The 113,905-nt window shown below is 44.7% G+C and carries 122 protein-coding genes, 8 tRNA genes and 3 rRNA genes (2 of these 133 running past the window's edge); 100 read left to right on the top strand and 33 right to left on the bottom strand.

From position 1 onward, the window contains the following. The 5 genes in view from WC227_01745 to WC227_01765 are tightly spaced (at most 47 nt apart) and all read left to right on the top strand, a layout consistent with a single transcriptional unit that may run on beyond the window. A protein-coding gene (locus WC227_01745; protein ID MFA6963420.1) for a GIY-YIG nuclease family protein crosses the window boundary here: on the top strand, positions 1–974 show its 3' portion. The gene continues 310 nt to the left of window position 1, outside the view; only the last 974 of its 1,284 coding nucleotides appear in the window; its start codon lies beyond the left edge, outside the window; the stop codon is at positions 972–974. A gap of 36 nt (positions 975–1,010) precedes the next feature. Then, positions 1,011–2,027: a gluconeogenesis factor YvcK family protein gene (locus WC227_01750; GenBank protein MFA6963421.1), complete on the top strand. Its 1,017-nt coding sequence runs from the start codon at positions 1,011–1,013 to the stop codon at positions 2,025–2,027. A 23-nt stretch (positions 2,028–2,050) separates the two neighbouring features. After that, the gene (gene tpiA / locus WC227_01755; GenBank protein ID MFA6963422.1) at positions 2,051–2,794 is read left to right on the top strand and encodes a triose-phosphate isomerase; all 744 of its coding nucleotides are present in this window, start codon (positions 2,051–2,053) and stop codon (positions 2,792–2,794) included. Between the two features lie 8 nt (positions 2,795–2,802). Next, positions 2,803–3,801: a type I glyceraldehyde-3-phosphate dehydrogenase gene (gene gap / locus WC227_01760; protein MFA6963423.1), complete on the top strand. Its 999-nt coding sequence runs from the start codon at positions 2,803–2,805 to the stop codon at positions 3,799–3,801. A 47-nt stretch (positions 3,802–3,848) separates the two neighbouring features. Next, on the top strand, positions 3,849–4,076 hold the full coding sequence (locus WC227_01765) for a HypC/HybG/HupF family hydrogenase formation chaperone (protein MFA6963424.1): 228 nt from the start codon (positions 3,849–3,851) through the stop codon (positions 4,074–4,076). A 119-nt stretch (positions 4,077–4,195) separates the two neighbouring features. On the opposite strand, the gene WC227_01770 is transcribed toward WC227_01765, so the two are convergent. Further along, positions 4,196–4,933: a hypothetical protein gene (locus WC227_01770; protein ID MFA6963425.1), complete on the bottom strand. Its 738-nt coding sequence runs from the start codon at positions 4,931–4,933 to the stop codon at positions 4,196–4,198. 170 nt (positions 4,934–5,103) lie between these two features. Between WC227_01770 and WC227_01775 the strand changes: the two genes are divergently transcribed. Beyond that, entirely contained in the window at positions 5,104–5,475 is a 372-nt protein-coding gene (locus WC227_01775; protein ID MFA6963426.1) for a hypothetical protein, read from the top strand. A gap of 64 nt (positions 5,476–5,539) precedes the next feature. On the opposite strand, the gene WC227_01780 is transcribed toward WC227_01775, so the two are convergent. Genes WC227_01780 through WC227_01805 form a run of 6 tightly spaced genes read right to left on the bottom strand, consistent with a single transcriptional unit; the run spans position 5,540 to position 10,904 of the window. Then, the gene (locus WC227_01780) at positions 5,540–6,334 is read right to left on the bottom strand and encodes an ABC transporter permease subunit (protein ID MFA6963427.1); all 795 of its coding nucleotides are present in this window, start codon (positions 6,332–6,334) and stop codon (positions 5,540–5,542) included. 1 nt (position 6,335) lies between these two features. Continuing rightward, a complete protein-coding gene (locus tag WC227_01785) occupies positions 6,336–7,223 on the bottom strand; it encodes an ABC transporter ATP-binding protein (protein MFA6963428.1) in 888 nt (295 codons plus the stop codon). Between the two features lie 37 nt (positions 7,224–7,260). Continuing rightward, positions 7,261–8,502, bottom strand: coding sequence for a Ni/Fe hydrogenase subunit alpha (locus WC227_01790; GenBank protein MFA6963429.1), 1,242 nt, complete (start codon positions 8,500–8,502; stop codon positions 7,261–7,263). Beyond that, the gene (locus WC227_01795) at positions 8,502–9,191 is read right to left on the bottom strand and encodes a hypothetical protein (GenBank protein MFA6963430.1); all 690 of its coding nucleotides are present in this window, start codon (positions 9,189–9,191) and stop codon (positions 8,502–8,504) included. The genes WC227_01790 and WC227_01795 overlap by 1 nt, the downstream gene beginning before the upstream one ends. Continuing rightward, the gene (locus tag WC227_01800) at positions 9,188–9,976 is read right to left on the bottom strand and encodes an FAD/NAD(P)-binding protein (GenBank protein MFA6963431.1); all 789 of its coding nucleotides are present in this window, start codon (positions 9,974–9,976) and stop codon (positions 9,188–9,190) included. The genes WC227_01795 and WC227_01800 overlap by 4 nt, the downstream gene beginning before the upstream one ends. Continuing rightward, entirely contained in the window at positions 9,969–10,904 is a 936-nt protein-coding gene (locus WC227_01805) for a 4Fe-4S dicluster domain-containing protein (protein ID MFA6963432.1), read from the bottom strand. The genes WC227_01800 and WC227_01805 overlap by 8 nt, the downstream gene beginning before the upstream one ends. Positions 10,905–11,020: 116 nt before the next feature. Here WC227_01805 and WC227_01810 point away from each other — a divergent pair, with 116 nt between their 5' ends. The 8 genes from WC227_01810 to WC227_01845 all read left to right on the top strand — a co-directional run bounded on the left by WC227_01810 (position 11,021) and on the right by WC227_01845 (position 18,374). Beyond that, positions 11,021–12,142: a phosphoglycerate kinase gene (locus WC227_01810; GenBank protein MFA6963433.1), complete on the top strand. Its 1,122-nt coding sequence runs from the start codon at positions 11,021–11,023 to the stop codon at positions 12,140–12,142. A gap of 16 nt (positions 12,143–12,158) precedes the next feature. After that, complete coding sequence (locus tag WC227_01815) at positions 12,159–12,974, top strand: class II fructose-bisphosphate aldolase (GenBank protein MFA6963434.1); 816 nt, start codon at positions 12,159–12,161, stop codon at positions 12,972–12,974. Then, positions 12,971–13,900 (top strand): carbohydrate kinase family protein, encoded by a 930-nt coding sequence (locus tag WC227_01820; GenBank protein ID MFA6963435.1) that lies wholly within the window; start codon positions 12,971–12,973, stop codon positions 13,898–13,900. The genes WC227_01815 and WC227_01820 overlap by 4 nt, the downstream gene beginning before the upstream one ends. Positions 13,901–14,023: 123 nt before the next feature. Continuing rightward, positions 14,024–14,593 carry a hypothetical protein gene (locus WC227_01825; protein MFA6963436.1) on the top strand — a complete coding sequence of 190 codons (570 nt, stop codon included), beginning with the start codon at positions 14,024–14,026 and terminating at the stop codon, positions 14,591–14,593. A gap of 129 nt (positions 14,594–14,722) precedes the next feature. Further along, complete coding sequence (tig, locus tag WC227_01830; GenBank protein ID MFA6963437.1) at positions 14,723–15,922, top strand: trigger factor; 1,200 nt, start codon at positions 14,723–14,725, stop codon at positions 15,920–15,922. Between the two features lie 100 nt (positions 15,923–16,022). Then, the gene (locus WC227_01835) at positions 16,023–17,213 is read left to right on the top strand and encodes a glycosyltransferase (protein MFA6963438.1); all 1,191 of its coding nucleotides are present in this window, start codon (positions 16,023–16,025) and stop codon (positions 17,211–17,213) included. 101 nt (positions 17,214–17,314) lie between these two features. Continuing rightward, a complete protein-coding gene (gene clpP, locus WC227_01840) occupies positions 17,315–17,893 on the top strand; it encodes an ATP-dependent Clp endopeptidase proteolytic subunit ClpP (GenBank protein ID MFA6963439.1) in 579 nt (192 codons plus the stop codon). A gap of 103 nt (positions 17,894–17,996) precedes the next feature. Next, complete coding sequence (locus WC227_01845; protein MFA6963440.1) at positions 17,997–18,374, top strand: hypothetical protein; 378 nt, start codon at positions 17,997–17,999, stop codon at positions 18,372–18,374. A 65-nt stretch (positions 18,375–18,439) separates the two neighbouring features. Here WC227_01845 and WC227_01850 read toward each other — a convergent pair whose 3' ends face one another. After that, complete coding sequence (locus WC227_01850; protein MFA6963441.1) at positions 18,440–19,408, bottom strand: hypothetical protein; 969 nt, start codon at positions 19,406–19,408, stop codon at positions 18,440–18,442. Positions 19,409–19,467: 59 nt separating this feature from the next. On the opposite strand from WC227_01850, the gene WC227_01855 reads away from it, so the two are divergent. The 11 genes from WC227_01855 (at position 19,468) to WC227_01905 (ending at position 28,330) form a co-directional block, all read left to right on the top strand. Then, positions 19,468–20,427: an NGG1p interacting factor NIF3 gene (locus tag WC227_01855; GenBank protein MFA6963442.1), complete on the top strand. Its 960-nt coding sequence runs from the start codon at positions 19,468–19,470 to the stop codon at positions 20,425–20,427. A gap of 320 nt (positions 20,428–20,747) precedes the next feature. Next, a 16S ribosomal RNA gene (locus WC227_01860) occupies positions 20,748–22,197 on the top strand. A gap of 331 nt (positions 22,198–22,528) precedes the next feature. Continuing rightward, positions 22,529–22,981: a hypothetical protein gene (locus tag WC227_01865; GenBank protein ID MFA6963443.1), complete on the top strand. Its 453-nt coding sequence runs from the start codon at positions 22,529–22,531 to the stop codon at positions 22,979–22,981. Continuing rightward, the gene (locus tag WC227_01870) at positions 22,978–23,310 is read left to right on the top strand and encodes a hypothetical protein (protein MFA6963444.1); all 333 of its coding nucleotides are present in this window, start codon (positions 22,978–22,980) and stop codon (positions 23,308–23,310) included. The genes WC227_01865 and WC227_01870 overlap by 4 nt, the downstream gene beginning before the upstream one ends. 182 nt (positions 23,311–23,492) lie before the next feature. Then, positions 23,493–24,467, top strand: coding sequence for a lysylphosphatidylglycerol synthase transmembrane domain-containing protein (locus tag WC227_01875; protein ID MFA6963445.1), 975 nt, complete (start codon positions 23,493–23,495; stop codon positions 24,465–24,467). A gap of 107 nt (positions 24,468–24,574) precedes the next feature. Beyond that, on the top strand, positions 24,575–25,336 hold the full coding sequence (locus WC227_01880) for a nucleotidyltransferase family protein (protein ID MFA6963446.1): 762 nt from the start codon (positions 24,575–24,577) through the stop codon (positions 25,334–25,336). Between the two features lie 171 nt (positions 25,337–25,507). Next, positions 25,508–25,584, top strand: a tRNA-Ile gene (locus WC227_01885). 139 nt (positions 25,585–25,723) lie between these two features. Next, complete coding sequence (locus tag WC227_01890; GenBank protein ID MFA6963447.1) at positions 25,724–26,212, top strand: DUF456 domain-containing protein; 489 nt, start codon at positions 25,724–25,726, stop codon at positions 26,210–26,212. Positions 26,213–26,294: 82 nt separating this feature from the next. Next, positions 26,295–27,590, top strand: coding sequence for an MFS transporter (locus WC227_01895; GenBank protein MFA6963448.1), 1,296 nt, complete (start codon positions 26,295–26,297; stop codon positions 27,588–27,590). Positions 27,591–27,688: 98 nt separating this feature from the next. Beyond that, a complete protein-coding gene (locus WC227_01900; GenBank protein MFA6963449.1) occupies positions 27,689–28,087 on the top strand; it encodes a hypothetical protein in 399 nt (132 codons plus the stop codon). A 51-nt stretch (positions 28,088–28,138) separates the two neighbouring features. Then, a complete protein-coding gene (locus tag WC227_01905; protein ID MFA6963450.1) occupies positions 28,139–28,330 on the top strand; it encodes a hypothetical protein in 192 nt (63 codons plus the stop codon). 91 nt (positions 28,331–28,421) lie between these two features. Here the strand turns inward: WC227_01905 and WC227_01910 are convergent, their stop codons facing one another. From WC227_01910 to WC227_01920, 3 genes are all read right to left on the bottom strand, one after another. Beyond that, positions 28,422–28,946: a hypothetical protein gene (locus WC227_01910; GenBank protein MFA6963451.1), complete on the bottom strand. Its 525-nt coding sequence runs from the start codon at positions 28,944–28,946 to the stop codon at positions 28,422–28,424. Between the two features lie 184 nt (positions 28,947–29,130). After that, complete coding sequence (locus WC227_01915) at positions 29,131–29,637, bottom strand: 8-oxo-dGTP diphosphatase (protein MFA6963452.1); 507 nt, start codon at positions 29,635–29,637, stop codon at positions 29,131–29,133. A gap of 118 nt (positions 29,638–29,755) precedes the next feature. After that, a tRNA-Ala gene (locus WC227_01920) sits at positions 29,756–29,831 on the bottom strand. A gap of 59 nt (positions 29,832–29,890) precedes the next feature. Here WC227_01920 and WC227_01925 point away from each other — a divergent pair. From WC227_01925 to rrf, 5 genes are all read left to right on the top strand, one after another. Further along, complete coding sequence (locus WC227_01925; protein MFA6963453.1) at positions 29,891–30,334, top strand: hypothetical protein; 444 nt, start codon at positions 29,891–29,893, stop codon at positions 30,332–30,334. A 119-nt stretch (positions 30,335–30,453) separates the two neighbouring features. Continuing rightward, entirely contained in the window at positions 30,454–31,137 is a 684-nt protein-coding gene (gene uppS, locus WC227_01930; protein MFA6963454.1) for a polyprenyl diphosphate synthase, read from the top strand. Between the two features lie 4 nt (positions 31,138–31,141). Then, complete coding sequence (locus WC227_01935) at positions 31,142–31,585, top strand: hypothetical protein (GenBank protein MFA6963455.1); 444 nt, start codon at positions 31,142–31,144, stop codon at positions 31,583–31,585. A 547-nt stretch (positions 31,586–32,132) separates the two neighbouring features. Further along, a 23S ribosomal RNA gene (locus tag WC227_01940) occupies positions 32,133–34,953 on the top strand. A 227-nt stretch (positions 34,954–35,180) separates the two neighbouring features. Further along, positions 35,181–35,297 (top strand): 5S ribosomal RNA (rrf, locus tag WC227_01945). 91 nt (positions 35,298–35,388) lie between these two features. Here the strand turns inward: rrf and WC227_01950 are convergent. From WC227_01950 to WC227_01965, 4 genes are all read right to left on the bottom strand, one after another. After that, complete coding sequence (locus WC227_01950) at positions 35,389–35,982, bottom strand: prepilin-type N-terminal cleavage/methylation domain-containing protein (GenBank protein ID MFA6963456.1); 594 nt, start codon at positions 35,980–35,982, stop codon at positions 35,389–35,391. After that, positions 35,982–36,587 (bottom strand): type II secretion system protein, encoded by a 606-nt coding sequence (locus WC227_01955; GenBank protein ID MFA6963457.1) that lies wholly within the window; start codon positions 36,585–36,587, stop codon positions 35,982–35,984. The genes WC227_01950 and WC227_01955 overlap by 1 nt, the downstream gene beginning before the upstream one ends. An 18-nt stretch (positions 36,588–36,605) precedes the next feature. Next, complete coding sequence (locus tag WC227_01960) at positions 36,606–37,196, bottom strand: prepilin-type N-terminal cleavage/methylation domain-containing protein (GenBank protein ID MFA6963458.1); 591 nt, start codon at positions 37,194–37,196, stop codon at positions 36,606–36,608. A 166-nt stretch (positions 37,197–37,362) separates the two neighbouring features. Then, the gene (locus WC227_01965; GenBank protein ID MFA6963459.1) at positions 37,363–37,707 is read right to left on the bottom strand and encodes a PadR family transcriptional regulator; all 345 of its coding nucleotides are present in this window, start codon (positions 37,705–37,707) and stop codon (positions 37,363–37,365) included. 162 nt (positions 37,708–37,869) lie between these two features. On the opposite strand from WC227_01965, the gene mutM reads away from it, so the two are divergent. The 24 genes from mutM (at position 37,870) to WC227_02085 (ending at position 61,838) form a co-directional block, all read left to right on the top strand. Continuing rightward, positions 37,870–38,754, top strand: coding sequence for a bifunctional DNA-formamidopyrimidine glycosylase/DNA-(apurinic or apyrimidinic site) lyase (gene mutM / locus WC227_01970; GenBank protein ID MFA6963460.1), 885 nt, complete (start codon positions 37,870–37,872; stop codon positions 38,752–38,754). An 8-nt stretch (positions 38,755–38,762) separates the two neighbouring features. Next, positions 38,763–39,152 carry a hypothetical protein gene (locus WC227_01975; GenBank protein ID MFA6963461.1) on the top strand — a complete coding sequence of 130 codons (390 nt, stop codon included), beginning with the start codon at positions 38,763–38,765 and terminating at the stop codon, positions 39,150–39,152. Positions 39,153–39,351: 199 nt separating this feature from the next. Further along, positions 39,352–39,654, top strand: coding sequence for a hypothetical protein (locus WC227_01980; GenBank protein MFA6963462.1), 303 nt, complete (start codon positions 39,352–39,354; stop codon positions 39,652–39,654). An 83-nt stretch (positions 39,655–39,737) separates the two neighbouring features. Further along, the gene (locus tag WC227_01985; protein ID MFA6963463.1) at positions 39,738–40,508 is read left to right on the top strand and encodes a sugar phosphate nucleotidyltransferase; all 771 of its coding nucleotides are present in this window, start codon (positions 39,738–39,740) and stop codon (positions 40,506–40,508) included. Continuing rightward, complete coding sequence (locus WC227_01990) at positions 40,495–40,800, top strand: hypothetical protein (protein MFA6963464.1); 306 nt, start codon at positions 40,495–40,497, stop codon at positions 40,798–40,800. Before WC227_01985 ends, WC227_01990 begins: the two co-directional genes overlap by 14 nt. Before the next feature lie 43 nt (positions 40,801–40,843). Beyond that, positions 40,844–41,581, top strand: a complete 738-nt coding sequence (gene recO, locus WC227_01995) for a DNA repair protein RecO (GenBank protein MFA6963465.1) — start codon at positions 40,844–40,846, stop codon at positions 41,579–41,581. Positions 41,582–41,596: 15 nt separating this feature from the next. Then, positions 41,597–41,893 (top strand): hypothetical protein, encoded by a 297-nt coding sequence (locus tag WC227_02000; GenBank protein MFA6963466.1) that lies wholly within the window; start codon positions 41,597–41,599, stop codon positions 41,891–41,893. Between the two features lie 71 nt (positions 41,894–41,964). Continuing rightward, complete coding sequence (locus tag WC227_02005) at positions 41,965–43,341, top strand: glycine--tRNA ligase (protein ID MFA6963467.1); 1,377 nt, start codon at positions 41,965–41,967, stop codon at positions 43,339–43,341. A 218-nt stretch (positions 43,342–43,559) separates the two neighbouring features. Continuing rightward, entirely contained in the window at positions 43,560–43,991 is a 432-nt protein-coding gene (gene mraZ, locus WC227_02010; GenBank protein ID MFA6963468.1) for a division/cell wall cluster transcriptional repressor MraZ, read from the top strand. Between the two features lie 339 nt (positions 43,992–44,330). After that, on the top strand, positions 44,331–44,693 hold the full coding sequence (locus WC227_02015) for a hypothetical protein (protein MFA6963469.1): 363 nt from the start codon (positions 44,331–44,333) through the stop codon (positions 44,691–44,693). Positions 44,694–44,711: 18 nt separating this feature from the next. Next, on the top strand, positions 44,712–46,457 hold the full coding sequence (locus tag WC227_02020; protein MFA6963470.1) for a penicillin-binding protein 2: 1,746 nt from the start codon (positions 44,712–44,714) through the stop codon (positions 46,455–46,457). Positions 46,458–46,460: 3 nt separating this feature from the next. Continuing rightward, a complete protein-coding gene (locus tag WC227_02025) occupies positions 46,461–47,711 on the top strand; it encodes a Mur ligase family protein (protein MFA6963471.1) in 1,251 nt (416 codons plus the stop codon). A 9-nt stretch (positions 47,712–47,720) separates the two neighbouring features. Then, a complete protein-coding gene (mraY, locus tag WC227_02030) occupies positions 47,721–48,746 on the top strand; it encodes a phospho-N-acetylmuramoyl-pentapeptide-transferase (GenBank protein MFA6963472.1) in 1,026 nt (341 codons plus the stop codon). Position 48,747: 1 nt separating this feature from the next. Then, on the top strand, positions 48,748–50,169 hold the full coding sequence (gene murD, locus WC227_02035; protein MFA6963473.1) for a UDP-N-acetylmuramoyl-L-alanine--D-glutamate ligase: 1,422 nt from the start codon (positions 48,748–48,750) through the stop codon (positions 50,167–50,169). Positions 50,170–50,174: 5 nt separating this feature from the next. Continuing rightward, positions 50,175–51,284, top strand: coding sequence for a putative lipid II flippase FtsW (gene ftsW, locus WC227_02040; protein MFA6963474.1), 1,110 nt, complete (start codon positions 50,175–50,177; stop codon positions 51,282–51,284). Positions 51,285–51,304: 20 nt separating this feature from the next. Continuing rightward, positions 51,305–52,420: a UDP-N-acetylglucosamine--N-acetylmuramyl-(pentapeptide) pyrophosphoryl-undecaprenol N-acetylglucosamine transferase gene (locus tag WC227_02045; GenBank protein MFA6963475.1), complete on the top strand. Its 1,116-nt coding sequence runs from the start codon at positions 51,305–51,307 to the stop codon at positions 52,418–52,420. Between the two features lies 1 nt (position 52,421). Beyond that, entirely contained in the window at positions 52,422–53,690 is a 1,269-nt protein-coding gene (gene murC / locus WC227_02050) for a UDP-N-acetylmuramate--L-alanine ligase (GenBank protein MFA6963476.1), read from the top strand. Then, the gene (gene murB, locus WC227_02055; protein ID MFA6963477.1) at positions 53,683–54,624 is read left to right on the top strand and encodes a UDP-N-acetylmuramate dehydrogenase; all 942 of its coding nucleotides are present in this window, start codon (positions 53,683–53,685) and stop codon (positions 54,622–54,624) included. Before murC ends, murB begins: the two co-directional genes overlap by 8 nt. Before the next feature lie 112 nt (positions 54,625–54,736). Further along, positions 54,737–55,405, top strand: coding sequence for an FtsQ-type POTRA domain-containing protein (locus WC227_02060; GenBank protein ID MFA6963478.1), 669 nt, complete (start codon positions 54,737–54,739; stop codon positions 55,403–55,405). Between the two features lie 10 nt (positions 55,406–55,415). Further along, positions 55,416–57,101 (top strand): single-stranded-DNA-specific exonuclease RecJ, encoded by a 1,686-nt coding sequence (gene recJ / locus WC227_02065; protein MFA6963479.1) that lies wholly within the window; start codon positions 55,416–55,418, stop codon positions 57,099–57,101. Further along, entirely contained in the window at positions 57,088–57,909 is an 822-nt protein-coding gene (locus WC227_02070) for a PD-(D/E)XK nuclease family protein (GenBank protein MFA6963480.1), read from the top strand. The genes recJ and WC227_02070 overlap by 14 nt, the downstream gene beginning before the upstream one ends. Positions 57,910–57,968: 59 nt before the next feature. Continuing rightward, positions 57,969–59,381, top strand: coding sequence for a hypothetical protein (locus WC227_02075; protein MFA6963481.1), 1,413 nt, complete (start codon positions 57,969–57,971; stop codon positions 59,379–59,381). 256 nt (positions 59,382–59,637) lie between these two features. Next, positions 59,638–61,260 carry a hypothetical protein gene (locus WC227_02080; protein ID MFA6963482.1) on the top strand — a complete coding sequence of 541 codons (1,623 nt, stop codon included), beginning with the start codon at positions 59,638–59,640 and terminating at the stop codon, positions 61,258–61,260. 140 nt (positions 61,261–61,400) lie between these two features. Continuing rightward, on the top strand, positions 61,401–61,838 hold the full coding sequence (locus tag WC227_02085) for a hypothetical protein (GenBank protein ID MFA6963483.1): 438 nt from the start codon (positions 61,401–61,403) through the stop codon (positions 61,836–61,838). 131 nt (positions 61,839–61,969) lie between these two features. Here WC227_02085 and WC227_02090 read toward each other — a convergent pair whose 3' ends face one another. Beyond that, positions 61,970–63,100 (bottom strand): hypothetical protein, encoded by a 1,131-nt coding sequence (locus WC227_02090; GenBank protein MFA6963484.1) that lies wholly within the window; start codon positions 63,098–63,100, stop codon positions 61,970–61,972. Between the two features lie 153 nt (positions 63,101–63,253). On the opposite strand from WC227_02090, the gene radA reads away from it, so the two are divergent. Continuing rightward, positions 63,254–64,546, top strand: a complete 1,293-nt coding sequence (radA, locus tag WC227_02095) for a DNA repair protein RadA (GenBank protein ID MFA6963485.1) — start codon at positions 63,254–63,256, stop codon at positions 64,544–64,546. 18 nt (positions 64,547–64,564) lie between these two features. On the opposite strand, the gene WC227_02100 is transcribed toward radA, so the two are convergent. Continuing rightward, the gene (locus tag WC227_02100; protein ID MFA6963486.1) at positions 64,565–67,396 is read right to left on the bottom strand and encodes a PBP1A family penicillin-binding protein; all 2,832 of its coding nucleotides are present in this window, start codon (positions 67,394–67,396) and stop codon (positions 64,565–64,567) included. Between the two features lie 75 nt (positions 67,397–67,471). Between WC227_02100 and tyrS the strand changes: the two genes are divergently transcribed. After that, positions 67,472–68,647: a tyrosine--tRNA ligase gene (gene tyrS / locus WC227_02105; protein MFA6963487.1), complete on the top strand. Its 1,176-nt coding sequence runs from the start codon at positions 67,472–67,474 to the stop codon at positions 68,645–68,647. After that, complete coding sequence (argS, locus tag WC227_02110; protein ID MFA6963488.1) at positions 68,647–70,332, top strand: arginine--tRNA ligase; 1,686 nt, start codon at positions 68,647–68,649, stop codon at positions 70,330–70,332. Before tyrS ends, argS begins: the two co-directional genes overlap by 1 nt. 21 nt (positions 70,333–70,353) lie before the next feature. On the opposite strand, the gene WC227_02115 is transcribed toward argS, so the two are convergent. The 5 genes from WC227_02115 to WC227_02135 all read right to left on the bottom strand — a co-directional run bounded on the left by WC227_02115 (position 70,354) and on the right by WC227_02135 (position 75,126). After that, positions 70,354–72,546, bottom strand: coding sequence for a hypothetical protein (locus tag WC227_02115; GenBank protein ID MFA6963489.1), 2,193 nt, complete (start codon positions 72,544–72,546; stop codon positions 70,354–70,356). 198 nt (positions 72,547–72,744) lie between these two features. Continuing rightward, positions 72,745–73,944 carry a glycosyltransferase gene (locus tag WC227_02120; protein MFA6963490.1) on the bottom strand — a complete coding sequence of 400 codons (1,200 nt, stop codon included), beginning with the start codon at positions 73,942–73,944 and terminating at the stop codon, positions 72,745–72,747. A 69-nt stretch (positions 73,945–74,013) separates the two neighbouring features. Continuing rightward, positions 74,014–74,089 (bottom strand) — tRNA-Pro (locus WC227_02125). A 90-nt stretch (positions 74,090–74,179) separates the two neighbouring features. After that, on the bottom strand, positions 74,180–74,569 hold the full coding sequence (locus tag WC227_02130; protein ID MFA6963491.1) for a hypothetical protein: 390 nt from the start codon (positions 74,567–74,569) through the stop codon (positions 74,180–74,182). Between the two features lie 206 nt (positions 74,570–74,775). Continuing rightward, entirely contained in the window at positions 74,776–75,126 is a 351-nt protein-coding gene (locus WC227_02135; GenBank protein ID MFA6963492.1) for a hypothetical protein, read from the bottom strand. A 124-nt stretch (positions 75,127–75,250) separates the two neighbouring features. Here WC227_02135 and hydG point away from each other — a divergent pair, with 124 nt between their 5' ends. The 5 genes from hydG to WC227_02160 all read left to right on the top strand — a co-directional run bounded on the left by hydG (position 75,251) and on the right by WC227_02160 (position 80,317). After that, complete coding sequence (hydG, locus tag WC227_02140; GenBank protein MFA6963493.1) at positions 75,251–76,663, top strand: [FeFe] hydrogenase H-cluster radical SAM maturase HydG; 1,413 nt, start codon at positions 75,251–75,253, stop codon at positions 76,661–76,663. A gap of 5 nt (positions 76,664–76,668) precedes the next feature. Beyond that, a tRNA-Pro gene (locus tag WC227_02145) sits at positions 76,669–76,744 on the top strand. A 52-nt stretch (positions 76,745–76,796) separates the two neighbouring features. Continuing rightward, a complete protein-coding gene (locus WC227_02150) occupies positions 76,797–77,711 on the top strand; it encodes an ABC transporter ATP-binding protein (GenBank protein MFA6963494.1) in 915 nt (304 codons plus the stop codon). Positions 77,712–77,713: 2 nt separating this feature from the next. After that, positions 77,714–78,799 carry an ABC transporter permease gene (locus WC227_02155; GenBank protein ID MFA6963495.1) on the top strand — a complete coding sequence of 362 codons (1,086 nt, stop codon included), beginning with the start codon at positions 77,714–77,716 and terminating at the stop codon, positions 78,797–78,799. Between the two features lie 54 nt (positions 78,800–78,853). After that, positions 78,854–80,317 carry a hypothetical protein gene (locus tag WC227_02160; protein ID MFA6963496.1) on the top strand — a complete coding sequence of 488 codons (1,464 nt, stop codon included), beginning with the start codon at positions 78,854–78,856 and terminating at the stop codon, positions 80,315–80,317. A gap of 101 nt (positions 80,318–80,418) precedes the next feature. Here WC227_02160 and WC227_02165 read toward each other — a convergent pair whose 3' ends face one another. Continuing rightward, positions 80,419–80,952 carry a hypothetical protein gene (locus tag WC227_02165; protein ID MFA6963497.1) on the bottom strand — a complete coding sequence of 178 codons (534 nt, stop codon included), beginning with the start codon at positions 80,950–80,952 and terminating at the stop codon, positions 80,419–80,421. A gap of 162 nt (positions 80,953–81,114) precedes the next feature. On the opposite strand from WC227_02165, the gene WC227_02170 reads away from it, so the two are divergent. From WC227_02170 to WC227_02235, 14 genes are all read left to right on the top strand, one after another. After that, positions 81,115–81,783: a hypothetical protein gene (locus tag WC227_02170; GenBank protein ID MFA6963498.1), complete on the top strand. Its 669-nt coding sequence runs from the start codon at positions 81,115–81,117 to the stop codon at positions 81,781–81,783. A 41-nt stretch (positions 81,784–81,824) separates the two neighbouring features. Then, positions 81,825–82,109 (top strand): hypothetical protein, encoded by a 285-nt coding sequence (locus WC227_02175; protein MFA6963499.1) that lies wholly within the window; start codon positions 81,825–81,827, stop codon positions 82,107–82,109. 131 nt (positions 82,110–82,240) lie between these two features. After that, the gene (locus WC227_02180; protein ID MFA6963500.1) at positions 82,241–82,795 is read left to right on the top strand and encodes a gamma-glutamyl-gamma-aminobutyrate hydrolase family protein; all 555 of its coding nucleotides are present in this window, start codon (positions 82,241–82,243) and stop codon (positions 82,793–82,795) included. Between the two features lie 50 nt (positions 82,796–82,845). Beyond that, positions 82,846–83,598, top strand: coding sequence for a hypothetical protein (locus WC227_02185; GenBank protein ID MFA6963501.1), 753 nt, complete (start codon positions 82,846–82,848; stop codon positions 83,596–83,598). A gap of 18 nt (positions 83,599–83,616) precedes the next feature. Beyond that, positions 83,617–83,925 carry a hypothetical protein gene (locus WC227_02190; GenBank protein ID MFA6963502.1) on the top strand — a complete coding sequence of 103 codons (309 nt, stop codon included), beginning with the start codon at positions 83,617–83,619 and terminating at the stop codon, positions 83,923–83,925. Positions 83,926–83,941: 16 nt separating this feature from the next. Continuing rightward, a complete protein-coding gene (locus WC227_02195; protein MFA6963503.1) occupies positions 83,942–84,523 on the top strand; it encodes an alpha/beta hydrolase in 582 nt (193 codons plus the stop codon). A gap of 2 nt (positions 84,524–84,525) precedes the next feature. Then, a complete protein-coding gene (locus tag WC227_02200; GenBank protein MFA6963504.1) occupies positions 84,526–84,867 on the top strand; it encodes a hypothetical protein in 342 nt (113 codons plus the stop codon). 21 nt (positions 84,868–84,888) lie between these two features. Beyond that, positions 84,889–85,458, top strand: coding sequence for an HD domain-containing protein (locus WC227_02205; protein MFA6963505.1), 570 nt, complete (start codon positions 84,889–84,891; stop codon positions 85,456–85,458). 2 nt (positions 85,459–85,460) lie between these two features. Next, complete coding sequence (locus WC227_02210) at positions 85,461–85,943, top strand: NUDIX hydrolase (protein ID MFA6963506.1); 483 nt, start codon at positions 85,461–85,463, stop codon at positions 85,941–85,943. Between the two features lie 8 nt (positions 85,944–85,951). After that, the gene (locus tag WC227_02215; GenBank protein MFA6963507.1) at positions 85,952–86,554 is read left to right on the top strand and encodes a Type 1 glutamine amidotransferase-like domain-containing protein; all 603 of its coding nucleotides are present in this window, start codon (positions 85,952–85,954) and stop codon (positions 86,552–86,554) included. Positions 86,555–86,576: 22 nt separating this feature from the next. Continuing rightward, positions 86,577–87,317, top strand: coding sequence for a hypothetical protein (locus tag WC227_02220; GenBank protein MFA6963508.1), 741 nt, complete (start codon positions 86,577–86,579; stop codon positions 87,315–87,317). Positions 87,318–87,327: 10 nt separating this feature from the next. After that, a complete protein-coding gene (locus WC227_02225; protein ID MFA6963509.1) occupies positions 87,328–88,158 on the top strand; it encodes a sugar nucleotide-binding protein in 831 nt (276 codons plus the stop codon). Between the two features lie 62 nt (positions 88,159–88,220). Further along, positions 88,221–89,324 carry a RelA/SpoT domain-containing protein gene (locus WC227_02230; GenBank protein MFA6963510.1) on the top strand — a complete coding sequence of 368 codons (1,104 nt, stop codon included), beginning with the start codon at positions 88,221–88,223 and terminating at the stop codon, positions 89,322–89,324. A 39-nt stretch (positions 89,325–89,363) separates the two neighbouring features. Beyond that, positions 89,364–89,672: an HTH domain-containing protein gene (locus tag WC227_02235; protein ID MFA6963511.1), complete on the top strand. Its 309-nt coding sequence runs from the start codon at positions 89,364–89,366 to the stop codon at positions 89,670–89,672. A gap of 251 nt (positions 89,673–89,923) precedes the next feature. On the opposite strand, the gene WC227_02240 is transcribed toward WC227_02235, so the two are convergent. Next, positions 89,924–90,427: a hypothetical protein gene (locus tag WC227_02240; protein ID MFA6963512.1), complete on the bottom strand. Its 504-nt coding sequence runs from the start codon at positions 90,425–90,427 to the stop codon at positions 89,924–89,926. Positions 90,428–90,620: 193 nt separating this feature from the next. Between WC227_02240 and cas2 the strand changes: the two genes are divergently transcribed. Next, positions 90,621–91,148 carry a CRISPR-associated endonuclease Cas2 gene (gene cas2 / locus WC227_02245; protein MFA6963513.1) on the top strand — a complete coding sequence of 176 codons (528 nt, stop codon included), beginning with the start codon at positions 90,621–90,623 and terminating at the stop codon, positions 91,146–91,148. A gap of 158 nt (positions 91,149–91,306) precedes the next feature. Here the strand turns inward: cas2 and WC227_02250 are convergent, their stop codons facing one another. After that, a complete protein-coding gene (locus WC227_02250; protein ID MFA6963514.1) occupies positions 91,307–91,612 on the bottom strand; it encodes a hypothetical protein in 306 nt (101 codons plus the stop codon). Between the two features lie 297 nt (positions 91,613–91,909). On the opposite strand from WC227_02250, the gene WC227_02255 reads away from it, so the two are divergent. Both WC227_02255 and WC227_02260 read left to right on the top strand, forming a co-directional pair. Then, positions 91,910–92,110 carry a hypothetical protein gene (locus WC227_02255; GenBank protein ID MFA6963515.1) on the top strand — a complete coding sequence of 67 codons (201 nt, stop codon included), beginning with the start codon at positions 91,910–91,912 and terminating at the stop codon, positions 92,108–92,110. A gap of 38 nt (positions 92,111–92,148) precedes the next feature. Next, positions 92,149–92,694 carry a hypothetical protein gene (locus tag WC227_02260; protein ID MFA6963516.1) on the top strand — a complete coding sequence of 182 codons (546 nt, stop codon included), beginning with the start codon at positions 92,149–92,151 and terminating at the stop codon, positions 92,692–92,694. Positions 92,695–92,955: 261 nt separating this feature from the next. Here the strand turns inward: WC227_02260 and WC227_02265 are convergent, their stop codons facing one another. Then, positions 92,956–94,245, bottom strand: coding sequence for a hypothetical protein (locus WC227_02265; protein ID MFA6963517.1), 1,290 nt, complete (start codon positions 94,243–94,245; stop codon positions 92,956–92,958). A 181-nt stretch (positions 94,246–94,426) separates the two neighbouring features. On the opposite strand from WC227_02265, the gene WC227_02270 reads away from it, so the two are divergent. Together WC227_02270 and WC227_02275 are read left to right on the top strand one after the other, a co-directional pair. Further along, positions 94,427–95,488: a hypothetical protein gene (locus WC227_02270; GenBank protein MFA6963518.1), complete on the top strand. Its 1,062-nt coding sequence runs from the start codon at positions 94,427–94,429 to the stop codon at positions 95,486–95,488. Further along, positions 95,489–96,454: a permease gene (locus tag WC227_02275; protein ID MFA6963519.1), complete on the top strand. Its 966-nt coding sequence runs from the start codon at positions 95,489–95,491 to the stop codon at positions 96,452–96,454. It begins immediately after the preceding gene. Between the two features lie 8 nt (positions 96,455–96,462). Here the strand turns inward: WC227_02275 and WC227_02280 are convergent, their stop codons facing one another. Both WC227_02280 and WC227_02285 read right to left on the bottom strand, forming a co-directional pair. After that, positions 96,463–97,080: a DUF47 family protein gene (locus tag WC227_02280; GenBank protein MFA6963520.1), complete on the bottom strand. Its 618-nt coding sequence runs from the start codon at positions 97,078–97,080 to the stop codon at positions 96,463–96,465. Positions 97,081–97,088: 8 nt separating this feature from the next. Then, positions 97,089–98,090, bottom strand: coding sequence for an inorganic phosphate transporter (locus WC227_02285; GenBank protein MFA6963521.1), 1,002 nt, complete (start codon positions 98,088–98,090; stop codon positions 97,089–97,091). 107 nt (positions 98,091–98,197) lie between these two features. On the opposite strand from WC227_02285, the gene WC227_02290 reads away from it, so the two are divergent. Beyond that, on the top strand, positions 98,198–98,920 hold the full coding sequence (locus WC227_02290; GenBank protein MFA6963522.1) for a hypothetical protein: 723 nt from the start codon (positions 98,198–98,200) through the stop codon (positions 98,918–98,920). Positions 98,921–98,972: 52 nt separating this feature from the next. On the opposite strand, the gene WC227_02295 is transcribed toward WC227_02290, so the two are convergent. Then, positions 98,973–99,404 (bottom strand): hypothetical protein, encoded by a 432-nt coding sequence (locus WC227_02295; protein ID MFA6963523.1) that lies wholly within the window; start codon positions 99,402–99,404, stop codon positions 98,973–98,975. Positions 99,405–99,515: 111 nt separating this feature from the next. On the opposite strand from WC227_02295, the gene WC227_02300 reads away from it, so the two are divergent. The 9 genes from WC227_02300 (at position 99,516) to WC227_02340 (ending at position 107,226) form a co-directional block, all read left to right on the top strand. Further along, positions 99,516–100,196 (top strand): response regulator transcription factor, encoded by a 681-nt coding sequence (locus tag WC227_02300; protein MFA6963524.1) that lies wholly within the window; start codon positions 99,516–99,518, stop codon positions 100,194–100,196. Beyond that, the gene (locus WC227_02305) at positions 100,193–101,218 is read left to right on the top strand and encodes a HAMP domain-containing sensor histidine kinase (GenBank protein ID MFA6963525.1); all 1,026 of its coding nucleotides are present in this window, start codon (positions 100,193–100,195) and stop codon (positions 101,216–101,218) included. Before WC227_02300 ends, WC227_02305 begins: the two co-directional genes overlap by 4 nt. A 95-nt stretch (positions 101,219–101,313) precedes the next feature. Beyond that, on the top strand, positions 101,314–101,754 hold the full coding sequence (locus WC227_02310; GenBank protein ID MFA6963526.1) for a hypothetical protein: 441 nt from the start codon (positions 101,314–101,316) through the stop codon (positions 101,752–101,754). Between the two features lie 26 nt (positions 101,755–101,780). Next, positions 101,781–102,404, top strand: coding sequence for a GyrI-like domain-containing protein (locus WC227_02315; GenBank protein MFA6963527.1), 624 nt, complete (start codon positions 101,781–101,783; stop codon positions 102,402–102,404). Positions 102,405–102,425: 21 nt separating this feature from the next. Further along, on the top strand, positions 102,426–102,905 hold the full coding sequence (locus WC227_02320) for a hydrolase (protein MFA6963528.1): 480 nt from the start codon (positions 102,426–102,428) through the stop codon (positions 102,903–102,905). Positions 102,906–102,985: 80 nt separating this feature from the next. Continuing rightward, the gene (locus WC227_02325; GenBank protein MFA6963529.1) at positions 102,986–104,347 is read left to right on the top strand and encodes an FtsX-like permease family protein; all 1,362 of its coding nucleotides are present in this window, start codon (positions 102,986–102,988) and stop codon (positions 104,345–104,347) included. Between the two features lie 64 nt (positions 104,348–104,411). Beyond that, positions 104,412–105,083 (top strand): ABC transporter ATP-binding protein, encoded by a 672-nt coding sequence (locus WC227_02330; GenBank protein ID MFA6963530.1) that lies wholly within the window; start codon positions 104,412–104,414, stop codon positions 105,081–105,083. Between the two features lie 71 nt (positions 105,084–105,154). Continuing rightward, complete coding sequence (locus WC227_02335; GenBank protein ID MFA6963531.1) at positions 105,155–106,447, top strand: FtsX-like permease family protein; 1,293 nt, start codon at positions 105,155–105,157, stop codon at positions 106,445–106,447. Positions 106,448–106,533: 86 nt separating this feature from the next. Next, positions 106,534–107,226 (top strand): ABC transporter ATP-binding protein, encoded by a 693-nt coding sequence (locus WC227_02340; GenBank protein ID MFA6963532.1) that lies wholly within the window; start codon positions 106,534–106,536, stop codon positions 107,224–107,226. Between the two features lie 8 nt (positions 107,227–107,234). Here the strand turns inward: WC227_02340 and WC227_02345 are convergent, their stop codons facing one another. Continuing rightward, positions 107,235–107,885 (bottom strand): site-2 protease family protein, encoded by a 651-nt coding sequence (locus WC227_02345; GenBank protein MFA6963533.1) that lies wholly within the window; start codon positions 107,883–107,885, stop codon positions 107,235–107,237. A 106-nt stretch (positions 107,886–107,991) separates the two neighbouring features. Between WC227_02345 and rpmB the strand changes: the two genes are divergently transcribed. Further along, positions 107,992–108,153 carry a 50S ribosomal protein L28 gene (gene rpmB, locus WC227_02350; GenBank protein ID MFA6963534.1) on the top strand — a complete coding sequence of 54 codons (162 nt, stop codon included), beginning with the start codon at positions 107,992–107,994 and terminating at the stop codon, positions 108,151–108,153. Positions 108,154–108,250: 97 nt separating this feature from the next. Here the strand turns inward: rpmB and WC227_02355 are convergent, their stop codons facing one another. Beyond that, positions 108,251–108,589, bottom strand: coding sequence for a zinc-ribbon domain-containing protein (locus WC227_02355; GenBank protein ID MFA6963535.1), 339 nt, complete (start codon positions 108,587–108,589; stop codon positions 108,251–108,253). 93 nt (positions 108,590–108,682) lie between these two features. On the opposite strand from WC227_02355, the gene WC227_02360 reads away from it, so the two are divergent. From WC227_02360 to WC227_02395, 8 genes are all read left to right on the top strand, one after another. Continuing rightward, entirely contained in the window at positions 108,683–109,384 is a 702-nt protein-coding gene (locus WC227_02360) for a hypothetical protein (GenBank protein MFA6963536.1), read from the top strand. Further along, entirely contained in the window at positions 109,359–110,138 is a 780-nt protein-coding gene (gene ricT / locus WC227_02365) for a regulatory iron-sulfur-containing complex subunit RicT (GenBank protein ID MFA6963537.1), read from the top strand. The genes WC227_02360 and ricT overlap by 26 nt, the downstream gene beginning before the upstream one ends. After that, complete coding sequence (locus WC227_02370; protein ID MFA6963538.1) at positions 110,132–110,881, top strand: tetratricopeptide repeat protein; 750 nt, start codon at positions 110,132–110,134, stop codon at positions 110,879–110,881. The genes ricT and WC227_02370 overlap by 7 nt, the downstream gene beginning before the upstream one ends. A gap of 122 nt (positions 110,882–111,003) precedes the next feature. Then, positions 111,004–111,079 (top strand) — tRNA-Thr (locus WC227_02375). Between the two features lie 216 nt (positions 111,080–111,295). Further along, a tRNA-Tyr gene (locus WC227_02380) sits at positions 111,296–111,380 on the top strand. A gap of 56 nt (positions 111,381–111,436) precedes the next feature. Further along, positions 111,437–111,511, top strand: a tRNA-Thr gene (locus WC227_02385). Between the two features lie 41 nt (positions 111,512–111,552). Further along, positions 111,553–111,720, top strand: coding sequence for a 50S ribosomal protein L33 (rpmG, locus tag WC227_02390; protein MFA6963539.1), 168 nt, complete (start codon positions 111,553–111,555; stop codon positions 111,718–111,720). Between the two features lie 81 nt (positions 111,721–111,801). Next, positions 111,802–111,875: transfer RNA gene (locus WC227_02395), tRNA-Trp, on the top strand. A 126-nt stretch (positions 111,876–112,001) separates the two neighbouring features. Here the strand turns inward: WC227_02395 and WC227_02400 are convergent. Together WC227_02400 and arsM are read right to left on the bottom strand one after the other, a co-directional pair. Beyond that, complete coding sequence (locus WC227_02400; GenBank protein MFA6963540.1) at positions 112,002–112,934, bottom strand: hypothetical protein; 933 nt, start codon at positions 112,932–112,934, stop codon at positions 112,002–112,004. A gap of 288 nt (positions 112,935–113,222) precedes the next feature. Continuing rightward, positions 113,223–113,905 carry the 3' portion of an arsenite methyltransferase gene (arsM, locus tag WC227_02405; GenBank protein MFA6963541.1) on the bottom strand. Its footprint extends 64 nt past the window's final position, so only the last 683 of its 747 coding nucleotides appear in the window; its start codon lies off the right edge, out of view; its stop codon occupies positions 113,223–113,225.

Raw genomic sequence — 113,905 nt, forward strand, 5'->3', positions numbered from 1 at the left:
TTGCTAAGAGTGGCCATCCTTCGCCAAGGCTACGGTCGGCAGACGGAGAATTCCCATTGGTTGAGCTCGTTCGATTCAAAAATATTGATCTCTCCGACAAGACAGCCGACTATTTTGGCCCATATCCGTCTGGATTGTTATTGAAGAAATCCCTGCAATATTTGCGTAAGATCTTTCCATTTCGTGATTGTTCGAAGACCAAGTTTAACATTTACAAGCGCAAAGGCCGCCCCTGCATTTACGGTGATATCCGAGTATGCTCTGGCCCATGCAATGAGTGGGTGGATGAGAAACAATACGGCAAGAATATCTCATATCTAAAAAGTTTTCTTCGAGGCAAGAAGCAGTTGATTATCGCAAGTCTTGAAAAGGAAATGAACCGATTGAGCCGCGCCAAAAAATTTGAAGAGGCAGCACTTGTCCGAAATAAATTGGCCGCTTTGAACCATTTGAAAGATGTGGCGATTGGGCTGCGAGATGACGTTTTCGAGAAGAGAATTATTTTCAAACGGATAGAATGTTATGACATCGCGAATATCGGATCAAAATATGCTGTCGGTTCGATGGTGGTGTTTTCTGACGGTAAATCAGACAAAGAAGAGTATAAGAAATTTAAAATTCGTGTGTCGGACGATCAAGAGCAGAGCGATTTGGCTAGGCTAAAGCAGGTGCTTGAGCGAAGATTCGGGAACAATTGGCCAAAGCCCGATTTGATGGTGATAGACGGAGGGACATTGCAATTAAAGATTGCTCTGGAGGTATTGAAAGATACTGGTTTTGATATTCCTGTCGTCTCGATTTCCAAGGGACCGAAAAGGCAAAAAAATGATTTTCATTACGGCAATCCTTTCGTGGCTAGCTATCTAGCCGGCAATGATGAAGCCAAAAATATATTGATCTCGGCTCGCGATGAGGCCCATCGCTTCGCTATCGAGTACTACCGCAAACTCCACCGCAAAGATCTGATCAAATAATATTGCTAGCAATCTCTATTGTGGTAATATTATTCCATGCTGAAAAAGTTTGCCAAAAATTGGTGGAAGTGGCTTCGGTTTGACCCATCAGACCCGAGATTCAACGCAGGTGGGGCTATCAAAATTGCGGTCATCGGCGGCGGTACGGGCTTGTCGAATTTACTTCGCGGATTGAAAAAGTACTCTGACCAGATCACAGCGATTGTGGCGGTGACTGATGATGGCGCCTCTTCTGGCGAGATCAGGGCGGAATACGATATGTTGCCGCCAGGGGACATCAGAAAATGTATTTCGGCGCTCGCCTACGACGAAGAATTGGTCGGCAAAGTTTTCGAATACCGTTTCAAGAAGAGACTTTTTGGCGGCCACACCTTGGGCAATATTTGGATTACAGCAATGACGGAGATCGCTGGCTCATTTGAGAAATCGATCGAGGCGACTTCTAGTATTTTCCAGACCGCCGGTAAGGTATTGCCAGCGACGCTCAATAAGATTGATTTGGTGGCAGATTTCACCGACGGTACTGCGATGAGAGGGGAATCAAAGTTCGTCAAAGCTGGCAAGATAATTAGGAAAGTATATTTGTCAGAGAAGGGCGTCAGGGCTTACGCCAAGGCGACCAAGGCGATCAAGGAGGCGGACCTGATAATTATCGGGCCGGGCAGTCTCTACACTAGTATCATGCCAAACCTTTTGATTTCTGGCCTCAGAAATGCGCTCAAGGCGAGTAGTTCAGTAAAAATCTATATTGCAAACTGCTCAACTGAACGTGGAGAGACGGAAAATTATACAGTTGAAGATCATATTAGGGCGCTGGAGAGCCATGCTGGTGCCAATATATTTGATTACGCTCTTGTCAATTCTCGGGTGCTACGACGTTCGATCAAGAGCGACAAGCTTGGCGAAGTCTATAATATCACGACCAAGCAGAAAGAGGTTGGCCGGATAAAAATCGTTCGTGCGGATCTCGTCGATCAGAAGAATCCGCTTTATCATGACCCAAACAAATTGGCCAAAAAGGTAATTGGATTGTATAATGAAATCAAGCATTAGGTCCTAAATCTATTGGAGGAATTATGAAACGTTCTATCATCGTCGGTAATTGGAAGATGTATGCGACAAGCATAGCTGACGCTCATGTTTTGGCGACATCGATCAGGAATGGCGTGGCCAAGGTCCCTGGGGTTGAAGTAATTCTCTGTCCGCCCTCGCTCTGGCTGACTGAAATGGCTCTGATATTGAAGAAAAATCCGACTACGATGCTCGGAGCCCAGAATATGTTTCATGAAATCGAAGGAGCGTTTACCGGAGAAATCTCGCCTCTGATGTTGAAAGAAGTTGTAAATTATACGATTATTGGACACTCGGAGCGCCGAGAATATTTCGGCGAAACTGATTTTGATGTCAACGAAAAAGTTTTGGCCGCTCTTAAGGCCAAGATCACTCCGATAATCTGTGTGGGCGAGCGAAGGACGAAGAACAAGCCGGAAGAACCGGTCAAAGAACTCAAGGAAGCGTTGGATCATGTTCCCAAGAGCAGACTGAAAGATATTATCGTGGCTTACGAGCCAGTCTGGGCTATCGGCACAGGTGAAAATGCCGAGCCAGAATATGTTGCACGGGTGATTAGCAAGCTGCGTGAAATTGTGAGCGATTCTACCCCAATTCTATATGGCGGTAGCGTCAAGTCTAGCAATATCAAAGGCTATGCCGAGCGTCCAGAAATTGATGGTGTACTGGTCGGCGGTGCTTCGGTCAGAAGTGGAGAATTCATCACAATCTGCAAAACATGGTCAGACGTAAAATCGATTAAAAAGTAGGAGAAAGTATGAAAATTGCAATCAATGGCTTCGGACGTATCGGCCGAGCAGTAGCCAAAATCATTACTGAGAGAGAAGGTTTTGATCTAGTCGCTATCAACGATTTGACTGACGACGCCACCTTGGCTCATCTGCTCAAATATGATTCAAATTATGGTGTTTGGGATCACGAAGTCGGTTACGAAGAGGGCTCCATTATTATCGACAAACGAAAGATCCACTCATTTGCCCAGAAGAATCCAGCTGAATTACCTTGGAGTGAGCTTGGGATTGATGTAGTTGTAGAGTCGACGGGATTTTTTCTGACGACCGAAGATGCCAATGCCCATATCAAAGCAGGGGCGAAGAAGGTGGTCATGTCCGCACCGCCAAAGGATGAGACTCCGATGTTTGTGATGAGCGTAAACGCTGATGATTACAAAGGTGAAGAGATAATTTCAAATGCTTCATGTACGACGAATTGTATTACTCCTGTGATGAAAGTTCTCGAGGACGAATTTGGGATCGAAAAATCATTGATGACGACGATTCACTCATATACTGCAGACCAAAATTTGGTTGATGGCCCACACAAAGATCTGCGTCGCGCCCGAGCGGCTGCTTGCAATATTGTCCCGACCTCAACTGGCGCGGCCAAAGCTGCTTTCAAGACTATTCCAGAGCTCAAAGGCAAATTTGATGGTTTGGCAGTACGTGTACCGACACCAGTAGTTTCACTCTCGGATATCGTGGCAGTGCTGAAGAAGGACGTCACTGCCGAAGAGGTGAATAGGGCGTTCAAGAAGGCAGAAGAGGAGAAAATGAAGGGAATTCTGGGCACGACTGATGAGCCACTCGTTTCTTCTGACTTTATCGCCACGAAATTTTCCTCGGTTGTTGATCTCTCTCTGACACAGGTTGTCGGAGGAAATTTGGTCAAAATTATAGCTTGGTATGACAACGAGTGGGGTTATTCGGAGAGACTTGTGGACATGATTGAAGTAGCCAACAGCAAATCAAAAAATTAGAAATTAGAGCAATTAGAAATTAGGAATTTAACTCCAAAGGAGTTCAGGTGTGTCTTGCAATCCCAGGGAAAATTAAAAAAATTGATGGTGTCAAAGCCTATTTTGATTATGACAAGAAAGAGTACGAAGCAGATATTTCACTAGCCCCTGAGGTAGAAAAAGGGGATTGGATATTGATGCATGATGGCCGAGCGCTATCAAAGATTACTGAGAAAGAAGCGCTTGAGAATCTGGAATTTATCAAAACCCATGAGGGGATGGAGTGTTTGCTCTAGGCCGCTATAAAGGTTTTATTTGATCTCGATTAAACACCTCATATATATGCCTGCCCGCCTTTGGAGGGAGGTGTTTGTGTTACAAATAAAAAACCGCTGAGATTTCAGCGGTTTCTGATTTATCTGCTATTTTGTTGTTCTGGTCTCGGACGGAGTCTTTTGTAGAGGGGAAGAGGTTGGCAATCTGTCCCTTGCCTTTCCTGATTGAGCGGATCGCCATCCCACAATTTGATAAGGAAATGCCAGATAGTGCCAAGCGGACCAGCGATTGCCATGAGCGTGCTGAAATCGTCCTCAGAGTCGAACTGTTTCTCGTAGGTTTGACCTTGAACGATAACTGCCCACATCCATAAAAGGATTATGGCGATTATCCACCGAAACAGTGCGAAGACGCCAAACGGTGGATAGGCTCCGCAGGCCCAGCCGATGATCAGCCAATAAACACCGAAGACCACGATCCCAACGGCGATGGTAGCGATTCGATTGAGCAGCCCTCTCCACGGATAGAGAAGATTTTGCGCAATTGCGCACCAGCCGCTCAAATATCCGCCTGACCAGTTGAATCCGATCTGTCCTGCGATAGATTGCACCAATAGGTAACAGGGTAGGATGACCGGGGCGGTCAAGGGAAGAAAAAATCGGTCAGTCAGGCCAGCGTTCAACTGGCGGTCATAGTCGTATATTCCGACCATGAGCGTTACGGTGACGAACCAGATCGCTATCAGCGCGATAGTCTTGGAATACCATTGCTGGTATTCTGGGAGTAGACTGCCTTGGCAGTAAAACAAAGCCAGGGCATAGCTTGTCATTAATATGACAAACAGGAACAAAGCAAGAAGTCTTCTAAGCCAAACCATATTTCTGTCTCCTTTGGTCGAAGCGTTTCGTTGAGAGCATAGTAGCACAAATTAGGAGTTTTGGGAAGAATGTGGCGTAATATGGCGAATACTTTGTCTTTCATTGTGGCTGGGAGGATGACGGGGTATAATAGAAGCAGGGAATTAACTAATAAAACGGAAGGGACATTATGGGTTTGAAAGAATTGCTCAAAGGAGCTGTCGAAGGTACTGGGGAAGTAGCAGAGTCGTTAATGACGGCGGTCACTGGAGTCCTCAAAGAGGGCACAGAGGACGTTGCCAATATATTTGGTGCTGTGATCGAATTGGGTAAAGATGGCGTAGTGGACGTTAGCGAAGCGGTCAGAGATGTCTATGTCAGCGCAGTCAAATCATTGACTGATTCAGGCAAGACGACAGAGGAAGCGGTTGCAGAAGTTACGACCAAGGCAGAAGAAGCAGTCAAGAATATCGGCACAGAGGGCATGGCTACAATCGGCGAAGCCGCCAAGAAGGGTATCGAAGAGGCCAAAGGCATCGTCAAAGAGCCATTTGCAAAATAAATTTAGTTTATTTTAGGTTCCACAAAAATAGAAGCATGAAAGTGCTTCTATTTTTATTTGGAGTTTAGACGTCTTTTTTGTTGAAGATTATTACCGATCCCGTAAGCCCGATCAAAAATATTCCAGCCAAAACTATCAAATTGCTTAGATTCAATTCACCGGTTTGCAAGATTTTTTGAGGATCATAGAGATGGAATATAGAAAGGTAATCTAGGTCCTTGATACTGTCAACCATTCTGGTCAAGGATAGGAAAACATATGAAGCGAGACCAAACATAACGACTGCTAGCATCACGCTCATTTTCGAACGGAGAAAAGAGGAGAGAAAAATCCCAATACCGTAGAATGCCCAGACAAAAAGGGTGACAAAAGCGGAGAAGGCGAGCAGACCTGTGATTTTGAATTCAGCATTGAATATTTTGCCAAAAACAAACATTGAAAGTGCTGTAGCTAAGACAATACCCATAGAGTATAGTAGGGCAATCACTGATTGTGAGATAACGAACTTCGTGCGAGGAATAGGCTGAGATAGATTGAAATCCATAGTCTTCTTTTCAATTTGCCCAGCAATAGCTGACCCTGCAGCGCTACCGACATAGAAAAGCACAATCAATATAAAGAAGAAAGATAGAAATTCCATGGAGAGGTAGCCCTCGATCGAGGTGTAGGCCGAAGTAAGATCGTTACCAAAAAATTTTGTGAATTGCTCAGGCATCTGCGACATCATTGCCTTGATGTCCATCTTTTGGAGGGAGGGGAAGAGGCTAATCATCAGAAGACAATAGGCAGAAATTCCAATTATGTATATTAGAACACTGTTTTTTTGCTCAGTAAATTGTCGTTTAATAATATTCCACATATCAATGTTTCTCGTAATAATGCAAAAATATTTCTTCGAGCGATGGCTCAGAAATTTTAAAGTCAGAAATCTTGAATTTGGAGAGTGATCGGATAATCTCGGCGTTCTTGCCACTGGTGGTCAAGCGATAGCCTGAAGTTGTGCGTTCAATCTTCTTGACCCCTGGAATCTTCAAATTCGATAGGGGGAGTGATTCGGAGGTCTCGAGGGAAATTGTCCGAATATTCTTTTCTCTAAAGGCGTCAATGTTTTCTATAGCCAATAGTTTGCCGTTTTTTATAATGCCGACACGGTCACAAATTTTCTCGGCTTCCTGCAAGATATGGGTTGAGAAGAAAGTGGTCGTCCCCCATCTCTTGGTATCTTCGATGGTGTTATAAAATTCGGTTTGATTGATCGGGTCAAGCCCGCTGGTCGGCTCGTCCAAAATCAGCAGTTTTGGTTTGTGCATCAGAGCCAAGACGATTGCTAGTTTCTGTTTGTTCCCCTTGGAGTAATCCCCGACCTTCTTCCTAAGGTCCAGCCCAAACCTGTCGATTAGTCTTTTGATATATTTCTCATCGAGATTTGATTTGAAGCCCTTATAGTAATTCAAGCAATCATGTCCGTGCATCGCTTCTGGCAGAAAGATTTCTCCTGGCAAGAATCCAATCTGCTGGCGGATGGCGACAGTATCTTTGTGGCAATCAAGACCGAGAATAGAAGCCTTGCCAGAAGTCGGCCTGATCAGATCCAAGAGCAAACGGATTGTGGTCGACTTCCCTGCTCCATTTGGTCCGATGAAGCCAAAAATTTCGCCCTCGTTGACGCTGATATCTAGGTCTTTCACCCCGATGACTTTGCCGCGGGTATAATATTTGGTCAAATTTTTGGTCTCAATCGCTTGCATAATATTATTATACTACAATTATATTTTTTGTTTCCAATTAATGCGTGGCGCAGGTGATGCAGGGATCGTACGAACGGATCAGCATCTCGATCATGGCCGTTCTCTCATCTGGCCGAAGTTTGGCCAGAATTGGTCCGATTTTCTTCATATCAGATTCTAGGGCGGGGAGGCTTTGGACGGTCGGTGTGACAATGTCACACTTTTTGATGAATCCCTCTTTGTCCAATTCGTAATAGTGAAAAAGCGTACCGCGAGGAGCTTCACAGGCGGAGGTGCCTTTCCCGAACTTCTTGGGCTCGACTAATTTCTCTTCCTTGACCCCGTCACTGATTATTTTTTTCAATATTTCGATCGAGAGTTCGACGAAATAATAATTTTCGATCGCTTGGGCGATAATATTATCGAACGGATTAGTGAAAGGAAGCTTAATCTTAAATTCTTTTAGCAATTTACCCACTTGCTCACTCGGTAGACCATTTAAATTCATACGTGCAATCGCTCCGACCATGATAGTTTTGCCTTTCAATGTGGCAAATTTTGCTCGAGTGTAGGGCTTCAGTTTTTCAACAAGATATTCAGAATACAACTCTGGAGCGAAAGCTTTTCTTTTTGAAGCGCGGATATTACCTTCATAAAAAGCGTATTCTCCCTTTGACTCAAGGGCGCTATAGATCATCTCGCGCTCAACCTTGGGATATTTGAAACTCTTAAATAGCGCTACAGTTTGCTCTGCAATTTCCAAAATATCAGCAGAAGAGTCCAGCAATTCTTTCAGCTTATTTTTCGTCGGGTATGACTTAAATCCGCCGGGGACGGAGGCGATAGGGTGAACGGCTCGTCCGCCGATCGTCTCGATGATTTTATCAGCGTAACGCTTGAGCTCGATGGCGTTCTTGAACAGTTCAGGATGATTTTTTTGCAATTCAAAAGACGAACTAGATCCAACAAAATCAGGCAGTACGAGGAGATAGAGGTGGAGGGAGTGGCTTTGAATCATTTGGCCAGCCAGCATCAATTTTCTAAGCGTTTTGGTCTGCTCTGTGACCTCAATTCCACAGGCGGCCTCAATGGCTCGATTGGCAGTAGTATTGTGGATAGTCGGGCAAATGCCACAGATTCTCGAAGTTATAATCGGCGCCTCCCAATATTGGCGGCCAACCAAAATTTTCTCAACAAAACGGTCGTTCTCAAGCCCGATCATCCTAGCTTTGTCGACCTGTCCGCTTTTCAGGTGGGTATAAAACGCGGCATGGCCCTCAATTTTTGGTACTGATTCCATTATTTTAATTCTCCGTAGATTGTCATCATATTTTCCATTTCTTTTTTGCCAATCATTGGCTCCAAGATTTGCTTCAGTTTTTCAATATTTGGCTCGGGAATTGTGCCGCGGCAACCTAGACAGGCTTCGCCATTGTTTACACATACAGAATTGCAACCCATGCGGGTGATCGGGCCGAGGCAGGGCTTGCCCTGCTTGATCAGGCATTCATTGCCATTTTCACGACAAACGAAGCAGACAGCGAGGTCGGGGAGGACGAAGGTTTTGCCCCAATAAATGTCCATCAAGCATTTGAAAAGTTCTTTGGCTCGGATTGGACAGCCGGGGATTATATAGTCGACTTTGACCACGTCCAATACTGTTTGGACCTTGGCTTTGTCGATCGATTTCCTGGGTTTGCTATTTCTTTCCGACTGAATTCCTCCGAGATGAGCGCATGCGCCAAGAGCGATTACAATATCGGAATGACGGCGAATATTTTTCAAAAATTTAATCTGTCTTTCCCCGTCTGGGCTTCCTTCTACAATGGCGACGTCAAATGGGCCTTCAAAATTGTCCTCTTGGCCAAGGCGGAAATTTTTCAAATCGTAAAATTGGAGAATTTTGTTGAACTCTTCATAATGATTGAGCATCTCAAACTGGCATCCTTCGCAACTAGTCAAACTAAAAATCGCTAGCGTTTTTTTCATTTGCCGATTTCTCCTTTGATTTTGTCGTATGCGAAGACTGGCCCGTCTTTGCAGACAAGATATTTGCCAATGCTACAATGTTGGCAGATGCCGATGCCGCACTCCATCCGCCTTTCGTATGAGATAAATATTTGATTGTCCTGGATCCCCTTCTTGGCCAATTCCTCGATGCAAAAAGGCACCATCACTTCTGGTCCGCAAATCAGCGCGACCGTCTTTTTGTGATTCAATTTTAGTTTTTCGATTCCATCAGTGATCAAACCCTTTTCGCCCCAGAAACGCTCTGTGGCGACTTCGGTCATTGCATGAACTTTAAATATTTTTGACCAGGATTTGAGATCATTTTCGAAAAGAAGATGCTCGGAACTTCGAAATCCTGCTACGACGGCGATATTTTTCTGATTCTTCTCCAGCATCGATGAGATAAGTGGTCGCAGGGGGACAAGGCCAAGACCACCAGCAATCATGACGATTTCTTTGCCTCGTAATTTTTCGATCGGCCAGCCAATGCCATAAGGCCCTCGGACGCTCATCTCGTCTCCTGGCATGAGGTCGGCCAAATGATGAGAAGTCGAGCCGCAATTTCGGATACAAATCTCAAAATATTTTTCATTGCTCGGTGATGAACAGGGAGCAAAAGTTGCTTCGCCAAAATGGTCTGAGGAGATTTCGACAATCTGGCCAGGCATGAATTTCAAATTGCCTCTGAGCCTGAAGAGGAAAGTCGAAGGCGCGACCTCGGTTTTTGCGGAGATAGTATATTTTTTTGAAGCAAAATTAAGCATTGTTTCCTAGGTCTTCCATTATTTTGTGTTGATTTAAGTGTGCTGGGCAGGCGGTGATACATCGGCCGCATCCGGTGCAGAGGAAATGGCCGCTTTTGTCATAAGCTCTGACAAATTTGTGATGATACCAGTTATAAAGCCGATCTTTGTTCGTAGGCCGAAAATCATTGTGGTTTTGAATTTCGGAAAATGATTTGGCGAAACAGCTGTCCCAGCCAGCACATTTCTGGCAACTACCATCAGTTGGATTCCGATATTCTTTCTTGGTGCAAAAGCAAAGTGGGCATACGGCAGTGCAGGCGCCGCAACCGAAACAATTGTCACCGATACCCCGCCAAAACTCCTCTCGACTGGCCTTGTCGGCTACTGATTCATTTATTTTCTTCTTGTTCAGCTTTGTAACATTTTTGAGCACGATTTCGGGCGGTTCTTCATTGCTTTTCTTTTTCAGATGTTGGAGTTTCAGTATCTCTTTGCCCTTGGCGCTACCGGGGAAAAGTGCAAAATGATCGCCCTCTTTCTCGACAAAAAGATCAAAATTCTCGATTTTGCCTGGACCGAAGGCGGTGCAAAAGCAGTCTTTGTCGGGCTGGCAATGGTAAATAACGGTGAAAATCTCGCGAGGGAGCAAATCAGTTTGATCGAATTCCTTCCGAAATATCTGGAGCGCTTTGGCGTCGCAATTTGTGATCCCCCAAATCGCAATTTTCTCGTCCTTGAGAGTGGAGTCGAGCAGCCTTCCATTGGGATAGAGCAAGTTTTTGAATGGAATGATGCTTTTGGGTAGTGGCAGGGGAACATGATGAAAGTTTGTGAGTTCGCCAAACTCAAGCTTACCGTCAAGCTCTAAAGGCCCCCAAATCTTGTGCGTTTGCTTGATATAATGGAATATCTGGCTGAGCTGATGCTCAGAAACTAGGACTTTCATTTCCCGCTCCTTACTATTAACTTTATTTTACATTTTTTGATCTGTTTCAGCAATCAAATTTTGAAAGTTTGGCTTCATAGTGTTAAGATTTATTTAATTAATGTTTTGGAGCTAGAATGCGTATTATTCAAGATGCGGATGTAAAAAACAAAAAAGTATTTCTTCGTGTGGATTTCAACGTTCCCTTGGCGGATGGAAAAGTAGTCGACAACAATAGAATTTTGGCAGCAGTCCCGACTATCCGAATGCTGGCCGAAAGCCGTGCCAAAATAATTATTGGCACCCATATCGGTCGACCTGACGGGCAGAAAACAGCCGAAACTTCAGTCTTGCCGGCGGCCAAGGAATTGCAAAGGATTCTCAATCTGAAAGTCGAAGTTGCTCCTGATATTTTGGGCCCGGAGACGGAGAAGATGGTAGCCAATTTGAAGCCAGGCGGAATATTGGTCTTGGAAAATTTGCGCTGGGACAAGCGGGAAGAGGAGAATGCCCCAGAATTTGCACAGGAATTGGCCAAATATGGCGAAATCTACGTCAACGACGCCTTTGCTGTCTCGCATCGTGCCAATGCCTCAGTCGAAGCAATTACGAAATTATTGCCAAGTTATGCAGGACTCTTGCTTCAATCAGAAGTTTCTCATCTCGAGCTCTTGATTCAGGATCCGAAGCACCCTTTCACCGTCATTATCGGCGGGGTCAAGGTGAAGGACAAGGCGGGCGTGATTGAGAGATTAGCCCCGTTAGCTGAAGATATCCTGATCGGCGGAGGAGTGGCTACCACTTTTCTAAAAGCACGAGGTGAAGAAATCGGCCAATCAATATTTGATGCGGAAATGGTAGAAGAGTGCAAGAAATTGCTCGAGAAACTCGGTGGTAAGCTCAAATTACCATCTGATTTTGTCAAAGAGGAGACGCCTGAAGGCGGATTCAAAATTATGGATATCGGACCTGCTACGGCCAGAGATTTTTCTTCGATTATTCAACGCTCAGAGACGATTCTCTGGAACGGCAGTCTCGGTTATAGCGAGGATTTGCGTTATCGCGAGGGCATGAAAATAGTGGCCAAGGCGATGGGGATGAACAGGGACGCTACGACAGTGGTGGCTGGCGGCGATACGGTCGGATTTATCAAACAGGAAAAGCTAGATAAGGGAATTTCCTTCATCTCAACCGGCGGAGGCGCAGCACTAGAATTCCTTGCAGGTGAACAATTGCCAGGAATTACAGCACTCGAATAATTATTTGGGGAGGGATGTGACAGACGTTTCTATAGAATTAAACAAAGCACGACGGGGCGGATACGCCTTGCCGGCTTTTAATACCAACAATATGGAGGTGACCAAGGCAATTTGCGCTGCCGCCGCCAAGTCTGACTTACCGATCTTGATCGCTACTACTCCGGGCGCGATAGAATATGCAGGACTGAAAAATATATTTGATATTGTCTCAAATGAGATCGATTCAACCGGCATCAAGGCGGCGATTCATCTCGACCATGCCAAGGATTTTGGTATCATCAAGCAGGCGATCGATATTGGCTATAAATCCGTGATGTTTGATGGCTCGTCACTAGACTACGATGAAAATGTCGCAAATACTGAAAAAGTTGTCCGTTATGCCCATGAACATAATGTAGCAGTAGAAGCGGAAATTGGCGTAATTGCCCGCGAAGAGGGCGGTAAATTATCAAACAAGGCAGTCTATTCCGCTCCAGAACAGGTCAAAAGGTTTGTCGACGATACAGGGATCGATTCGGTGGCAATATCGGTCGGCAATGAGCATGGCGCGCCTGTCGGAGAAAAACTAAATCTAGAATTACTTCGTCAAATCGCAGAGATTGTCGAGATCCCGCTCGTCCTTCATGGTTCGTCTGGACTCTCCTCTGGCGATGTTCGCGAGGCGATTTCGCTAGGAATTGCCAAGATCAATATTGATACCAACATCCGCAAAGCCTTCGTCTCGGCAATCGAATCGTCAAAGGAGTCAGATTATCGTAACGTGATGAAGGAGGGCATGGAAGAGGTCGAGAAGGTCGTGGAGCACTATATTAAATTACTTGGTGGCAAATGAAATATGATGTTGTGACAATTGGGGACGCGCTGGAAGATATATTCGTCAGCCCGAAACTAGACTCGAGATACGAGCGATCTTTTGGCTCGGGCAAAGGAATATGTTTTGAATTGGGCGAGAAGATCCCGCTCGAATGGGCGGAGCATCAAGTCGGTGGGTCGGCTTGCAACGTGGCCGTTGGCTTGGCAAGACTCGGGCTAAATTCTGCCGTCTGCACAACACTAGGCAAAGACGCGCCGGAGAAGAGAATCATGGAAGTTTTGGAGGATGAAGTCGTGGACACCGATTTGGTCAGGATAAATTCGGAGGCCAAGACTGGTTTCTCCGTCATTTTTTCGATCGATGGCGACCGAACGATCTTCGTCTATCATTCGACTGGAAAGATAGAAATTCCGCGTGATCTCTCGACCGATTGGCTTTTCGTCGGTCCCCTACCTGAGGATTCAGAAAGTGTTGAGAAGCAGATTACGACTTTGGTCTCAGAAAAAAATATCAAATTGGCTTGGAATCCTGGTTCTCATCAGATTGCTCGAAAAGCGATTCATTACAAAAACTTATTACGCCTAACCTCAATTCTGTTCCTAAACAAAGACGAGGCGATTGATTTCCTAAATTGTTCGATCAAGCCTTCTTGGGAAGATGCGCTTCGTCGACTGGCCGATTTTGGCCCCAAAATTATTGTGATCACCAACGGCAAAGAGGGCGTCAGGGCTTATGATGGCAAAGAAACTTATAGCGTAAATGCAGAGAAAAACGTCAAAGTTCTTGATTCTACCGGCGCTGGCGATGCCTTTGCTACAGCTTTCCTGGCTAGAATGATACAAGATCCAGAAAATATAGAGCTCGCCTTGAAGCAGGGGATCGAGAATTCGACCTCGGTAATCCGAAAAATCGGTGCTCAGACCGGGCTGCTCAGACGCTTCTAGAACTAAATTATTTTCGATAAATAGAGACTATAGATGGTCGTCTTACTTGCAAGATGGCCGTTTTTGTGGTATAAAACAGTCAATCATTAGAAAAATGAAATTCTATTTTCGGGGGTTTTCCTTATGATAGCTGTATCCAATCTTCCTTCTAAATTGGTCGAAAAATTGACTACATTCGACTCTGAAGTGATGTTGACGAGATGGGAACTTAGAGATATCTTCCCGCACCGGGCGCACGCTTTGGTTGCGACTCGGGCGCTCATCTCCCCATGGGAGTCGCGCTTGATTCTTGAGCCGAAAGATTTCGGACCATTTCTTACAGGGCATTTTCCGGGACAGCCAGTTTTTCCAATGCACTGGATGATGGAAATGTCAGCCGAGGCGGCAGGACTGGCCGCCCTCAGGGTAATGCTCTGTGAGCACCCAGAAAAGGTTGCTGACAATAGAGTTGTATTACAGCAGAGCTTGGGGATCTGGGATAGGCCTCCGCTGATGGTTAATCTTAACCATCCAGATGGCCTCATTGTGCTCGCACGTTATCTTGATGTAAATCTCGAGGTAAATAAAAATGCGAGCTATACAGCAAAGACGTGGCTATATAACGGTAAATATCATTCTTCGATTTCGGAGATTAAAGCTCGTCTTTGTAGCGAGAAGTCTCTCGAAAAGATGGTAGTCAGGATGTCTAAGTAACAATTTTTCTTGGCCGACCCTCGTATGGGCCGGCTTTTTATGTCTTTAAAATGAGCACAGGTTGTGATATCGTAAGCTTTGATTATAAATAACAAGATCCCCGTTTGCACGGGGATGACATAGGAGAATATGAGCTCAAAAATTGAGAAACTAAAGGGTGGCAAAGTTAAATTCAAGATTGTAGTCGAACCGGCTGAAATGGTCAAATATTTCAACCAGGCTTTCGAGAAAATTGCTCCAGAAGTGAAATTACCAGGTTTTCGTCCGGGCAAGGCTCCTCGTCCGCTTGTCGAATCATCTGTCGGGGTCTCGAGAATTATCTCTGACGCTCTAGATATTGCGGTCAACCACAGCTATTACCAGGCCTTGACTGAGCACGAGGTTTCTCCGATCACTGAGCCAAGTGTGGTAATCGATAAATATCCAACCTACGGCGCGACCGAGGCAGAAGTCAAAGAGAATCTCGAATATACGATCGAAGTAGCAGTATTTCCAGAGGTCAAAGTCGGAGATTATTCGAAACTCAAGATTGAGTTACCAAAAAAAGAGGAAGCCAAAGAGGAAGATATCCAGAAAATCCTCGACAATTTGCTGAAGCAAAAAGCCAACTTCAAGGAAGTCGATCGGGCGGCTGAGAAGGGCGATTTCGTTGAATTGACCTACGAAGGAACACTCAAAGGAGTCCGAATTGACGCAATGTGCTCCAAGAATCATCCGATGGTATTGGGCGAAGGCACATTGATCCCAGGATTTGAAGAGGAAGTCGTCGGCATGAAAAAGGCCGAGAAGAAGACTTTCAAGATCAAATTCCCAAAGGATTATCACTCCAAAGAGTACGCTGGCAAAGACGCTGAGTTTACGGTAGAGCTTTTCAATCTCAAAGAAGTTGTCTTACCAAAGCTGGACAATGAATTTTCGATGGGATTTGGCGAGAAGACGCCAACAGATTTGAAGAAAGCGATCAAGAAGAATCTAGAACACGAAATTGAGCACAAACATGAGAGCGAAGTCGAGATGAAAGCGATCGATAAGGTCTTGCCGCTTGTCCATGTCGAGATTCCAGAAGCGATGATTGACCGTGAGACGGCCAGAATGCTCGCCGATTACAGAGGCCAACTTGAGAAAATGGGTATGACCTTCGAATCTTACCTCGAAAGTCTGAAGAAGACGGAGGCAGATCTACGCAAGGATTTCGGCAAAACAGCTGAGAAAAACGTCAAAGTCGGACTCCTGATCGGTCATCTGATCAAAGAGCTTGGGCTTGATCCAGGCGATCAGGGTTCTGGCAAGAAAGCGATCGAGAAATTGGTCAAGGAATTGACCAAATAACTTTGACTTGAAGCGACATATATTGTATAAGAAGATCAGCTGACCATAATGGTTAGCTGATTTTTGATAGCGTCAGATGACGTTTCGGAGGTTGCATGCAATGGGGATTTCATTTTTCCAAAAGATTGCAGCAGTTACAGTAATCTCGGAGAAAAATTTCTTATCGAGGATCGCAGTAATTGCAGAAACCTTGCCGAAAGATAGGTACAAGAGCGGTGTTGGGGTTGTGGTCGGCGAGACGGTATCTGCGGCGATGGAACATCATTTGCATGTGACATTGATCGGGCCGAGCGCGACAGACCAAACTTGTGATAAGAGAATTACTGTGCCGTGCATTCGGCCAGTTAGGAATTATCCATCAACATTTCCCTTCCTTATCTTTTGGACTTTCGCATTGTACAACGCATTGCAGGAAGTCCAGCTCGTTCATATACACTCGGTAACTCCTTTGAGTGTATGGTCGATTGTGATTCTGTCTATGATGAAGAATCGACCAAAAGTTGTGTTCCATCTGCATACAGATTTTAGCCAGTATCTGGCGGCCTGGATCGGATGGAAATTGTTGCGAGATATCGCGATAAACCTGACAGCATCAGTGACCAGATTTTGTTGCAACAGAGCAGACAAGATTTTGGCTCCTTCGGCTTTCTTCGCAAAGAAGATGAAGCGAGAGCTCAAACTAGATAGAAATATCGAAGTTTGGTCTTCGCCAATTACTTTGCCAGAGATCGAAGCTGAGGTGAAGGTTCCTCAAGGACCTTACATCGTTTGTGCTTGTAGGGTGGGAGATGAGAAGAATATTGTTCATCTTTTCAAAGTGCTTACTTTTCTATCGAAGGAAATTAGCTTGGTTATTGTCGGTGGCGGCGAGATCAAGCGGTACAAGAAAATCATTGCCGAAAAGTGGCCGAAATTAGAAAAAAGAATAATATTTACTGGTGCAGTCAGCCGTGTTGAATTGCTGGCTTATTGCCGAAAGGCACTTTGCTTTGTCTTCGGATCCAAGACCGAGACACAAGGGCTGACTGTCTTCGAGGCACTGGCGATGCGCATACCCGCGTTCGTAATGAAGGGGTATTGCTTCGACGACTTGCTGTCTGATTGCGAAGATGTCTCTCTGCTTCCCGATGACCCAGAAGCATGGGCGGCGGCGATCAGTATGTTTATGTACGATCGCAGTTTGGCCAAGATTGCTGGCAATGAAGGCGCCAAACTGGTAGAGGAGAAGCTTTCGTCCCGAGTCCAGAGGAAGAGATTGGTAACTATTTACCGCCTTCTTCACTCTGAATAACTTGTATGTGGTCGGCTCTGCCGGCCACATACAAAAACATTGATAACAAACTTGTGAATTGATATATAATAGAGAGACCAAGATAATACGAAGGAAACGATATGAGCTATTTAATTCCAACAGTGATAGAGAAGACAATGCAGGGCGAGCGAGCCTACGATATTTATTCAAGACTTCTGAAGGACAGAATTATTTTTTTGGGTGGACCGGTAGATGATGATGTTGCTAATCTGATCATCGCTCAGCTTCTTTTCCTTGAGGCAGAGGACCAGAAGAAGGATATTACGATGTATATTAATTCGCCCGGAGGCTCGGTTTATTCAGGAATGGCGATTTATGACACAATGCAATATCTGAAGCCAAATGTATCGACTGTCGCAGTAGGAATGGCCGCTTCTATGGCCGCTTTCTTGCTCGCAGGAGGGGAGAAGGGCAAACGTTTTTCACTGCCAAATTCACGTATTTTGATTCATCAGCCAATGGGCGGGACACAGGGTCAAGCTTCTGACATCAAGATTCAAGCTGAAGAAATTCTCAAGATTCGTGAGGAAATCAACAAAATTTTGTCCAAAAATACAGGACAACCACTCGACAAAGTGGCCAAGGATACAGATCGCGACTTCTACATGCGTGCCGATGAAGCGGTCAAATATGGAATTATCGATAAAGTGATCAAATAGCACTTGAGGCCGAAAGTACTAGAATGTTTTCTTGAACGGAGTGAATAATCGTGAACCGGTTCTTCACTTAATTCAAGACGACAAATCTTGAAGGGGGGCGCAAATGTGCTTAATTAACTTCCAACAGCTTCGCGATGGAGCTACGAACAAAATCGAAATTATGTTAGAAAAGCTGAAACCGCACGAAGGTTTTAGCTGGGCCATCGATGATGACCCTTCGATCCCACTCGATTCGATTCGAGTATGTGTTACGGAAAAGTTTCCGTCAGAGAAGGAACATGAACGCGATAAGGTTATCGTATATGACATGGTGTTCCCTGCCCGTGAAAAGTTATCGAGCGGAGAAATTTGCGAGATTTATCTTGAATCGACAAATTGGTTGGCAGGATTGCCCGACCGAAGACATTTTCATCAAATCGATTGGAACGCGCTGATCGAGTTCGAAGGCGAGCCTGCGGGCTCAAAGAAAAAACAGGATTAAAAGTTGTTCGTGGCGCTAGTAGGTCTAGCGCCACTTTTTATTTTCTGCTACCTGGTTCAACCGATCTAGAGAAGCCAGCTTTTGGCTCTTTTTTTCATCTTCAAATTATTGATAATATTCGCGAAGCTTGGGTTGTCTTTGTTTGTCAAAATTATATTTTTAAAATCCTGATTCAATTCCTCGTAATTTGATGCGGCTCGAAACAATTGGTAGTCTGGATCAGTGTATTTGCCATCTTTATCTTTTTGATTGTGAATTGTTTGCAATCCATCCATTGCAAAGGCCAGTGCACCAGCCGCTAAATACGAAAGAGAGCGGGTTTTGTCATCAAATCTTGCACCATTATCTTTCCAAATTTTCATCAATGGCACATAAATGTTTTCCAGGAGATCTTTTTCTTTTGCTACTTGTGTTATATCAATATTGACCCCGAATCTTCTGTCTTGAGAGGCAATCAATTCAAGTGCGCGGTTGAAATCAGTGATGTTATTGTCTTTTGACGCTGGGTCTTTTGCAATCCATTCGGCATATTTTGCTGTTTCAGATAATATCTTCTTGTATTCTCTCGTGCCGTCGTATGGGAGTTCTGCGAGTGTCTTTATGGTGTCCATCTCTGGCTCAGGACCTCGGTTAACTTTTTCTTTTGTAGGGGTGCTCGTCGCAACTTTCTCAGCTGGAGTGTTTCCCGGTGAATCAGTATTTAAGTTAGTAGAGTTCTGCCGACGTTCTGCCGCCAGTTTTTGGAGCTCCTCTCGAGACAAAAATCTATTTGAGGCGTCTGGACTCGGAGGTGTGTTGTTCGGCTTATTTATTGTTGTGTTATCTATTACTTCTCGCCATTCTTCGATATTCTCTTCATCATCTGCTTCGCTTTTTGCTCTGATCTGAGCGTTTAGCCGACGTTCTTCCGCCATTTCCTGGAGCTCCTCTGGAGCCAAGAATCTTTTTGAATTATCTGGCTTGTTCGATTCAGCCAAAGGCTGTTTCTTGTCGTCTTCAAACATTCCTTTTTCACCGCTACGCCATATGGGCATGATGCTCTTTCTTTTAAGATTTGATTTGTTATGATAATAATACATAAACAAGGAGAAATATGAAAATAAAAGAAATTTTTGAGCTTGCGATTCAGATCGGCATTGACAATGATCCACGAGGTCGCAAGAAAATCGAAAAGATACTTGCGAAGCGCAAGGAAGAATTTGACGAATTGCCAGAGAAAAAGAAAAAAGAGTACGATCTTGATCGGCTGACCAATCCATATTCCGATACCAACATCCAGTTTGTGCCTGATATGAACAAGGAAGTCAAAACCGTTTTGGTTGGGATTGATGCTGATCCATCCGAGATTCTTCTGGCAAATGAATTAAACAAACAGGGCAGGAAGATTGACCTTATCATCGGTCATCATCCGATCGGAAAATCATTGGCCAATCTTGGCGACGTCATGGATATGCAAATTGATGTGATGGAGCAAGAGGGCGTGCCAGGCAATATTGCGGAGAAGATCATGGAAGAGCGAATTTCCCAAATTGGTCGAAGTGTCGCACCAGTGAACCATTATCAATCTGCGGACACCGCAAAATTGCTCAATATTCCGCTGGTAAATATTCATACCCCAGCTGATAATTCCGTTTTCAAATACGTGAAAGAGATCATGGATAAGAAAAAGCCGGAAACCGTCGGTGAAATTGTCGATTTGCTCAAGGAGATTCCAGAATATGCGGAGGGAATGAGGCTGGCAATGGGGCCGGTCGTGTTTTCAGGCAGTGAAAAATCTCGTGCTGGCAAAATCCTTCTCGGAATGACCGGCGGGACCGGAGGTAGCGAAAAGATTTATGAAAAACTTGGTCAATACGGCATCGGCACTGTGATCGATATGCACATCGGCGAAAAGCACAGGGAAGAAGCAGCCAAACATTATATCAACGTCGTGATCGCTGGTCATATGGCGAGTGATTCACTTGGCCTAAACATAATTATGGATGAACTCGAGAAGCGTGGGGTAGAGATTATTCCATGTTCTGGATTCATCAGACATAGCAGAATTAAGTAGTATATTTTTGTTCTCTAGGGCCGACCCAGATAGCGCAATTTTATATCCAAAAAATCCCTTTCCCAAAATGTTGACAAAAGATCATTTTTGAGTTAACATCGATCTAGTCGCAAAAAGATATGGACTGTGGAAAACAAGGGGAATCGTTTTTTTTGCTTAAAAAAGCAGGAATTATTTATTTGCAGATGTTCTTTAACAACTAAATAGTGATGAGAACGCTTGAAGATCGTTTAATTCGCAAGAGTTAAACGAAATCAATTTTTTTGAGATTTTAAATTTTCTCGGCGCAAGTCGAGAAGCAAATAGAGTCACTCAAATTCTTTTTGGAGAGTTTGATCCTGGCTCAGGATTAATGTTGGCAGTGTGCCTAATACATGCAAGTCGAGCGATATAGCGGCAGACGAGAGAGTAATAGGAAGGAACTTGCCCCGAACTCAAGGATAGCCCACCGAAAGGTGGGGTAATCCTGGATAGTACCGCAAGGTTAAAGCTTTATGCGGTTCGGGAGAGGCCTTCCTCCTATCAGCTTGTTGGTGAGGTAATGGCTCACCAAGGCGATGACGGGTAGCTGGTCTGAGAGGATGACCAGCCTCGATGGGACTGAGACACGGCCCATACTCCTACGGGAGGCAGCAGTAGGGAATTTTGCACAATGGACGCAAGTCTGATGCAGCAACACTGCGTGAAGGATGAAGGTTTTCGGATCGTAAACTTCTTTTACGAGGGAATAAATATGAAGGTACCTCGTGAATAAGCACCGGCTAACTACGTGCCAGCAGCCGCGGTAATACGTAGGGTGCGAACATTATCCGGATTTACTGGGCGTAAAGAGCTCGTAGGTGGTTTGAAAAGTCAAGTATGAAAGACCCGGGCCCAACCCGGGGAACGTACTTGAAACTTTCTGACTAGAGGTGTGCAGGGGAAGATGGAACTTGTAGTGTAGCAGTGAAATGCGTAGATATTACAAGGAACGCCAATGGTGAAGACAGTCTTCTGGGCACTACCTGACACTGAGGAGCGAAAGCGTGGGGAGCGAACGGGATTAGATACCCCGGTAGTCCACGCCGTAAACGATGCATACTAGGAATGCGGAGAATCGACCCTCTGCGTTTCGAAGCTAACGCGTTAAGTATGCCGCCTGGGTAGTACGGCCGCAAGGCTAAAACTCAAAGGAATTGACGGGGACCCGCACAAGCGGTGGAACATGGGGTTTAATTCGTCAACAAGCGAAGAACCTTACCAGGGCTTGACATCTATGGAATCCCGCGGAAACGTGGGAGTGCCGTAAGGAGCCATAAGACAGGTGTTGCACGGTCGTCGTCAGCTCGTGCTGTGAAGTGTACCGTTAAGTCGGCCAACGAGCGCAACCCTTATCGTATGTTAATTTTACATACGAGACTGCCGGTGTTAAATCGGAGGAAGGTGGGGATGACGTCAGATCAGCGTGACCCTTATGTCCTGGGCGACACCCGTGTTACAATGGGTAGAAACAATGGGTTGCCAAACCGCAAGGTGGAGCTAATCCCAACAAACCTACCCCCAGTTCGGATTGAGGGCTGAAACTCGCCCTCATGAAGTCGGAATCGCTAGTAACCGTGGGTCAGCCATACCACGGTGAATACGTTCTCGGGTCTTGTACACACCGCCCGTCAAGTCAGGAAAGCCGGTAACGCCCGAAGGCCTCAACAGAGGACCACGGTGGGATCGGTGATCAGGACTAAGTCGTAACAAGGTATCCCTACCGGAAGGTGGGGATGGATCACCTCCTTTCTAAGGAGCATCTCCCTCGATTTATCGAGGTGAGAGATGGTCGATCGCCTATCACTCGTTCTAAACGAGAGTGAGGCGAAACCTGCGTTCATCATCACTATTTAGTTGCAAAAGAACTCTAAAAAAGAGCCCCTGGGCTCTTTTTTGTGTCTATCTTAATTGACAAAAAAACAAAAAAAGTTTATAATATTGCAGTCGAAATTAAGATTGGCAGAGATCAGTTATTCTTCGAAAAAATTAGGGGTTCAGGATAGAGCGAGACAGGAATTTCTCGATTTGTATTCTGAAGAATAGCGTATTCTGCTCATTTCAATTTGAGGAGGGGCAAAAAGTGAGAGTAATTCGTTTAATAGGTGTTTTCGCTTTGTACATGGCGATCACAAACTGCGTATTCAATTTGCTGACTGGAAACTATCTTGTCACAATTGAAGCCCTGGCAATGGGGCAGACTGAACGTTATCAGCATGATTTTGTGCTGATACAGGTGATGGGAATAATCCTATTTTGTCTACTGATCTGGACTGGTGTGCACTGGTCAAGGAAAGTGTTCAACGCCGATCCAATGAAATTATCGTCGCTCATCGCATCGGGAGTTGCGGGGATAATTGCCTTTCTGGTGTTAACAGTAGCGGCCCATCATGGGTTGTCCTATTACATGCCATTCACGTTAAGCAGCGTCTGGGATCTAACGATCATAGCGATGCTCATAGCGACTTTTTCCTACGCTTGGATTTTCTATGGCCTCTACGGCCTGGGGATCATCTGTCGGCAGGTGGAAGTATGAAGATATCCGTGAAAACAGAAGAGAACACTGCGAATCCATTGCTTTATCGAGCGATCCGTATGCTCGAAAGTGGTGAGATAAATGTTCTTTCAGTTGTCTGGGAGAAAGAAGAAGGTTTCGATTTTCGGATCGAAGCCGAATACTTTCGTCCTGGAAACGCCAACTTCATTGTCTACGATGACGACGGCGAAATAATCGCCTCTGGTTGCAACTCGCAGGACCAGGGCGAAGAAGAGTTAGTTCCCTTCACTCGGGAGGGATTCCGCGAGTTTGCTCAGATGGCGAACGAAATGGGCTTTGTCGCCCAGAGCGGAAATTGGCCCAAATAGGGCATAATTCCACCTCAGTCCACTGCGGATTGGGGGAGGAATCAGAGCGATTGAGATCTCAACGTTTCGATCTCTGTGAATTTCTAAAAAAGAGCCCCGAAGGGGCTCTTTTTTATGTTTGGAATCTAATTTACCCACATACCACTCTTCCCAGTTCAGCTTCGTTTCAGTATAATTACCACATGAAGAATAAATACTCTTTCGGAAAATTCCTTTTCTTGTTGTTATTGGTGGTAGCGGGCTATGTCTTGTACAAGCAGTTTGATCAGTCGAAGCAGATTGCCGATGCTCTGATGGCAGGTGATTGGCGTTGGGTACTGCTAGCCGTGATCGTACAAGTTTTCTATTATCCGCTTTATGCCAAGTATCTCAAGATCTATTTCAACTTTTTCGGACTCAATTATACTTTCAGGAATTTGCTTCAGCTTTATTGTGCTTCCAAATTTACTGATGTTGCATTGCCTATCGCCACTGTCGGCAAAGTGGCACTCTTTAGCGCAGAGGCAAAAAAGGAGGACAAGCCAGTTGTCTCAGCGACTTTCGCCGCTCTGACTGTTGCGATCGGTGACCTAGCAATTTTCTGGGTGATCGCATTACTCCCATTCCTTTTCTTCGGCGACAATCATGTTACTGCCGGATACTATAAAACTGCTTTTCTAGTTTTCACCTTGATAGTCTTTGTCCTGGGCACCTTGGCGCTTCTATATATGAAGAATCGCAAAGTCGGCAAGAAGGTTTTTGGCTGGCTGTCTGGGAGCCTGAGCAAATTTGGCATTGATCTTCCAGGCGAAGAATCACCCAAGGTAAGCGGGCGAATTAGGGATTATTTGCCCAAAGCTTTTTATCTTGGGCTGGCATTGCAGGTTATTAATATTGCGACTTTGGCCCTGATATTGCTTGCGTTTGGCCAGGGTTCCCATCTGGGCCAAACATTAATTTTTTATGCTGTCGGCACTTTGTTTACGGTTGTTTCGATTACTCCGCAGGGAGCTGGTGTGGCTGAGGGTGCGATGACATTGGCTATGACTAGCCTCGGCATCCCGGTCGGAAATGCTCTTCTGATCACGCTGGCTTATCGCGGTATTCTATATTGGATACCATTTCTTCTTGGTTTTTGGCCGTTCCACAAGCTCGATTTGTTCAATCAGAGCAAATAGTTTGATCTCAAAAATTGACCTGTGCCCGGGTCTTTTTTGTTGACAACAAATCAATAAAGTTGTATCGTGTTCGGCATGACCCCAACGAGGGGAGTGGAGGGTAAAGCATGTTGAATACAAGCAACATTATGCCGCTTATCTTGGCGGCAGGCACAAACTCAGATTTTCTGACTCACAGCGGCCAACCATATCCAGCGATGGCGATGTACCGCAACAAGCATCTTTACGAATGGGTCCTCGCGGCTATCCGTGGGGCGGGGCTTCGAGGGGGTCTGATGATCACTGGACAGGACGGGGTTGATCCAAACTTCATCCGAACTCTTCGAGGCGGCGAGACGATGGCAGAAAGCCTGAAGATCGGCCTCAAAGAGGCTGGCAACGCAGAGTATGTTTTGATTGCTACTGCTGATTTGCCGGACATCGCTCCACACGCCGTTCGATTCTTTCTTGAGGATGCGATATCGTCAAAGGCTGACATTGTCTACCCGGTTGTGCCAGCCGCACTTTGCGAAAAAGCATATCCAGGTATGAAGCGGACACTTGTCAGGTTCCGCGAAGGTGTTTTTACCGGAGGGAATTTATTCCTGGTTCGTCGCCAGGCGATGCTCGACAATTGGGAAACCATCACTGGTTTCCTGGAGCTACGCAAGAGCAAGTGGAAACTTGCTCGTAAGCTGGGGCTGGGAGTTATGGCCAAAATGCTTTGTGGTCTGCTGAGCTTGGCTGAAGTCAAGACAATCGCGGATCGACTTCTCGGCGCCAAGACGAAAGTCACTATATGTGATTTCCATGGTGCTGCCACTATCGGCGCTGACGCCGATACCTGGGAACAGTATATGCGGTTCATAAACCGCAAACTTGAAACTTGATTTCTGACCGCCCTGTTTATCCGGGGCGGTATTTTATTGGGAAGGTTGAAAAAAGACGCATAATTTGGTATTATCTTAACGTTAACGAGGGCGTATAGACCCAAAGGGTGGCCTTCGGCCCTCATCTGTGACACTATGAGAGCACTTGTACAATTCAGGAGTAATTTTGGAGGGCGTATAGCTCAGCTGGTTAGAGCGCGTCACTGATAATGACGAGGTCCATGGTTCGAGTCCATGTACGCCCACCAAAATTGCTTCTGTCGATGTCACTGATAATGACGAGGTCCATGGTTCGAGTCCATGTACGCCCACCAGAAAAAGAACACTATTTAGTAGCGTTCTTTTTTGTTTCTAGAGCGATTTTGATTCACATGTTATAATCTCATTATGACAGATATTTTCATCTACATATCCATTCTGCTTATATTGCTTGCTAGCCTGGTCGGCGTCGTAATTCCTCTCTTGCCTGGAATTCCGCTAATGTTTGCGACTGTGTTTATCTACTCATTTTTGGACAAATTTGCTCATCTCACGACCTCGAATGTCGCAGTTTTTCTGATTTTGATGATAGCTTCTCTTTTTGTCGACTATTCTTCGGGACTGATCGGGGCCAAGATTGCGGGCGCCTCGAAAAAGGCAATCCTCGGTGGCACGATTGGAACATTAATTGGCTTATTTTTCTTCCCGCCTCTTGGTGCTGTTCTGGGCTTATTTATCGGAGTATTAGTGGCGGAGGTCCTGCAAGGCGGCAAGAATCTTCGGAGGGCGGTCAAGGCGGCGACAGGGACTCTGCTTGGCAGCCTGGCCGGCGTCGTCACCAACCTCATGATTGGAATACTTTTTATCATCTTATTTTCAATTTACTTTTTCCGATAGAACGGCCGATACGATTGTATATCCGAAAACTTTTCTATTATAATGATGGCATAATCATTTCTAATTTTCCTTGGAGGATACTTTGGCAACATTACGACATTTGGTGCTTCATATCAGACAGTATCGGTCCAAGCACAAGTTGCTTTATTTACTCTGCGGCATGATTGTTTTCTGGGCAGTTTTTGATGGAATAATTTCGTATATTACCCCGCTCCTTATCGTGGAGAGGGGAATTTCCAAGACGAATATGGGTCTAATCATCGGTTTGTCATCACTGGCCGGCGCAATTTTCGACTTTATCATGTGCTGGATTTTCAAAAATGCGACACATCGTCGGATCTTGATAATCATGTTCGTGACATGTCTGCTCTACCCATTGATTCTCTGGAAAGCCCACACCATGGGACTGTTTCTCTTGGCGATGGCGATTTGGGGATTTTATTATGACCTCCACAACATTTCAAATTTTGAATTTGTCGGCAATCACATGCCCAAGGCCGAGCACTCTTCTAGCTTTGGGTTAATCCACGTGGCCGGAGCTCTCGGCTATATGGTCGCGCCGATTTTGGCTGGGTTAATCGTCGGCTACGCAGTAGACTGGAAGCCGTTTGTGATGGCCTGGCTCTTTCTCTTAATCTCACTTTGTTTTTTTGCCGCATTCTCGGCTAGTCAGAAGAAGAAAGAGGAGGAAGTCGAGAGCCTTGATATCGGCGAGCGGATCAAGCCGATCAACCTGCTTCTCGAATTTAGTCTCTGGCATCGGATCGGCAAAGTAATCGCTCCGATTCTAGTCTTGACCTGTCTGATCAATACAATCGATTCTTTTTTCTGGACTGTCGGGCCGCTTCTGGCCGAGAGTTTTGCCGAATATCATGAATTTGCCGGATTTTTCATGGTAGCTTTCACGCTTCCGCCGCTCCTAGTCGGCTGGGGGGTTGGATCTGTGACTGCCAAATACGGGAAGAAGAAGACTGCCTTTGCCGGGTTTATCCTCGGCTCTCTTATCCTCTCGTCGATGTTTCTGTTCAGTGAGCCAATCGCCTTGGCTGCCGTTGTCTTCCTGGCCTCTTCTTGCATCGCTTTCTCTTGGCCAGCGATCAACGGCGTTTACGCCGATTTTATCGGCGAGACAGATTCACTTTCGCGCGAGGTTGAGAGCATGGGGGACTTTTTCGGCAACATCGGCTACATTATCGGACCGATATTGGCTGGTTTTCTAGCCGATCGGCTTGGCAATCAGGCTGCTTTTTCTGCTCTCGGAATCATATCAGCGATAGTTGCGTTTATCCTGTTCCGGATGACTCCGAAACGAATCAAAATTGATACCGCGACCGATACTCCTAGCCACTTTGCAGCGGTCAACGAAATCGAATCCTAAACTTTTGTTCTAGACATTTTGCGGATAGAGATCTTCCGTCTATTTTAGCTTTGTGCTAATATCTTTTCTATATTCGGACATCAGGGGAGGTAATTGTTGTGACCGAAGAACTAATTATTGAGCGAGATTCTCGAGACGAAGGCGTTGATTCAGCACCCAAGCCGACGCATCGGCGAATGTCGCCATATTATCACTGGACGGAACCATTAGGGGTTCTGCTCTACGAGACTCTCAATATCGTTGATCCGAAATCGGACCCGAGCATTGCAGTGCGCGTTGGCCTGCTCGAAGAAACTTACCCGATCCTTACGGACCGGATTTGGAAATTGATCGAATCGGCCAAGGATCCGATTTGTTTCAGTCGGAGTGCTGATGTTCGTCTGGTTTTCTTCGCTCAGACCGAAGAAGGACAGCAGGCCACATCCAAGATGTACCACGTTTACTTGCCGCTTGATGCGGTAGAACTTCACAATCTCCTCCAGAGAGAGCGTGTCTAACTTTTCAGCCAGCCCCTTCCCAGGGCTGGCAATTTTATTTATAATAAGTCTATGAATTTCTTATACTTTCTGATGTGCGCCGCGGTTGGTTTTGCCTTGCTCCGCTATTTCAAGTGGTTTACCGATAGTACTGGCCGTATCGGTTGGATCGAAGAACACGCCGGCGCTGGCATGACCTATACTTTCTGGCAGGTGATGGGAGTAGCCTCGATCGCTTTCGGATTTTATCTCTTATTCCAATAGGTTCGCTTTATCTGCGAGATAATGAAACACCTCACATATGTGAGGTGTTTCATTGGATGTGACAAAATTGTGATTGCGGACGACAATGGAACTATTGATTTGCAGATTTTGCTTCTGCAACCTTCCCTCGGAATTCAGCTACAAATTGTTTGTACTCTTCTGTCCATGTTGGTAGTAGGCCGGGGTTAGCTTCGAAAGTAGCAGCAGCCATCGCTTTTTCAACGTAAATCAATAATTCCTCTTCGAGAAAGTCATGATTGCCGCCGATATACTTATTGTCTAGAAACACTCCCGAATCGAAAGTGCGAGAACCTAGAGGAGTGAAGGCAACGGTCACATTGTGACCGTTTATATTTTGTTCAGCTACAAACTTGCCAGCACCATAATATCCCGCTGGCTCAAATTCAGCCTGACTGGCATCGACATCTCGGCCCAGATTTAGTTGTTGCCTGCTAAGCCCTTCGACTTGTTGCTCTGCTGGCCTCTTGGATACGGAAAATCCTAGTCCCTCTAGCAGGGAGACTGCTTGTTTCTCTCTTTTCTCCAATAGTTCTGCTTCGCTAGGTTTATCAATCGCGAGGCTAGCATCGTCAGGCATACCTGTATCTTTGAACATCATTTTCCTTTGTTAATAATTGTCTGATTATAGAATACTATTTTGGAATAAAAAGGCAATCGTCATCCTGAGAATCAAAAAAACACCATGGCAAGCATGATGCATTTTTGGTGGAACGCAGTATTGCAAGTCAGAACTATAATACTAAATAGCAAGGAACAAATTTATATTCCGAAAATGAGAATTAAAACAATTTGTCTCTAGTCCCGATATCACTTAGCTCGGGGTCAATTTCCCTGACATGAAAGTCTGATTCAATAAAAGATTTTGTTTCTCCATCAAAAACCGCTCGTCCATCGAAGTCTTTTCCTTCAAAAAATAGTGGCATCCAATTTCTATCAGCAGGCCACATATTATCATAAGGAATTTCTTCTTTTAAAAACCATTTGGGTGCCATTTCTTCTGTTTCCTTTGGTTGACCTTCATATTCGGTTACTTCAAAAATATGCATTTCAACCTCTTCATCAGTTCCATCGAAAAAAAATTCTATTACGGCTCTTTCTTTGAAAACTTTTGCAATAATTCCTGATTCTTCTTGAAGCTCACGAACCATGGCCTCTTCGATGGCTTCTCCTTCTTGAACTTTTCCGCCATAACCATTCCACCAACCCTCACCAGAACCACGCTTCTTCATTGCAAGAAGAGTTTTATTTCCATCCTCAATAATTGAAAGGGTAGTGATTTGTCTCATTTTTTCAATTATATCACAGTTCTAACTCTTGTTTATTATAATAAAAAGACTAATCTATCTGGCCCTTCGACAAGCTCAGGGTCATAAAAAATACATCAATAAATTGATGTATTTTTTATGGTGGACCCTACAGGATTCGAACCTGCGACATCCTCGTTGCAAACGAGGCGCTCTACCAACTGAGCTAAGGGCCCTGAAACGAGAGTATTATAACAAAAAAATCAGTCCTGATCAATAAGCGATAGCTTTTCGAATGAGCGTGTGGTATAAAGAAAAAAAATCCAAAAAAAGTGAGGGTACTATCGTGAGGATTGGAAAACATCTGCAGAAGAAAAAATTTCCTGGCGAAATTATTCGTCAGAGCACTGCCAAGGTTCGTCCGAATGTGCGCGAGTACACGGAGAAAGTCCAGGAGCAACAAGCGGAGAGAAGAGCCGCAGAGAAAGTAGTTGAGGCCAACCGGCCTCCATTGCCACCTCCACGTCCATCGCCAGTCAGCGTATCGCCGAACATTCAGTCTCGGATTTTAGATTTCCTGGAACGGCGACCAGCAGTTGAGTGGTATGACTACGAGTTATACGGGGCGTTCGGGGTTGGTTTGGGCGAAATACAAGCCGCGATCAGGGCACTTGGGACAAATGCGAATGTACATATTAGCCAAGATGGCGATACATGGGGCATCCAGCGTTGTCGCTGAGCAATTTAGGATATCCAGGGCGTGCAGTTTCTCTGCACGCCTTATTTATTTCGATTGAATACTTCGAAAAAATGATATATTATAACTATCGTTTAAAATATTAATTTTTATAGAGAAGAATGAGTAATACAGTTCCAAAACATATCGGATTTATCCTAGACGGCAATAGGCGCTGGGCCAAGGAGAGGGGAATGACTTCGTTTCAGGGCCATGATGCGGGATTCAAAAGAGCCAAAGAGATCATTGATTATGCCAACAACCAGGGGCTGGAAGCGATCACGATGTACTGTTTTTCCAAGGAGAATTGGAGCCGATCCAAGGAGGAGGTGGGTTATCTGATGGCGATCTTCACTAATTTTGTCAAGAATTTTCTGGATGAGTTGCATGGGAAGAATATGCAGTTGAGACATCTGGGAGATCTCGAAGGCTTGTCCAAGGGGTTAGTCAAAGTCATCGGGGAAGCGTTGGAGAAGACCAAAGACAACACTGGCTTGGTGGTCCAGCTTGCCCTGAACTATACGGGACGGGATGAGATCAAGAGGGCCGTCGAAAAGCTAGTTGAAAAGAAATTACCAGTCACAATTGAGAATATTTCTGACAATCTGGACACTTCTGGCACCTCTGACCCCGATCTGATCGTTCGCACTTCTGGCGAACAGCGCCTCTCTGGCTTTTTGCTCTGGCAGGCGTCTTATTCAGAATTTTATTTTGCCAAGGTTCATTGGCCAGATTTTACGACGCTAGAGTTCGACAAGGCCGTACTAGAATATAACAGCCGTCAACGACGCTTCGGCGGGAATTAATATTATGATTACTACCGTTCACGTAATTTCAGGGGGATTGCTGGGCGAAAGCATTGGAGATCCATTTCTGGCTTTTGCGGCCGGCATTATTCTTCATTTTATCCTCGATGCCATACCACACTTTGATAATCTTCTAGAAGACGGGGAGTGGACCTGGAAACAGTGGGTCTTCACTAGCGCCGATCTATTGTTGATGACTTCGCTACTAATTTTCCTGAAGCCAGAGCTGTCTCTCTCCAGCCCGTTCCTCTGGGGCGCTTTTGGCGGACTCTTGCCTGATATCTTGGACAACGTCCCATTTTGGCGCAAAAAGTTCCGAAGTACATACTTTGGCGGGAAGTTGCGTGCTTTTCACCAAGGGATCCATCCCAAAGGCAAGCAGAGCGTTTTTTGGGGTGCTATTACTCAAATTGCCGCTCTAACTCTCTTTTATTTCCTCTCTCGATAGAGAGCGAGCTTTTCCCCAACAATTTTGTCCACAATAAGTGTTGACAATACCTGCTCAGTTTGCTAATCTCTTTTTAGTATCAAAAATTGATCTTCATCACACTACACAAGGGGGGTCGCAGGTACAATATTCGCCATCGGCGGACAATTATCTGTGATATTAATTTTTTGTCTGGAACAACCAGGCATTTCAGTCGGGGCCAAAGAGTGCAACTATAAGGTAAAGGTATTTTATACATTGCACTTTTACTTTGTACTTTGACAATTATATAGCGGTAATATGTTCATATAGGTGAATCATATTACGGCAAAAAACGTAAAATACTGTAATTTTACAAAGAACTTTGAAAACTCAGCTTTGCTGAGGTGTGCTTGCAGCGCATTTCAAAGTAAAAATATTCTTCCGATATAAAAAATTTCTCAAATAGTAAACTTTTGTAACCAGCTTTTAGCTGGATCCAGAAATTACTAGTCAAGTGAAGTTATGTCGAATTTCTGCATTTAGCCATCTTTGATGGCCAGATGTAAGATTTCGACCTCTAACAATTTTCGTTGCAATTAAAGGCGTATGGAGGATGCCTTGGCAGAAGATGCCGAAGAAGGACGTAGTAGCCTGCGATAAGCCCCGGGGAGCTGGCAAACAAGCTTTGATCCGAGGATGTCCGAATGGGGAAACCCTATAGACCACCCGCCTTGTGCGGGGAGGTAGGCAAGCCGGTGAACTGAAACATCTTAGTAACCGGAGGAAAAGAAATCGAATGAGATTCCCTTAGTAGTGGCGAGCGAACAGGGATTAGTCCAAACCGCCGAATTTATTCGAGCGGGGTTGTGGGACTCACATAATCAATACGAAAAGATAGGAGAACGAGCCTGGAAAGGACGACCATAGAGCGTGATAGTCGCTTATCCGAAATCTTAGTAGTAGCGAGGTGATGTTCCCGAGTAGCACCAGACACGTGAAACCTGGTGTGAAGCTGGGGCGTTCACGCTCCAAGACTAAATACATCTTCTGACCGATAGTGAACAAGTACTGTGAAGGAAAGGTAAAAAGAACCCTCATAAAGGGAGTGAAATAGAACCTGAAACCATACGCTTACAAGGAGTTAGAGCCTCGATTTATCGGGGTGATAGCGTGCCTTTTGAAGAATGACCCAACGAGTTAGCTATGTGCAGCAAGCTTAAGCGAAAGATCGCGGAGGCGTAGTGAAAGCGAGGCCTAAACGGCCGATTAGTTGTACATACTAGACCCGAAACCAGGTGATCTACCCATGGACAGGGTGAAGGCGGGGTAAAACCCGCTGGAGGCCCGAACCACTAAGCGTGTCAAAGCTTATGGATGAGCTGTGGGTAGCGGAGAAATTCCAATCGAACCTGGAAATAGCTGGTTCTCCTCGAAATATATTTAGGTATAGCCTGGTATTTGTCGCAGGAAGAGGTAGAGCACTGACTGGTTTACGGCAGCTTCGGCTGTCGTACCCAAACAAACTCCGAATTCTTTCTGAATCATACCAGAGTCAGAATGCGAGGGCTAAGCTTCGTGTTCTAAAGGGAAACAGCCCAGACCGTCGTCTAAGGTCCCCAATTATAGTCTAAGTGGTTAAGGTAGTAGGATCTCCAAAACAACCAGGATGTTGGCTTAGAAGCAGCCATTCATTTAAAGAGTGCGTAATAGCTCACTGGTCTAGTTAAGAGGTTCCGCGCCGAAAATTTAACGGGGCTCAAGATTATAACCGAAGACACGGGTTCGTTAATTTATTAACGAGCGGTAGAGGAGCGTTCTTGATGCAGTGAAGATCACGCCGCGAGGCGGGTTGGAGCGTCAAGAAGTGAGAATGTTGGGATTAGTAACGAATTATGCTAGCGAGAAACTAGCACACCAAATATCCAAGGTTTCCTGGGCAACGGTAATCGTCCCAGGGTTAGCCGGTCCTAAGTTGAGGCCGTTGTAGTGGCGGCGTAGACGATGGAAAAGGGGTTAATATTCCCCTGCACTTTTATGTATACCCAAATGACGCCTTGGCGTAGTCTCGAATTAATAATGGTTTATTCTTCGAGGTGTAGCTCGGGACAAGAAAAGTTTGGTTCAAAAGCATAAAAGTTCCGTACCGCAAACCGACTCAGGTGGATGAGGCGAGAAGCCTCAGGTGATCGGGAGAACTCTCCTTAAGGAACTCTGCAAACTAGCAGCCGTAAGTTCGCAATAAGGCTTGCCCTCAGCAATGAGGGCCGCAGCTAAAGAGTCCAGGCGACTGTTTATCAAAAACACAGGTCTATGCTAAACCGTAAGGTGATGTATATGGGCTTATGCCTGCCCAATGCTCGAAGGTCAAACCGGTCCTTGATCGTATTTATTACGCTAGGGGAACGACTAAGCCCGAGTGAATGGCGGCCGTAACTATAACGGTCCTATGGTAGCGAAATTCCTTGTCGGGTAAGTTCCGACCCGCACGAATGGCATAACGATCTGGACACTGTCTCAAGGAGAGATCCGGTGAAATTACAGAACCGGTAAAGATGCCGGTTACTCGCAGCAAGACGGAAAGACCCCGTGGAGCTTTACTATAGCTTGGTATTGAATCGGGGAAATAAATGCGTAGGATAGGTGGGAGACTTTGAAACTATGGCTCTGGTCGTAGTCTAGTCAACAGTGAAATACCACCCTTTTATTTCTTTGATTCTAACTTTTCTCTGTGATACGGGAGAAGGACAGTGCTAGGTGGGTAGTTTAACTGGGGCGGTTGCCTCCTAAATTGTAACGGAGGCGTTCAAAGGTATGCTTAGCCCGGATGGAAATCGGGCCTCGAAGTATAAAAGCACAAGCATGCTTAACTGTGAGACCTACAAGTCGAACAGACGCGAAAGCGGGATTTAATGATCCGATATCATCTCGTGATAGAGATATCGCTCAACGGATAAAAGTTACCCCGGGGATAACAGGCTGATCGCATCCAATAGTCCACATAGACGATGCGGTTTGGCACCTCGATGTCGGCTCATCCTATCCTGGGGCTGAAGCAGGTCCCAAGGGTCTGGCTGTTCGCCAGTTAAAAGGGTACGCGAGCTGGGTTCAGAACGTCGTGAGACAGTTCGGTCCTAATCTGCTGTGAGCGTTGGAAACTTGAGTGGGTGTTCCCCTAGTACGAGAGGACCGGGGAGCGTGAACCTCTGGTGCGCCTGTTGCATTAACCTAATGCAGAGCAGGGTAGCTATGTTCAATTGGATAAGCGCTGAAAGCATATAAGCGCGAAGCTGGCCACAAGATTAGGTTTCCATATAGACCCCTAGTAGACCACTAGGTTGATAGGCCTTAGATGTAAGGACAGCGATGTCTTCAGTCGAGAGGTACTAATAGGTCGAAAGCAATGAAAATCTACTTGACTAGTAATTTCTGGATTCGTCCAGAACTTATCGAGCGTTTAAGATACTTTGGTGTTGGCTCGTCCTTCGACTTCTCTTTCCGCCGATGGCGGATAGCGAGTCGATATGGGATAAGCTGGTGCCAGAGATCGAGCTCATGTTTTTTTCAAATGTGAGTGTGGCAATATTGCCACACTCCGTGTGCAAGAAACAAATATTGAGACTTTAGAAAGTTGTGTGTTGGTGGTTTTAGCGAAGTGGGTACACCTCTTCCCATTCCGAACAGAGAAGTTAAGCACTTCAGCGCCGATGGTACTTGGACCACAAGGTCCCGGGAGAGTAGGACGCCGCCGACACAGAGTTTTCTAAAGTCTTTTTTTGTACCAAAAAATCGGGTTTGCCTCCGATATTTTTTTGGTTAATTTTTTTAATATCTGAAAACAGACGTTATTTCCCGATGCCTTGGCTGTATCGGAAGAGATAAAAGTTGTCATCGGCGAGAGTATTTGGTGCCATGCTTGCGCTTGTGCAAGTCAAATTTTTTATGCTTGTGATATCCTCTGCTATCGAGATTTCCAATTTTGATAAAATATAAAATCCCTGTCCGTTACTGCATTTTTCCTGAAAATAATCATAACGGCATTTACTGCTAGGACTAATCCCAGCATAGCAGCCCTCATCTTTGAAGAGTGGGTCGTGTGGGACTGATCCGGTGAAATATCCGCCTTCAACCAGTTTCTGTGCTATTGAAATCGGATATGTGCTCGGTGTCTGGGTCACGTCAAGCCATGAAATCCAGCCCCAACCATCACCGCTAAGACCGGTCCCGGGGATATAATAGTTTCCCGTGTCCTGATAGAGCAGAGAGTATGCTGTGTTGATTTGACCCACGTCACTTTTTCTTCTGGAATCACGTGCCTTCTTCTGCGCAGTTGTCAGATTGACCACGACAACAGTCGCCAAAATACCGATGATGGCGACGACTACCAGGAGCTCGATAAGGGTAAAGCCAGAATGAAATTTTTTCGGGCTTGCTTTCATTAGCTCCCTATTTTTATAACGAAGAAATTATTCACGTCTTGGCGGTCGGTATATGAAGTGTTCCAAACCGTACTGTCTACAGCACCACTTCCTTTTAAGTTTGTCAGTATGGTGGTGGCGCCCGGGACGCCTGATGAATTTGCAAGATTACTGTTTGGCGTGTCTAATCCTGTCCATAAGTAATATGTGGTTGCTAAGTAGGTGGGAACTGCGCAATCCAGACCCTGCACACCCGTATAATACACATACTGAACATTGTAGGCATGGTTCGGGTCTTTGCGCGTATCGTATCTAACGACTGGGTCTACGGGCATGGTGGGCAAATATGCAGGCACGAGTATCTTCTTAAAATTTTGTTCTTTGACTGTCCAGCTGGTATTCGCACAAGCACTGTCGTAGTAGCTGCTGCTGCCCCTGGCCATTGCTTCAAGCTGAACAGCTTTATTTATCTCTTGAATATCGGAAACTCTCTTGGCGTCTCTGGCTTTCTTCTGCGCAGTTGTCAGATTGACCACGACAACAGTCGTCAAAATACCGATGATGGCGACAACCACCAGAAGTTCTATGAGGGTAAAAGCTCTATTTCTTGTCTGTTGTTTTTTCATCTTAAAAAAATTGTTTGCCTACAAAATCCAACCAGGTTGGTCAATAATAGTAGGAACGTCGCAATCAGTTTTCCCGCCAAGGTTCCAACCGCCATCTTGCACGGAATTGCCCCATTCAGGCTTTGTTTCCAAGAATTGACCGTAACATGTTTTGTCACCATAGTTGCCAGCGGTTGTCTCGAGCCAGGCTCGGATAACAATACCGTTCGACGGGCCCAAATTATTATTATATATATACTTGAAGGCAATATTTCTATTGGTTGGATCCGTTGGGAGGACTGAAATATAGTTTCGAAAGTTGTCCGCCAAAATATTGCCTGTTCCCAAGTGCCCGTGAGTGTTGTTGCCTTGTATGTACTGCGCCCCGTAGTAACACCAATCGGTGGCCCCCCTGCCGCCGCACGAGTCGTCTTTGGCTGGATATGTGCCATTGTCTAATTTATAAAGCCTCGCCGCTGTAGCGACGCTCTCTATATCAGAGATTCTTTTCGCATCCCTGGCTTTCTTCTGAGCAGTCGTCAAATTGATCACGACAACAGTCGCCAAAATTCCAATGATGGCGACGACTACAAGAAGTTCTATCAATGTAAAACCCCTCCTGTTTTGCATGTCAATATTATACAAGACAATTGGTAAATAAAAAATACCCCCGATTGCTCGGGGGTATTTTTGTGACTAGGCGCCGCAACCGGTGCAGCCGCCGCATGATCCTGGATCAATTGTCATAATATGCCTTATTTTAATTATTCTTATTTAATTATACCAAACCTGTCAATTAGAGCAGAATCGCCTCGCGCAGGAGCGGAATGATTTCGCCATATGATTTGGCGGCGATACGGTAAGCAGAACGACCCTTCTCGGTCAGGGAATAGAGAATTCGGACGCGAGAACCAGCGGCAACTTCGTGAGTGGTGGCGTAGCCTTCGTTTTTCAATTGCTCAAGCGCTGGGTAAATCGTTGACTCGGTTGGTCGACAAGTGCCCTCGGAAAGCTCTTCAATTCTTTTGACAATACGATAACCGTAGGATTCTTTGTCCTTGTAAAGTGTTTTTAATAGGAAGAATTTAATCAGTCCCTGATTGATTAATTTCCGCCAGTAGCCTTCATTGGTCAAATCCACAATTCACTCCGCAAATTAGTTTTATTGCTAATATTTTTAGAATTGAAAAAGCGAGTTCCCTCGCTCGTCGTCGTATCTTTAACTTATATCAATCTCACTATCTTGTCAACCGTGTTGAGATTTCGGAATTGTGCTATAATTTGGCCGAAGGAAGTGAATCAAATGCCAGAATTACCAGAAGTTGAGACAATCAGACGTGGGCTCAAGGAAGTTATTTGCGGGAAAGCGATAACTAATTTTGAGAAACGTGACGTTAAAGTTATCCAATTTGAGCCCAAGGAGATTATTGGTGCCAAAATTATCGATGTCGAGCGCCGAGCCAAGATTCTCATCTTCAAGCTGGATAACAAAAAGTCGATTTTGACACATTTGAAAATGACGGGGCAACTGATTTGGGAGGAAAGTGCGGGAGGCAAGGATTTCCAGCTGAAGAAATCTCGGGTGGCTGGCGGTCATCCTAGCCCAGATTGGGTGGCCAAATTGCCAAACGTTCATACACGTTCGATTTTTTATTTTGATGATAATTCGGTTTTGTTCTTCAACGATTTACGTCGTTTTGGCTATATGAAATTGTATGATACGAAGGATCTGGATAATCTGACTGAATTGAAAAAGTTAGGTCCAGAGCCATTTTCTGACCAGTTTACCGTAGACTACCTGATGCGAAAGGCGTCCAAGATCCCAAATCGCAAGATTAAGCAATTCATCACAGACCAGGAAATTATTTCCGGAGTAGGCAATATTTATGTCGATGAAGCTCTATTTTACGCCAAGATTTCGCCGCTTCGATTGGTCAAGGATATCAAGCTTTCGGAGTGGGGACGGATCCGCGAATCAATTGTTAAAGCGTTGGAACTAGGATTAAAATATGGCGGGTCCTCCGAGGATACTTATGTCGACGCTTTTGGTAATCAGGGCACGATGAACGATCACACCAATGTATACCGACACACCGGCGCGTATTGTCCTGACGGTTGTGATGATACAATTAAGAGAATAACGCTTGGCGGACGCGGTACGCATTATTGCCCGAGCTGCCAGAAATAAGGAAGAAAATGGAATTTGAAAATGAAGATGAAAAATTTTTGGTCGAAGAATTAGTTAATTTATTCGACACTTTGCCGGAGCGGATGAACGAAGAACTTGCCAAGGGCGGCAATGATTGGTTGGCCGCTTATGGCTCAGTCTTGCAGAGCGTTTCTGGCTTCGCTGAATCTCCGGATGGCAAGAAATTCTTGCCAAACAAATACTGTTTGCCCGGAAAATACGAAGAAGCGATGGGAGATTTGCAAGCATTAAAAGACGAATATAAATCGTTAGCTCCGGGGGTCAAGGATCGTCCAGACATTTCGGACGAGAAAAAAGAGGAGCTTGTAAAAAGTTTACAACAGATCGGTACGAAACTTGGCTTGCCAAGCGACCTTGAAAATAGTCCCAAGCTTTGATAGTATATTTGTAATGAATCTTATCGCTAACAAAAACTGGTTTTTCTTTTACTTTACTCTGACCAAGGGCCAGTCTATTTAGCGTATTACTCAAAAAACGTTGAAGCTACTGGCCAGATGGCCAGTTTTTTGTTTTTATGGGCCTTGGATCATTCTAAGGCTCCGTACGAAGCAAAAATTCCCCAAAAAGGAGATCCCCATGAGAAAGGACTATTTTGTTCGAGATCCTTTCGGCCCCGAAGGCGAGAAAAAGCATCTGTCTGACCGTGAACGTTACGACGAAATTTGGAAGGTAAGCATGAAGGCTCTGGAGCATCATGCGTCTCTCCACATTGGAGACGTAACAGGGGTCATCATCCTGACAATCCAGGGCGCCAATCTGCGCACCGTTCGCAAGCGGGCAAAATTTCTCGAGTCGCTCGGCCCAGGCCGCCAATTCGCGGTCAAGCGCTACATCACTCAGATGGTCAGCGCTCACTACTATCCTTTGTTCGCGAATTAACTCTACCCTATGAGGTGTCCGATCTGGACACCTCCTTTTATTTCTTGCTATACTTTCTTCATAAAAGTAACGGATTACTGATTATGGAAAAATACGCAGCGATTATCCTTGCCGCTGGCAAGGGCACCAGGATGAACGACGGTTCTGATTCACCGATTCCGAAAGTAATGTTTGAGATTGCTGGCGAGCCGATCATCCGCCATAGTGTCGATTTGATCAGGCATGCGGGCATAGATGATGTCGTCTTGGTAGTCGGGTACAAGAAGGAGCTGATCGAGGATTTTTTCAAAGACGAAGTATCTTACGCTGTTCAAGAAAATCAGCTTGGTACTGGCCATGCCGCGGCGATGGCCAAGCCACTTTTGCGGGGCAAGACTGAGTCAATCATCATTTTTTACGGTGACAATCCACTCTACAAGCCGAGCACGGTGAAGAAAATTATCGAACTTTATGAACAAGAAAAACCAACTGTGGCGATGCTTTCGGTCGTATTTGACGATCCAAAGTTTTGGGGATTTGGCCGAATTCTGCGCGATGATAGTGGCGAAGTGATAGGAATTGTGGAGCAAAAGGATTGCACACCAGAGGAGTCCCTAGTCAAAGAGTCAAACCCAGGGTTCTACATCTTTAACGCTGAATGGTTTTGGGATAATATAGAGAAAATAGGCAATGAGAATGCTCAGCATGAATTTTATTTGACCGATATGATTGTGAAGGCCAAGGAGCAGAACAAGCGAATTGTGGCTATGCCCGTCTCGAGAGAGTCGGAAGCGCTCGGTATCAATAACCCCGATCAATTGGCGCTCGCAGAAAAAATATTGAAAGAAAGAATCGAGGAAAATGACAGAAGCTAAGGTTCAAGAGAAAGTAGGAGGGCTGAAGGACGAGCTTACTGATGTCGTTAGAGATGAGCAATCGAAGGAAAAGGCGATGATGCTGTTGGACTACAAGATCAAAACGATCCACGATTCTACTCGGACCGATTTTTCTCCGATGGCCAAAGTGCATAACAATCTGAGGATGAGATTTCCATGGTACTACAATTGGCACATCAGCCCCTGGAGTTCCGTCACACATCGTCTTATTCTATTGCTACTTATTATCGCGATTATTTTTCTTTTCTATATCACCAAGTCTGGCAACTAGTCTACCTGTTGCATTTTTGCTCTCAATATCGTTTGATTAGCTTATGCCAAATCAACTAAGAGTTAGAGCGGTAGTCTTGAAAGGTACCAATTTTGGCGAAGCCGATCGTATTTTGACGGTTTTGACAGATCGACTCGGCAAGATCAAAGTGATGGCCAAGGGGATTCGCAAGATCAAGTCTCACCTAGCTGGAGCGCTGGAGCCTTTTATGCTGGTCGATTTGCAATTGCATGAGGGAAAAACTTTCTATATCGTGACCGGAGCGGCAATAGAGCGGCCCTTTCACTCTCTGCATGAAAATTTTGGAAAAGTCGGCCAAGCATTCTACTTTGGAGAATTAGTCGACCGATTTATCGAGGAACGGCAGAAAATCCCCGAAATATTCCAATTATTTGAAAACGGACTCGAGCAGATAGAGATAGGGATCAGGTCGATAGTTTTGAGGGGATTCGAGCTCAAAATCGTCGAATATGCCGGGTTCAAACCCGAGCTAAATAATTGTGTCCACTGCAAAGAGAAAATTGCACCAGGTGAAAATTTTTGGGATTCGGTCGAAGGTGGTATAATTTGCACAAATTGTCAGAAGATTCATCACCACGGCGAGCGGATAGGGGACGAAGCGGTCAAATTGCTCCATTTCTTCGAGCGAAGTGACTTGGGCACGATTAGCCGACTCAAGCTGGCCGAATCAGCCGAGAAGGAAGTCGAAAAAATTCTGGCCAATTATGTAGGGAGCATCCTAGAGCGAGAGCTGAAGAGCAAAATATTTTTGATAAAATAAAATGTGAGGTATGAAATGAGCGAAGTGACAAATTATGGCATAGGGAATCTTGGCCTTCCTGACCAAAACAAATTTCGAGTGATGTCATGCGGCGCTATTGACCGTGAACAAATTGTGAGTGAGAATTGGGCGTTAGTTTTTAAATTCAATCAGGACAATTTGTCGGAGTGGAATAAGGCTGTCGATATCGTAGACCAAACCAACAGAAAACAGTGGGATGTCGCGACTGGCCCCGATCCTGATGATGACACCAAATCTGCGGTCTACAGACGCACAATTGATCCCTCTGGGCAGTTGAGCCTCGGCAATTAGTCGATTGTAAGAACTAACTTTATCGAGGGATTTTTTTCTGCTATAGTAGGGTTACTTAATCGAAGGAAATGATGGGCAAGAACGACAAGATGGAAAAAATAATTTCACTTTGTAAGAGGCGTGGTTTTGTCTATCCGTCCTCTGAAATTTATGGCGGATTTGCCAATGCATACGATTTTGGCCCACTCGGGTCTCAGATGAAGAAAAATATCAAAGACGAGTGGTGGAGACGCTTCGTCACATTTCGTGATGATGTTGTTGGTCTCGATAGCGCTATCATCCAAAATCCCAAAGTATGGCAGGCGTCGGGACATCTGACCTCTTTTTCCGACCCGCTTTTTGAGTGCAAGAAGTGCAACCAGCGTTTCCGAGTTGATCATGCCAACGAAGCCAAAGAGAAATACAAGAATCACGAGGAGATGACGAAGGAAGAGAAGGCTATGGTAGTCTGCCCACAGGGCGGCGAGCATAGTTTCACTGATGCCAAAGAATTCAACTTGATGTTCAAGACCTTCATCGGGGTGACCGATGATTCCTCGTCTGTGGCCTATTTGCGTCCAGAGACAGCTCAGGGAATATTCATCAATTTCCAAAATGTATTGCAATCTACTCGGGTGAAAATTCCTTTTGGTATAGCCCAAATCGGCAAGGCTTTTCGCAATGAGATTACCCCTGGCAACTTCATATTTCGCACCCGTGAATTTGAACAGATGGAGATCGAATTTTTTGTCGCTCCAGACAAGGCGGAGTCGAAGAAGTGGCATGACTTTTGGATCGAACAGGTCAAAAATTTCTATTTGGATCTTGGAGTCAATCCAGAAAATCTGAAACTTCGAGCTCATGACAAATCAGAATTATCTCACTATTCTGCCGGGACGACCGATATTGAATATGAATTTCCTTTTGGCACCTCAGAATTAGCTGGAATTGCCCAGCGAACCGATTATGACTTGTCTGAACACGAGAAGGCTTCTGGCCAGGAGCTCAAATATTTTGATGAAGAATCTGGCAAGAAATTCACTCCCTATGTGATTGAGCCCTCCCAAGGTGTTGATCGCGCGATGTTGGCTTTCCTTGTTGATGCGTATGACGAATCAGACGGCACGGACGGACGCAAGGAGGGGGAAGTTACTATGAGAATTCATCCCAAATTGGCGCCAGTTAAGGTTGGAATTTTCCCACTGGTCAAGAAGGAAGGTTTGCCAGAAATCGCCAAGAAAATCTCAGAGGATCTGAAAAGGCATGGTATCACTACATTTTATGATGAATCAGGCTCTGTGGGGCGCCGTTATCGTCGACAGGACGAGATTGGCACTCCTTGGTGTATCACGGTAGATTTCGACTCTCTGACTGACAAATCTGTCACACTGAGAGATCGTGACACGATGGAGCAAGAGAGAGTATCAATTGCAGAAATTGCTACTTTGATTGCTGGCAAATTGAGATAAGATATCCCTTTGAGATTTAATAGTTGGTTCTGATCGAATAATACTGCCAAAATATAAAAAATCAGCTCTTCTGGAGCTGATTTTTTTGGTATGCAGAAATATCCACAATATATGGGGCTTTTTGGTTGACTGAGAAGCGAACAGGGCTTACAATATGAACAAGTGGTAAAAAGTGGGAAGAAGTGGGAGGGTGATTAATAAATATCTGAGATTAAAACATGTTTATCGGAGAGTATTCACATTCTATTGATGATAAGGGAAGAGTTTCAGTCCCGGTCAAATTCCGCGGTGATTTAGCCTCTGGATGTGTAGTCACAAGGGGTTTAGACGGATGTCTCTGGCTCTATCCTACCGCCGATTGGCACGCTTTGGCCGAAAAGATTTCAGAGCTACCAGTAACTCAGAAAAATTCACGCTCTTTCGCTAGGTTTATCCTCTCGGGGGCGGTAGAGTGCGAGATCGATAGAGTCGGACGAATCAATTTGCCAAAGTATCTGTCAGCATATGCCGGGATCAAATCGAAGGTGACGCTCAACGGAATGTACAATCGAGTCGAGATATGGTCAGAGAACAAGTGGACAGAGTTCAAGAAGGGGATGGAGGAGAATTCTGAGGAAGTCGCAGAGAATCTGAGCGAAATAGGATTCTAAAATAGGGTCGGAGAGGCAGAGAGAAGTACATTGAAAATTAGTCATAAGAATCAGCAGCCAGCACAAATCTCGTTTTCTTTGAGGAGGGGGCGAGGTTTAACCTTGATTATATCAAGCGAAAACAAAAAAATTGTCAAAACGACAGCAAAAAACCCGCTTCATTCCGATTTATCGGAACAAGGCGGGTCAATACATCTACTTAATTATACATTAAGTGATGACGAAACAAAACTCGCTGGCTGATGATTCTTCAGACTAATTAACATACAAATTCGAAATTATCCGAATTGCAGATGGAGAACGTACGTGGCGCATAACTAATTTTTATTGGAGGTTGCTTTGGGAAGAGGATATGTTATCACAAATAGCGGCTCATCGGAGCGCGGATTCAAGAAAAAAACGGTCAAACGCGAAGTTGTGATCGGACCAAACGCAATTAAATTTATCACAATTATTATTGCCGCTGTTTTGGCAGTTGTATACTTGGGTCAATCTACCGCAGGCGCTGGTCGAAGCGTCAAAACCAGAGACATCGAAAGCCGCAAGGGCGATTTGATGCTAGAGAAGGAAAGGCTCGAGACAGAGCAAACTAGATTGAAATCGCTGAAAGAGATAGACGGAAATATCGAAAAGCCTGCGCTGGAGCCTGTTTCGGGCGTCAACCATCTTGCGGGTGACAAACAGATTGCTCAAAATAACTAAAACTCATATAATACGCCTATGCGAGGAGAATATTTAAAAACGGTTGAAGGCCGCCTCAAGTTCATGGGCGTTTTTGTATTAGCGATCGGTGGACTGCTCTTTTGGCGAATGTTTGATATCCAAGTCCTGAAGCACGACCACTATTTAGCCATGGCTCAGGACCAGCAGAGATTTGAAAAAGTTCAAACCGCCCAGCGTGGTAAAATTTTAGTCCATGATTCCAACGTTGACGATTCGGTCTATTATCCCCTTGCCATGGATGTCAAAAGCTTCGCAGTCTGGGCCGTCCCTCGTCAGATCAAAGAGAAGGATAAGGTCTCGACAGAGTTGGCTTCTCTTTTGAGCATTGACGGGAAAGAATTATTTTCGAAGATCGACAATGACAAAATGTATATTCCACCGCTCAAGAGGGGGCTGTCTTTCGATGACGCGGCTAAAGTCAAAGCTAAGGCAATTGGCGGCATCCTAGTGATCCCTGAATATAGTCGGAATTACCCCGAAGGCAGTTTGGCCTCTCAGGTGCTCGGTTTCGTCAACAAAGAGGGTGAGGGCAAATACGGTTTTGAGGGGCATTATAATGATGAGTTGAAGGGCAAGGAGGGGAATTTGGTCGGCGAGAAAGATACGATTGGTCGGATCATCAGCCTTCTCTCTCAGAAAGAGCCACAAAATGGCACTAGCTATGTCCTCTCGATTGACCGTTCAGTCCAATATTTTGTCGAGCAAAAATTGGCCAAGGCAATCACGGATTATCAGGCTGATTCCGGCACGGTTGTAATTATGGACGTGAAGACCGGTGGTATTTTGGCCATGGCGAGTTTGCCGACTTTTGACCCAAACAACTACCAAACCCAGGCCAATACCGACACATCCCTTTTCATGAATCCAGCGATCGCGGGCACGTTTGAGCCAGGTAGCATTTTCAAGCCTGTCATTATGTCTATCGCGATGGACAAAGGCCTGGTGACGCCAGAAACGGAGGAGACCTTCGGCGAATCGGTTGAAGTCCAGGGTTTCACAATCCATACAGCGGAGGGAAAAGCTTTCGGCAAAGAGACAATGACACAGGTGTTGGAGCACTCCGACAATGTTGGCATGGTTTGGCTGACCAGCAAGATGGCGAATCTTGACCTATATAACTCTATCAAATCTTTTGGTTTTCTGGATCGGACCGGAATCGACCTTGACTCTGAGGTGCCAGGCTACACTCTTCCGATCAAGAATTGGCAGGATATCAACAGGGCAACCGTTTCTTTCGGCCAGGGCATCGCTGTGACGCCTATAGAGCTAGTCTCTGCCTATGCCGCGATAGCCAACAACGGAAAGTATCTCGTTCCTCATATTGTCGATCGAATTGTCCACCCTGACGGCTCTTTCACACAGATCGGGAAGGAGGAGGGCAAACAGGTTATTAGCGAACAAGTCTCCGCTCAGATGAAGCAGATGCTCTACAATGTGGTGATAAATGGTACGGCCAAGAAAGCGAAGGTCCCAGGATTCAAAATATCTGCCAAGACAGGTACGGCACAAATTGCCAAGCCAGAAGGTGGCTATGAGGACAATGACGCCAAACTTGGTATTTTCAACCACACTGCGGCAGGTTTCGCCCCCTCTGATAATCCAGAGTATGCGATGTTGGTCAAGTTGACTCGTCCCAAGACCTTTCAATACGCCGAATCCACCGCAGTGCCGCTATTTGGTGAAATATCCAACTTTCTGTTAAACTTTCATTACCGTACTACTCCTACGGAGCCGATCGAATAAACTATGAAAAATGTATTTCTAAAATTTATCTACTTCACTCTGGCTGCATATGCTCGGAAGGTGATTGCGACCCACAAACCGTTTGTGATCGGGATCACCGGATCGGTCGGCAAGAGCACGACCAAAGAGATGGTGGCTCAGACGCTTCGAGATCATTTTGGTGACCAAGTCAGAGCCAATTTCGGCAATCTCAACGCTGAGATAGGAATACCGCTTACTATATTGGGTTATGACAAGTTACCAAGCAAATTACTCTGGCCATTTTTCCTTGTCCAAGCATATTTCAGAACTTTCGAGAAAAAGTATCCAAGGTACTTGGTCTTGGAAATGGGCGTTGAGCGTCCGGGCGATATACAATATTTTGGCACAATCGTGCGCCCTGATATCGGCATTATCACTTCGACAGCCCCAGCCCACATCGCCAATTTTCCTTCGAGAGAAGTCCAGCAGGCAGAGAAGCGCGAAATGGCTAATATTATCAAAAAAGACGGTTCACTCCTTATCAACGCAGACGATTCCGGTCTTGCCAAGATCGATTTCCCCGGAATAGCCACTGTCGGGATTCAGACTCAAACGGCTCAATTTCGAGCTAATAGCATCAAGGTCTCAGAGTCGGGGACGGAATACAGAGTTGAGACGCTGGGCCAAAAAATCTCGATCAAATCCAGACTTTTGGGCGAGCACTTTGTCTACGCTGCTCTATTTGCCTTTGCCGTCGGAAACCGCTTCGGGATTCAATCACTTGAGATCAAGAAATCTATAGAGAAAACTGCACCTCAGCCAGGCAGGATGAATATATTGCGAGGCAGAGATGGCATTATCATTCTCGACGACACATACAACGCCAGCCCGGCCTCGATCAAGGCGGCGCTAGACGTCTTATCAAATTTCTCGGGACGAAAGGTTGCAATCATTGGAAATATGAACGAACTTGGCGAGATAGAGGAGCAGTCTCATCGCGAGGTTGCCGCTTACGCCAAGGGGATCGCAGATCTGGCTGTTTTCGCTGGCAAAAATGCCAAAATGATGGCCGAAGTCTGCGGAAATGGCGCTTTATCATATCTGACCAGAAAAGATTTGGAGGCCGACCTGGCAAATATCGTCAAATCACAGGACGTGGTGCTGATCAAGGCTTCACAAAATGGCAATTTCTTTGAGGAAATCACAAAGTTATTATTGTTTGACAAGTCAAAATCAGCTGAAATCTTGGTGCGTCAAAGCCGATTTTGGCTCAAAAAGAAAGGTATTAAATAAGAGGCTTTTATGGAAACATTTATTGTTGATGTCCCGACACTGGTTCGAATGTTTTGGTTTTCGCTGGCTGCGTTTCTGATCGCGATCGTCTGGACGCCGATTTTGACCAATTTCCTCTACAAAAATAAGATTGGCAAGACTATCCGCGACAGCAAGGATGCGCCAATTATGGCCAAGCTTCATGAGAAGAAGGCTGGCACTCCGACCATGGGCGGAATCCTGATTTGGATTACGACCGCAGTTCTGACAATTTTGTTCAATTTGTCCAGAAACGCGACTTGGCTTCCCTTATTTTGTCTTGTCGCCACTGGGGTAGTTGGAGCGATTGACGATATTATGAATGTGAGAGGGGTCGGCGAAAAGGGCGGCGGTCTTTCTCTACGACAGAAATTACCGATCTATGCGGCGATAGCACTGGCGGGGGCTTGGTGGTTTTATTTCAAGCTAGATTGGCACTCAATTCATATCCCCGCAATGGGAGACTTTTCGATCGGCCTTTGGTATATTCCACTTTTTGTCGGAGTCTTGGTCTGGATGGCCTTTGCTTCAAACGAAACAGATGGTCTGGATGGTCTAGCGGGAGGAATATTTGCGCTTTCATACGCTGTTTTTGCTATTATCGCATTGGTCGAGGGCAAGTCTGGTTTGGCAGTATTTTGCGCCACGATCATGGGGTCGCTGATGGCATTTCTCTGGTTTAACATTCCACCGGCAAGGTTTTTCATGGGCGATACCGGAAGCATGGCACTTGGTATGACACTTGGCGTGGTGGCGTTTCTTACAAATTCGGTCGTTGCTCTCTTTGTCGTTACATCAGTTTTCTCGATTGAAGGCCTAAGTTTCATTATCCAAATGCTCTCGAAGAAGCTCCGACACGGCAAGAAGATATTTCTTTCCTCCCCAGTTCATCATCATCTTGAGGCAATCGGTTGGCCGGAGCACAAGATCACGATGCGTTTTTGGATATTGGGCGCCATCTCTGCGGTTTGCGGTCTGGCAGTAGCATTAGTGGGAAGTGGCAGCTTTTATAGATAAAATGACAAACCCTTACATCAACAAGAAAATAGCGGTCCTGGGCTTCGGTATGGAAGGTCAGGCCGTAGCTCGTTTTTTGCTTGCCGAAGCTACAAGCATTGAGATTATCGATCAAAAATCGTCTGAGGCAGTCTTGGCCGAGCTTTTGGGGGACGCTAGAATGGAAGCGGTGAAAGTCCTGGACAATCCAAAGGTCAAATATATTGCAGCTGAAAAATTACCTTTGTTGACAGAGTATGATGCCGTGTTCCGTTCCCCGTCGGTATATTTTGACGACAAAATGATTAGTGAGGCGAGGCAAGCGGGGGTCGAAGTTTCGAGTCAGATCCAATTATTTTTTGACCTTTGCCCATGCAAAATTATTGGAGTGACTGGGACAAAAGGCAAGGGGACGACGAGCTCTCTAATATTTTCAATATTAGAAGCTCAAGTCAAAAGTCAAAAGTCAAAAGTTGAAAGTAAAGTATATCTGGCGGGTAATATTGGAGCGCCTACACTTGATTTGCTTCCGAATCTCGCTAGCGATGATATTGTCATCCTCGAGCTCTCAAACTTTCAATTAGCGGATTTGCACTCATCCCCGCATATTGCAGTCATGACCAATTTGGAAATCGATCATCTCGATTATCACAAGGACGAAGCGGAATACAGGAGGGCCAAGGAAAGCATACTGAGATACCAGAGTGAATCTGATTTTGCTGTTTTAAACAAAGAGTCAACTTTTGCCCCAGATTTCCTAAAAAGTGTGAAGTCTCAACTTCGTTATTTCTCTAGCAAGGACAGCTCGGCCAGCGCTTCTGTTTCAAGCGGCTCTGCATATCTGGCCTCTGAAAGCGGTAAAAAAGAAATTTGTACTACCTCCCAAATCAAATTGGTCGGGCGGCATAATTTGATGAATATCGCGGCTGCCACAATCGTAGCTGATCTCTTGGGTGTCAAATTCGATCTGATCAGGGAAGCCATCAAAAATTTTGAGGGTTTGCCTCATCGACTCGAGACCGTAGCCGAGATTCAAGGCATCAAGTTTATTAATGATTCATTTTCGACCAATCCAGGCCCGACAATAGCTGCAGTTAGTGCCTTTGATGAGCCAAAAGTCTTGATCTTGGGTGGAAGCGAAAAAGGAGCCGATTTTTTAGAGATGGCTCGAGTCATCGCCAAATCCAATACCAAGGCAGTCATATCTATCGGAGTCGAGGGGCCAAGAATCAATCAAGCGCTTGAGAAAATGGGCTTTGCGGGCAAAATAATTAAGGGAGAGGAAACTCTAGACTTGATTGTCAGACAGGCTAAGGAGTCGGCCGGAATTGGCGACTTAGTCATATTCTCTCCAGCCTGCGCCTCTTTTGATATGTTCAAAAATTACAAAGATAGGGGAGAGAAGTTCAAGGAAGAGGTTTGGAAGTTAATAGGAAAATCATAAATAATATGAATAGTGTTCGACGAAAACATTCTGATTATTGGCTGTCGTTGTCGGTCTTCGCACTGATTTGCTTCGGGCTGATTATGATTTATTCTGTCTCGAAATATTATTCTCTTGATGTTACCGACGGAGCGACTGACAAACTTTATCTCAAAAAACAGATTTTTACTGTCGCGATCGGCCTTATCGCCTGGATCGTGATGCAGGCGATAGATTACCGTTTTTGGTTAAAACACGCCGGCAAAATGTTCTATGCTACCTTGGGCTTGCTTGCCTTACCAATTATTTTGGAGCCGTTCGGCATAGCTAGGGCTGGCCGCTGGATCGATTTTCTTGGTTTTAATTTCCAGCCAGCTGAATTAGCAAAGCTAACATTTATTTTCTATCTTGCTGCCTGGTTTGCCCAGAAGGGTGAAAATCAGAAGAAGATACAGGAGTCCTTCTGGAGTTTTGTCGGCATCGTAGGTATCATCGCTGGCTTTATGTTGTTGGAGAAAGATCTTGGAACTCTTGCCATATTTGTGATCATCTCGGCCGGAATGTTTATCATGGCGGGCGCGCCCCTGTCTCAGATTTTTTCTGGTGGCGCCCTGGCGGCGGCTCTTGTCTGGCTGGCGGTCAAGATCGAGCCATATCGGATGCAACGTTTTTTAACTTTTCTAAATCCTGAAAATGATAGTTTGAGTTCCGGCTATCATATCAAGAACGCCCTGATTGCTATTGGGTCGGGCGGACTTTGGGGTTTGGGATTTGGCCAGAGTCGGCAAAAATATCTTTATCTGCCAGAGGCTCATACTGATTCGATTTTTGCTATAATATGTGAAGAGCTTGGCATGGTCCGAGCCAGTCTGATCATCGTAGTCTTTATCTTCATCGCGATGAGGGGACTCAAGATCGCACTGCGCGCTCCAGATATCTTCTCGCGTTTGTTGGCCGCTAGTATTACTTTCTGGCTCTTCGCCCAGATGGCGATCAACATCTCCGCCATGTTCTCCCTCGTCCCACTTACCGGAATCCCACTGCCCTTCATCAGCTATGGCGGAACATCAGTTATAATCCTCCTTTCAGCGGTCGGAGTACTCTCAAATATTTCTAAACATACTACGGATAGATAAGTTGAAAGTAGAAAGTCAAGATGACCAAAGAAAAAACAATTTTGTTGGTTGGCGGCGGGACGGGCGGGCACATTGTGCCCATATTTGAGCTGTATGAGAAGCTCAAGGAATCAGACAAGTCGCTCACTATCAAGGTAGTCGGTGGCGGGACACTGATTGAGGGTCAATTTTTTGGTGGTAACTCGGATTATATCGCGATTGAGACGGGCAAATTGCATCGGGCCTTTACCTTCAAAATCATCAATGAAATCAGGAAATATTTTGTCGGACGGGCACAAGCCCGCAAAATACTATCTGATCTGAAGCCTGATTTAATATTCTCCAAAGGCGGCTATGTTTCATTGCCGGTCATATATTGGGCCAAGAAGCTCAAGATTCCATATTTTATCCACGAATCTGATATTGAAATGGGAGAAGCCAACAAATATGCGGCCAAAGGTGCGACCAAAGTATTCGTTGGATTCAAAACAGAAAACTACAAGGATCTTCATAGCGACAAGCTGATTTTTGCTGGCCAATTTATTCCGACCTTGCTTTTGAAACAGGAAAAAACCAAAAGTCTCTTCGACAATGCCAAGCCCACAATATTTGTGACAGGTGGAAGCCAGGGCGCGATCGCAATCAATGATGTGGTCAAATCATCTGTCGTCTCCCTGGCAAAATCATACAATATCATACATCAGACAGGGGACTTTGACTTCGACAAAATGACCAAATTTAGAGAGTCACTGGACGATGAAACCAAGGAGAGTTATATAGTCCGAAGTTTTTTCCCACATGAATCTGGGGCGGATGGCATATATTCTGTCTATCGAGCGAGTGATCTCTTTGTTGGACGCGCCAGCATTACTTTCCCTGCCGAAGCGACTGCTGTAGGTTTGCCTCTGATCTTGATCCCTTATCCTCACGCTTCCGCTGATCATCAATTGAAGAACGGCCAGGCCTTGGAGAAAGAAGGTGCTTGCGTCATGATTGAGCAGAAGGACTTGAACGCCGATTTGTTAATACGGAAAATCAATGGCTTGATGGCTGATCCGGAAAAGTGTGATAGGATGGTATCGAAGGCAAAGGAATATTTTGGAAGCAACGCGCTTCTTGTGATTACAGAGTCTATACTTAACGAAATAGAGAAATAGTATGAAATATCATTTGATCGGAGATCAGGGCGTCTCGATGAGAGGCCTTGCGAAATATTTAAGCCATCTGGGTCATACCGTCTCAGGCTCGGATTTGAAGACGGGTGGACACAGTGCTGCCAATGTCCCTTTTGGCGCAGATGTAGTTGTCAGAACTTCAGCCGTTAGCCCGGGGTCACCTGGTTGGGTAGAGGTGGATCAAGCCGAAAAGCAGGGTGCCAAAGTGATCAAACGCTCTAAGCTAATAGGACAGTTGACCGAAAACAAACGCCTTATCGCCATCTCTGGCATGCATGGCAAGACTACTGTCACTTCGATGGCTGGCTTGGTTTTGGAAGCGGCTGGATTTGACCCTACAGTACTGGTCGGAGACCAGGTATTAGACTTCAACAACGACGTGATTAGGATAGGCCAGAGCGATTGGTTCGTCCTCGAGGCCTGCGAATACGACAGAAGCTTCCTCGATTTTCATCCTGAAATTCTGATTCTGACCAATATTGAAGAGGAGCATCTCGACACTTATCCAGGCGGTTTGCCAGAGATCAAAAAAGCTTTCTCAACATATCTAGAAAACGTATCTCCGAAGGGAACTATTATTGCCTGCAAGGACGACGATAATGTAAGGGAAGTAATTGAACAGTCCGAAACAAAAGCCAAGGTAATCTGGTACGGAAATCATACTGAGTATGACAAATTAGATTTTCAGCTTTCTGTCCCCGGAGTTCATAATTCGCTAAACGCCTTGGCCGTTAAGGCTCTGGCTGATTGTCTGGGGATTGATGGAAAAATAGTCGCGACTGCTCTATCCAAGTTCCAGGGCGCCCACAGAAGATTCGAACTCCTGGGTAATTTCCAAGGTGCGGACTTGATTGATGATTATGGTCATCATCCCACAGAGATAAAAGCGACTTTGGCCGCATTGAAGGAGAGATATCACGACAAGAAAAGAATCGTTGTCTTCTGGCCGCATCAATACAAACGCATTCTTCCTTTGCTTGATGAATTTGCTGCAAGTTTTCATGACGCAGATCTGACAATTCTAAAACCTATCTTTTTCGTCCCAGGCCGGGACGAAGAGCTGCCAGTTAGCTCACAAGATTTGGTCAAGAAGATAAACGACCGAGGAGACAGGGCCAAATTTATCGAAACCGACCAGGAGATTGCAGAATTTCTGACCAAGGAATTGGACAAAGACTCCGTTCTTCTCACCATCGGCATACCTCCAGTCTACAAAATTTCAGAGATTTTATTGGGAGGCAAAAATGACTGATATGAAAAATTATTTTATTCGTGAATTGGGCGATGAGGTCAAGTTCAATGTCCCGCTCAAGGACTTCGTCAGTTTGAAAGTAGGGGGCGCGGCCGAAATGTTTTATGAGGCCAAAGATATTGAATCACTGACCAAGGCAATCGTAGCGGCCGACAAGAAGAGTATTCCCTTTTTCGTACTTGGCGGGGGCTACAATATCGTCCCATCCGATGCCGGTGTGGCAGGACTAGTGATCAAAAATTCAAGCAGTAATATTATTCTAACTCCTGAATCCTCAGTTGTGATCGCCGATTCAGGAGTCTCTCTGGGTAGACTGATCAATTTAGCGGCTGGGCGTGACTTGGGGGGACTGGAGTTCCTGGCGGGCATCCCAAGCACTGTCGGCGGCGCGATTTATGGCAACGCTGGATCGCCGAGCTCCACAATCGGAGAGTATGTCAAATCAGTCACAATGCTCGTGAAAAAGGATGATAAGTTGGTGATCGAGAAGCACGACAAAGAGTGGATGCAATTCGGATATAGGACTTCTAGGCTCAAGAAAAATAAGAGCAAAGACGCTTTTACCCCAGTGATATTGACCGCTACTCTCCAGCTAATTCGCCGTCGAAAAGACGAAATCATGCAATCAATGAAAGAGACTATCCATATGAAAAAGAAGAATCAGCCGCTGGACGAATCTTCGGCGGGTAGCTTCTTTCGAAATCCTGGAATTGGCAAGGAGATGGCAGCTGGATATTTACTTGAAAAATCTGGAGCCAAAAAAATGAAAATTGGCGGGGCAACTTTTTCCCGCAAACACGCCAATTTCCTGGTCAACAAGAAGCGAGCCTCTGCCGATGATATCCGACTCTTGGCCGAAAAGGCCAAGCTGGCCGTGGCTGATAAGTGCGGTGTCAACCTGGAAGAGGAAGTGGAATATATTGGTCAGTGGTGAGGAGGCATAGATAATCAAGCAACATAATTATCGCAAATATCGCTCGTCGCTCATATTCGAGCCCAAAGAGGAGAAGAAAATTTCTTTCTCTTTTAAAAGTCTCAAATATTTTTTGGTTGTTGCGATCCTCGGGTACCTTGTTTATTTTGTCCTCTTCTCCCCAAGATTTTATATCCAAGACGTTCTTGTCGAGGGAAGTAGTCTGGTCTCAAAGGATCAGATTATAGCCGAGGTTCCTCGGGGCAATATTTTTCGGCTCAATGTGACCGCATTAAAATCGAAGTTAGTTCGCGACTTTCCGGAAATCCGAGAAGTCGAAGTATTCCGCGGCATACCCAACGCTCTTAAAATTGTGATCAACGAGCGGGATGGCAAAATCGTCTGGCAAAGTGGAGAAAATAAATATTTGGTCAGTAGCCAGGGTGAGGTGACGAGGCAAGTTGTGGGAGCTGAGGGCGACAAGTTGCCGATAGTTGTCGACAAGAAGGGCCTCTCGGTCAAGCCAGGGCAACTTTTGGCTTCGCCAAACCTGATTGCTTTTGTCGTCAATATTCAGAGTGGACTCTTTGATGCCGTCAATATTAAGCCAGACCACTTTGAGGTTACCGAGACGACCTTTGACCTAAATCTCTATACTGACGCTGGATTCTATATCAAACTCAACTCTCTTCGTTCGAGCAAGAAACAGCTAGACAATCTGAAGCTTGTGATGGTCGAGAGGCGGCCAGAAATTCATGAATATGTCGATTTGAGAATCGACGGATGGGCGTATTATAAATAAAATCTGGGAAGTGACCCCGCGAAAATTTGATGATTTGATTGATCAACTGTTATATAATCGCGGGCTGATTGATGATGAAAAAGATGAGGAAAAGAAGTTAGAATTTTTCCATCCCAATTTTGACAGCGGAGTCCATGATCCATTTTTGTTGAAGGACATGGAGGGAGCAGTAGGAAGAATCAAGAAGGCCCACGAGGCGGGGGAAACGGTCGGCATATTTGCTGACTATGACGCTGATGGCATTCCTGGCGCGGCTCTTCTCTATCGAGCATTACGCAAAATCGGGATCAAAACTGTTGTCTATATTCCCAACCGTGAAGGCGGTTATGGCCTTTCGCCCGAAGGCATAGATTATTTAGTCGAAAACAAATGTTCACTTATCGTGACGATAGACTTGGGAATTAGAAATATCAAAGAGGCAGAATATTGTGAAAAAATTGGCGTTGATCTGATCATCACCGACCACCATCTGCCAGGAGACGAATTGCCAAAGCCAAAATTTCTGATCAACGCCAAACAAAAGGGAGATGGATATCCCTTCAAAGAGCTTTGCGGTTGTGCCGTAGGATTCAAAGTAATACAGGCGTTAGCCAAATATTTCCCAAAGGAGCTAGATGAGAAATTTTTGAAATGGAATCTCGATCTGGTTGCTATCTCGACCATTTCTGACGTTGTCCCATTGATTGGGGAGAACAGAGTCTTGGCCAAATTTGGCTTGATGGTGATGCGCAAGACCAAAAATCTAGGGCTTTCCAAATTAATTGATGTTGCAGGTATAGACCCCAAGGCTATCCAAGCCTATCATGTTGGATTTCAAATTGGCCCCCGGATCAACGCACCTGGTCGGATCGATCACGCGACCAAATCATTCGAATTGCTTGTCTCTGAAGATGAAAAAGAAGCGCTAGATCTAGCCAAATGGTTGAACACCAAGAACGAAGAGCGCCAGGGTGAAATGGACAAGGTTGAGAAAGAGGCGATCGCGCAGGTTGAGGAAAAAAATTTAACCAAGAATAAAATACTAATAGTGGTCGGCGATTGGCAGAAGGGCGTGATCGGGCCATCGGCCAGTCGATTGGTCGAGAAGTATAATCGGCCGGTCATATTATTTTCTAGAGAGAAAGACACACTGACTGGAAGTGCCAGAAGTATCAGCGCCATCAATATTGTCGAACTATTTGAACGGGTGAAAGATACAATTCTCAAATTTGGTGGGCACAAAGCGGCGGCGGGCATTACAATATCCGAAGACAAGCTTGAACAATTTACAACCGCTATAGAGGATATTGCTAACAAGGAAATTAGTGATGAACAGATGATTAGGAAGCTCAAAATTGATGCCGAAGTACATCTTTCGGAAATGACCAAGACTTTGTATGAAAAGTTATTACAATTTGAACCCTATGGGATGGGTAACAGCAAGCCAGTATTTGTCGCTAGCAACACTGAACTTAAATTTAGCAAATTTATCGGCAAAGAGAGCAATCACTTCTCGGCCGTGGTGGGGGACAATCCGCACAGGTTGAAATTAATCTGCTTTAACTTCCCATATGACAAGAATATTATTAGCGATAAGAAAAGGTATGATATTGTGTTCAATCTAAATCTCGACACCTGGCAAGGCGAGGACAAATTAAGCATGAACGTACAAGATATGAGAGCAAGTCAAAGTTGGGATAAGAATGCCAGCAGATAAATTTAGTGCAATTTGGGTTTCCCATTCATCGATCAATGATTATCTTCGCTGTCCGAGGTTGTATTTTCTTAATAACATTTACAAGAATCCCAAGACCGGTCGAAAAATTTCGATTACCAATCCACACTTAGCACTCGGTCAGGTAGTCCACGAGGTGCTCGAATCACTTTCGGAATTGCCAGTCGAGAAGAGATTCGATATTCCGTTGAAAGTATTACTCAATATCAAATGGCAGAAGGTCCATGGCAAAATGGGTGGATTTAAGGACGATATGGAGGAAATGCAGTACAAGGATCGGGCGCTCACGATGCTCGGAAATGTAGAGAAGAATCCTGGACCGATATTGGAAAAGGCGATCAAGCTCAAGGAAGATTTGCCCTGGTATTGGCTGTCTGAGAAAGATAACATTATTCTCTGCGGTAAGATCGACTGGATCAAATACAATTCAGAGGATGACACTGTCGATATTGTTGACTTCAAAACTGGCAAAAATGAGGAGTCAGGAAACTCACTCCAGCTGGCCATTTATCGACTGCTTCTGGAGAATTGCCAAAAACGCAGAACCAAGAAGGCGAGCTATTGGTACTTGGACAAGGGGGAGATAGCTGATTTTGATTTGCCAGATAGCACAGAGTCCGAGAAAAGAGTGATGGAAGTGGCTTTGAAAATTAAGGAAGCCCGTCGCAAAAATGATTTTGCTTGCGAGCGCTCTGGCTGCTACGCCTGCGAGGCAATGGAAAAGATTCTGGCCGGGAAGGCAGAGTTCGTCGGAGTCGGTGAGTACAACAAGGAAATTTATCTGGTGTAGCCAGAATCCAATTATTCAGTTGATTATTACAAATATTAATCTATAGAATTAGGAGTGGAATGGATGAACAAATTCAGTCACAAGTCCAGGCAGCGAAGCCGAGCAAGAAAATGAGTATCATTTTCTATTCTATTGCCGCCGTACTCGGAATTGCCGTTGCGTATGGTTCATATTTTCTAGTCGATAATATTGTAAGTATGCTTAGCCATCCAGGCTTCCTGAGAGTCACATTCGTTTTAAGAATTTTACTAGAAAGATTCGGGCTCTACGCAATAGTTGCAACGCTGATAATGTTTTTTAGTTTCCGCCGACAAATTGGTTTTTTTCGAATATTTCTGACTTTGCTGCTATCGTTTTTCGTATTTTTTGGTATTTCTGTTGGTGTTTACTCGTTCAAGAACGCGATCGACTATCGTGCCGACAAACAAAAGTATGCTGAAGTTCTCGGTGCTAAAGCTTACGATTTTACGGTCAAGAACAGCCTGACCAAGACTACAAGCGCGAAAACAAAGCTTGCGATTGTAAGCGGCCGGGCACTCTGGGTCGAGCATACAAAAGAGGCACCGAAATATCCAGAAAATCAGTGGGATTTATTTGAATTTGATTTTGATGAGGCTAAGTCCACTGGAGAAGTATTTCAGCTTTCTGAAACGACTGGAGACAAAGGCGCAGGCTCTATCGAAAGCTACCTTGCAACCGATGAAGGGATCTACTGGGTAGAGGATCGAAGTCTGTATTTTCAATCAGGCGACGCAAGCACCAAAGTATTAGTAAAGAGCTTGGTGGCAAACATATTGGGTATTTCTGGGGATAGTATGTTACTAGAATATGCCGCCAAGGAGCTCGATTACACAACAGGCGCAAGAGGGATTTATCTATATAACAAGAAAACTGGGGCAGAAAAAAATCTTTCAAATCTCAAAATTTATGGCGCCAGCGACGATCCAAGATATAACGGTGGCGGAGCAAACAATGTAAGATACGGTGGCGCTGCAGAAGCAACACTCGCAAAGGGAAAGATTGTCTTCGTCGAGCAGGCCAAGGAATTGCGTAAAAAAATTAATCTTTATGACTTGACAAGTGAAGAAATCACTACCATTATCGATATTTCAAACGAAACGTCAGCAGAAAATCCATACACAAATGGGTCCATAAGATTGGTGAGCTTCGACGGCGACTTTGTAAAATATGATTCTGGGGACGTCGCGATCTATCAGCTTTCAGCTGGAAAGACTATTCTGACCGGGGCCGAAGCAAATGGTCAGCTCGTAGACGGCAAAGTCTACAAAATGTCGCTTGGGGCTGATAGTAGATACATAAATGTTCGAGATATTATCACTAAAGAAGATTCACGATATTCGCTTGGCGCCAAAGAAGAGTTGGTGAACTGGGTTGCAGGAGATGGCTTTGCTCTATACATGACGAGAACGGATGCGGATGGAGACAAAATCTGGCTAAAAGCTTTGAAATAGATTAGCTTTCGGGGAAGTTCTCCCAAGGGGCCGGATTAGCAAAAAAAAAGAGAGTTGCACAAGGAAGAAAGATTTCCCAGTGTTTTTTGTGGATAATTTTCTGGGAGCATTTCCAAGAGGACGCTGAAACACGTGACCAAAACATTGACAAAATTCGTCTAGATCGATATAGTATGCAGAATTGGGAGACGACCTTGTCGAGATTGTGACACAGCGAATAAGTTCGCTGTGATTTGTCTTGATAAGGGGAATAGTGATGTTTAAATTGCTCTGGGCAATTCTTGCGATCTGCCTAATTAGTTCACAGGCTTTGGCCTCAAACGCCAAAGTCGCCGATATGGCGATGTATCTGTCGACAAAGGTCGACAAGAATAACGCACAGTCTCTCCGACGCGTAGCCGAACTTGGTTATGCAGAAGAAAACCCAATGAAGTCGTGGCAAATGCTACAGAACGACTTCAGAAGAATCATCGACTCCGGCTTGCCGAAAGAGATGACGAAAGAACAGCGGCAGGTGGTGCAGAAGTTCATACCACGGATTTCCAAGATGGTGAATCAGTACCTTGCGGCCGAAATAATAGCTCGGTCGAAGAACTCTGAGGAATCAAAAGTATTATCCAAGGAACTTCCGATAGATGCTGTCAAGTGGCGCACTGGCCTGGTCGACATGATGACGGAGATGTTGAAATATCAAGACGCATTTCCGCCAGAGGATGGGGAGAAGATAGACCCCGAGACTGAGAGGGATGACAGAAACGATGCGATTGCATTTATGTGCGCAGAGTTTGGTCTTTCCATCTCTAAGGCGTGGACAATTATCGGTTCACAGCAGATTGGCCTATCTTTCTTTCAGGGAGCTTTTGCTGATACACGGATCATGATCGACAAAGATCTAAAGCGGCAATATCTCCAGAAGATAGGTTTTTATGGGGTATTGATCGATCCAAAAATCTCGAAGGCAGCCTTTCGCGAGGCGACTGAATGTTACGGACCAGATGATCAAGAAGATAGTAAAGAGTTTAACGACACCGCCACTTTCTTCTGTTCGCTTATAAGTCTGGGTGTGACTGGTCAAATTACTGATCCGTCATTGATCAGCGGTGTACTGTTAAACGGGAAAATAACTCCGTCTAAAGTCAAAGTCGAGGAGAAGGATCTCGCTTCTCTAATCGAAGCGACCAAGCTCAGGGCAGTATCTGAGTCCAAGCTCGATCTTCAGTTGGCGATGGTTACTTTGCCCGCTCTCAAAAGTATGGGGAAGGCGAAGGAAGCGATGGGAATCGCAAAAACTATTATCGATTCTGCCAAAAAGATCGATGATGAGGATATAACTGTTGCCGCGATAATCATGTGCTATTTCGTCGATGAGACCTTCTTCCGTAAGGTGGCCAAAGACTACATGTTCGAGGAAGTATTCGATCCGAAGAACGTTGACTATACTGCGGCAATGGCACGTCATTTCCTTGAATCATTGGCCAGATGCACAGAGGGCTCTCAGTCCTTTGACGATGAACTGACTAAGTGGACAAAAGTTCAGATTGAAGACCGCGGAGGAACACACGGAGACAAGGCCCTGGAGCTGTCGCTCTTGGCAAATGTTTCCGGAAAGAAAGTTAAGGCGGAGATCGACCCAATTGTTGACGAAATGGTAAAGTACTGGGCCGAAAACGACCCAGACACGATGGAGTATGGCTTCGCTGTGTTGTTTATGACCAATGTCGGTCTCGACAACACACGCGCTAAGTCGTACATCAACAAAATAGTCAAGAAAAACTCAGATGCTGAAGATTCGAGACTAATTAGCCAAATTTGTTTGGGGTTTGGGGAGTTAATCACAAATCCGATCAAATCTTTGGACCCGTTCGATATGGGGTACTAAAGATAATAATTCTATTTCTTTCGCCAAGGTCATCATGCCTTGGCGATTTTTAAATTAGATTTCAAAGTTAACCATTGGGAATGGTCGGATTGGACTGTGATAGCATAATGGAATACAATGAGAGAAATAATGAGGAATAAATGAATTTAATTATTCTAATTTGGCACAATTATTTGGACATGCCAAGGCATGATTTGGCATGGCACGAAAATGATATTGCCGAGGAGCTTGAAGAGTTGCATGAGGCTCGGGGGATAATCAATCGCTGGAGTGAATATTCTGATATCAGCTATACCTATACTCGAGCTTTGTGGTCGGGGCACAAGAAAATATCTTTACCGATAAATTATTTTTTGTATCTGGTCGGCTTGGCGTATATGTTTCCCAAATATACATTAAGATGGAAGTTCTTCCATAAATTGGGCAAAAAGTTAGGGGCCAAAAACAAAGTTACCGAGGTACGCAATCCATTAAAAACTCACAAGCTCAAAGAGATTGCTGCTAACTATGACTTGAATGCAGACGAGTTTGTGTCGGAAGCGAATAGATTAATGAAAAAAAGCTTTTTTCTGAAATAAAAATTTTCGCTCGGAATAGTCAACCACAATGAATCTCATAAAAAAACCGAGCCAACTCTAAAGTCTGCTCGGTTTTCTGTTTGATGCTAATCCCGTATCCTTCGGAGATCTTCCGCTAAAGAAAACTTGGGTTACTTGGACAATGATTTGAATTCGACCCAATCTCCGTAGGTTGTGCCCATCGCGTTTGTTGCATAGGCTTGAATATAGTAGGTGGTATCTGAGTAATAAAGATTGACATTGGTCTTGGTGAATTCGCCGATGTTGAAGCTACCAGTGTCGCTATAATCTGCTTGCGCAGTGCCTTTGACTCTCGATACCTTAAACCCTCTTTTGGTCACTGGCGTCCCGCCTATCGAGGTAATGTCGCCATGAGGCAATACTGAATTTGCACCAATATTAGTGGGTGCAAGAGTAGTTACTTTTGGCGCAGTTGCTTGTGGCAGGGCTGGACTTGGCGTTGAGAAAGTTATCCATTCTCCGAATGTGTTGAACTTATCGTTGCTCAGGAAAGGTGGGCAAGCTGGTCCACCAGGCATACAAATATAATCTGGGCCTTGTTCGCCAGCAAAGGCACGAACAAAATATGTAACACCAGGGCTCAGATCTTTGATATCCAATGAATCTTTGAAGACGCTTGTGGTTGTAATTCTTGTCGGTTTGTCCTTGCTTACACCATAATCAAAGCCCGTGCCAATAAATGTTTTGCCGCCAGCATTTACAATTTTTCCGACCAATGATGCTGTCGTCGCTTCGATGCCTTTTGGCATTATTGTTTGAATAATTGCTGCCGAAACATTATTTCCACCTGTTTGGAATTTGACCCATTTTCCATAAACATTACCAGTTTGATTGCCGGCATAAGTACCATCTTTGATCTCATAGATTCCAGCAAAGGCTCGAACGTAATAGGAAGTGTTGGGCTCCAGGCCGGTAAAACCGATAGCCTTGGTGTAAGTACTGTTTACCGCGAAACTGCCAGTGTCATACATTGTATTATAAACCGTGTCGCTGAGGCCGAATTGAAAACCGCGAACAGTTACTAATTGTGCGCTTGTACCCCCCGAGGCCTTTGAAGTTATGCCTTGAAGCAGTGCCGATGTTTCCGTAACTTTAAGTGGTGAACTTGTCTCAACAAGGATCGGATAAAGCTTTGCAGATGACGCAGAGAATCGGATTTTACCGGACATCCCCAGATAGGTAAGCCCTGCCGCTATGACCAAGATGATGGCCCCACTAATAATAAGAGTACGTTTTTTCATGTTATCCTCGCTTAAATTAAGAGTACGTTTTTTCATGTTATCCTCGCTTAAATATCGCGTAACAGTGTCATTATCTCACACTGGTAATTAAATATCCAGTCGATGCAATCATAACATTAGGTGTTCATGATAATATTGCGGTATAATTTCGGTATGGCGAAGAAACCAACAATAATTTATCTATGTGATCAGTGTGGCAATGAATTCCCGGTCTGGGCGGGGAAGTGTTCGATGTGCGGTGCCTGGAATTCTCTCAAAGAGTTAAAGATTGAAAGTTCTAGCGCCAAGGCTAGTCGAGCCAGCCGAGATGTTTCTCTATACAAAATTGCCGAGATCAAAGCGGATGATTTTTCGAGAATATTGACCGGCATATCAGAATTTGACCGTGTCATGGGAGGCGGAATAGTCCCAGGATCGATTACGTTAATCGGTGGGGAGCCGGGGATAGGCAAGTCAACGTTGATCTTGCAAGTGGCTTCGTCTGTTGGCGGAGTGATGTACAATTCGGCTGAAGAATCAGCCCAGCAGATCAAGATGAGAGCTGACCGTCTCGGCGTGGGCCAGAGCGATATTACACTTTTGTCTGAGCCCAATGTTGAAGCTGTACTAGATCTGGCGCGCAAGAATAAACCAAAATTATTAATTATTGATTCGATCCAGACGGTGACTTCTGACAATTATGACGCGACTGCTGGGAGCATTGTCCAGGTCAGAGAGTGCGGGATCATTCTTCAGCAATTTGCCAAAAGTAGTGGCATCCCGGTCTTCGAAATTGGTCATGTCACAAAAGAGGGAAATTTGGCTGGGCCGAAGATTTTGGAGCATTTAGTCGACACAGTCCTATATCTTGAGGGTGAACGATTCAATGATGCGCGAATTTTGCGAGGGGTGAAGAATCGCTTTGGAGCGACCGATGAAATTGGAATATTTTCAATGCAGGGCAAGGGAATGGTCGAAGTTACAAATCCGTCTGAACTTTTCCTCTCCGAACGGCAGGAAGGGCCAGGCAGTGTAGTCACGGTAGCGATAGAGGGCACCAGGCCGCTCTTGGTCGAGATTCAAGCAATCGTCGTCCCAACCCACTTTGGCTATCCCAAGAGGACTAGCTCGGGCTTTGACTTGAACCGTTTAAATTTACTTGCAGCAGTCGTCAGTAAAAACGGCGGACTCGACCTGTCCAATCACGACATATATTTGAATGTTGTCGGCGGCATGAAATTGAAGGAGCCGGCTGCTGATTTGGCAGTTTGCGCCGCGATAATTTCCTCGGCTATGAACAAGAGTTTTGGCAAGGATTCTTGTCTGTTTGGCGAAGTAGGCTTGATGGGAGAGACCAGGAATGTGACCAGAAAAGCAGAGCGCGAAAAAGAATCCAAAAAGCTTGGTTTTGCGCAAATCAAAGTGGATTCCATCCGAGAGTTAAATGAAAAATTGGGCACGAAATAGATCTATAGGTTCTTCTGACTACGGTGCTAGAAAAGTGTTCGTGTAAGTGCTTGGGTTGCTACCGCTTGAGTTGCTGGTGATGGTGTATGAATACGTCTTGGCTGAAACTAAATCCGATAGGGTGATTTTGTGGGTTAAGCCTACACTCGAATTTGCCGAAGTTTGGGAGCTTACTCCCGTAGCGTAATAGGTGATAGAGCCATAGCTCTGGTCTGTAGTATCCCAGGAAATATCGACCGAGCCGGCTACTCCATCCTTCACTGTGACGCCCGTAACGGTCGACCCGTTAGCGAGGACGACGGCAACTTGGATATCGGTCGAAGCGGTCACATTGTTATTGTCGGTAATCCTGGCGGTCAAAGCATATAATCGAGCCTCTAAATTCTTGAAGTCATACTGAATCGAGTATGGAGATGTGCTTGAGACGCCGATTGAAACTCCATCCAAGAAATATTCGACATTTTTGACCCCGCTTGGCGACTCTGCTGAAACACTGATATCGGCGAGCCCAGAAACCGTTGTGCCATTAGACGGGGAAGAGAAGCTAATCTTGGGAAGCAAAGTCGCAGCGTCACAGATTTCAGTCGGGGCGCTTCCGAACATGCCGTTTGCTGTGGCCCAATCGCGAACTGGGTTTTCCCAATTTGGATTGTCAGGGCGTTCAGAATGAACGACAGTAATAGTCCGAGTATCGATTAGTTCGGCAGGAGCGTTGGCTGGAGCCAATTTGTCAGTACCCTTGCAGAGATTCAAGACCTGGTGAACATTATCCTTGTCTGTCGGTATTTGCCAAGCTGCGAAGATATCAGTTGTAGTTTCGGATGAATACTGAGTCGGTACTTTGTTGGACCATCTCTCGACTGTCACCGTTTGGATGCCAGCCGGTTTGGCGAACTCTTCGTTTGGAGTGCCATCAAGCGCTTTGACCATATAGTTGTGAAATATTGGACCGGCCAAGACCGAGCCGTCGGCTCCGTTTTTCATCGCAACCCCGTTGCTGTTACCAACCCAAATTGCAGTCGCAAGTGAAGGGGTAAAACCGACGGTCCAAGCATCTTTGAAGCTTGAAGTGGTTCCGGTTTTGGCGGCAACGGTTCGGTCAGGGAAATAGAGTGAGGAGCGAGTGCCAAAGACCAGGCTTCTGGCGTCGTTATCCGAAAGAATACTGGACATCTCGTAGGCAATTTGAGGATCCAGCACCTGATTTCCGGTGTTTCTCTCGGGTTTGTATTCGTACAGAACTTTGTTGCTAGAGTCTGTGATTTTCAAAACTGACATCAGATCATGCTTGACGCCGCCGGTTGCGAAGACGGAGAAGGCCCCAGCCATTTCTACCGGTTTGACTTCGCCGGCTCCAAGAACGAGGGAAAGGCCATAATCTTGCCGATTTGTCAGAGTTGTAATGCCCATATCGGAGGCAGTCCGAAGGACATTATCGATCCCGGCGAGCGAAAGAACTTTGACAGCTGGAATATTCAGAGAATTTGAGAGTGCTTGTCGCATTGTGATCGGCCCGTTGGTGCGATTGTTGTAGTTGTGGGGGATGTAGGGTGGGTTGCCACCAAAATTTGTTTCCATGTCGTAGATAATTTTGGATGGGGAATAATCAGCGCTTTTGAATGCAGTGGCATAAGCGAAAGGCTTAAATGATGAGCCTGGCTGGCGCAACGAATCAGCCACGTTTACCTGGCCATCGATCGAGGTATCAAAATAATCCTTTGACCCAACCATGGCCAGTACCTGACCAGTTTTGGGGTCTACTGATACCAGGGCCGCATTTTTGGCTCCGTATTTATCGTTTTTCGGCACTCCGTCCTTGACGGCTTGTTCGGCCATGATTTGCTTGTCATAATCCAAAGTCGTGACAATATTCAGCCCCTCTTTGTTGATTTTGTCCTCGCCGTATTCGTCGACGATTTGCTCCAGGACGTACATGGCGAAATGAGGAGCTAACATCGAGTCATGTCTGGGCTTGACTGCAACATTCAGAGTGGTAGTGTCTACTTTCTTGGCTTCGTCGGCTTGTTCTTTCGTAATTTTGCCGTTTTCGGCCATTCGATCCAGAACATAGTTTCGACGATTAACTAGTTTCTCGACGTGTGTGCCATATGGAGAATAGTAAGTTGGCGCGTTTGGAATGGCAGCCAAAGTGGCGGCTTGTGCCAGGGAGAGGTCTTTGGCTGGAAGCGCATAATACATCTTGGCGGCTGCCTCGGCCCCTGCCGTGTTGTTACCATAAGGAATTTCGTTGAGATACATGGTTAGAATCTGATCTTTGTCGAACATGAATTCTAGCTCGACTGCCAGAATAGCCTCTTTGATTTTTCGGGCGATAGAGCGGTCAGAAGTGAGAAGGGCGGTTTTGACATATTGCTGAGTGATGGTTGAGCCTCCACGAAGAACTGCAGTACGACCGAGCATCTTATCTACTACCGCGCTCAAGATACTGCTGAATCTGATACCATGGTGCTGATAAAAATTAGCGTCTTCTACGGATATGGTGGCGTCTTTGAGATATTGAGACATTTGGTCGCTTGGGACGATGGTTCTTTTCTGGTCGCCGGTTTCGTAAAGTAGCATTTTCCCGGTTTTGTCATAAATTTTGGTCGAGACAGTTGGCTTGCGACCAGCAATTTTAGATGGAGTGGGCAAATCCTTCGAAAACCAAGCGAAAAGAAGGGCGATAACCAAAATTATGCCGAGTACAGAATAGATCGTCCACGTCCAAAAAGAATGCCAAAAATGTTTTTTCTTCTTCGGCAACTCTCTCTTTACCTTTGACTTGAACAGGCATTTGAATACGTTCTTCATTTTGTTGACCATTGTGCTAGCGATTGTGTTTAATTTCATATTCCTCTTTCTTTACATTATACGTCCATATTGATATTCTGTAAATGAATCGTGCTTGTAAAATAAGGAAATAATATGGCAGACGAAGAATTTTTTGATCGTGGCGTAACAGAGATCATTACCGAGGCGTCTTTTCGTGAGAAGCTAAAAGCGGGCAAGAAACTTCGTATCAAATATGGAGTCGATCCAACCAAACCAGATATCCACCTGGGCCATGCCTCAGTGATGTGGAGACTTCGAAAGCTTCAGGATGAAGGCCATACCATTATTTTCTTGATCGGCGACTACACTACCAAGATTGGCGACCCGTCCGGTCGCAATGCTACCAGGCCGGTGTTAGATGACGCCGAGATCAAGAAGAACGCCGCAACTTACTTCGATCAAGCTGGCAGGATTTTAGATATGGGCAAAACCGAGATCAGATACAATTCAGAGTGGTTTGATAAATTGTCCTTTAACGATCTTTTGCAAATAGCTGGTAAATTTACGGTGGCTCAAATCATTGAGCGCGATGACTTCGAGAAAAGATTAAAAGAAGGCCATGATATTGGACTTCATGAGACGCTCTACCCAGTGATGCAGGCGTATGATTCTGTCATACTTATGGCTGATGTCGAATTTGGCGGCGGCGATCAGAAATTTAATATGCTAGCCGGCAGGGATTTGCAGAAGAAGATGAATCAATTGCCTCAGGATGTCGTAATGTTTAAGCTTTTGGTCGGACTGGACGGCAAGATCAAGATGAGCAAATCAGCAGACAACTACATTGGAATTACTGAGCAGCCAGATCAGATTTTTGGCAAGATAATGTCTATCCCGGATAGCGCGATTATCGAATATTTCGAATTGGCCACAAAGATATCGGAAAATGAGATCGAAAAGATCAAGGACGAGTTAAGAGAGGGCAAGAATCCTCGAGATATCAAAATCCAGTTGGCCAAAGAGATTGTCTCTATCTATTATAGCGGCAAAGATGCCGAGGCAGCTGCCTTAGAATTCGAGAAAGTATTTTCGAGGAAGGAGCTTCCGACAGATATTCCTGAGGCAAAGATTGAATATGGAAATTATAATATTTTGACCATACTAACTTTACTCGGCAGCGTTTCATCAAACTCTGACGCTAGAAGACTGGTCGAGCAGGGCGGAGTCAGGATAGATGAGGCCAAGATTACTGATCCGACTGCACAAATTGCGATCGATAAAGGCATGATAATTCAAATCGGCAAAAAGAATTTCTTCAAGATAAAGTAATGAGAAATATTGTAAAAGCAAAAATTGATCTAGCCCTAAAATCACTTGGTTTTAATTTGCCTGGCTATTCTGTAGATGAGCCTCCAAGTCGCGAAATGGGGGACTATTCGACCAACGTCGCGATGGTTGCGTCTGGCCTCGAGAAGAAAAATCCCCGCGAAATCGCCCAAAAGATTCAGTCAGAATTATCGAAAGATCCAGAAATTGAAAGTGTTGAGATTGCTGGACCAGGCTTTATCAATATCGCCTTAAAGAGTGATCTTTATACTGAAGAGCTCTCCAAAATCTTGGAAGAGGGGAGTAAGTACGGATCGTCGGAAATTGGCAAAGGCAAAACTATCAACGTCGAATATGTTTCGGCAAACCCAACTGGCCCTTTGCATATCGGCAATGCTCGTAGCGGCCCGATTGGTGAAGCGGTGGCTAATCTTTTTGAATTTAACAGCTATGGCGTCACCAAAGAATTCTATGTAAATGATATCGGGGTGCAGATCGGACGATTTGGGAAATCATTATTCCACTGGTGCGCCATCAAGTCTGATCCTAAAATAGAATTCCCAGAAGGTGGCTATCCTGGAGAGTATATTCAGGAGACGTCAGAGAAAATTCAAAAAGAATTTGGAGATGAAATTGCTCACCTAGATAATGATCAGGAGAAAATCGATTTTTTTGCTAGAAAAGGTCTGAATGTTATGGTCGCAAATATTAAGTCAGACTTAGAACTAGCTGGAATTAACATTCATACTTTTTCATACGAAAGCAAGATTATAAATTCTGGAAAATCAAAGATAGTGATTGATCGCCTAAAAGAAAAAGGTTTTGTTGCTGAGAAGGATGGTGCTGTCTGGTTCAAGAATCCAGAAGACCCAGACCTTATGGACAATGACGCTGTATTGGCTAAGAGCGACGAAGAGAAATCTCTCACATATTTTGCCAATGATATCGCATATCATTTGGATAAGATTGATAGGGGTGCTGACAAACTTTTTGATATCTGGGGGGCTAATCATTTCGGTCATATACCTCGGATGAAGGCTGCGCTTAGAGCTCTCGGGTGTCCTGATGAGACGCTAGAAATTGTTCTATACCAATATGTCAGATTGAAGAAATCGGGCGTGGCTTCGAGCATGGGCAAAAGATTGGGCAATTTCGTTACCTTGCGCGCTGTGATTGAGGCGGGGGTAGAGGCAGACGCCTTCAAATATTTTATTCTTTCTCAAAACGCTAATACGCCGATGGATTTCGATATTGAACTAGCAGCCGAAAAATCAGAGAAGAATCCTGTCTACTATATTAAATATGCTCACGCTCGAATTTGTTCAATTCTCAAGAAAATTGAGGAACAGGGGACCCCACTTCGCCAAGGCTTCGCGGGGCAGGTAAGCGATCAGGAGCGAGGAGATCTTTCATTATTAAAAGACGAAAAAGAAATCGCCCTCTATAAAGAGCTGGTAAAATTCCCAGAAATCGTCGAGGAAACTCTTGTTGATTTTCAAACTCAACGACTCCCCCACTTCGCTTACAAAATCGCCGCTCTCTTTCATGATTTTTATAACTCATGCAGTGTAATTGATGCAGGATCAAAAGAGCTTGTATCAGCTCGCTTGTCCCTGATAATCGCGACCAAAAATATTCTGGCCAATACTCTAAAAATCTGCGGCATCAAGGCCCCAGAGAAGATGTAGAACTATAAATTTATGAAGTGGCTAGAGGCTACCTTCGTATATTTTGTTGTCTCCTAGTCCCCATATCTTTTGGAGTTTGGTGTTCACGACGAAATCTTGCAATTTCACGCCGTCAAAAACATATTGATTCTGGAAGTTTCCAGCTTTGTCGAATCTGAGGATTTTGCCTGCATTTGAATCAAAGACGAAGAGGTTACTCGTCTCATCATCAGTGTATATCTTGGTCGCTAATATCTTGTCCTGATCTATCAGGCTTGGAATATCTCTCAGGGCGAAATCTTGTTCTAGGCTTCCACGGACAAACTTTGCGACGCGGTTCCCTTTCTCCAGGACGAAGATGTTGCCGTCAACTGCCATATCTTTGGCTTCAATTAGCGATATTTTTCTGGTATCGGCGTACTTCGAGCCCTTGGCAAAACCGTCGTCCTTCTTGGTGTGTTTCCAGACTTGGCCAGTCTCGGAATCGAGGAGGTAGATATTTGTAGCATACGTTGTGATCGCAGCCGACCTTTCCCACGCGCCCAGGTCATCAGTGACTTTGAACTCTGAGATGGTATTGCTGTCTAATGTCATGGACAAGACTTTTTGTTGGTCAGTCAAGACCAGAATAGTATTTTCTTGTTTTGAAAATGTCAGATTGATCGGTTGCCCCATGCCGCTAATAGTTGCCACAGGTTTTGATGATTTGTCTCTGGCGTCGGAGAGGGAAATTATTCCCTCGTTGCTGATGCCATAGATTTGCGATCCGACCAGAGCGATTTTTGTAATATTTTTTTCTGCAGCAAAGGGGCTCGTATAGTAACGGACTGTATTGGTCTTGTCATCGATAAACTCGTTGATATTTTTGACCAGGATGAGAGCTTTTTCACCGTTGACGCTTGAAGATCGGGCGTTTTCGGCGGTACTCAAAATCTCGAAGATTTTCTTGTAATCGACTGATTTGTGGAGGGCTAAATCGTTCTTGAAATTTTCAAAATCTGTTTTGGCCTGGTCATATGAACCGTCAAGTCGAACCTGGGAAATCTTGGCTTCGCGCTTCTCATTGTTCTCTGAGATCTTGAAATATCCAGTCGAAAGGGCGACCAGTATCAGGAAAATATACAGGTATTTCCTATTGTTCTTCTCAAGGACGATCCCGACTTTGTCGATGTGGCCAAAGCAATTTTGGCAGAAAAAAGCGATTTGTCCAAAGAAAGATTTGCTGGGGCCATGCTTGGCGTAGGCGACAGCCTTGATTTTGATCTTCTTGTAATTCTCTGACTCTTCGAGAGACTTGAAATTTTTGCTAATTCCAGCTTTTGCCTTCATGACTTGGTCGACGGCCTTGGGCAAATTTTTCCGAACGTATTGTAATATCTTGGGCCAGACCTGCTTGCGGCATTGATGCAAAAGTTGCTTCAGGAATTTGAGCGAACTCTTCCCGGCTACCAGGGCGCCGACCCGACTTTTTTCTCTGGCTTCTGAAAATTTCGATTTAATATTTTTCACAACTGGATCGTCGTCATCAGTAAAGACGCACTGCAAGTTTTCATCGAGATAGGCAAAACCCTCATCCTTGTTGTCTGCAAAAATGACGATGGCGCCGACCGATTTGACTCGTGATTTTCTCAGTATTCCAGAGATTCCCATCACTTCTTTGGCGGGATCGTGGAGCTTGATGACCTCTTTGAGATTGCTAAGGGGGAGGTGACCATAGGTATCTTTGGTTGCGAAGATAAGGCGGTCGTCGCTCGAGAGATCTCCAGAAACGATGTCGGAAAATATTTTGCCTGGATGAGTTGGCGCCTCACTATCCTCTTGGTTGATCAGGGAGGAGATACGATTATTTCTGAAAATATAGCCGACTATTTTGCCAGTTTGTGAGAGTAATATGTCTCGCCCCGAGACTATCCCAATTAGCATATTGAGGGAGAAAATCGATTTTAGATCCGTTTGCTCTGCTTCTTTGCAGATGGCGTTGTTCAAGGCTGATAAAATATCATCGAAATCTTTGGGCTGAAAACTTTCTTTGTCGGAGACCTCATCCATGATGACCTGGTTCAGCTTCTCCAAGAAAGCCTCATCTTCTGGCTGGGAGAAAGGTAGGTCGATTAAATAAAAAAGAAAATTACCGCCATCAAAATCAGAGCCGATCTTTTCACAGATAAGCCCCCTATTCTCCGATCTATTCCTGCTGGTGATAAGGGCAGATTGAACTACCGGAAGTTTGTCCATTTATTCTTTTATTTTACCTTTTTCGGTGGATATCTTCAACCAAAGGGGTATTTAAAAATAATATTATTTAATGATAAAATCTAAGTGAGGTTTTGCTTAGGCGATAAATTGGCCATCAATTAGATCGCATAGGGTTTCCAATATTTGTTCTGACCGTGGTCAGAACGTGAGGTAACCCACTTGGTTATAAAGACCAATTTAAACCGAAGCAGAGCCTCTTTTTTGTTTGGATTCAATCAGCTCACGGTAAATATCAAGTAACTCATGGAAGGTCTTGGTGATCTCATGCTGTGAAGCGATTTGCATCGAGTGTCGGCCCATTACTTCAGCTTGTCTCTTGTGTCTGATGATTTCGACAAGTCCCTTGGCCAAATCTTTTGAATCGTCAGTTTTGAACAAGAAACCGTTGACTTCGTCCTTGACTAGCTCTGGGAGGGCATTGGCTTTGACGGCTACTATAGGAAGTCCTGCGGACATAGCTTCAAGGGTGACCAGACTTTGAGTTTCAATAGTTGAAGCAATAGCGAAAACCGTCGCTGACTTGTAGAGAGCGACAAAATCGTCGGAATCATGGTCGAGGCGCCCCAGCATAGTTAAGTCCTTCCTGACACTTAGATCCTCAGCCAATTTCTCCATTTCAGAGATAAGATCCCCCGTACCGGCGAAGACGAAATGAGCGGTGGTATCCTTGACGACATCAGGAATTGCCCTGACAATAACATCGATACTTTTGTCCTGATCAATTCTGCCTGTGTAGAGTACGATTGGATTATTGGGCAAATGATATTTGATCTTGAAGTCATTAATTTTTTTCTGCGGAAATTTCCTGGCGAAACGATCGTAAAATATTCCGTTTGAAATCGCCACCACTGGAGTCTTGACTCCCCAAGAGCGGATTTGTTTGGCGATAGTCTCGGTCGGCGTGAGGACTAGATCGCAACGGTTGTGAAAAGATACTAAATACCTTGTCAGCAGAAATTTGGAAAAAGGCTTCAATATCTTGAGTTTGACATATGCGATAGCAAATTCGAGACTAAAATGATTGGTGATGACGACAGGAATGTTCTTTTCATTTCCGACGTCTCGAAGCATTATGCCAATGGTGGCGACGTCTTGGAGATGGATCAAATCTGGCTGGATCGATTCAATTTGACGCCTAATTTCATTCTTCGAAGCAGAAGTGATGCGAAAGCCTTTGCGGAAAGGATTCACAATCGATTTCAAGCGGATCACTTTGTATGGGAAGCTCTTGTCAACAGAGGTTTCGCCGGTGCGACTGGGGCAGAGGACTATTGGCTCATGGCCAGATTTCAGTAAATTATTAGCTAGAATTTCGGTCGCAACAGCAACACCAGAAATATTGGGAGAGAACGATTCGGTTCCTAATATTATTTTCATACTAATATTTTAGCTGTAAACAGAAATATTATCAAACAAAAATATACTCATCCATGACGAGTATATTTTTGGTCAGGGAGGCGGGACTTGAACCCGCGGCCTCCGGACCCCCAGCCCGGCGCGCTACCAACTGCGCTACACCCTGAACAATTTAAAACAATACCAGATTTGAGACATGATTTCTAGGCAAAATAAAAAGCGGCCGATGTGTAGCGGCCGCTTGGATTGGTCGGGCTCAAAGGGATGTGCTGCCCTTTTTCCCGAAATTGTCATTGGAGTGGGATCTCCTTTGACCGACATAGATTGTCTTCGAATAGACCGAGAGCTTAAAGCAGATGCTTGCTGATCCGTTGTTGGCAATCGTCGGCGCTATATGCTGTTTGCATATCCCGAAGACGTATCTTGCAATGTGCGTTTCTGACCATGCCTCTGATGGCCACCTCTTGGTCCAGGAGTCTGTGGGCCAAAGAAATTGGATAGATGTGCGTACCTTGTTGGCACGCTTGCGGATTACTACTCTGAATTCGAGATGAATGTAAGCTGGCTTACCATACTCGAAAGGAAAGCTTGACCCGCTTTGGTTTAGAATTGCCAGGATGTCCTGGACGGGGGCGGGGATCGTCATTGAATTGTCCTCCAAATTTTCATTCTCATATAACAAAAAATCACCTGCTCGTATCCGGCTGGTGATTATTCGCTATATTCTCTAGTAGTCCAAAATCACTTGCCGGAATGGGTAAGTAGTAGGACTAGTAGGTTTTGTGCGAATGTGATCATTGAGATGAATTTACGCTTTTCCGATAAAAAAGTCAAGAAATAAAAAATGGCCGACTATTCTTGGTCGGCCATGGGTTCTGGGGTCAAGAGTATTTCCGTATAAGTAAGACCGAAGTCTTGCTGCGGGATCATTTCCCAGGCGTTGTTCTTTTCTTCCAATCTGAAGCCCAGAATTGCGCCATAGGCACCGCATGTCGGCCAAAATTGGCCGATCGCCAGATAGTTCTCTGACGAGCCCACAATATGGAAATCTCTGGAGCAGCCGCCCTGGGTGAAGACGCCCTCACCAAAGACGCGGTTTTCGATCAGTCGTATTTTACCCTTGTATTCGAAGGTTGGCGGGCTCTGGAAGGGAAGTAACGGTTTTCCCAGAGCTGAGATATGAAAGGAAAATTCGGTGGTCATGCTTCCACCTCCTCAAAAATTCTGCTCTGTGCAGTAATCAATGGAATCTTTATAACACAAAATCGGTTGTTTTGCCAGTCAACCTTACTTTTAATATTTGAAGTTTTGATCTATCCTATGAGTTATGACTATAGAAAACATCAAAGATATTGTTGACGACGAGCTTTTTAATAAACTTCTGCTTGGGACTATAGATCCAACCCAAGAAATTATTTTGAAGATTTTGAAGAAAGCTTCGAAGAAAAAGGGCTTAAGTTTGGAAGACGTTGCCGCTCTTTGCAATTGTACTGACCCGGTCTTGATCGCGAAAATCTTTGAGTTCGCCTACAAGATCAAACAGGACATCTATGGCGAGCGGATAGTCCTATTTGCTCCACTATATATATCTGATTTTTGCGTCAATGACTGCGAATATTGCAATTTCCATTGCCGGAACAACTCGCCGAGGCGAAAATTATCTCTAGAAGAAGTGGCGTCACAGACAAAGGCCCTGGTCGATATGGGACACAAACGGCTGCTCCTCGAGTTTGGCGAACATCCCGTCGAAAATCCAATTGACTATGTTGTTGACACCATAAATACAATTTACAAAACGAAATCGAAGAACGGCGAGATTCGGAGAGTGAATGTAAATATTGCCGCCACGACAGTAGAAAATTATCGCAAACTGAAGGAAGCGGGGATTGGCACCTACCAACTTTTCCAAGAAACATATCATCGGCCCACTTTCGAAAAATTACATCATGGGCCAAAAGCCAAATATGAGAGACAGCTTTTCGCTCACAACAAAGCTTTTGAGGCGGGGATAGATGACTTGGGAATTGGCGTGTTATACGGTCTTTATGATTGGCGATACGAAGTTCTAGCTCTCGTCTCTCATGCAGCTTACATGGACAAAACTTTTGGCGTCGGCCCGCATACTATTTCAGTACCGCGTTTTCAGGAAACGCCAGGAGTAGACTTTAAGCCGCCATATCCTGTTTCGGAGGATGAATTACTGAAAATCGTCGCAATACTACGATTAGCCGTGCCATATACCGGGATGATTATTTCGACTCGAGAACGGCCAGAAATTCGAGAGCAGGCGTTTAAACTTGGTATTTCTCAGACTAGTGCAGGCTCCCGAGTAGAAGTGGGTGGATATGACGAAAATTCTAAACCAGTGACTAAAAGCCCAAAAGATGATGGTTGCGGCCAATTCACCACTCATGACCCGAGAACCTTGGATCAGATTGTGATAAGCCTTTGCGACCAGGGGCTTTTACCATCTTTCTGCACTGCCTGCTACCGAAGTCTTCGGACGGGAGAGAGTTTCATGGAAATCGCCAAGCCAGGCAACATCCACAATTTTTGTCGGCCAAATGGAATTTTGACCTTCAAGGAATATCTCCTGGATTATGCTTCACCTCTGGCCAAGCAAAAAGGCGAGAAATTGATTCGTGAATATTTGGACAAGATTCCGTCAAAAAAACGCAGAGAAGAAACGATGGAGCGTCTGGCTAGACTTGAAAAAGGCGAGCGGGATCTGTACTTTTAATATATCGGAGCGTGGCCCAATTGGTAGGGCACGCGATTCGGGTTCGCGAGACTCCGGGTTCGAGTCCCGGCGCTCCGACCATTTTACATATGAGAAGACTGATGCTAATATATTGTCTGGAGAAAATTTTGTTATGGATTCGATAGAAGTCAAAAATTTGGTGAAAAATTACGGTCGGCTAAAGGCCGTTGATGGTGTCTGCTTCGAAGTTCGACAGGGCGAAATTTTTGGGTTGCTCGGCGAAAACGGAGCGGGCAAAACTACAACGTTGGAGATGATTGAAGGTTTGCGCAAGCCGACTTCTGGATCTATCCTGATGCTTGGAACCGATCTGAGTCATGGGATGAAAGATGAAATCAAAGAAAAAATTGGTGTTCAGCTCCAATCATCCGCTTACTACAATTTCCTAACACTCAAAGAAATACTTGAGCTTTTTGGCGGATTTTACCAAAAATCAATTCCTGCCTTGGAACTCCTGAAAATGGTAAATCTGGATGCCAAGGCAAACTCTCTGGTCAAAAATCTTTCTGGCGGGCAAAAACAGAGATTTTCTATCGTCGCTGCATTGGTCAATGATCCCGAGATTGTTTTCTTGGACGAGCCGACCACCGGGCTTGACCCGATCGCTCGTCGACGGCTGTGGGACATTATCGTCAAAATAAAATCTCAGGGCAAGACTATCATCATCACAACTCACTATATGGAAGAGGCGGAGGTTCTTTGCGATCGCATTGCTATTATGGACAAAGGCAAGATTCTGAAAATGGGGGAGACTCACAAATTAATTGAAGCGACCAAGACTCCTTACAAGATTAGCTTTATCTTGAGCAAGCCGGATGGCAAAGAAATAGATGAAATTGCCAAGTTTGGAAAATTAGAGAATCTGGCCGGCAAGTCGAATCACTATGAAATGCATCTCAAAACTCAAGACGCAGTCAACAAATCGATCAATATAATTCAGAAATTAAATCCAGAGTCGCTGACAGTGGGGCGTGCTTCACTTGAAGACTTATTTGTGGAGTTAACAGGTAAGAATATCGAAGAGTAAATATGTTTAAACTTTTTCTGCCAGATTTGAAAATGTTATTTCGGAACAAGCAAGCCTCGTTCTGGGCCTTGATGTTTCCCCTCATGTTCACCTTCATCTTTGGGTTTTTCTTTGGCAAAGATTCTACTACTGGCAATATTATAGTGATTAATAATTCAAAGACGGAAATTGCTACCAATCTGGAGCAAACGCTGACCGATACAAAGTTGTTTGTCATAAACAAAGATTATACTGACATCGACAAGGCTCGCGAGCAGGTCGAAAAGGGAAAAATTGCTGCCGTTTTGGTAATCCCTGAAAATTTTGGAGCGCCAACGTCTTCTGCGCCAAAAACATTGCAGGTCATCGATGATCCGGCCAATACAACGACCAACACCGTGCTACTTGGCTTTCTCGATAAATTTAATGTCGGCCTCACTTTCAAGATCAACAAGATCGAAGAGACTGCTTTCACCGTTATCGAGGAGAAGACAAACAAGAAGAGTTTGGGATATTTCGACTTTGTTTTGGCTGGTTTGCTTGGCCTATCTCTGATGAACGCCTCGATAATGGGAATCGCCGTCGGTATGTCAAAGTATCGAGAAGACAAGATATTCAAAAGATTGACTACGACCCCGATGAAACCTTGGTGGTTTATCGTCAATGAAGTTCTTTCCCATTTGGTTCTCAATTTCCTGCAAATCACAATCATCCTATTTGTTGGGAAATTTGTCTTCGACGCTCATATTTATGGAAGTTTCTGGGTGATTTACCCGCTGGCACTTCTCGGAGGTGTATTGTTCCAGCTTATTGGTTTCGCTATCGCTTCTATCGTCAAAACGACCGATGCCGCTCAGGGCGCGGCCATGGCGATCACCATCCCGATGATGTTCTTGGGCGGTGTTTTCTTCCCAATCGATGGTCTGCCCAAATGGCTTTTCTCGATTGTGCAGTTTTTGCCGATTGCGCCATTACTCCGAATGCTTCGGACAGTTGTACTCGAAGGTGGCTCAGTACTGACCAATCCAGCTAATATGATTATCGTACTATCGTGGATCGTAGTCTGTCTCTTCTTCGCTAGCTGGAAATTTCGTCTTAACGAAGAATAAGATTGAAAGAGTCAAACATTTTGGATTCTCTTTTTTTTGAGATATAATATTGCTATGTGGATGCGCAACAAATGGTCCGAAATCATACTCAAGCTTTCTCTGATTCCAAAAAATAAACTCTATGTACTGGTTGGTTCTGTGCTGGTCATTATAATTTTACTAGTTACAGTCGGAGTCAAAACTGTTGGGGCGATCAGAGAGAAGAATCGTTTGCGAGCGGTAGAGCAGGAACAGTCAAGCAACGACTCTATTTTCGAAGTAGAGAAAAATTCTGGAACAGAGGTCGTCCCAACCACAAATACTCCAGACGCATCTACCCAAACCACTGCTGGTGTAAATTCTGGGACTAGCTCAACCCCTTCTACGTCTAGCGGCGGCGCAACAAACAGCTCAGATTCTACGTCTAGCGGTGGCACGACAACTGTTTCGGATTCTACCTCTAGCGGCGATACTACCAATAGTAGCAGCTCTAGCAGTAGCGGAAGCTCTAGCAGCGGTACGGCGACTCTGTCTTCCTGTGGAAGTAGCTATTCCTTCTTTGATCACGATCCGACGGACATGTCAGAATTTGCCAATATCGCGCCGCTCGGCAATCTTAATCCCTCAGGTCACGTTTTCCCGACCGATCATATTTATTTTTATCATTCTAGCAATAACACTTCCACGGTCTATGCCCCAGGGAGCGCAACTGTGACTCGGATCTCGGCGAGCGAAAACCAAACTGCTGGCACGACCGATTATAGTATTTACTTCAACCCATGTAGCGAACTAGAAGTTTATTATCTGCATATTTCCACCATGTCGCAAAAATTGCTTGACGCTTTTGTTGCTCCTTTTTCCTGGGATAGTACTTATTCGACTGGCGGTAGCACTTACCGAAATTACGGTCGAAATGTCAATGTTGTTCTGGCGAGCGGGGAGACCGTCGGCACTTTCACTGGCCAATATGCCTTTGATATGGGTGCGTATGACACCAGGATCACCTTAAATTTTGTCAATCCAAATGCTCGTCTGAACAGCACCCACACTGTATGCCCGCTCGATTATTATTCTGACAGTTTGAAGGCGACGCTTTATGGCTATCTCGGGAGTAGCGCTAGCAACAAACGCACCGTTGCCCCACTTTGCGGTACTGTTGATCAAGATGTCGCAGGTACGGCTCAAGGCGTCTGGCTGCTTGCAGGAACGACGCAGGTCAATGGCGAAGACACTCATCTAGCACTGGTTCATGGCAATACTGACCCAACACAGGCAACTTTTTCCGTCGGTACTTCTGTCGGCGCAAGCGGACTCTCGAGCGGGGTCTACACTTTTACCCCCTCTGGTGGGTCATACAATAAAGACTTCAATGCTGTCACAGTAGATAGCGGACCGCAATGTTATCGGGCAGAAAGAAACGGTGCTCAAACTATTCTGATCCAATTAACTAGTGCCACAACACTTAAGATCGAGAAACTAGACGGTGATTGCGATACTCCACGTAGTTTTACTGGCAACGAAACATCATTCCAAAGGTAACATTCCTCAAACAAAAAACCAGAGGAATCAATAATTTGATCGCTCTGGTTTCCTGCCCATGCTTCCTTGCATAGGGCTGGATACTGCCTCGCGTGAGGCGGTTATTTTTTTGCGCCAGTTTGGCGCATTTCCTGTTCGGTCAGCTCCCGAGGTGGCGCCGTAAGGCGTCTCTCATACTGGCTGAGAAGGTAGGAGATTGACAATCCGTCGACGTTGACCAACTCCTGTAGGCGAGTGCACTCCTTGCAGATTTTGACGTCATCTGGACTGCGACGCTGTTGTTTTTCGACGGTATCGAGCAGTTTGCGCTTATCTTTCTCGGACTGGCGCAATTTTTCAATAACGCCGAAGAGGTCAGCTGGCTCTGCCCAGTATTTCTCGCTGTCGAGACAGTACTTGGCGACAAGACGGGCTGCCTGGACAGGGTCTTTGGCGATAACGGCTTTGACTTGGCTGTCGCACCAAGCTGGGTCGGCATCAGGGGAATAGAAAGATCCGAAAGTCCCAGTGCAGGCTGCAACTGTGACTGTCTGGGTCGGCTGATCAGCAGCTTGGCAAACCTTGCCGGCTGTGACAGCGAGGAGGACTGGCAGGACAATGGCCGCTACCAGTACAAGGGCGAAGTTACGTAACATGTACGTTCTCCTTTTGTTGATTGGATCCGTGATCCTTAACATTATATTAACACAAAATTGATGTATGGTCAATGTAGCAGGTATCTCTGACAGATCTTGCGCCATTTTGAAATTGAGAATAAAATCTAGTTAATTAATGAGCTAGAGGGGATTGGAGAAAAAATGTTTGGAATGAGCTTGTTCGCCACTAAAGTAATATTGTTGTCGCTCGGGGTTGTCGTCTTGGGCGGGGCCGGATATAGCGCCTACCATTATATAGCTACAAAAGATTCAGATAGTACTGTTGAGGCGAAGATCACTGGCGTGCAAGCAACGGCCAAAAATATCACAGTTACCGAGGCGAGGATTGATGCGGGTGCAGTAAATTATGGCACAGAAGAGAATATTGTCGCTGGCTATACGGCAACCGCTTATGTCAAATTAAATTCTACGACCAAGTTGTCAAAAGTGGCACTCGAAGAGCTCAAAGTTAACAACTTGAGCGCACTTGGCGATTGTACTACCAGCGAGAAAGATGCCAGCATCGACACCTTCATTCCTAGTATCGGACAGCGAGGTTACATAAGCTTCAAATTGAGCTGTCGGACCGGCGTCTCATACTCAGTTGATAGCGTCCTAGCTACATCTGGCGAGTGGAGTGGTATGAAATTACTTAGTTATGCTGGCCTGACCCCTGGAGCCCTGCAGAGATCTCTGACTTTTGATGTTGCGGCCAAGTATGATGATGGGACTATTGCTCGGAAATCGTTTAATGGTACGATCAGCGGCCAGACATTGTTCAATGGTGATTTTGGCGCTGGCTCACTTTCGGGACAAGGTGACAGCTTCTAGGATTACAAGAAATAATATTTCGTAATAATATAAGGAGAGAAATGAACGAAGAAAAAGAGGCGAAGGGCGAGAAGTGTTATTGTGGCTGTGGCTGTGGCAGCGACTGCAAATGTGGTTGCGGATGCGGCTGTGGAACTAGCAAGGTCAAGAAATGGCATCACGGTAGCGCAAATGGCGGTGGTATCTACTGTCTTGGTATGATCGGTGTGGCAATATATTACATCCAGCAAGTAGACGGTTTTGGACCGATTATTGTCGCTATTCTGAAAGCTATCGTCTGGCCAGCGTATTTGCTCTACAAAGTTTTCACTATGTTGCACATGTAGTTTTGCTTAGTTTTTAGGCGAATATCAAACACCTTATATATGTGCCTGCCCGCCTCTGGAGGGAGGTGTTTGCGTCTGCGAAGACTCTTTAACGGCTTGAATCGTTATCGAGTTTAGAATAAGATTTAAATATGTTCAAAAAGATATTGATTGTCGACAATAATTCGAAACATACGGCCAAAATTGCCAAGCTTTTCTCTGGCGACGAGATTAGTATTTGTAAGTGTGAGGATTTCGAGTCAGATAAGGCCGAAACATTTGATTTGGTGGTTCTCTCGGGGGGAAGTCACACCTACGCCGCCGATAATGAAAAAAATGCATATTCCGCCGAAATAGAATTTATCAAACAAACAAAGAAGCCGCTCATTGGCATATGTCTGGGCTGCCAACTGATCGCCAAGGCATTCGGTGGTAAACTCACAAAGCTCGCCGAGAAACAGAGTGGAATATTGGAGATCGCCAAAAGTGTGAAAAAGTATGAAGTTTTCGAATCACACAAATATGCCATCTCAGAGATGCCAGATGAGCTAGAAACCCTTGCCGAGTCCGAGACCGGGCCAGAAATTATCAGACATCGGGCGAGACCAACCTTCGGCTTTCAATTCCACCCCGAAGTATTCCCGCGAAAAACCGATGGCAAGAAACTATTTGACCAAGTCATCGCTCAAGTTATCAAGTCTGCTTGAAGCGAAATTAAATTAAGCATAATATTTAGTCAAATTTAATCAGGAGAAAGATGGAGCCTACATATAATTCAGCAGCAGAATCAGAGAATGAAGAGCAAGCCGTTGATTTTAACAAGTTATTTCTTGCTCAGCTTGGATCAATGCCGCAGAAAACTGGGGAAGACGCCGAGCACGAAGCTTACCATCTAGGAAATATTGGAATTAGCGAAATTAGGCGTGAGGCGGTTGCAATTATCTTTCTGCTGGAAGGGTCCAAGAATCTTGAGATTTGGCTACAAGACCCCGGTAATTCCGAGAGAGCATATTGGCATAATACCGCCAGGCTAGTCCTGAAAGATTTTCTGCGTAGCAAGAATCTTAAACCAGATAGGATGACAGGTGCTTCTGTTTGTCAGGATCAGAATGATCAACTTTTCATGTTACTTAACAGCGACGATGAATTATTTGATCTTTTTTCAGATGATGCGAAGGAAGGCGACATCGGCGAAGATTGGCGAGAATTGTTCAAGCGTTACCAAATCAAGAAAGTAGTGGGTAGAGTGGCAAGCAGGACAAAGGACGGCGGTATTGATATAGAGGGAGTCGAGATAATTGATGAAGACCTAATGGGCAACAGACGGGAGGAAGGCTTCCTAAGAGATTTGGCGAAAGAGTATGAAATGACTACTACGCAGTACCTACGCTTCAGAACTATTGTAAAATCTGCGGAGGCCAAGGATTCGGATCACCCTGGCACTGCGATCCAGTATCACGATCTAGCCAAGAAAATTGTTGCAGGGGATGATAGCATTTTGGTGAAATAACTAAAGTTAGGATCTTTCATGGAAAAATTGAATAAAAATGGGTTTCTAAACGCTTTTGGTATCCTGGTCTATGTTGTGCTGGTCGCGACGCTAATGCAAAACGGCGACCGACTCTTTGGTCAGGCAGACAATTTTGTTAGTCCGATTGCCTTTCTCCTTTTGTTTTCGCTGTCGGCCACTATTGTGGGTGGGTTAATGCTTGGTAAACCATTGATGCTGTATTTCGACGGCAAGAAGAAAGAGGCGGTTTCGTTGTTCTTGGCCACATCAGGATGGCTTGCCGGTTTTACAATATTGGCATTTTTTGTAATTTTCTTGATCAAATAATTGAAAAAATTAGAGTATGAAAAAAAATTGCATTATAATTCATGGCTGTCCATCAAACAGAGAAAAAGCGATGGATCCAGCGACCAGAACCTATGACAAACATTGGATTCCTTGGGCCAAGAACGAACTAATTAAATCGGGTATCAGTACCCTGACGCCTTACATGCCAGATCCGTGGGAACCTGTGTATGAGAAATTCAAAAAGGAATTTGAGAAATACGAAGTGAATGAAGGCACAATATTGATCGGTCATAGTTGCGGATGTACTTTTCTAGTACGCTGGCTGGGCGAGACAAAAAGAAAAATCCACAAATTAATTTTAGTCGTGCCATGGAAGATCGCAGAGGGATCGCCAAAATCTGAAATGGACTTTTATAAATTCCCGATTGACGGGACTATCGGCCGCAGAGTTGATCAGATTACAATATTTACATCGGACAACGACGAGGAGGGTGGCAAGAGAGGCGCGGTAATGTTTCATGAAGCCTTGGGCGGAGACATTATTAGTTTGCCGGGCCATGGCCATTATGTCTTGGACGATATGGGAACCGAAGAATTCCCAGAATTGATAGATATAATTATCAAGGATAAAATTTGAGTATGAAAAAAAAGTTTATAATTATTTTGCATCTATTTGTCATGACTCTGGCCTACACCTCGCCATTTTGGCTAGATTGGCGTTTGATAATTGTCGGGCTCCTCTTATACTATTTGCAGATTTGGATTTTCGGCGGTTGCATCCTAACTTATGCCCAACACGGCCGATGGGACGAAACTTTTAGCGGGCAATCAATCGTATGGTTGGCTTCCAAATTCGGAATGAAATTTAGAATGAAAGCAGTCAAGAAGTTTTTGAGCGTTCTACCGCCAATATTTATAGCAATAGCCATCGTCTACCAAATACTGTTTCACGGCTCCGTTTTGGTATTATTTAATTCTTAATTGCTGGGGGAAGGTCTAACCATGGAGAATAAATTTGAGAAAATCTGGGATTTGGCCATGCCTTACCTCAAGAAGGGCATTATGAAGGATTTTGTTTCTCACACTAAGTATGTCGTAAAGTCGATGGAGATGATTATTGACGGCGAAGGCGGGGACGAGGATATATTAATTCCCTCTGCCATACTTCATGATGTCGGCTGGTCGAAAGTTGATCCATCTCTGCAATTAAATGACGACATGGAAAAGAAGCGTGAGGGCCAGAGGCAACATATCACTTTCGCCAAGGAAATTGTCGAGGAGGTTTTGGACCAAGCAGGTTATTCCGAAGAAGATATTCAAAAAGTTGTGGGGATAGTCATGGCTCACAAATTCCAAGACCCAGAAGACAAAGAGAAGCAGATGTTGATCGATGCAGACAACCTCTCCGACACTTTCAAGGAGCAGTTTGACTCTGATGTTGTCGCTTATCATTCAACGCCTGAGCAAGTTTATGAATATAGAATGAATAATAAATATTACACGCAAACCGCCCAGCAAATCGCAGATCAACAAATGGCAAAACTAAAAGCTGAAATTAAAGATAAGATTTGAGTATGAATACAAAAAAAGAAGAAACATATTTAGACAGAAATGGTGATCCACACCAGAAGCCGACCGACATGGAGGTGTTGCATCGCGATTCTGCTTATGGGATAGCTCTGAATGATGGTAGAGTCCTCCTCGTTAAATCACCCGACTTTGGCTTTTGGGTAATCCCTGGCGGAGGAGTCGAAGAGGGAGAGACGCTAGAAGATGGACTGAGGAGAGAATTTTTAGAAGAAACTGGTTTTCTGATTGACGAGATTGGAGAATTGTTCTTTTCTGAGCGGCTAAGCTTTTATCATCAGAAATTGGATTCGTATTATGATTCGCACTGCAAATATTTCTTGGTTACGATGAAAAACGAGACACAAGATCTTGCTAAACTTAACCCTGAAGATGCGGGCGAAATTCGCTGGTTCGATTTATCGGGTTTTGATCTACGCATCTTGAATCACGCCAGCAGGAGAGCAGTAGAACTATTAATTAAGAATTAGATTTGAATATGAAAATATTTTTAACATCACATGCGGGGAGAGTGATTGATCGAATCATCCCCAAATTGCCCAAAAAACCAGAGGAACTGAAGGCACTTTTCATTACGACCGCTGGCAATCCTTACACTGACATACATTGGATTGATGAGGACAGAGAGAATCTCACAAAAGCAGGGTTTGCGTTGACTGATTATGATTTGGTAGACAAAAACGAGGACGAAGTCAGAAATGTTGTCGATGACAGCGATGTAATATTCGTCGAGGGTGGCAATACCTTCTTTCTGTTGAAATACGCGAGAGAAAGCGGCTTTGACAAAGTGATGAAAGAACAAAAAGACAATGACAAAGTTTTCGTCGGCGTCAGCGCAGGTGCATATATAGCGACTCCGTCAGTAGAGCCAACTGAGTGGAAAAGAGAGAAGAATCATTACGGCATTACTGATTTGTCGGGCTTCAATCTTGTGCCGTTTGTGGTTTTCGCGCACTATACGGACGAGTATCATGATATGATCGAAATGAAGAGAAAAGAACTGACATACGATCTGGTCACGATCAGAGATGACGAAGTCATCGAGGCGACGGAAAATGGTGCAGAGAAGCTGGGATTATAAATAATTAGAGTAAGATTCGATTATGGAAAAAGAGCAAAAGTATCAAGATTTATTAAAAGAAGCCAAAGCCGATTCAAGCATTGTTGGTTTTATCTTGGCTGCGGGTCGAGGGAAGGGTGTTTTCACTGAAAAATCCGATTATGATGTTTTTATCATTATTCGTGACGAAGTTGCCGATGAGTACATACATAAGTTTGATCAGATTAAGGATCCAAATACTCTAGACATCAATGCCATGTCTCTATCGAGTTTTGAAAAATATGCCGAGTTGGGAACGCCCTCTGAGTGGGATAGATACAATTTTTCACATCTCAAAGCAGAAGTTGATAAACTTGACGGCGGAATTAAAAAGCTGATTGACAGGAAAGGTTCTCTTTCGGACACAGAAATACGGGGTATCGTCAGTGCTAATTTGGACGGGTATATCAATAGCTACTATAGATCAATCAAAAATGATCGTGACGGCGATACTCTGTCTTCAAGGCTGGACGCCTCGGAGTCGGTGCCTTTGCTTTTGACCGCTCTGTTCGCATTGCACGGAAGGATAAAGCCGTATAATAAATTTCTCAAATCGGAGCTGGAAAATTTTCCGCTGGAAAAACTTCCTTGGGACAGTGGCGAGTTTATGGCGCTCGTTTTGCAAATAATTTCGACGGGAAACGTCGAGGTTCAAAAACAAGTATTTCAAAAAATCTCTGAGCTGTTTCGATCCAATGGTTACGATGGTGTAATCACTGGCTGGGACGGGTATTGGTTGGGATAAGGATTTTACTATGAAACAGAAAATTTTGGTTACAGGGGCTAGCGGGTATGTCGGGGCGCGAATTTACTCTGACTTAAAGAGCGATTTTGATGTTGTCGGCGTTTACAATAGGACGAAACTATTTCCAGAATTAGAACAGCTTGATATCACCGATCTATCGGCAACATTAGCAAAAGTTGAGCAGATCAAGCCTGATTGGATTGTGCATATCGCTGCCGATCCAAATCATACATCTTGCGAAGCTGACCCCGAAAAGGCGATCAAGCTCAACGAAGGTGGCACCAATAATATCGCCGAAGCCGCCAACAAAACTGGCGCCAAGGTAGTCTACATTTCCTCTGTTGCCGCGATGACAGGCGTCGATCTATATGGCAAGACCAAGCGTCATGGCGAGAAGTTTATCGAAGACGTGAAGGCTGGCTGGGCAATATTGCGTCCGTCTCTGATTGTCGGATTTAGCCCCAACACCACCAACGATCGGCCTTTCAATCGATTCCTCAAAGCGCTTGCGGGAGAAGCTCCGGCTGTTTATGATAATTCCTGGAAATTCCAGCCAAGCTATCTCGGACATATTTCCGAAGTGATCGCACAGATTATCAAGCGAAATATTACTGGCGAAATAATTCCGATCACTATACCGCACCTGACTACTCGCTATGATCTGGCCAAAGATATCCTGATCCCCTTTGGCGTCGAAGTCTCGTCCAAAGACGCAGGGGATACCACGCCAGTCGTGGAGTTTGACCAAGCAGAGCTCAAAAAGCTCGGCTTGCCAGTCTATACTTATGATGAAATGATTAGTAGAATAGTTATAGAAACAAAGAAGGGTTTGGAGATCTAGGCTTGATCGGCATCGGAAGGGGATCCTCGCGCAACTATTTATTATTCAAGAAAGACTTTGCAATGGCGTGGACTGAAATAAAATATAGCAAAAATTTAGTAAATCGAGCAGGAGATACTCTCATTAGCCAAGGATCTTCAACAGATGAGATTAACGAGGCGCTAATGGTTCTTGACAACTGGCGCTCTGCCCATAGCTTTCCCTTGCATATTTTTAAAAAGAGATTAAAGGTTGTTTCTAGCGCGGTTGATGACACCTCTTTAGTCGTTCAAAGGCTTAAGCGCAGCCCAGCCATCCTCAGAAAATTGCAGAGAAGATATGGAGAGCTATCTCCGACAATGAAACTATCCCAAATGCAGGATATCGGAGGATGCAGGGCCGTACTAGCGAATGTAAAACTGGTTAATAAGATTTGTAGCGAATACTATCATACTGATAAAGCAAATCGTGGCGAGCATTGTGATTTAAAGCACCAATTCAAAAATAAAAAGGATTATATCAACAATCCTAAGGATGACGGCTACAGGGGTGTTCATCTGATTTATAAATATATAAGTGATAAGTCCAATAAATATAATGGGTTGCTTATTGAAATTCAGGTTAGGTCTAAGCTCCAGCATCTCTGGGCAACTGCAGTAGAGACAGTCGGCCATTTTACAAAGCAGGCGCTAAAGTCAAATGAGGGAGAAGAGGACTGGATTACCTTCTTTAAACTTGTAAGTTCAGTGTTCGCTCAGAAGGAGAAAACACCCCCTGTTCCAGATACACCCATTGATGGCTCTGAATTGTTTCGACAGGTTGAGAAATTATCGAACAAACTTCAGGTTGTAGAGAAAATAAAAAGCTGGGCTGAATCGTTAAGGCAAATGGAGCAGATTGAGCAGAACGAGCCGCACAAACCACATTTTTATCTTCTGGAATTGGATATCGATACCAGGAGATTAGCAATACGGGCGTTTGATAAGAAAGATGAGGAGACGGCAAATCAAATGTATTCTGCGGCAGAAAAAAGGGCTAGCGAAGCGAAGGCAAACAGAGATATTGTGCTAGTTGAAGCTGATACAACAAAAGAACTCCAAAGGGCCTATCCAAATTATTTTTTGGATACAAAAGAATTTATTCAAGAACTTGAGAATTATTTAAATAATGCCGAAGGTATTAAATAAGGATATACAGCTTTTTGGGAATATATAGGGAGGAGTAATATGCAACTAAATTATTTGATCGCTGGACTCGTAATTGGCCTATTGGTAGGGTGGTTCTTTCGGAAGCCCAAAGGGAAAGCTCGGGAGAACGTTAGATTGTCGGAAGCGGAGAGGGAGAAGGCGGGGAATATTGAGAAAATTAATTCCTACATCTCTAGCCACTCCAGCGTTACCAACGCAGAAATTGCCAAGCTTCTCGGCGTTTCGGACGCGACTGTGGTCCGTTATATGGACGAACTAGAGGCGAGTGGAGCGGTCAGACAGATCGGCAAGACCGGCATCGATGCTCATTACGAAAAAGTAAATTAACATCTCTAGCACTGCATAAATCGAACACCTCACATATGTGAGGTGTTTGTGTCTCTTCTGATTTTTTCCAATCCTCTACGTTCTTCTCCAATCTTTTCATATTAAACTTCCGTTCTATGATCTAGGTAGCGGATTAGACGCTATAGCGCACAAACCGCCACCGTAACAATATTCAGTTGTAAAGTTATTTTAAGCTTACAAAATAAAATTCCCGCCTCGGAAATCGGGGCGGGAGTGAACTAATTTTGCCGCTATTCGGCTTCAGGCGGGGCTTCAAGGAGGGCAAAAACTTGAGCAATGGCGTCGGCGTATTTGTCGTCTTTGTATTCGGCGCGTCTACGTACCTGGTAATATGTATCCGTTGATAGCCAGCCTGCTATGGAGGCAGCGAATGCGGATGCCGTAGTTTCGTTTAGGCCGGACAGTACTTCGAGCATCTCGTCGAGATTATCATCCATGACGCGACCGGCGATAATCGCTGAACAGTCTATGTTTACCAATGGGTAAATTAAACTGCCGATCTGTATAGTACTTGTAGCACTGTAAACAATGCTTGGGATGACCAGGGCTATCCCAGAAAGCAGTATTTTGCCATTTGGCAGATCATTTGCGAAAAGGTTAAAGTCCCGTAATAACGCGGGAATGAACGCGTTATTCTCATCGTTCGCAAGGGTGTCGATCCACTTCTTCGCCTCTTCAAGTGTTTGGCATGCGGGGCCTGAAATTAATAATTCCAGATCATCGATTCTCTTCATCTCACGATCCTTTTTGCTTGGCACCAGTATGGTAAGCACCAATGCAGAACTTATACCACAAATGGGCTGGATTAGATAGAGTGATAGTTCTCTTGCTACTTCTTCAATTAAGAAAACTGAACTCTCATTCGCATCGCAGGTGGCGGATTAGACGCTATAGCGCACAAACCGCCACTTATAGTAAAATAATCATATGAAGTTATCCAAGAATGTCAAAGCAATTTTGAGTACTATTGGCTTGGGGCTGGCGCTTACAGTCGCGTCCACCTCGCCATATTTTTTGGTCAATTTAGTCAAATCAAAGAACAAATACGAGAAATATCGCTACAAGAAAATCATCAAAAAATTGTTTGACGACAAGATCATTTATCTTTCGGGGGAGGAAATAAAGTTGTCCGAAAATGGTCTCGAACTGCTGAGGCTTGCGCAGGTCGAGGATATCACTATCGCCAAGGGCAAAGGCGAATGGGATGGTTTTTGGCACCTGGTCTGCTATGACGTGCCGGAATCATACAAGCAGAGGAGGGATTGTTTCCGCCGAAAACTTATTGAATCAGGATTTTACCAAGTTCAGTACAGTCTGTGGGTAATTCCGTGGCCATGCAAAGAGGAGATTGCGATTATTGCGCAAAGTCTCGACATTGCGCCCTTTGTTGCCTATCTCAATACCGATTATCTGCCCCAACAACAAAAGCTCCTGAACCATTTCGATCTCGCATAACCAACAAAGATCTCTTTGAAAAATCAGGTTGAATCATTTTCGGTGGTGGCGGATTAGACGCTATAGCGTACAAACCGCCACCGTAACAATATTCAGTTGTAAAGTTATTTTAAGCTTACAAAATAAAATTCCCGCCTCGGAAATCGGGGCGGGAGGGATTAGCTTTCGGCTATTAGGACGAGCGCTTGCTCGAGCGCTTGCTTGTGCGTGTCTTCGATTGCCTTAATGGCAGTTTCAAGGCTGGGAAAATAATTTTCATTCCCATTCTTGACGGGGAGTTGCATATCTGTGAATGCTTCGTATCGATACGATTTGCCTGCTATGTCCGCAGGGGTGGGAATCGATTCGTACTCGCGCCGGTGCACATTACCTACGAAGTGCCCCTGACACAATTCATCCTTGTGGTGGTATACGCGCCACCAAGTTTCACTACCAGGAAATCCTGGGCTGTTGCTATATCTCATAAATACCCCCTTTGAATATTTTGATCTGAGCAATGATATCATAGCTATAACACGTACAGCCCAAAGTAGCAAGGGTGAAGGTTGCATCATTATGATTTTTTGGTGATTGGCTGATGAACAATAATATTGCGGATATTGTCTTCGTCTTCTTAATCAGCTATTATTCACTCGATTGGTAATATATTCCTGTCCTGCCCTTGGGGTACAACAAAAGGAATCCGATCTCAAATCAAGGGCCCCAACTATCCACTGCAGGTCGAAATGGGTAGTCTATCAACCTAATATCTTTGGAGACTTATGGACAACAAAGAATTCAACAAAGCCCTAGATGAGGCTACGAAGAAGAAGATGCTTGAGGATCCAGAAATCTGGTGGAAGCCACGAAGATCGCATTGGGATGAATGGGGTTCGCCTGTCGGGCTGACGCTCGCCTGGGCGCCAGGACTCGTATGCGTCGGAGTATTCCTCTGGTTTCTCCATCTCGCTGAGCTGATCTAATAATAAAATTCCCTCCGTCTAATCGGGGGGATTTTATTTTGGGTAGAATTGCAGGCAGTTTTCCTATCACTCTTTTCGGAGTAAGATTAGAATATGAAAAAAGTATTGAGAAAGAGATTATGAGGATCTTATTTGTGTGCACTGATAATATTGGGCGGAGCGTGACGGCTGAGTATTGCCTCAAAGATTATCTGGCCAAACATAATATTGATGGCGTTGATGTGGCTTCTGCCGGGACTCATGCGGATAGCGACATGACCGGATTTTCGATGGCGCATTTTCCGAAACTTATGAAGCTAGGTATTGATGCTTCTGGGCATAAGAGGCGACAACTGAGTCAAGAATTAGTGGATTGCGCCGACAAAATTGTGGTTTTTGACAATTCACACCAAGGGTGGATTAGGCAAAAATTCGGCCTGAATGTGCCTCTCTATAACGAGATATATATAAATGAATCAACTGAGATCAGGGTATCGGGACCAGAGTTGAAGGGCACCTCTGACGATCGGATGATCCAGCTCGTAGACTATATTTATAGTTCAACCCCAACTTTTTGGGAAAATTTGAAATTGCTCTCTAAATAAAATTCCCGTCTCGCTTCATAAGTGGCGGATTAGACGCTATAGCGGGATAACCGCCACTTTTAGGCATATTAATCTTTGAGCTGAAAGCCGGGAAGTTATCCAACTTATTTAAGCCATCTAAGTTATTCAAGTTAATGAAACAAAAATCCCGCTCCGAAATCGAGGAGTAAAGTACTAGTTTTGACCTCATATTTTGGTCGAGCGCCGATGCGGCGACCATTTGAAAGCTATTATTGATGCCACGGATAGGGGAATCTTGGCCTAGAATTGACCAATGATGTTTTTGTAGCCAGCTTCGGGGTCTGAGCCGTCAACTGTTTTGGCCGTCGGGGCAGTGAAGCCTCTTGGCGTCATCATGTTCTCTTGATTCGTAAATTCGTATCTTGTATAGAATATTTTAGCCGCTCCGAGTTCTATCGCTTTTCTGGTACTGGCCAATATTTGTGTCGCATTTATGTCTGGATCGGAAGAAATTAGTGCCTCTGCTTCAGTCACCCAAATCGGTTTATTGATGTTGAATTCTGCGAGCAATCTTTTGTATGGCTCGACATTGAAACTGTCGATCGAATCGCTGGTGATGCAGTGAACATTGGCATAATCAAAAGCGGCGATAGTGTCGGCATTTGCAAATACACTACGGTAGAAACCGATAAAATTATTATTTCCACCGGCTGCTCCAGCGATCACCACTTTGGCTTCCGAATCGGCGGCCTTGATCGCCTCGGATGTGTTTATCAGCAGAGTACCATAAGCCTCAGGTGTGTCTTTCCAAAATTTCAGACGATCGATGCCGTCGGGCGAAGATAAATCAGGTTCGTTCATCACCTCCCAGTGCTTGATTGGCATAGTCAGACCGGCCATATCCTTGATGCCGTCTCCGTCATAACGCTCAACCATAGCGGTGATCCATTTCTTGTAAGCGATCCAGTCTGTCGGCGCGCATCTCTGAAGCGGCAGATACCCGCGTCCATAGGTTTCCTCGTCGAGACCAGGCTTGCTGCCCTTTTTGGAATCCTCGCCTCCGGGCGCAAATTCATCATTTGAGGACACAGCGCAACTACTAGCCTTTGGATTATTCATCTGATCCCAATCAGCAAAGGGCCATATGGTGGCAAGTATTGCAACATTGTCTTTTTGGTATCGTGCGACTTCTTTGTCGGAGATAGAATAATAGTATTCAGCGTCGGCGCTGGATTGGCTTCTCTCCCAGACGAAGGCTCCGGGGTGCGGCCTGACCCAACCCCCACCAACCCCAGTGATGAATTCGCCGTCTCCGGGTCCGGCCGACAAAAATCCAAATTTGTTATTCAAAATTGACTCAGGGATAGTTACTTTGGCCACAACACTATTTTCATCGGCTGGAGTGGATGTGCTCACGCCCTTATCATCCGTCGGCTCCTCTCCTTTTCGAATCACAAAGAAGGCAACACCCGCTAATATCAAAAAGGCTGCTGCTATTACGATCCAAAGTTTTTTCTTGCTAGACTTCTTCGGTGGTTCGATGCCCTGTTCGCTAGTCGCTGTGCTCTGACTGCTATCTTGAGTTTCCATATCCCACTCCTTTTAATTTATTGATGTATATATTATATTCCGATGTATAAAAAACTAGAAGACATCATTTGATCAATGAAGTGGCATTTATTTGCCAGCGTCTTTGGCGTAAAATATGGTCAGGAGCTAATATCAATTGGTCGTGGTATGATATTGGAGTAGATATTTAATTGGAGGCGATATGGACAAATTTGTGAAGAAATTAAAGCCCCTGTGCAAAAATGAATTTCTGAAAAAGTGGTGGCTGGTAATATTGCTATCAATAATTTTGGCCGGTGGTGTTCTCGTATTTTTGCGTGGAGATGAGGACGAATGGACTAAGAATAAATATGGAATTTGGGTCAAACATGGCAACCCGAGTAGCGCCGCTCCTGACGGGGCGAAAACAGCTGAGACTTGGAAGCGGGACAAGACTATGCTGATGGGCGAGACAACATCGAGTGACACCCATAAAATTTCTGACAATCTATATCGTATGTTTGTGAATGGAAAAGGCGGAATTTCATACGCTGAATCGACCGACGGCAAGAACTGGGGCTCCCTTGCCAACACCGGGGTGACGGAGGACGAGAATATGATGATCTCCAATCCTTCTGCACTAAAACTGGCCGATGGAAGCTGGATTATGCTCTATGAACAGACGTCAAAAACTCAGCCGGGCCAGCAAAAAGGTCCAAATGGTAAATCAAACCAGAGGAACCTTTACCTGGCTACCTCTGCAGACGGTATTACTTTTGCGAAGCAGGGGATTGCTATTGATAGTAGCAAAAGTGACAATTTCTTCGCTTCAGTCCCAGATATGGTATTGATGCCGAACAACGATGTCCGCCTTTACTACGTTTGTGGCGGTAACGCGATCTGCTCAAGTATTTCGAAGGACAGCGGCAAAACCTGGGTCAAGGAGCCAGGTTTTCGGATGGCGAACATGGCAGTCGATCCTGATGTGGTCAAACAAACGGTCGATGGCAAGACTAGTTGGGTGATGTATTATTCAGTCTTGGAGCCAAGCGAAAACAATCTTTTCAAGGCCATCTCGACCGACGGATATCTTTGGACGAAATTGTCTGGCCAGGTGATCAAAAAGACTGGTGAAAACGCGATTGTTGACCCTGATGTATTTGAAACTACGCCAGGGAGCTGGGTTATGAATTTTGGAGAATCAGGCGGCAATTCCTCTACTGGAGGAGACCAGATCAATCTCTACCGCGCCACATTTGAGGGCGATATCTTCGCAGAGAAATAAATGGATACAATATTCTACCCTATCAAATTACTTGCCGAATGGCTTACGGGAAGCGTTTTCTCTATCTACGGCGACTCACGACTCGGTGAAGTGATCAACTTTTTCATATACGACACGATCAAGATTTTGATCCTGCTTTTCGTGATTATTTTTGTCGTCTCGATGATTCGCTCTTTTCTTCCACCGGAAAAGATTCGTCGATTGCTGTCTCACAAGAATCAATTTATCGGCAATATTTTGGCCTCACTCCTTGGAATTGTTACACCATTCTGTACTTGCAGTGCAATTCCTCTCTTCCTGGGTTTTATCGAAGCTGGTGTGCCGCTGGGCGTGACTTTTTCTTTCCTGATTGCTAGCCCGATGATCAACGAAGTTGCACTGGTGCTACTTCTGGGCATGTTTGGCTGGAAAATCGCCCTACTATATATAGTAAGCGGCCTTTTGATAGCCATAGTGTCAGGCCTGGTTATTGGCCGACTCAAGCCTGAGAAATTATTGATCGAAATTGATTATCAAAAAAATATTTTTAACGAACAGCGCAAAATTACTTGGAAATATCGGGTGAACTGGGCCAGGGAATACGCCCTCAACATTACCAAAAAAGTTTGGGTTTATGTCGTCGTCGGTATCGCACTCGGGGCGATAATCCATGGCTATGTGCCGACCGATTTCTTGGCACGATACGCTGGAAGCGACAAATGGTATGCAGTTCCGTTTGCCACGTTGCTCGGCGTCCCACTCTATTCAAATGCAGCTGGGATCGTCCCATTGATCTCGGTATTGACGGAAAAGGGCGTAGCGATCGGGACGGTTCTCGCTTTTATGATGGCAGTGACGGGGCTATCCTTGCCAGAGTTTATGATTTTGAAGAAAGTGATGAAAACAAAATTGATCATAATCTTTGCCTCGATAGTCGCATTGGGCATTATGCTGACCGGGTATTTGTTTAATTTAGTACTAAAATAAGTCTTTGGCTATTGGTTCTTGACCACGATTGTCTCAATCGTGTTGGCGGCGTCTTCGCAACGATCTGTAATGTGTTCTAGGATTTCGTAGAGTTCCTTGATTTTCATAATAGTGATTGGGTCGGTCTCATTTTTGAACAATTCTCCTAGTGTATGGCGGTGTAAATCATCAGCCTCGTTTTCGATGAAATTGACAAACTCGCAGTGTTTGAGAAGTTTGGCCTGATTTTTGTTTTTGCCCAATTCTCTAACTGCCGCAACGACTTGTTTGATCGCTTTCTCGGCGATGTGGATGTAGAGAAAAGCGGGTTTGGGGATGGGATCAATGTTGTAGATATATATTCTGGCAACTGCCATATCCATGACGTCTATAACATCATCGAGTTCGGAAGCTAACTCGGCAATATCCTCGCGGTCAAGTGGGGTGATGAAGGTCTTGTTCAGTTTGTTCATGACCTCATGGATAACATCGTCGGCATCGTGCTCGATTTTTTTGATTTTGATCGATTGCTTGTGAGCGTCGGTGTTGGTCTCGAGATCAGAAAGAACGTCGACCGCTTTTTGCATCAGGGTGGCCTGTTTTTCAAAAAGTACGAAGAAATCAGTTGACTGCGGGAAAAATCTCATAAAATCCTTTATTTAATAAAAAGTATGACAATTTGATAGACGACGAAGGAGAAGATGGCGGCAAGCGGGATGGTCAAAAGCCAGGCCCAAACAATATTGAAAGTCACGCCCCAACGGACGGCTGAGAGTCGTCTGGCCGATCCGACCCCAGAAATGGCTCCAGTAATGACATGAGTGGTCGAGACCGGAACGCCAAGATGGGTAGCGAAGAAGATGCTGAAGGCGCTGGCTGTCTCGGCGGCGAAGCCGTCTATCGGACGAAGCTTGGTGATCTTGCTGCCCATTGTTTTGACAATGCGCCATCCACCAAATAGGGTGCCCAGGGCGATGGCAGCCTGGCAGGAAAGCACAACCCAGAGTGGAATTGTAAATGTATGGGTGATACCGCCGGCCAAAAGGACTGTCGCTATTATACCCATAGTTTTCTGTGCATCGTTACCACCATGGCCCAAACTGTAGAGAGCGGCCGAGAATATTTGCATTATTTTGGACCATTTTGTAACTTTGGCTGGAGTCTGCTTGCGTGCGATCCAGGTCACCAAAGTTATTAATACAAGCCCCAGGACCATCCCGATTGTGGGGGCCAGGACTATGAAAATTACTGTTTTGGTCCAGCCAGCCCAGAGAACCGCACCGAATCCCGCTTTGGCAATAGCGGCCCCAGCATAGCCTCCGATCAGGGCGTGGGAGGAACTAGTCGGGAGGCCGAAGTACCAGGTTGTCAAATTCCAGACAATGGTTCCGATTACTCCAGCCATAATGACGTAGAGATCAACCTGGTTGATATCGATCATGCCCTTTCCGATGGTCTTGGCGACGGCGGTGCCGAAGATTAGGAAGGCGATAAAATTAAAAAAGGCTGCCCATATGACAGCTTGTTTTGGCGTGAGCACTCTTGTTGACACAACGGTCGCTACAGAATTGGCGGCGTCGTGGAAACCATTGGTAAAGTCAAAAATTAGCGCCAGGGCGATAATTACGATTATTAAGATGAGTGTGCCTGTGATCATCTTCCTCAATCTAACAGATAAAATTATTCTTTGTCTAGGGGGCGATACTGGCGAGAAGTATAATTTTGGGATAGAATTTATTTATATTTATAAATGGAAGGAGCTCGATGTCGGAAGAAAAGGGCCAGAAAAGCCGGTTGACTCTAATTATTGCTGTCCTGATGCTGATTTTTCTCTTAATTATATTTTTCCGCTTTGGGTTTGTCCTTAGTTTTTGGATTACATTGATCCTGTGGCTAGTCTATTGGTGCGTCAAATATTTCTTGAAATTGTCGGTGATGATTTCCTGGATTATTCTGTTTTTCATTATCATTTTTAGTTTGCTTGTTTCAATTAACGTTTTTCCTGGCTTGAAAGTTGTCAAAAGCACTAGTAAATCTACAACCTCTGCCACTTTGGTCAAATGTACTTCGACATCATCTGATCAGCCAACCACCATCCCTGGTTACAAAGCATTGATGTACGCCCAGGGCCTTAATTCAAATAGCGAGACGGATACGGGGACAAGGACATTTTCGCTCTCAGCTTTGAAAAGCAAATCAGGAGGGGACGATATTTACTTCAATTTTGCCAAAGATCCCGAGGGGAATATCAAAGGGGTCAAGGGTATGATCGAAGTTTGCGACTCAAACAATATGACTTCCCGACTTGGCACGACCAAGGACACGACAGCTACTCCGGCTGGTGAAAACGCATGGGGCGTTATCTATTATATGCATGGTGGCAACTACCCTCATGGCACTGGCGAGTATAGAGTTGATTCATATGCCAATGTGAGCGGGACTTGGGTCTTTGTCGGGAGAGTAACAGGAATCACAATTACAGAATAGTCCGAATGTTGTACTCAATAAAAAACCAACGCATCTATTGGTGTGTTGGCGGTTATTTGAATAGAGGAAAAAATTCGAGACAGGCAGGGTATAGCAAGCAAAGTCCGAGGGCGACTAGTTTGAATCCGAGCCAGCTATAAGTCTGGTGATGCGCCTCACTGCTTTTGCGAGTGAGAGTGAACATTGACATTACGGCCATGCCCCAGAAAATCGAACGGCCAACCTCGCAAGCGCCCTCTTTGTCGGCCATGACAGCGGCGAAGATAAACATTGTGGCTGCGATTGCGTGAAATACAATCCATCGATAGGACTTAGTGTAGAACCCTATGATGTATGGGAGGAAGGCAAGCAGCCATACAGTGTATGACACTGGGTGGATGACTGATATGCTCTCTGCTACGATTTTGGTACAGGGTAGTAGAAAGTAGGTAGCTGCATAAAGGACAGCGAAGACAAGAAACCACAGAAAAATTAATTTTTTCACAGACGTCACCTCTCCTACTTCTATAACATAAAACTCAATTATTAACAATCAGATATTCGGTGGTTACCTCTCCTCAGTTTATTTTCAGCTATTTTGGTGTATGATCTGTTTATGAGAATACTTATTGTCGAAGATGATCACAAAATTGCAAATGCAGTCAAGAAGGGTTTGGAACAGGAATTGTATGCTGTAGATATTTCTTATGATGGCAAAGATGGCTTGGGTAATGCGCTTACAAATCCGTATGATTTAATCATACTCGACCGAATGTTACCTGAAGTCGACGGTATCAAAATCTGCGAAGCAATTAGGAAAAAACAAATTCATACTCCAATAATTATATTGACCGCAAAGGATAAAGTGGGCGACAGGGTCGAGGGGCTAAATGCCGGTGCTGATGATTATCTGGTCAAACCTTTTGCTTTTGAAGAATTATTAGCTAGGGTCCGTGCTTTACTTAGGCGCCCCAAAAATGTAATAGCAAATGTGATTACCGTTGGTGATTTACGATTGGATACTATTACTTTTGAAGTATTTAGGGGAGACAAACCGATTGATCTGTCATCAAAAGAATTTGCTCTTTTGGAATATATGATGAGAAACTCCGATAGGATATTGACCAAGGATAACATTATCGGGCACGTTTGGGATTATGATGCAGATATATTGCCCAACACAGTTGAGGTGTATATCGGGTATTTGAGAAATAAAATTGACAAGCCTTTTGTTGGAAAAAAACCATTAATTCAAACCGCTCGTGGGTTTGGCTACAAAATCGGAATAGGAAAATGAAAATTAACAAAATCTTCAAAGATATTTTTGATCAAGCTTCACTACGTCTGTCGCTGTTTTATGTATTGATTATTATGATGATTAGTATCGGATTTAGCGTCGGTTTATTCAATATCTCCTCAAATGAAATAGGCAGAGGTCTTGGCAAACAATCTCGCTTTCTCCAAGATATTAACATGCACGTCCTGGCTCCCAATATTGATCTTGAGCGATTGAGACAAGAGCAGATTGACGAGAGCAACGGAAATTTGCGGACCAATCTGATTTATTTCAATCTGTTGATTCTTTTGCTCTCTTCGTGTGCCAGTTATTTCTTCGCCAGAAAAACACTGGAGCCGATTAGAGAATCTGTCGAGGCCCAAAATCGTTTTACGGCTGACGCCTCTCACGAATTGCGTACGCCGCTGACAGCTCTTCGAACAGAAATTGAAGTCGCAATGCGCGATGATAAATTAAATCTGCAAGCGGCCAAGAAGCTTCTTGAAAGTAATCTTGAAGAAATAGCCAAACTGGAATCTCTTTCCAACGCGCTTTTGAAGCTAGCCAAAAATGAGAACTCGAAGCCAGAAATTGGGAAAGTTGATCTGAGTGAAGTTGTTATTAGCGCCTATGAGAAGGTCGAGAGTTTGGCCAACAAAAAGTCGATGATCTTTGATAATCACTTGCAGCCAGCAATTGTTCGCGGCGATAGGCATAGCTTGACCGAACTTTTCGTTATCCTTTTGGATAATGCGATCAAGTACAGCCCGAACAAATCAAAAATTAATATTGATATTCAAATTGATGGCAATTTCGTACTTGTCGGAATTAAGGATCGAGGCCTGGGAATCAAGGCTTCGGATCTTCCTTATATATTTAATCGATTCTATCGAGCGGATAATTCTCGGAGCAAGGAAAGTGTCGCTGGCTATGGGCTTGGTTTGTCGATTGCGAAACAAATCGCTGATCTTCACGGTGGCAATTTGAGCGCTACGAGCAAGCCTGGCAAGGGCAGTGAGTTCATTGTAAAATTGCCGGCTTAAGTTGTTGAACAATTTTGTCTTAAGGATTAAGATAAAGGTGTCCTTTTTGCGTTTGAAATAATTTTATAAAAACAAATCAAAATCATAGGAGAAAAATGCCAAAAAAGAAAAACAAAAAATTCCAGCTGACCGATATCCCAGATATCATGGTGAAATGGGTCGGGTCTACAAATTCCTTAATCGTACACACTCTAATCTTTTTGTTTTCATTTCTATCGCATTGGATTTTTGGGATATCATTAGACTTTGTCCTATTAGTTCTGACCACCGTAGTATCCCTTGAGGCTATCTATCTCGCCATATTCATTCAGCGCTCAGTAAATCAACAAGCGACACGCCTTGAAGATGTTGAGGAAGCTCTTGATGACGTTGAAGAAAGTTTGGATGACGTCGAAGAATCAATTGATGATGTTGAAGAGAGTTTATCGTCGAAAGACGGTGCGCCCCACAAGAACTCAAAAGAAATTCATCGCTCCCTGGAGGAACTAATTTCTGAAATCAAAGCATTATCAAAAGAGATCAAAAATCGTTCATAAATATAATTTAATGCATGGAGTGAACCATGGCAAAAGTTGATTATAAGAAAGAGATGAAGGAACTATATAGTCCTTCGACCAAAGAAGTGGCAGAAGTTGTCGTGCCCAAAATGAATTTCCTGATGATTGATGGCAAGGGCGACCCCAATACTTCTCAGGAATATATTGACTCGATTCAGACGCTTTATCCCGTGGCCTATACGATTAAATTTGCAATCAAGAAGTCAACCGGCCTGGACTTCGGCGTGATGCCGCTCGAGGGACTTTGGTGGTCAGATGACATGAGTGATTTTACGGCTGGTAAGAAGGACAATTGGCAGTGGACGAGCATGATCATGCAGCCAGACGTCGTGACCAGGGAAATTTTTGAAAAAGCAGTGGCGGACGTCAAAGCCAAGAATCCGCCAGCTGGCGGACCAGCATCTATCGACAAAATACGGTTTGAAAGTTACGACGAAGGCCAGGCCGCACAAATTATGTATATTGGTTCGTACTCTGAAGAGGGGCCGACGATCAAGCGGATCCATGAAAAAATATTATCTGGTGGTGGTAAGCTCTCTGGCAAACATCATGAAATTTATCTGTCGGATCCGCGTAAAGCAGACCCGAAAAAACTAAAAACCGTGATTAGACAGCCATTCAAGGAGTAGAAAATAATACTTGGAGGAATCATGAAGCAAGAAGGAACATGTTGTCCGAAATTTGACCCGGCACCGTGGCAGGAAAAGGAAGTGACTTGGAGGGACAAACTTTTCGTCAAAGATAGTGTGAAAGCATTTATGCATATTCCGCTCAATATGGGTGCGGTCATGACAAAAATGGGCAAGCTGATCGATGAGACAGGCGCAAAACTGGACAACAATGATTATCTAATCTTGTCGGACGAACTATCTCCATGGAAAAGCGACCAACTCATAGCCGTAACCAAGGAGGTCCCGGGACTTGAGAGCGTCAGACTATCGGGCACATACCTAACCAAAGTTTTCGAAGGGCCTTATCAGGAGGCGCCGAATTGGTATCGTGAAATGCAAAATTTTGTGAAGGGGAAGGGTAAAGAGGCCAAGAAAATATACATGTTCTATACCACCTGTCCAAAATGTGCAAAGAAATATGGCCATAATTACGTCGTTCTCCTGGCTCAAATAAGATAACGCGGCGTCTATAAGCAGATTCTCAGAAATTGCTCATACTATATATGAGTAGGTTTTATTTATAATTTTTTGGAGCAACTATGGGCGTAATCATCCGTGGGTTTAAGAACGCATTTCGCAATAACGTCAGAACGGTCTCGGTCGTTTTCATCTTGGCGCTTTCTATTGCCATGTCACTAGTCATGTTGTTGTCGCTTAAGACCGTCCAGGGCAGGATCGAGTCTGTCAAAAGTTCGATTGGAAACACGATCAGCGTTTCACCGGCCGGTGCTCGCGGTTTTGAAGGAGGCGGAGAACCTTTGACTTCTGCGGATATAAGCTCGATTTCTTCTTTGTCTCATGTCACCAAGGTCAGCCAGACGGTCAACGACCACCTAACCCCAGGCACAAATACAAATCTTGTTCCCTCTCAGGAAGCTGGCACGATTGGAAATCGTCAGAGACAGCAGATGGGGGCGGATGATGGGAGCGCCACGGCGCGTAATCAACGTGTCTTCGCCATGCCTATCATGGTGACGGGCACGAACGATCTGACCAATACGGCAAGTCTCTTTGTCGATAGTTTCACAATCACAAGTGGCGAAAAGTTTGATGGTGGTTCTGACCAAAATGTCGCGTTGGTCGGAAGCGAGCTAGCCACCAAAAATAATCTTAGTGTCGGCTCCACCTTCCAGGCATATGGCAAAGATATTTCGGTTGTCGGAATATTTGATGGCGGAAGCAAATTTGCAAACGCCAACTTTGTCATGCCATTGAAATCCCTTCAAATTTTGTCTGGCCAAGCTGACCAGGTCACTTCGGCGACCGTATTAGCTGACTCGATCGACAACATTGCCGCTGTCAAAGACTCAATCAAATCAAAGCTTGGGGCGAAGGCGGATGTCACAGCTCAACAGGATAGTTCTGCAGAAGCAGTCAAGCCTCTCGAAAATATCAAAACGATTTCTCTTTACAGTCTGATCGGATCACTAGCGGCCGGAGCAATAGTAATATTCTTGACCATGCTGATGATTGTGCGCGAACGTCGTCGCGAAATTGGCGTGCTCAAGGCGATAGGATCATCAAATATCGGAATTGTGGCAATGTTTAACGTAGAGTCGCTCGTCCTGACCTTGACCAGTAGCGTAGTTGGCATATTCATGGGTCTAGTATTTAGCAATCCCATTTTGAAAGTTCTAGTCAACAATTCAGAGGCTTCGGGCAACGCCTCGGTAGCGAGTATGGGCGGTCCGAATCATGACCATGCCGCTATGATGGCTGGTGTAGCGGCTAGAGCTCTTCCTGGAGCCAGGAATGCGCTGAATAATCTGCATGCCGTTGTCGGCTGGGATATCCTTCTCTACGGCTTGGGCGCTGCAGTCTTGATTGCGATAATTGGAAGTGCCATACCCGCCTTCTTCATTTCTAAAGTTCGCCCTGCTGAAGTGATGAGAGCGGAATAATCAGCGAAGCTGATTATTCTAGTCGAAAGTTGAAAGAAAAAGTTTATAAAGTCAAAAGGAATATATGCTAAAAGTAACAAATCTAACCAAAAAGTTTGAATCTGGAGATAGTGATGTTGTCGCGGTGAAGGATGTAAGTCTCGAAATCCCGACTGGTGTCTTCTCGACCATAGTTGGCAAAAGCGGAAGCGGTAAGAGCACCCTATTGTCATTGCTTGGTGCGCTGGATAAGCCGACCTCAGGATCGATCGATGTCGATGGCCAAAATATCAGCAAATTCGGCGATTCGAAATTGATCAAATACAGACGAGAAAAAATCGGTTTTATCTTCCAAAATTATAATTTAATACCCAATCTAACTGCACTTGAGAATGTGATGCTTCCGATGGAATTTGCGGGGCTCAGCGTCAAAGCGCAAAAAGATAGAGCGGCAAAACTTCTTGATCAGGTAGGAATGAATGGGGATAAACAAAGCCGCAAACCTGGTCGTCTATCTGGCGGAGAACAGCAGAGGGTGGCGATAGCGCGTTCACTGGCCAACAAGCCAAAATTAATTTTGGCTGATGAGCCAACGGGAAATCTTGATAGCGCGACAGGGAAAATTATTATAAAGCTCCTGAAAGACCTAGCAAAATCTGAAGATACTACTATTGTAGCTGTAACTCATGACGACGGTATTGCAGCCGAATCACATCTGACGTTTCGCCTAAAGGATGGCAAGCTGGTGAAAAATTAATAGTGTTTGGCCTACCAATCTTCGGTATTCTTATGATAAAATATCTTTGCAATTAAAAAAGAGGTTTTGTCATGGAAATTTTGAGAAATATGTGGCGTCGAAAGTTTAGAACTTTTCTGACTATTTTTGGCATTGTGATTGGGATCTTCGCTTTCACTGTGATGGGCAGTATGGCGCTCAAATTGAACAAAATGATCGATGGCGGTAAGCGCTATATCACGGGGCAAATCTCGATTTCTCCCAAAGGCACAGATTTTACCATGGGCGGCAGCGGCACTTCGACTTTGCCAGTGGATTTGTTGCAGAAAATTGCGGCAGTCGAAGGAGTCGAAGCAGTCGAGGGCTCAGTAAGCCTCGTGGTTGATGAGCCAAACCTTGATGATCCAGCGAGCGCATCTATGAATATGGGTCAGCCACCAACAATATATAGTATTGATCCTAGCTCAAATTTTAAAAACAAAAACTGGGCGACACTGGATATGAAAGAGGGCGAAGAGATCGGGAAAGATACAGCTGAAAACGAGATTGCGATTGGCTATACAGTCGCCCTGGACAAGAAGTGGAAGATGGGGGATACGGTCAAAATCCGCGGACGCGAGTTTAAAGTGGTCGGAATTCTCAATAAGACTATGACTGGACCGGATAGTTATGTTTTCATGAATATCAAACCTGCTAGGGAAATGTTTGTAGACTCAAATCCATTTTTGAAATCCTTGAAGACTCAATCTGAAAACACGGCGAATATTTCAGACACAGAGCTGGCCAAACTTTCGCCTGAGGCGCGGGCTCAAATAGTTCAGGCCCAATCATTTAAGATGGAAAACATTTCGACGGCAGCTTCGGTTTCTTGGAAAGATGGGGTTGATTCAGACAAGCTCTCGACTACGATTAAAGACCAGTTCAAAAGCGAGGTTACAGTCCTCTCGCCAAAGGCGATGGGAGAGCTGATCGACAAGGCTTCGGCCACGATGAATGCGATTATTCTCGGTGCGGCTTTGCTCGCTTTAATCGTCGGACTCTTCTCTATAGTGAATACAATGGTGATGTCGATATCCGAGCGGACCAAGGAGATAGGAATCAAGAAGGCTCTGGGTGCGTCAAATCGATCAATTGCTTTCGAATACACCATGGAAGCTGGACTGATCGGATTTTTGGGCGGAGTGATCGGCGCTGCTCTTGGAGGTCTATCGGCATATTTGATCAATCAGAAAATGGCCGCGAAGGGGGCAGAAATCTTCCTTCTCGATACCAGCTTCTTTGTTTATGTCCTCATATTCTCCTTTGTCGTAGGTATTATTGCGGGGGTTATCCCAGCGATGAGAGCGGCGAAGTTGAAGGTTGTCGAAGCCGTACGAGAATTATAAGAATGTCATTCCGGACTTGATCCGGAATCTAAATAATAATGATTGGACCCCGGATCAAGTCCGGGGTGACAAATAATAAGGAAAGTATGGAATCAAAAATAATTGTAAGTGCCAAAGGACTCAAAAAAAGTTATAAGATGTCGAAGCACAATGTGGTGCAGGCGCTGGACGGCGTCGATATCGAGGTCAAGCAGGGAGACTTTACCGCGATCGTTGGTCCTTCCGGCTGTGGCAAGTCCACATTGATGCACATATTGGGGCTATTGGATCGACCCGATGAAGGAGATCTTTTTATCGATGGAGAAGATTTTAGCAAATTAAAAGACGATAAGGCTTATAAAGTAAGGGCCAAAAAGGTCGGCTTTATCTTCCAGGGATTTAATCTGATCCCTACACTGACTGCGCTAGAAAATGTAGTTCTGGCGGGAAAATACGGCGGGATGAAACTGGCTGAGCGCAAAAAGAGAGCCATCGAGTTGCTCAATATGGTAGGTCTAGCTGAGCGCATGAATCACAAGCCCAACGAGCTCTCTGGCGGCCAACAGCAGCGAGTAGCGATGGCCAGGGCCCTAATGAACGATCCAGCAATAATTTTGGCTGATGAGCCAACTGGTGAGCTAGATACCAAAACCTCACTTGAGATTATGGAGATGCTCAAAAAGCTAAATCGTGAGGGCAAGACTTTCCTGATAGTGACTCACAACATGGACGTTGCGGCCGAGTGCAAAAATGTTATTCGACTCAGAGACGGCAAGAACGATATATCCAAATTAAAATAATTGTACTTTTATCCGACTAGCATTGTCGGGTCGATACCGATAATTTTCGATAAAGCTAAGATTAGGGGTCGGATCAATTGCAAGAAGATCGAGCTGCCCGAGACCTGATCGTAAATGATAATCCCAAGCAGGAGGTACGGGCCAAAGTTTTGGTATGTTTCCCTCATTGGCGGCGACATAAGTGGCTCGATCAAGTGTGACCCATCGAGTGGGGGAATCGGCAAGATATTGAAGGACGCAAGGGCAATATTTAGGACAGCAGCCAAGTTCAAGATTTGGACCAGGAAGGAGTGCGTTCCGGAAATCCCAGCAGAGACAAGAACCTTGAGAATAATTGAAATAATTAGGGCGATAATTAAGTTTGTGATAATCCCAGCAAGTGAAACCCAGATCTCTGAACTCTTGTTTCGGAAATAGGCTGGGTTGACTGGTACTGGTTTGCCCCAGCCAAAACCAATGATTAGAAGCATAATACTACCAACCAAATCCAGATGGGCTAGAGGATTGATAGTGAGGCGCCCCTCAATTTTGGCTGTCGGATCGCCTGCCCAGTTGGCCACCAACGCGTGAGCAAATTCATGAAGGGTGAGGCTGAAAATAATAATTGCTAAAAATATTATTCCTACGACTGGGTCCTGAAAGATTGATAATAATAGCATTGTTCCTCGTCTTGATAAATATCTTAGTTTTTGTTATGATATGCAGGTTCGGTATTGATTTGACTTCCTTATAAATATTTTAACATTTCACGCGGGAGATAAAAAGATGGCAAGATGCGCAATATGTGTGAAAAGTGCGACAGCGGGGAACCAAGTCTCACATTCACAGATTCATACAAAGAGAACCTTTAAGCCAAACCTACAAAAAGTTGGTGGTGTTATGTTATGCACTCGTTGCATGAAGACCATCAAAAAGATCACAAAATAGGGGCAGGTTATAAAGTCGAAAGTTCAAAGTCGAAAGAAACGATTCATGGTCTTGTCTTAGTCTTGTAACTTTATACTTTATACTTTATCACTTTGAACTAACTTGGTAGTTTTTCGCCGCTCTCGATAATCTTCTTGTCACGTTCATCTTGGAGTTTCTTGAAACAGTCCTCGCAGAGAATATCTTCTGTAGTTGGCTGGAAGGGGACTTCATTTTTTTTGCCACAAACTCGGCATTTGATCCACCACATTGGGTGTTTGTCTCGTAATTTGTCACGGTTTTTGGCGGTGCAAACTTTGCAACGTTTTGGCAGATTTTGCAATCCTTTCTCGAGGAAGAATTTCTGCTCTCCGGCAGTAAAAATAAATTTATCACCACAATCTTTACAAACTAATGTTTTGTCTTCTAGCTCGCTGATATCTACTTTTGGACTCATATATTCTCCTATTTAATCTTCTTCCATAATACCACTCTAAATCCGTTAAAACTAGTTTTGGCGGATTTAGTGTTTTGTGGTAATTTGAATACTATGGACTCGAAAGATTTATTGAATTTACAAAATGATTGGCAGGATGGTAACTTCTATCATGCTTATCTTGTGTTGGGAAACAGGGAAGAATCAGAGAGGCTGGTGAATTTATTATGCGAGAAGTCTGGTACGTCAAGAAAATTTGTGACTGAAATCGGGGATAGCGACGCAGGCATCAAAATCGATCAAATCAGAGAGCTGATCCACTCTGCCAATCTGACGAAAGAAGGGCTTCGAATAATTGTGCTTTGGGATGCGGAAACGATGAATATTTCAGCGTCAAACGCGCTCCTCAAGATTTTGGAAGAACCACCAGCGGGGGTCGTATTCTTGCTACAGTCCAAAAATCAATCCTTGTCTCTGACGATTAAATCTCGTTGCAGGCTCGTCCGTTTGGCGAATACTGAGACAAAAAATCATACTTCATCATACCAGATCAATTTTGCAGATAACCTGCATGTATTGCTAAAACAAATAGAAAAAGTAGTCAAGGGCGAAGAGACTGAGGCGTATCTTCTGGAGTTGGTTTTTTTGGTTAGAAATGATATGATTGAGACTAAGAAATCAAGCTTGGCCGAAGCGCTGACCAGCATTGAGCGCACAAGGCAGAGAATTGGGAAAAACGCCAATCCGAGACTGGCATTAGAAAATTTAATAATAGAAATCAAAGATATATATGAAAGAGATATTTTTCAGGGCTAGGAGCGACAGTAAGGTGTACCAAGTCCCAGCCAACAACCTGGAGCTAAATGACGGCGACCTCATCCTTTTTGAGTCTGAAAAGTGCCAGGAAGTGGCAACAGTGATTAAATCGAGCGAAAAAGGTGAGGGCTTGAGCGTCGAGAGCAAGGGCGAGATTATCAGGCGTTTGAACGAGAAAGATCTGAAAATTGATGCTGATCGCAAGGCCGAAGCCAAGCAAAATATCGAAAAATGTGGTCAAATAGTCCTAAAACACCAGCTCCCAATGGAAGTCCTTGATGCCGATCTATCTTTTGACGGATCAAAACTAACTTTTTACTTTTCAGCTCCAGGACGAGTTGATTTTCGCTCCCTCGTCTCTGAGCTTGCATCAACATTCCAAAAACTGATACGTTTACAGCAGGTTGGTGCAAGGGACCGTGCCAGATGTGTCGGCGGGATTGGCCGATGTGGCCAACAGTACTGTTGCAAGAGATTCATCAAGGGCGAGCTCGAAACAGTCTCTACAGACATGGCATATGATCAAAATTTGGGTCAAATGGGGCCGAATCGAACGACAGGGGCTTGCGGAAAACTAATGTGTTGTCTAAAATTTGAGTTACCTTTTTATCAGGAGATGAAGAAGAAGCTTCCTGCGGTTGGCACCACGATCAAGACCAAGGACGGCAAGGGCATCGTAGTTTCTCAATGCGTGGTGAAAAGTAAGGTGACTGTTCAGCTAGAAAATAAAAATTATCTGGAGGTAGAGTGTTAGAAGTATTGATTATAATTTTCCTGGGGTTAGCTCTTTTTCTCCTATTGCGTCATTATCCTGACGCTAAAGAGGTCAAGTTTTCACTGTCAAAAATTGATTTTTCTAGATTCCAGAAGCTTTTGACCAATCGTAGACCTCACAAGATCGATAGCATTATTGCCGCGCCGATGCAGAGAAACATGACAGCCGTAGAGTCAGAAGATGATAACTTCGCGCCTCAGCCAAAAATTGCCAAAGTTTTCAGCGAGAAGAGCCCTATGCTCTTGTCTCACCTCTACAAAGCCGAGGAAGCATATGAGGCTAATGATTTACGCGAGGCCGAAGTCCAAGCGCTCGAAGCGATCGCTAAAGACAATCGTTGCGCAGAAGCTTATGTCATGATCGGCAAAATCGCTTTCTTTCGTGGAGAATTTGCTGATTCAAGAGAAGCTTATAAAGCGGCTCTGAAATGCAACAAGAATTTGGCCGAAGCCTATTTTGGTACTGGTATGGTAGAAATGCGAGAGGACAACTTCACCAAGGCGATTGATCATATGGAGAAGGCTATCAATCTCGAGAAGGGGAACGCTGAGTGGTATTTCGAACTTGGCAAGAGCTATATCGAGATCAGACAGTACGCCAAAGCAGCAAAGGTTTTGAAGAAGGCGGCTAGCATCGATATCGATAACAAGGACTACAAATCTCTTGCCGCCGAAGCCGAAGAAAAACAGAGAACGCATTCGGTCTACTCACGATTACGCTAGGATTGAACAAACCAGTAGAAAATGGTATATTCTTTGTGTTAATTTTGCCGTTGTACCTGCCTGCCGGTAGGCAGGGCTCAGTTGGTAGAGCAACTTTAATGAATTGATACTATTTGTCGGGTGCCGATGTAGCTCAGTTGGTAGAGCAACTCCATGGTAAGGAGTAGGTCACCGGTTCAATTCCGGTCATCGGCTCCAGACAAATAGTGGCATTAGTAAGCCCCGACGCCCAGGGAAACTGGGATCGGGGTCCCGATCAAAACATCGGGAGAGTAGGTCGCCCCGACAAGTCGGGGTCAACGGCTCCATAAAAATATCAATAATCGAATATCATTGATCAAGTGATTGAATAATTCCTGAAAATAGGTTACAATAACTTGTGATTTGGTACTTGAAACTTGGTATTTTTTTGTTGCTGGGATAGCAAAGTGGTCAACTGCATCTGACTGTAAATCAGACGGCATCGCCTTCGTAGGTTCGAATCCTGCTCCCAGCACCACGCTTAGCGTGGTGAAAGGGACGCCTAGCGTCCCACCTTCATCGCCTGAGCGATTCGCCAGCTTAGCTCAACGGTAGAGCAACTGTTTTGTAAACAGTAGGTTATGGGTTCAAATCCCTTAGCTGGCTCCATTAAAAAATTAATCAGATATTTATTTCCGAAAGAAATCACTATGGCAAAAGAAGCTAGAAAACTAGTCACACTTGAATGCGAGAAATGCAAATCTCGTGGTTACCACACAGACAAGAGATTGAAGGGTCAGGACGTTATCAAACGTATTGAATTGACCAAGTATTGCAAGGTCTGCAAGGTTCGCACATTGCACAAAGAAACAAAATAAGTTTGAGCTGGTAAGCAATAAGCCAGTAAGCGTCTAAGTTTTTACTTAATTCTTACTGCTTAAAAGCTTATTAGCTTCAATAGGGGTATAGTTAAATGGTATAACGAAGGTCTCCAAAACCTTTATTAGGGGTTCGATTCCTCTTACCCCTGCCAAAAAATATCCAGTCTAGTACTGGATATTTTTTGTTTTGTTAAAAGAGAAATCGAGCTAAAGGGGGGTGTGAATTGGGGGTCCATCGTCAGAAAGGACAGGGAACCGATGGCGTTTTGATATAGAAGTTAGAGCCGAGAATCATTGGATTCAATTGTCACAGCAACATAGTCTGACCCTGTTACTCTTTGATCGCCAGCAAACGGACCGTCATCAGGCACAATGTAACACCCACGTTCTTTTTGGGAACTAGATAAATCCCTAGCTTTTACGCAATATGACATAGAGAAAGCAAGCCCATTTATGTTTCCGCTTGAGATTACATTTCTTATCGATGATACTGATTTGGTCTTGTCTTCTGCCAACCATGTACCAATTCTTTTGACTGGTTCGTTTTGTCCAGTCCTTTGACATGGAGCACGTTCGGCCAGATGCTTTTTGACATGACCCCTGCCGATCAGAATAATCATCTTGGCAGGATCGGCCTCTTTTATGATTGAATACATAGTTTCATCTCGTCTATTTTGGTAGTCTGCATCATTTGTCTCTTGGTTCTCAGCATCTATGCAAACAACTTTAATGCCGATTAATTTGGCAGCGATAATTAATTTGATATTATTGTCATCCCAGCTAAATGGCATGATTTTTTTTAATTGTCCAAAAATATTTTCATTTGTAAAATCCAAAGAATCCAACATTTCTTGTCGATGAAAATCTGCTTCAACTGCAAGATGCGTCACCCCTTGGTCTTTCAGCATTCCCAGGCTTTTTATGAGTGATAGCCTCATTTCTTTACACTCACTTAGGTGGCTCTCTCCAATTAGCGTAAAATCATTTTGAGAGGCTATTTGTATTATCGCATCGCTAAAAGGCACAGAATTATTTTCAAAATACTCCAACGTTTCATTTAGCAGCTTTTTTTCTGCAATATTTGCGTCATCTTGCACAGCATCATCAGGCACCCCTAGATTGGAATCCGCCATTCTTGTTTTATCTGGGATGTCTGTCATGCCCATGTCTCCTTTTGTCATTTTGCCACATCCGCTCGAATCTTCATTCATCTTATCTCCCAAAATTAAACTTTATACGATTCAATAAATGCATCAATACTTAATAAATACTACTTGATGGCAAAAACAAAGTCAAAACAGGATTGGAAATTATTTTTTAATTCGGGTTTGGGTTCTCGTTGAAGAGTTTGCACTTAGGCAATAAATGCATTCTTTCGTCGTAGTATTTCGTTCTAACGCTTCAGCCAGCCACTGCCAGATAAACACCTCACATATGTGAGGTGTTTATTTGTTGTAAAGCCAAAGCCTAGATTAAGTCGTTATGCTTCTCCGACATCACTATTTTGTTGCTTCAATCTTCAAGCTCTCCAGAGGTATGCCGCTATATTGGCGTTTGCTGATACCCTTGTCTTCAGATAAAATCTTTACTTTAAAACCTGCAGATTCAACGATTTTAATATAATCATCTCTCAAGAGCGCTCCGCCAACGCAACCACCCAATAATTCTTCGTTGTTTTTGATCTCATCGGAGATATCTTCTAGGAGCACAATATCCGAGACAAACATTTTACCGCCTTCTTTTAGAACACGATGAGACTCAGCAAATACTTTTGATTTATCAGGAGCAAGATTAATGACGCAATTGCTAATAATTATATCAATTGAATTGTCTTCAACAGGGAGATCTTCGATATCTCCGAGTCGAAATTCAACATTTTTATAGCTCAACTTTTGGGCATTTTGCTTGGCTTTTTCAATCATCTCTTCTGAAAAATCTACGCCGATGACTTTGCCTGAATCACCGACCTTTTTCGCAGCCAGAAAACAATCAAATCCTGCGCCAGAGCCCAAGTCCAATACAGTATTTCCTTCTTTGATGTTGGCCAAAGCTGTCGGATTGCCGCAACCAAGTCCCAGGTTGGCATTGGGTGCGGAGCTTATCTCGTCCTCAGAATAACCGATGCTTTTGGCAATTTGATCATTGGTCGAGTCGTCACAGTTGCAACTACAGCCACAAGTCG

This window comes from Patescibacteria group bacterium (genome assembly GCA_041671645.1).
Classification (GTDB): domain Bacteria; phylum Patescibacteriota; class UBA1384; order XYA2-FULL-43-10; family 1-14-0-10-43-13; genus JBAZBD01.

Bases quoted from the DNA above. Each gene is read 5' to 3' on its own strand.
- cas2 (MFA6963513.1), top strand. From the start codon at position 90,621: ATGAAGTTATCCAAGAATGTCAAAGCAATTTTGAGTACTATTGGCTTG.
- tpiA (MFA6963422.1), top strand. From the start codon at position 2,051: ATGAAACGTTCTATCATCGTCGGTAATTGGAAGATGTATGCGACAAGC.
- WC227_02025 (MFA6963471.1), top strand. From the start codon at position 46,461: ATGAAAAATGTATTTCTAAAATTTATCTACTTCACTCTGGCTGCATAT.
- WC227_02225 (MFA6963509.1), top strand. From the start codon at position 87,328: ATGAAACAGAAAATTTTGGTTACAGGGGCTAGCGGGTATGTCGGGGCG.
- WC227_02345 (MFA6963533.1), bottom strand. From the start codon at position 107,885: ATGCTATTATTATCAATCTTTCAGGACCCAGTCGTAGGAATAATATTT.
- recO (MFA6963465.1), top strand. From the start codon at position 40,844: ATGCCAAATCAACTAAGAGTTAGAGCGGTAGTCTTGAAAGGTACCAAT.
- WC227_01855 (MFA6963442.1), top strand. From the start codon at position 19,468: ATGAAAATAAAAGAAATTTTTGAGCTTGCGATTCAGATCGGCATTGAC.
- WC227_01835 (MFA6963438.1), top strand. From the start codon at position 16,023: ATGGGGATTTCATTTTTCCAAAAGATTGCAGCAGTTACAGTAATCTCG.
- WC227_02170 (MFA6963498.1), top strand. From the start codon at position 81,115: ATGTTTGGAATGAGCTTGTTCGCCACTAAAGTAATATTGTTGTCGCTC.
- WC227_02335 (MFA6963531.1), top strand. From the start codon at position 105,155: ATGGAAATTTTGAGAAATATGTGGCGTCGAAAGTTTAGAACTTTTCTG.
- WC227_01770 (MFA6963425.1), bottom strand. From the start codon at position 4,933: ATGGTTTGGCTTAGAAGACTTCTTGCTTTGTTCCTGTTTGTCATATTA.
- WC227_02320 (MFA6963528.1), top strand. From the start codon at position 102,426: ATGAAGCAAGAAGGAACATGTTGTCCGAAATTTGACCCGGCACCGTGG.
- argS (MFA6963488.1), top strand. From the start codon at position 68,647: ATGAGAAATATTGTAAAAGCAAAAATTGATCTAGCCCTAAAATCACTT.
- radA (MFA6963485.1), top strand. From the start codon at position 63,254: ATGGCGAAGAAACCAACAATAATTTATCTATGTGATCAGTGTGGCAAT.
- WC227_01960 (MFA6963458.1), bottom strand. From the start codon at position 37,196: ATGCAAAACAGGAGGGGTTTTACATTGATAGAACTTCTTGTAGTCGTC.
- uppS (MFA6963454.1), top strand. From the start codon at position 30,454: ATGAGTAATACAGTTCCAAAACATATCGGATTTATCCTAGACGGCAAT.
- WC227_02240 (MFA6963512.1), bottom strand. From the start codon at position 90,427: ATGAAGAGAATCGATGATCTGGAATTATTAATTTCAGGCCCCGCATGC.
- WC227_02290 (MFA6963522.1), top strand. From the start codon at position 98,198: ATGTCGGAAGAAAAGGGCCAGAAAAGCCGGTTGACTCTAATTATTGCT.
- WC227_02300 (MFA6963524.1), top strand. From the start codon at position 99,516: ATGAGAATACTTATTGTCGAAGATGATCACAAAATTGCAAATGCAGTC.
- rpmG (MFA6963539.1), top strand. From the start codon at position 111,553: ATGGCAAAAGAAGCTAGAAAACTAGTCACACTTGAATGCGAGAAATGC.
- WC227_02070 (MFA6963480.1), top strand. From the start codon at position 57,088: ATGCCAGCAGATAAATTTAGTGCAATTTGGGTTTCCCATTCATCGATC.
- WC227_02190 (MFA6963502.1), top strand. From the start codon at position 83,617: ATGGAAAAATTGAATAAAAATGGGTTTCTAAACGCTTTTGGTATCCTG.
- WC227_02355 (MFA6963535.1), bottom strand. From the start codon at position 108,589: ATGAGTCCAAAAGTAGATATCAGCGAGCTAGAAGACAAAACATTAGTT.
- WC227_02230 (MFA6963510.1), top strand. From the start codon at position 88,221: ATGGCGTGGACTGAAATAAAATATAGCAAAAATTTAGTAAATCGAGCA.
- WC227_02315 (MFA6963527.1), top strand. From the start codon at position 101,781: ATGGCAAAAGTTGATTATAAGAAAGAGATGAAGGAACTATATAGTCCT.
- tig (MFA6963437.1), top strand. From the start codon at position 14,723: ATGAGCTCAAAAATTGAGAAACTAAAGGGTGGCAAAGTTAAATTCAAG.
- WC227_02200 (MFA6963504.1), top strand. From the start codon at position 84,526: ATGAAAAAAAAGTTTATAATTATTTTGCATCTATTTGTCATGACTCTG.
- WC227_01825 (MFA6963436.1), top strand. From the start codon at position 14,024: ATGATAGCTGTATCCAATCTTCCTTCTAAATTGGTCGAAAAATTGACT.
- WC227_01790 (MFA6963429.1), bottom strand. From the start codon at position 8,502: ATGGAATCAGTACCAAAAATTGAGGGCCATGCCGCGTTTTATACCCAC.
- WC227_01795 (MFA6963430.1), bottom strand. From the start codon at position 9,191: ATGAAAAAAACGCTAGCGATTTTTAGTTTGACTAGTTGCGAAGGATGC.
- murD (MFA6963473.1), top strand. From the start codon at position 48,748: ATGACAAACCCTTACATCAACAAGAAAATAGCGGTCCTGGGCTTCGGT.
- tyrS (MFA6963487.1), top strand. From the start codon at position 67,472: ATGGCAGACGAAGAATTTTTTGATCGTGGCGTAACAGAGATCATTACC.
- WC227_01810 (MFA6963433.1), top strand. From the start codon at position 11,021: ATGCGTATTATTCAAGATGCGGATGTAAAAAACAAAAAAGTATTTCTT.
- clpP (MFA6963439.1), top strand. From the start codon at position 17,315: ATGAGCTATTTAATTCCAACAGTGATAGAGAAGACAATGCAGGGCGAG.
- WC227_02220 (MFA6963508.1), top strand. From the start codon at position 86,577: ATGGAAAAAGAGCAAAAGTATCAAGATTTATTAAAAGAAGCCAAAGCC.
- WC227_02155 (MFA6963495.1), top strand. From the start codon at position 77,714: ATGTTTAAACTTTTTCTGCCAGATTTGAAAATGTTATTTCGGAACAAG.
- WC227_01875 (MFA6963445.1), top strand. From the start codon at position 23,493: ATGAAGAATAAATACTCTTTCGGAAAATTCCTTTTCTTGTTGTTATTG.
- ftsW (MFA6963474.1), top strand. From the start codon at position 50,175: ATGAATAGTGTTCGACGAAAACATTCTGATTATTGGCTGTCGTTGTCG.
- WC227_01890 (MFA6963447.1), top strand. From the start codon at position 25,724: ATGACAGATATTTTCATCTACATATCCATTCTGCTTATATTGCTTGCT.
- WC227_02185 (MFA6963501.1), top strand. From the start codon at position 82,846: ATGGAGCCTACATATAATTCAGCAGCAGAATCAGAGAATGAAGAGCAA.
- rpmB (MFA6963534.1), top strand. From the start codon at position 107,992: ATGGCAAGATGCGCAATATGTGTGAAAAGTGCGACAGCGGGGAACCAA.
- ricT (MFA6963537.1), top strand. From the start codon at position 109,359: ATGAAAGAGATATTTTTCAGGGCTAGGAGCGACAGTAAGGTGTACCAA.
- WC227_02280 (MFA6963520.1), bottom strand. From the start codon at position 97,080: ATGAGATTTTTCCCGCAGTCAACTGATTTCTTCGTACTTTTTGAAAAA.
- mraY (MFA6963472.1), top strand. From the start codon at position 47,721: ATGGAAACATTTATTGTTGATGTCCCGACACTGGTTCGAATGTTTTGG.
- WC227_02255 (MFA6963515.1), top strand. From the start codon at position 91,910: ATGGACAACAAAGAATTCAACAAAGCCCTAGATGAGGCTACGAAGAAG.
- WC227_02100 (MFA6963486.1), bottom strand. From the start codon at position 67,396: ATGAAATTAAACACAATCGCTAGCACAATGGTCAACAAAATGAAGAAC.
- WC227_02120 (MFA6963490.1), bottom strand. From the start codon at position 73,944: ATGAAAATAATATTAGGAACCGAATCGTTCTCTCCCAATATTTCTGGT.
- WC227_02340 (MFA6963532.1), top strand. From the start codon at position 106,534: ATGGAATCAAAAATAATTGTAAGTGCCAAAGGACTCAAAAAAAGTTAT.
- WC227_02090 (MFA6963484.1), bottom strand. From the start codon at position 63,100: ATGAAAAAACGTACTCTTATTATTAGTGGGGCCATCATCTTGGTCATA.
- WC227_02330 (MFA6963530.1), top strand. From the start codon at position 104,412: ATGCTAAAAGTAACAAATCTAACCAAAAAGTTTGAATCTGGAGATAGT.
- WC227_02250 (MFA6963514.1), bottom strand. From the start codon at position 91,612: ATGAGATATAGCAACAGCCCAGGATTTCCTGGTAGTGAAACTTGGTGG.
- WC227_02085 (MFA6963483.1), top strand. From the start codon at position 61,401: ATGAATTTAATTATTCTAATTTGGCACAATTATTTGGACATGCCAAGG.
- WC227_01785 (MFA6963428.1), bottom strand. From the start codon at position 7,223: ATGCAAGCGATTGAGACCAAAAATTTGACCAAATATTATACCCGCGGC.
- WC227_02130 (MFA6963491.1), bottom strand. From the start codon at position 74,569: ATGACGATCCCCGCCCCCGTCCAGGACATCCTGGCAATTCTAAACCAA.
- WC227_01955 (MFA6963457.1), bottom strand. From the start codon at position 36,587: ATGAAAAAACAACAGACAAGAAATAGAGCTTTTACCCTCATAGAACTT.
- mutM (MFA6963460.1), top strand. From the start codon at position 37,870: ATGCCAGAATTACCAGAAGTTGAGACAATCAGACGTGGGCTCAAGGAA.
- WC227_02075 (MFA6963481.1), top strand. From the start codon at position 57,969: ATGGATGAACAAATTCAGTCACAAGTCCAGGCAGCGAAGCCGAGCAAG.
- WC227_02005 (MFA6963467.1), top strand. From the start codon at position 41,965: ATGGGCAAGAACGACAAGATGGAAAAAATAATTTCACTTTGTAAGAGG.
- WC227_01750 (MFA6963421.1), top strand. From the start codon at position 1,011: ATGCTGAAAAAGTTTGCCAAAAATTGGTGGAAGTGGCTTCGGTTTGAC.
- WC227_01980 (MFA6963462.1), top strand. From the start codon at position 39,352: ATGAGAAAGGACTATTTTGTTCGAGATCCTTTCGGCCCCGAAGGCGAG.
- WC227_01950 (MFA6963456.1), bottom strand. From the start codon at position 35,982: ATGAAAGCAAGCCCGAAAAAATTTCATTCTGGCTTTACCCTTATCGAG.
- WC227_01935 (MFA6963455.1), top strand. From the start codon at position 31,142: ATGATTACTACCGTTCACGTAATTTCAGGGGGATTGCTGGGCGAAAGC.
- WC227_01800 (MFA6963431.1), bottom strand. From the start codon at position 9,976: ATGCTTAATTTTGCTTCAAAAAAATATACTATCTCCGCAAAAACCGAG.
- WC227_01910 (MFA6963451.1), bottom strand. From the start codon at position 28,946: ATGTTCAAAGATACAGGTATGCCTGACGATGCTAGCCTCGCGATTGAT.
- WC227_02400 (MFA6963540.1), bottom strand. From the start codon at position 112,934: ATGAATGAAGATTCGAGCGGATGTGGCAAAATGACAAAAGGAGACATG.
- WC227_02045 (MFA6963475.1), top strand. From the start codon at position 51,305: ATGACCAAAGAAAAAACAATTTTGTTGGTTGGCGGCGGGACGGGCGGG.
- WC227_01870 (MFA6963444.1), top strand. From the start codon at position 22,978: ATGAAGATATCCGTGAAAACAGAAGAGAACACTGCGAATCCATTGCTT.
- WC227_01775 (MFA6963426.1), top strand. From the start codon at position 5,104: ATGGGTTTGAAAGAATTGCTCAAAGGAGCTGTCGAAGGTACTGGGGAA.
- WC227_01925 (MFA6963453.1), top strand. From the start codon at position 29,891: ATGAGCGTGTGGTATAAAGAAAAAAAATCCAAAAAAAGTGAGGGTACT.
- WC227_02275 (MFA6963519.1), top strand. From the start codon at position 95,489: ATGGATACAATATTCTACCCTATCAAATTACTTGCCGAATGGCTTACG.
- WC227_01850 (MFA6963441.1), bottom strand. From the start codon at position 19,408: ATGCCCATATGGCGTAGCGGTGAAAAAGGAATGTTTGAAGACGACAAG.
- WC227_01780 (MFA6963427.1), bottom strand. From the start codon at position 6,334: ATGTGGAATATTATTAAACGACAATTTACTGAGCAAAAAAACAGTGTT.
- WC227_01985 (MFA6963463.1), top strand. From the start codon at position 39,738: ATGGAAAAATACGCAGCGATTATCCTTGCCGCTGGCAAGGGCACCAGG.
- WC227_02285 (MFA6963521.1), bottom strand. From the start codon at position 98,090: ATGATCACAGGCACACTCATCTTAATAATCGTAATTATCGCCCTGGCG.
- WC227_02020 (MFA6963470.1), top strand. From the start codon at position 44,712: ATGCGAGGAGAATATTTAAAAACGGTTGAAGGCCGCCTCAAGTTCATG.
- WC227_02150 (MFA6963494.1), top strand. From the start codon at position 76,797: ATGGATTCGATAGAAGTCAAAAATTTGGTGAAAAATTACGGTCGGCTA.
- murB (MFA6963477.1), top strand. From the start codon at position 53,683: ATGACTGATATGAAAAATTATTTTATTCGTGAATTGGGCGATGAGGTC.
- WC227_02180 (MFA6963500.1), top strand. From the start codon at position 82,241: ATGTTCAAAAAGATATTGATTGTCGACAATAATTCGAAACATACGGCC.
- WC227_01975 (MFA6963461.1), top strand. From the start codon at position 38,763: ATGGAATTTGAAAATGAAGATGAAAAATTTTTGGTCGAAGAATTAGTT.
- WC227_02215 (MFA6963507.1), top strand. From the start codon at position 85,952: ATGAAAATATTTTTAACATCACATGCGGGGAGAGTGATTGATCGAATC.
- WC227_02165 (MFA6963497.1), bottom strand. From the start codon at position 80,952: ATGTTACGTAACTTCGCCCTTGTACTGGTAGCGGCCATTGTCCTGCCA.
- WC227_01880 (MFA6963446.1), top strand. From the start codon at position 24,575: ATGTTGAATACAAGCAACATTATGCCGCTTATCTTGGCGGCAGGCACA.
- WC227_02000 (MFA6963466.1), top strand. From the start codon at position 41,597: ATGAGCGAAGTGACAAATTATGGCATAGGGAATCTTGGCCTTCCTGAC.
- WC227_02305 (MFA6963525.1), top strand. From the start codon at position 100,193: ATGAAAATTAACAAAATCTTCAAAGATATTTTTGATCAAGCTTCACTA.
- WC227_02325 (MFA6963529.1), top strand. From the start codon at position 102,986: ATGGGCGTAATCATCCGTGGGTTTAAGAACGCATTTCGCAATAACGTC.
- WC227_02210 (MFA6963506.1), top strand. From the start codon at position 85,461: ATGAATACAAAAAAAGAAGAAACATATTTAGACAGAAATGGTGATCCA.
- WC227_02160 (MFA6963496.1), top strand. From the start codon at position 78,854: ATGTGGATGCGCAACAAATGGTCCGAAATCATACTCAAGCTTTCTCTG.
- WC227_02310 (MFA6963526.1), top strand. From the start codon at position 101,314: ATGCCAAAAAAGAAAAACAAAAAATTCCAGCTGACCGATATCCCAGAT.
- WC227_01915 (MFA6963452.1), bottom strand. From the start codon at position 29,637: ATGAGACAAATCACTACCCTTTCAATTATTGAGGATGGAAATAAAACT.
- WC227_02265 (MFA6963517.1), bottom strand. From the start codon at position 94,245: ATGGAAACTCAAGATAGCAGTCAGAGCACAGCGACTAGCGAACAGGGC.
- WC227_01805 (MFA6963432.1), bottom strand. From the start codon at position 10,904: ATGAAAGTCCTAGTTTCTGAGCATCAGCTCAGCCAGATATTCCATTAT.
- WC227_01845 (MFA6963440.1), top strand. From the start codon at position 17,997: ATGTGCTTAATTAACTTCCAACAGCTTCGCGATGGAGCTACGAACAAA.
- mraZ (MFA6963468.1), top strand. From the start codon at position 43,560: ATGTTTATCGGAGAGTATTCACATTCTATTGATGATAAGGGAAGAGTT.
- murC (MFA6963476.1), top strand. From the start codon at position 52,422: ATGAAATATCATTTGATCGGAGATCAGGGCGTCTCGATGAGAGGCCTT.
- WC227_02115 (MFA6963489.1), bottom strand. From the start codon at position 72,546: ATGGACAAACTTCCGGTAGTTCAATCTGCCCTTATCACCAGCAGGAAT.
- hydG (MFA6963493.1), top strand. From the start codon at position 75,251: ATGACTATAGAAAACATCAAAGATATTGTTGACGACGAGCTTTTTAAT.
- WC227_02135 (MFA6963492.1), bottom strand. From the start codon at position 75,126: ATGACCACCGAATTTTCCTTTCATATCTCAGCTCTGGGAAAACCGTTA.
- WC227_01905 (MFA6963450.1), top strand. From the start codon at position 28,139: ATGAATTTCTTATACTTTCTGATGTGCGCCGCGGTTGGTTTTGCCTTG.
- WC227_01990 (MFA6963464.1), top strand. From the start codon at position 40,495: ATGACAGAAGCTAAGGTTCAAGAGAAAGTAGGAGGGCTGAAGGACGAG.
- WC227_02270 (MFA6963518.1), top strand. From the start codon at position 94,427: ATGGACAAATTTGTGAAGAAATTAAAGCCCCTGTGCAAAAATGAATTT.
- WC227_02195 (MFA6963503.1), top strand. From the start codon at position 83,942: ATGAAAAAAAATTGCATTATAATTCATGGCTGTCCATCAAACAGAGAA.
- WC227_02175 (MFA6963499.1), top strand. From the start codon at position 81,825: ATGAACGAAGAAAAAGAGGCGAAGGGCGAGAAGTGTTATTGTGGCTGT.
- gap (MFA6963423.1), top strand. From the start codon at position 2,803: ATGAAAATTGCAATCAATGGCTTCGGACGTATCGGCCGAGCAGTAGCC.
- WC227_02360 (MFA6963536.1), top strand. From the start codon at position 108,683: ATGGACTCGAAAGATTTATTGAATTTACAAAATGATTGGCAGGATGGT.
- WC227_01820 (MFA6963435.1), top strand. From the start codon at position 12,971: ATGAAATATGATGTTGTGACAATTGGGGACGCGCTGGAAGATATATTC.
- WC227_02235 (MFA6963511.1), top strand. From the start codon at position 89,364: ATGCAACTAAATTATTTGATCGCTGGACTCGTAATTGGCCTATTGGTA.
- WC227_02205 (MFA6963505.1), top strand. From the start codon at position 84,889: ATGGAGAATAAATTTGAGAAAATCTGGGATTTGGCCATGCCTTACCTC.
- WC227_02080 (MFA6963482.1), top strand. From the start codon at position 59,638: ATGTTTAAATTGCTCTGGGCAATTCTTGCGATCTGCCTAATTAGTTCA.